Below are 112,694 nucleotides of genomic sequence, written 5' to 3'. Positions count from 1 at the left end.
CGCGTCGAGCACGCACGCCGGCAGCGGGGCGAGGGCATCGAGGATCACCTGGACGGCCGGCCCGATCCGGTCGGCGCCGGGCGGCGGCGCCCCGGGCAGGCCCGCGAGGCGGTGCAGGTACGCCTGCTCGATGGCGTCGAGCCGGAGGCTGCGGGCCACGGCGGTGACGACCTCGGCGCTGGCGTTGATCGGCCTGCCCTGCTCCAGCCAGGTGTACCAGGTGGTGCCGACGCCGGACAGGACGGCGACCTCCTCGCGGCGCAGGCCCGGGGTGCGGCGGCTCGGCCCCGGCAGGAGGCCGACGTCCGCCGGGCTGATCCGCGCCCGCCTGCTGCGCAGGAACGCGGCCAGGTCGGGACGGCGACGAGTCGGGTCCGGCACGCCGTCCAGTGTGCGATGCCCGGTGGTGGGGATGGTGGTGCTGGTGGCACCACCACGGCGGGCGCTACGAGCGATCCGGGCGCGGGCCGCAGCATGGCCGCAGGACCACCGAAACGGAGCAACGAGGCGGATCGACGGGGCGATCGCCCTCGTGACCGGGGCCAGCGCAGCGATCAAGGGCAGATGGCTGCTCGGCAGCGGTGACCAAGGCCGGATGGTCGCTCCCGGAGATCATTCGGCCACCATTTCCCCTTGATCGGCGATCCGGTGCGCGTGCGGCACCTCGGACGACACCACGTGCACGGCGGGCCCGGGTATCACATTCGTGCGCCCCGACCGCCGCGCCGACGCCCCCGTCGGGCGCTCCCCGATCGCCCGCGACCACCGAGAACCCAGGAATCAACCATCTGGTGGGCGCCGCCGGACGTATCGGTGGCGTCGAGATGCGTGCCGTACGTCCGGCGGGGGCCACTAGGCTCGGGGTATGAGTGCGCACGTCGGGGCCGTCTCGTGACCGCCCGCCGGATCATGGGCACGGAGGTCGAGTACGGGATCTCGGTCCCGGGCGACCCCACCGCGAACCCCGTGATCACCTCCACCCAGGTGGTGCTGGCCTACGCCGCCGCCGCCGACATCCCGCGGTCCCGGCGCGCCCGCTGGGACTACGAGGTGGAGTCACCCCTGCGCGACGCGCGCGGCTTCGACCTGTCGGCGCCCACGATGCACAACCCCGCCGAGTCCGAGCTGGACGACCTGGGCGCCGCCAACGTCATCCTCACCAACGGTGCGCGGCTCTACGTCGACCACGCCCACCCGGAGTTCTCCACGCCGGAGGTCACCACCCCGCGCGACGCCGTGGTCTGGGACAAGGCGGGGGAGCGGGTGATGGAGGAGGCCGCCGAGCGCGCCGCCACCGTGCCCGGGGCACCCCGGATCCAGCTGTACAAGAACAACGTCGACGGCAAGGGCGCGAGCTACGGCTCGCACGAGAACTACCTCATGTCGCGGCAGACCACGTTCCCGTCCATCGTCGCCGGGCTCATGCCGTTCTTCGTCACACGGCAGGTGGTCTGCGGGGCCGGGCGCGTCGGGCTGGGCGCCACCGGCGACGAGGCCGGCTACCAGATCGCCCAGCGCAGCGACTACATCGAGGTCGAGGTCGGGCTGGAGACCACGCTCAAGCGCGGCATCATCAACACGCGCGACGAGCCGCACGCCGACGCCGACAAGTACCGCCGCCTGCACGTCATCATCGGCGACGCCAACATGAGCGAGTACTCCACCCTGCTCAAGGTGGGCACCACGGCGCTGGTGCTGGACATGATCGAGGCCGGGGTCCGGTTCGACGAGCTGCGCCTGGCCGAGCCCGTCCGCTCGGTGCACCGGATCAGCCACGACCCGAGCCTCAAGATGCTGGTCGAGCTCACCGACGGCCGCAAGATGACCGCGCTCGACGTGCAGCGCGCATACTTCGAGAAGGCCCGCAAGCACGTCGAGAACACCCTCGGCGCCGACGTCGACGACGCCACGGCCGAGGTGCTCACGCTGTGGGGCGAGGTGCTCGACGACCTTGCCCGCGACCCGATGAGCACCGCCGACCGCCTGGACTGGACCGCGAAGCTGCGCCTGCTCGAGGGCTACCGCGAGCGCGACGGACTGAACTGGAGCTCAGGGCGCCTCGCGCTGGTGGACCTGCAGTACACCGACGTGCGCATGGCCAAGGGCCTGTACAACCGCCTCGTCACGCGCGGGTCGATGAAGCGCCTCGTGTCCGAGGACGACGTCGTCGCGGCGATGCACCGCCCACCCGAGGACACCCGCGCGTACTTCCGCGGCCGCTGCCTGGAGCGCTACCCGGCGGAGGTGGCCGCAGCCTCGTGGGATTCGGTGATCTTCGACCTCGGCCGGGAGTCGCTGGTGCGGATCCCCACGCTCGAGCCCCTGCGCGGCACCCGCCGGCACGTCGGGGAGCTGCTGGATCGATCCCGCACGGCCGAGGAGCTGGTCGAGGCGCTCACGCGCGGCTGAGGCGGCCGAACGCGCCGACGCGCCCATCGGCCCGCCCGCAATCCCGGGCGTGTCGCGGTTCCGCTAGGTAGTGTTCATCTACACCGATCCGGCACACCGCATGCAGTACGGCAGCGGTGGCCGGGCAGGCGCGAGGAGGATTCACGATGTCGCAGGAGCAGACCAAGCGCCAGGGCGGTGGCGGCGGCGACGACGACGAGGGTGCCGACGCCGCTGCTGCGGGTCAGGAGCGGCGTGAGAAGCTCGGCGAGGACGTCGACACCATCCTCGACGAGATCGACGACGTGCTCGAGGAGAACGCCGAGGACTTCGTCCGGGCCTACGTGCAGAAGGGCGGCGAGTAACCGCCCCCGCACCCCGGCACCGCACCACCCCGCACCGTCAGCGCACCCGCACGGAGAGAGGCTCTCACCTGACCATGACGTTCCCCGAGCGTCCTCCCCTCGGCGTGCCTACCGGCCTGGGCGCGTACCTCGCCCCCGGCGTCACGTCGTTCACCGACTTCGTCGCCGCCACCGCGCCGCACCTGCTGCCCGGCCGGGTGCCGCCGGGCACCTCGCCGACCGCGGGCGCGGGCGCGGTGGGAGGGCTCGAGGTCCCGCACGGCACCACGATCGTCGCGCTCACCTTCGCCGAGGGCGTGGTGATCGCCGGTGACCGGCGAGCCACGCAGGGCAACGTGATCGCCCAGCGCGACATCGAGAAGGTCTTCGTCACCGACACCTACTCCGCGGTCGGCTTCGCCGGCACGGCGGGCAACGGCCTGCAGATGGTCCGCCTCTACAGCGTCGACCTGGAGCACTACGAGAAGACCGAGGGCGTGCCCCTCTCGCTGGACGGCAAGGCCAACAAGCTCGCGGGCATGGTCCAGGCCAACCTGGCCGCGGCGATGCAGGGCTTCGTCGTGGTCCCCATCCTCGTCGGCTACGACGTCGACGCCGAGCCGGCGAAGGCGGGCCGCATCGTCACCTACGACGCCGCGGGCGGCCGCTACGACGAGCTGCTGGGCTACCACGCCATCGGCTCGGGCTCGGTGTTCGCGAAGTCGGCTCTGAAGAAGCGGCACGACCCGGGCGCCGATCTGGCCGGCGCCGTGCGCGCCGCCGTCGAGGCGCTCTACGACGCCGCCGACGACGACACCGCCACCGGCGGCCCCGACCTCACCCGCCGGATCTTCCCCGTGGTCGTGAGCATCACCGGCCCGGACGGTGCCGTGCGCAGGCCCGAGGAGGAGATCGAGGCGGTCGTGCGCGACGTCGTCGCAGGCCGCACCGAGAACCCCGGGGGATGACCTCCCCGTGACCCGCTCCCCCTCGACGCACCAGGAGTTCCTCCCGTGACGATGCCGTTCTACTCGTCGGTCGACCAGCTCCTGCGCGACCGCTCCGAGCTGGCGCGCAAGGGCATCGCCCGCGGCCGCAGCGTCGTCGTGCTCACCTACACCGGCGGCGTGCTGTTCGTCGCCGAGAACCGCTCCACCGCCCTGCACAAGGTCTCCGAGATCTACGACCGCATCGGGTTCGCCGCGGTGGGCCGCTACAACGAGTTCGACAACCTGCGCACCGCCGGCATCCGCCACGCCGACCTGCGCGGCTACACCTACGACCGGCGCGACGTCACCGGGCGCGGGCTCGCCAACGGCTACGCCCAGCTGCTGGGCACCTCCTTCGTCGAGCAGCAGAAGCCCTACGAGGTGGAGCTGTGCCTCGCCGAGGTCGGCGCTGACCCGGGCTCCGACCAGCTCTACCGGATCACCTACGACGGCTCCATCACCGACGAGCCGCAGTTCGTCGTGATGGGCGGCACCACCGAGCCGATCAGCGCGAAGCTCAAGGAGACCTACCGGAGCGGCCTGGAGCTGGGCGAGGCCATCGCGATCGCCGTGGAGGCGCTGCAGTCGGGGACCGCCGCCAACGGCGGCAGCCACGAGGTGCTCGCGGTCGGCGCGCTGGAGGTCGCCGTGCTCGACCGCACCCGCCCGCGCCGCACCTTCCGCCGGATCACCGGCAACGTGCTGCGTGACCTGCTCCCCGAGGCCAACCGGGCCGCGAGCGGCGGGCAGCGGTCCGAGGCGGGCGGCGACGACGCCCCGGCGGGCAGCGCAGCGGTGAACGACGACGCCGGCTCTTGACCTGAACCGGGCTTCACGTCCCATCCTGGGCGGCATGGCCGTCGAGCTGAACCACACCATCGTCTCCACCCATGACAAGCAGGCCGAGGCCCGGTTCGTCGCCGACGTGCTCGGCCTGCCCGAGCCGGGGTCGTTCGGCCCCTTCGCCGTGGTCGAGCTGGCCAACGGCGTCAGCCTCGACTTCATGGACGTCGGCGGCGACGTCGCCGCGCAGCACTACGCGTTCCTGATCAGCGAGGACGAGTTCGACGCCGTCGCGCAGCGGCTGCGCGAGCGCGGGCTGCAGACCTGGGCCGACCCCGGTCGGCGAACGCCCGGCTTCAACACGAACGACGGCGGGCGCGGGCTCTACTTCGAGTCGCCCGGGGGGCACTTCCTCGAGGTGCTCACGGTTCCGTACGGGGGCTGACGCCGCGGCGGGCGCCACGGCGGAGCCGCGCCAGTGCGAGCAGCCTCGTGGCCACCACCACGGCCCCGGCGGCCGCGACCACCTCCGCCGCGACGAGGGCCGTGGGCCACACCTCGGCGAGGTCGCGGAAGGTGGCGCCACCCACCACCGGCGCCGCGGCGCGCGGCAGCACCGCGAGCAGCAGGAGCGGCAGCAGGTACGGGACGAGGCGCATGACCGCGGCCCCGGTCCGGCCCGCCCGGCGGCGCGCCCACCGCGGGGACCGCAGCACCGCCCGGCCCGCACCGAGCATCGTCGCCACCGCGGCGACCACGAGGAGCAGCTCCGCGAGGAACGCGAACGGCAGGCCGGGAGCGCGGGGCGGGGCGCCGCGGGTGAGGGCGACCAACCCGTCGGCGAGGTCGTCCACTCGCTGGGACCCGCGCCGGTGCCGCCGTCCAGTGGCTCGCGGCTGTTCGCGAGTACCGCGACGCCGTAGCGGGTGTCGGGCAGCAGCACGAGCGTGGCCGACGCGGTGGCGGTGCGCCCGCGCAGCACCAGCTCGCCGGAGCGGTCCTCCCAGCCGAGCCGCTGCACCTCGCGCAGCCCGTCACCCGCCATCACCGTGCGCAGGCCGTAGCCGGCGTTGAACGCGAGCCATGTGGCGACGTCCTCCGCCGGGCCGACGACGCCTCCGGACCCGTCGACGAACCGGTCGGGCTCCGCCTGCGGGCGGCTGACCCCGAGGAACCGGTCGTGCCCGTCCACGAGGCCGGGCACCAGGTCGCGCGTACCGGCGACCGCCGTGGTGGCGAGCATCCCGGTCTGGAACAGCACGCGGTCCCACAGGACCGTGTCGAACGGGCGCCGGGTCGCGACCTCCACGAGCCGGGCGGCCACCCAGTACCCGGGCTCGCTGCGCACGCGCCGCTCCCCGGGCGCGGCGACGAGCGTGACGTCGCGCAGCCCGGCGACGGCCTCCTCCAGCGACCGCGGGCGACCCGACGCCGTGTCGTGGGTGGCGGGCAGGCCGGAGGTGTGGTCCAGCAGCTGGCGCACGGTGATCTGCGCGGACCGCGGGTCGGCCGTGCTGAACTCGGGCAGGTGCGCGACGACCGGATCGTCCAGCGGCACGAACCCGGGCCCGGCCAGCTGCGCCAGGACCATCGCGGTGAACGACTCGGACACCCCGCCGAGCCACATCGGCGTCTTCCCGGTGACCGGCTCGCCGCGGGAGTCGTGGCCGTACCCGCCGACGTGCAGGACCCTGCCGTCGTGGACCACGGCGACCGCGACGCCCGGGAGCCGGGTGGGGCCGATGTGGCCCTGCACGAGCGCGGCGACCGCCGCCGCGTCCGGCTCCCCGGGCTCGGCGGCCGCCGCCGGGGCGGTGAGCTCGGCGAGGACGCACGCGGCCGCGGCCGCGGCCGCCGGTGTGCGCGCCCTCATCCGAGGAAGGGCCGGTCCCGGCCGCTCCAGTTGTCCTCCTGGCGGCGGTAGACCGGCACCCGCCGCTCGGCCACCCGGAAGGTGAAGCGGCCGGCCTCCTCGACCACCTCGCCGTCGGTGGCGAGCATCCCGGGCACGGCCAGCTCGACGTCGAGCACGCCGACCTCGCGCTGGTGGTAGACGCGGCTGTGCCCGAGCGCACCCAGGAGCAGCGCGGCCACCGCGCGGAGCCGGGAGAACCGGACGTCGGCCCGCAGCCACCGCACGTCGAGGAGCCCGGAGTCGAGCGACGGGCGCCAGGCCGGCACCATGCCCCGCGGGTGGTAGGGCCCGTTGCCGACGAACAGCAGCCAGACCTCGAGCCACCGGCCGTCCACCTTGATCCGCACCGGCTCGGCCCGGTGGAGCACCACCACGAGCGCGGCGGCGAACGCGGGCCACTTGCCCCAGCGGCCCTGCCACTTCTCCCGCAGCCGCACCAGGTCCGGGTAGGAGCCGAGGCTCGCGGTGTTGAGGAAGTAGCGCCGCCGCACGACGTCGCCGCTCAGGGGGTCGGTGCCGTGGCCCGGGTGGACGTCGACCAGCCCGAGGTCGACGGCGACGGCCTCGCCCGCACCGGTGGCGTCCACCGCCTCCTGCATGTCGTACACGCCGACGTCACGCGCGAAGTGGTTGAGGGTGCCCGTGGGGACCACCACCAGCGGGAGGTCCCGGCGTCCCGCGACCGTCGCGGCCGCGGCCACCGACCCGTCGCCGCCCGCCACGCCGATCGCGCGCACCCACGCGCCCCGTGCCTCGACGGCGGTATCGAGCTGCTCGTCGATGTCCCGGCCCGGGGTGGCCCGCAGCACCTCGGCGGCCGGCAGCGCCTTCTCCAGCTCGGCGGCCGGGTCGTAGTCGGGATCGCCGGAGCGCTGGTTCGAGACGAGCACCAGCCCGTCGCCGTCGGGCAGCCGGGGCACGGCCCCGAGCGGCCTGGCCCTCGCCTCGTCGCTGCGCCGGACGGGCCACCAGCGGTGCGTGGCCAGGGCGATCCCGCTGCCCACGGCGGCGCCCGCCAGCACGTCGGTGGCCCAGTGCACGCCGACGTGCACCCGCGAGTACGCCACGGACGCGGCGAGCGGGGCGACGGCGAGCCCCAGCTTCGGGCTCTCCATCGCCACGGCGGTGGCGAACGCGGCCGCGGAGGCGGCGTGCCCGGACGGGAACGACGACGACGTCGGGGGGTTGCGCAGCGTCTGGTAGGCGGGCAGTTCGGCCGCTGCCGGGCGGCGACGCGGCAGCAGCGGCTTCAGCAGCCCGTTCGCCGTGGCGCTCGCGGCGGCGATGGCCAGCACGCCGCGGGCCGCCCCCTTCCGGCTCGCGCCACGCCGGGCCGCGAGGACAGCGGCGACGAAGAACCACAACACGCTGTGGTTGGCGGCGGTCGAGACCGACTTCATGGCGGCGTCCAACGGGCTCGGCGGCAGCGCCGCGACCGTGCGCGACACCGCCCGATCGGCGTCGACCACGTCGTCCGTGACGCGCCGGATCCAGGGCAGCACGGGAGTGACCCTACGCAGGGCGCTGCGTCGGAGGCCGTCCCCGTCAACGGGCGCGTCGTTCCGCACCCAGCGTGTCGGCTCGGATGCGGATACCGACGATAGTCGCTCACGACCGGCCGGGGACCGGCGAAACCACACCCGGGGGAGAGGGTGGGCATGCGGCGCCAGGGCGTTGTCCGGCTGGTCAGGATCGCAACGTCCTCGTGGATGCGTCTTCCTCGCCCGGGAGCTTCTCGCCCAGGTCGAGGAGGCTCGGGTGCGGCCCGGCATGGCGGGGGACAAGGAGCCTGTTCTCCTGGTGATCGGTGTACCGGCTCCGGTACTCGACCGGGTCGAGCTGTTCGCGCGGTGAGGTGCACGGTGTGCGGCGATGGCGCGAAGTCAAGCGGCCGTTCGCGCCGGCCGTGGGGCGCCATCGCTAGAACGTCCGGGCGACGCGCCGCAATCGGACGGTGACAGCCGTGACGCTATGGGCCCCTCTCCGCTTACGCTTGCCGGATGCAGCGGCGGATCTACGGCGTCGAGACCGAGTTCGGGGTCACGTGCACCTTCCACGGGCAGCGGCGCCTGTCGCCCGACGAGGTGGCACGCTACTTGTTCCGCAGGGTGGTGTCGTGGGGGCGCTCGTCGAACGTGTTCCTCCGCAACGGTGCCCGCCTCTACCTGGACGTCGGCAGCCATCCCGAGTACGCGACGGCCGAGTGCGACTCGCTGGCCCAGCTCGTCTCCCACGACAAGGCGGGGGAGCGGATCCTCGAGGACCTGCTCGTCGACGCCGAGCGCAGGCTGGTCGACGAGGGCATCGGCGGCGACATCTACCTGTTCAAGAACAACACCGACTCCGCGGGCAACTCCTACGGCTGTCACGAGAACTACCTGGTCGCCAGGGCAGGTGAGTTCTCGCGGATCGCCGACGTGCTGCTGCCGTTCCTCGTCACCCGGCAGTTGATCTGCGGGGCGGGGAAGGTCCTGCAGACCCCGCGCGGCGCCGTGTACTGCCTGTCGCAGCGGGCCGAGCACATCTGGGAGGGCGTCTCCAGCGCCACCACCCGGTCGCGGCCGATCATCAACACCCGCGACGAGCCGCACGCCGACGCCGAGCGCTACCGCCGTCTCCACGTCATCGTCGGCGACTCCAACATGTCCGAGGTCACCACCCTGCTCAAGGTCGGGTCGGCCACGCTCGTGCTGGAGATGATCGAGGCGGGCGTCCAGTTCCGCGACTTCACCCTCGACAACCCGATCCGCGCCATCCGCGAGATCAGCCACGACCTCACCGGAAGGCGCACCGTCCGGCTCGCAGGCGGACGGGAGGCGAGCGCGCTGGACATCCAGCGCGAGTACCACGCCAAGGCGGTCGAGCACGTCCGCACCCGGGGCAGCGCCGACCCCACCATCCCGCGGGTCGTCGAACTGTGGGGCCGCGTCCTCGACGCCGTCGAGAGCGGGGACCTGTCGCTGATCGACCGCGAGATCGACTGGGCCATCAAGCACCGGCTCGTGGAGCGGTACCGCGAGCGCAACGGCCTCGACCTCGCGAGCCCCCGGATCGCGCAGCTCGACCTCGCCTACCACGACATCCGCCGGGGCCGCGGCCTCTTCGACCTCCTGCAGCGCAAGGGCATGGTCGACCGCGTCACCGACGACGGCGAGATCGAGGCGGCCAAGGACACCCCGCCCCAGACGACGCGGGCGAAGCTGCGCGGCGACTTCATCGCCGCCGCCCAGGCCGCGGGGCGCGACTTCACCGTCGACTGGGTGCACCTCAAGCTCAACGACCAGGCCCAGCGCACCGTCCTGTGCAAGGACCCGTTCCGGGCCGTCGACGAGCGGGTGGAGCGCCTGATCGCGTCGTTGTAGGGCTGCTCGCGGAGAGGCGAGGATCCGCTGCGGTGGGCGCGCCGTGCCCGGCCGGTCGCGGCCTGCCACCCATCTCCTCCTGACCGTGCGCGTGTACACCGCGGTCGATCCCGACCCTGCCGCCTGGGGTGGGTGGCTGGGTTGCGTTCCGCGCAACGCCGAAGCTGTCCACGGCCTCGAGATCGACGTGACGGGTCCCAGTTCAAGATCGAACACCCATGAGGTCCACGCCGTCCCGGTGGACAACTTTCCGGCCGGTTTCCCCGAAGGCCTGCGGTTCCGAGTGGGCCGCTGGAAGGCGGTGCCGGGGACGGCACGCATCTCCGCCGACACCGGCGGCGCACGCTCGATTCGGCAACACCGTCCATGCGCCCATCCGCCGGAATCGGCGGCAGGCCACGGACCGGGCCGGCCCACCGCGAGCAGCACACCGCTGCCGACACCACCGTGACGTGCTGATCGGTCGGTCGCCGACGCCCTGGTCGCGACGTGCAGCACCTCGCCGCGGCCAGCACCACGGTGGAGTTGCTGATCACCGCCCGACCGCCAACGCCATCCGGTCGCGCCCGGCGCGGCACGCCACCCATCGCCGACGGGGGGTCGCGTGCGCGCGTTCCCGCCGGTCGGCCACGCGACGCCCGTGCCCGGTCGTACGATGCCGGGGTGTCCTCTGCCCGGGCCGAGCGGCTGGTGAACCTGGTCCTCTGCCTGCTGTCCACCCGGCAGTTCCTCACCGCGGAGCGGATCCGCCAGATCGTGCCCGGGTACGCCGACGCGCGGGGCGACGAAGCGTTCTTCCGGATGTTCGAGCGCGACAAGGCCGAGCTGCGCGAGCTCGGCGTACCGCTGGAGACCGGGCGGCTGTCGAGCTTCGACCCGGTCGACGGCTACCGGATCGCCCGCCAGGACTACGAGCTCGGCGAGATCCACCTCGAACCGGACGAGGCCGCGGCCGTCGCGCTGGCGGCGCGGCTGTGGGATTCGCCCGAGCTCGCGATGCCGGCCCACAGCGCGCTGGTGAAGCTGCGTGCCGCAGGTGTGGAGGTCGACGAGGAGCAGGGGCGCGTGCAGCCGCGGGTGCGCGGCGCCGACCCGGCGTTCGCCCCGCTGCTCGCCGCGGTGCGGGCCGGGCGGGCCGTCACGTTCGACCACCAGCGCGGGGGCGTGGGCGGGCCCGTCCAGCGGCGCACGGTGGAACCGTGGGGCGTGGTGTCGTGGCGCGGGCGCTGGTACCTGTGCTGCTACGACCGCGACCGCGCCGCGCCTCGCTGCTTCCGCGTCTCCCGGATCATGGAGCCGGTCAGCGCGATCGGGCCGGCGGGCGCGGTGCAGGTGCCCGAGGGGGTCGACCTGATGGGGATGGTCCGAGAGGGCGTCGACCCACCGCCCGCCACCGACACCGCCCGCGTCTGGATCGCCGACGGGCGCGCGCACGGCCTGCGCCGACTCGGCCGGGTCGTGGGCCGGCACACCCGCGCCGGGCGGGTGGGCGACGAGGTGGAGCTCGACCTGCGCAACGTGGAGACCCTCGCCCGCTGGGTCGCGGGCCACGGCCCCGACGTCGCCGTGCTCGGCCCGCAACGCCTCGCCGACGCGGTGCGCGCCAACTGGGCGGCCTCGGTCGCGGCGCACACCGAGCCGCTGGCCAGGACATGAGCACGGGTGGTGTCACGGAGCGGCTGCCGCGGTTGCTCTCGCTCGTGCCCTACCTGCTCGCCCGCCCCGGAATCCCCGTCGCGGAGGCGGCGGCCGACTTCGGGATCTCCGAGAAGCAGCTGCGGCGCGACCTCGAGCTGCTCTGGATGTGCGGGCTGCCCGGCTACGGCCCCGGCGACCTGGTCGACCTGTCCTTCTCCGGCGACACCGTCACCGTCACCCACGACGCCGGCATGCGGCGCCCGTTGCGGCTCACCACCGCCGAGGCGACGGCGCTGCTGATGGCGTTGCGCACGCTCGCGGACGTCCCCGGCGTGGCCGACACCGAGGCGGTGCGGCGGGCGGCCGCGAAGGTGGAGCGCGCCGTGGGCGATGCCGGGCTCGCCGGGGTGGCGATGGACGCGCCCACGCGGGAGGAGGCCGCCACCACGGCCGCGGTGCGCGACGCGCTCGCGGCCGGGAAGGCCCTGCGGATCGTCTACTACACGGCGGGACGCGACGCGGTCTCGCAGCGCACGATCGACCCGATGCGGCTGCTCATCGTCGACGGCCGCGGCTACCTGGAGGCCTGGTGCCGGCGGGCCGAGGCCGTGCGGTTGTTCCGGCTCGACCGGGTCGAGGACGTCGCCGTGCTCGACGAGCCCGCAGCGCCGCCGCCGGACGCGGAACCGACGGACGTCTCGGAGGGCCTGTTCCGGCCCAGCGCGGAGCACCGGTCGGCGGTGCTGCTGCTGGAGCGCGAGGCGCGCTGGGTGGCCGAGTACTACCCGGTGGACGACGTCGTCGAGCTGGGCGACGAGCGGGTGCGGGTGCAGCTGCGCTACGCCGACCCGGCGTGGCTGGTGCGGATGGTGCTGGGCCTCGGGGGCGGCGCACGGCTGCTCGAGCCACCGGAGCTGGTGGAGGCCGTGGCGGCACGGGCGCGCGAGGCGCTCGACGCGGTGGACCGGGAATGGGGGGACGGGTGACGTGACGGCGGTTATGCTCACGGCCGGCGTGGGGATCGTGCTGCTGGCGGTGTTGCTGGTCCTCGCGCTGCCACCGGTCCGGCGGTTCGCCCGGGCGAAGGCGGCGTTGCGCGCGCGCGTGACGGAACGCGTCGCCGTGCTGCGCGCCCTGGCCGGCGAGCGACGACGCGGATCGACCTGAGCCGCGACCCGCGTAGACTTCGCAACGACTCTTCACGGCGGAAGGACGATAACCATGCCGAACCTCGGTGGCTGGGAGCTGGTGATCCTCATCGGGGTCCTGGTGCTCCTGTTCGGTGCCAAGCGCCTGCCGGACATGGCCCGGTCGATCGGCCAGTCCGCGCGCGTGTTCAAGGGCGAGATGAAGGGCATGAAGGACGACGGGACGAAGGGCGAGGCGCCGGCCGAGCAGCCCGCCGCGGCGGACCCCAAGGCGCTCCCCGAGGGCCAGGCCAAGCCGGCCGACAAGGCTCCCGAGACGTCGCGTGCCGCGCAGCCGGGCTCGGGCAGCACCTCGGCCCAGTAGTACCGGCGCGGTGGCAGGATTCCCGCTCCGTCGGGGCGACAAGAGGCCCAAGAGCCCCGACGGCACGATGTCGCTCGTCGAGCACCTGTACGAGCTGCGCAACCGGATCACGATCGCGCTCGTCGCCATCGTGATCACCACGATCTTCGGATACATCTGGTTCGCGGTCCCGATCTACACGCTGCCCAGCCTCGGCGACGTGCTGAAGGCGCCCTACTGCGCACTGCCCGCGTCCTCGCGCGCGGTGTTCACCGCGGACGGGTCCTGCACGCTGCTCGGCACCGGGCCGTTCGACCAGTTCACGCTGCGCCTCAAGGTCGGCGCCACCGCGGGTGTCGTGCTGGCCTGCCCGGTCTGGCTCTACCAGATCTGGGCGTTCATCGTCCCGGGGCTGCACGCCAACGAGCGGCGCTACGCGCTCTCGTTCGTGTCGGTGGCGTCGGTGCTGTTCGTGTCCGGTGCCGTGCTGGCGTACGCGGTCATCACCCAGGGCCTGGCCTTCCTGCTCACCATCGGCTCGGAGATCCAGACCACCGCGTTGTCGGGCGACCTGTACTTCTCGTTCGTCATCGCCCTGCTGCTGATCTTCGGCGTGAGCTTCGAGCTGCCCCTGCTCGTGGTGATGCTGAACGTCGCTGGGGTGCTCAGCTACGCCAAGCTCAAGGCATGGCGCCGCGGGCTGACGTTCGGTCTCTTCGTGTTCGCCGCGATCGCCACCCCTGGCCAGGACCCGATCTCGATGATCGCCCTCGCCCTCGCACTGGTGCTGCTGTTCGAGGTGGCCATCCAGATCAGCCGCCTGAACGACCGGCGCCGCTCCCGGCAGCGGGCCGCCGAGGGCTGGGACGACTGGGACCCCGACGCCCCGAGCCCGATCGACACCGCCCCCAGTGCGATCGACACCGCACCCAGTGCCGTCGACACGAGCCCGAGCGCGCTCGACGCCAAGCGGCTCGACGACGTCACCTGACCCGACCTCAGGCCGGCCGCCCCGCCGGACGGACTTCATGTGGGCGACCCCGTATGTGGTCAGGTGCCCACGCTCGCCCGCGGAGGCGGGCCGGTCGATGACCTCGCAGGTCGCCGGGCGGACTATCCGTGCCCACCCAGCACCGTGACCCCGCGCTGCTCCCGCCAGTCGTCACGGGCGTCGTCGTGGTCGGTGGACCGGCTGAGCTCCTCCCACCGCGCGTCCGTCTCGACGCGGCGGAGCCACGCCTCCCGGCCGAACTCGTAGGCGTCGCCGCCGGCGAGGATCCGCAGTGGCGGGTCGTCGAGACCGGCGACGGTGAGCACGAGCTGGGCGACCTTGCGCGGGTCGCCGTTGGCGACGTCCTCGAAGTTCGCCATCGCGCGTGCGGACGCCCCGACCGTCGCCTCGTACGGCTCGCTGATCGGTGGGGTGGCCATCGAGGAGCCCGCCCAGTCGGTCCGCATCCCGCCGGGCTCGACGACGGTGATCTTGATGCCGAGCGGTGCGACCTCGGCCGCGAGGGCTTCGCTGAACCCGCCGACGGCCCACTTCGCCGACTGGTAGGCGGTCATGCCGGGGCTGCCGATCCGGCCGCCGACCGACGAGATCTGGATGACGCGACCGCCGCCCTGCTCGCGCAGGAGCGGGAGGACGGCCTTGGTGACGTGGACGGTTCCCAGGAAGTTCGTCTCGACCTGCCGGCGGAATGCGTCGAGGGTGGTGTCTTCCAGCGCCGCCCGGTCGCCCTGGCCGGCGTTGTTGACCACGACGTCCAGCCGGCCGAACTCCGCGACACCGTTCGCGACCGCGCGCTCCGCCGCGGCCGGGTCGGTGACGTCGAGCTGCTCGATGTGGATCCGGTCGCCGTACCGGGCGGCGAGGTCGTCGAGGGTGCGCACGTTCCGGGCCGTCGCGACCACGCGATGCCCGGCTTCCAGTGCCTCCTCGACGATCCGGCGGCCGAGCCCGCGGGACGAACCGGTCACGAAGAACACTGCACTCATGGTCCAACTCCCGATCTGTAACGCAATGCCTGTGCGTTATCGACGCTAGGCCGGTCCCCGCCGTAAGTCAATGTGATTGCGTTATCGTGCCGGGGTGAGCCAGGCGAGGCAGCGGGCCCGGTCCCCGCAGGACAAGGAGCTGCGCAAGACGGCACTGCTCGCCGCCGCCCGCGAGCTCGCAGCGGAGCGGGGCGTGCGCGAGGTCACGCTCACCGCGGTCACGGCCCGGGTCGGCTTGCACCCCTCGGCCCTGCGCCGCTACTTCGAATCACGCGAGGAGCTGCTCCTCGAGCTCGCCGAGCAGGGGTGGGCCGACTGGCGCGACCGGCTGCTGAGCGACCTGGACGACGCCACGGAGCTCACTCCGGAGGCACTGGCATCCGTGGTGAGCGGCTCGCTCGAACAGCTGCCGCTGTTCTGCGATCTGCTGACGCACGTCGTCCTCAGCCTGGAGGGCGCCGTGCGGCTGGAGCGCGCCCGCCGCTACAAGCTCGCGGCCACCGAGGCGTACGACGCCATGGTGGAGGCGCTGGCCGGTGCGGACACCGGGCTCGACCGCGACGGCGCCCGCACCTTCCTGGCCGGCGCGATGAGCTGCGCGGCGTACCAGTTCCAGCTCTCCCGGCCGTCGGACACCTTGCGCGAGCTCTACGCGCAGGAGCCCCGGTGGGCCCACGACGCCCTGCGCTTCCGCGAGCAGCTGACGACCCTGCTGACGGCGGTCGCCCGCGGAGCACGGCGGACCGCCTGACCGGGCGTCCCGGAGCCGGTCAGGCGCGGGCGAGGAGCTGCCAGGTGGCCCTCGCGGTGTCGGCGGCCGGCCGTGGCTCGCCCGCGGCGCAGTGTGCGATCACCCCGGCCAAGGCGCCTGCGAGGTAGGCGGCGTGCACCCCGATCGGCACCCCCTCCGCCGGCACCGGCCGCGCGCCGGCCCGGAACCGTTCCACCAGCGCCACGCCCAGCGCCTCGCGCAACCGCGAGGCGAAGCGGGCGCTGCCCTGCGGGCCGAGCATGCGGGCGTAGAGCGTGGCATGGGCCCGCACGTGCTCGAACAGCTCCACGAGCGGCGGGGGAGCGCTGCCGGCGGGCGCGTCGAGCGGGCACAGCTGCGCGGCCCGCGCGACGGTGGTGACAGCTTCCTCCATCGCGTCGGCGAAGAGAGCGTCGAGATCGGGGTAGTGCAGGTAGACGGTGGCCCGGTTGATGCCGGCCCGGTTCGCGACGGCCGAGAGCGTGACGCCGGCCGGGTCGCGCTCGCCCGCCAGTTCGAGCGCGGCGGATCGCAGGCTCGCGCGGGTGCGGCGGGCGCGGGGATCGTCGGGGGGCACGTCGCCACTCTACAACACCTGTCGTTTAAACAACACATGTCGTGTAACCTGGTGTCATGCGCATCGAGATCTGGATGGACGTCGTCTGCCCGTGGGCCTACATCGGCAAGCGCCGGGTGGAGCGGGCGCTCGCCACCCTCGGCGAGCCGGCCGAGGTGGTGTGGCGGCCGTACCGGATCGACCCGACGGCGCCGGTGCCCGCCGAGCCGCTCGCCGACGCGCTGTGCGACCCGGCGGCCGACGAGGCGCTGCGGGTCTGCGCGCCCGACCTCTCGCCCGCGGAGAACCGCCTCCCCGTCGACCGGATCGCCGCGAAGGAGGGCCTCGGCCCGCCATGGGGTGCCGCCTGGCGGGCGAGCAGCCACGACGCCCACCGGCTGATCGCGCTGGCCGAGCAGGCGGGCGTGCAGGACGCGGTGGTCGAGGCGTTGCTGCGAGCCCACTTCATCGACGCCGTCGACATCGGCGACCGGGAGGTGCTCGCCCGGGTCGTCGGGGACGTGTTCCCGGAGGCCTCGGAGCTCCTCACCGCGGACGCAGGCGAGGAACGGGTGCGTGAGCTGCTCCTGGAGGGCAAGGCCCGCGGCATCCGGACCTCGCCGACGATCGTCGCCGGCGACCGGGCGCTCGCCGGGGCCCAGCCGCCCGAGGTGATCGCGGAGTTCCTCACCGGGTCCTTCGCGCACGTCGCCGAGCGCCGGCCGCTGCCCGCCGAGGTGGAGCGCTACCGGTGGGCGGAGTCGCTGCTGGAGCAGCGCGACCCGCTCGGCGCGCTCGCCCTGCTCCGGCCCCTGCTCGCCGGGCACGGGGACGACCGCTCGGTGCGGATGCTCGCCGCCCGCGCCTGGTACGCCTCGGCGCAGCTGGGTCGGGCCCTCGCGGCGCTCGAGGAGCTGGTGGCGCAGCACCCCGACGACGCCTACGCCCGCGTCCTGCTCGGCCGCACCCTGCAACGCCTCGGCCGCCACGAGGAGGCGGAGCCGCACATGCGCGTGGGAGGCGCACTGGTGCCCGCGTACGCGAGCTGATCCACTGAGAGCCTCCTGTCTGGGCTGCGCAGTGTGCGGGCGGCCGACCGTCAGGAGCGCCACTCCCGTACCAGGTCGACCTTGCTCTCCAGCAGCACCGCCGCCGGCTGGACCCGTACCCGCCACGGGTCCAGCCGCAGCGCGGCGAACTCCGGGGTGAGCGGGCCGCCCTTCCAGGCCTGGATGATCGTCGGGTCGTAGCCGACGGGCTCGGGGCCCGCGGCGAAGCGCTCCCACACCGCGGTGCGGGTGGCGTCGTCGGTGTGGAGTGCCGCGTGGCAGTGGGCCGACGCGGTGTCGTGGGACGGGTCCCAGTAGGTCACCGACACGTAGGGGTGCGCCGCGAGGTGCGCCCGCTTCGTCGGGGTCGGGCCGGTGGCGACCCACCCGGTGAGCCGCTCGCCGTCCCACTCCCAGATCGGGTGCAGGACCCGGGTCCAGGGCCTGCCCTGCGGGTCGACGGTGGCGGCGGTGGCCCAGACGATGCGGTGGGCGATCTCGACGAACCCGGGCGCGACATCGGGCAGGGAGGCACTCATGGGGCGATCGTGCCAGCGGCTGTGAGCAGGCACTCCGGTCGGCTCGCCAGGTATGTGGAAACCTGGAGATCGTGGCCAGCAGCCAGTCTGCTCCGGCGGAGGCGTACGCCGCCGCCCGGAGCCGCGCCGCACGTCCCCGGCTCACCGAGTTCGTGCAGACGCTCGCGTTCGAGCTCGACGGGTTCCAGCACACCGCCTGTGCCGCCCTGGAGGAGGGCCACGGCGTGCTCGTGTGCGCCCCGACCGGTGCCGGGAAGACGGTGGTGGGCGAGTTCGCCGTACACCTCGCGCTCGCGCAGGGGCAGAAGTGCTTCTACACCACGCCGATCAAGGCGCTGTCCAACCAGAAGTACGCCGACCTCGTCGAGCGGCACGGGGCGTCCGCGGTCGGGCTGCTGACCGGCGACCAGGCGATCAACGGCGACGCCCAGGTGGTCGTGATGACCACCGAGGTACTGCGCAACATGATCTACGCCGGGTCCCGCCAGCTGGAGCACCTCGGGTACGTGGTGATGGACGAGGTCCACTACCTCGCCGACCGCTTCCGCGGTGCGGTCTGGGAGGAGGTCATCCTCCAGCTGCCCGAGCACGTCTCGCTCGTGAGCCTGTCGGCCACCGTGAGCAACGCCGAGGAGTTCGGCGACTGGCTGGTCACCGTGCGCGGCGACACCACCGTCGTCGTCGACGAGCACCGCCCGGTGCCGCTGTGGCAGCACATGATGGTGGGCAACCGGCTGCTCGACCTGTTCGCCGGGGAGACCTCGGCGGGCGAGCTGAAGGTCGATCCGGACCTCGTCCGCCACACCAAGGAGCTGGACCGGCAGAGCTCGATGGCCCAGTGGGACCGCGGGGGCCGCGGCCGCGGCCGCACCGGTCCTCCCCGGCGCACCGGTTTCCGCCCGCCGTCGCGCACCACGGTGATCGACCGGCTGGACCGGGAGGGCCTGCTCCCGGCGATCACCTTCGTGTTCAGCCGGGCCGGGTGCGACGCCGCGGTGGGCCAGTGCGTGCGGTCGGGGCTACGGCTCACCACAGAGGAGGAGGCCGAGGAGATCCGCCGCACGGTCGAGCGGCGCACCGCCGAGCTCCCACAGGCCGACCTCGCCGTGCTCGGCTACTGGGAGTGGCGCGACGCCCTCGAGCGTGGCATCGCCGCGCACCACGCCGGGATGCTGCCGGCGTTCAAGGAGACGGTGGAGGAACTGTTCGTCCGCGGGTTGGTGCGCGCGGTGTTCGCCACCGAGACCCTCGCCCTGGGCATCAACATGCCGGCCCGCACCGTCGTGCTGGAGCGGCTGGTCAAGTACAACGGCGAGTCCCACGCCGAGCTCACGCCCGGCGAGTACACCCAGCTGACGGGCCGGGCGGGCCGCCGCGGCATCGACGTGGAGGGCCACGCCGTCGTCGTCTGGCAGCCGGGGGTGGACCCCGAGCAGGTCGCGGGGCTCGCCTCCACCCGCACCTACCCGCTGCGCAGCTCGTTCCGGCCCGGCTACAACATGGCCGTCAACCTGGTGGGCCGGCTGGGCACCGAGGACGCGCGGGAGCTCCTGGAGCTGTCGTTCGGGCAGTTCCAGGCCGACCGGTCCGTGGTGGGCCTGGCCCGCCGGATCGAGCGCAACGTGGAGGCGCTCGCGGGCTACGCGAAGTCCCTCGAATGCCACCTGGGCGACTTCCGCGAGTACGCCGCGCTGCGCCGCCGCGTGGCCGAGCGGGAGAAGGCGCTGTCGCGCCAGGGGGTGGCGCAGCGGCGGGAGGCCGCCGCCGACTCGCTGCGCGCGCTGCGCCCGGGCGACGTGATCGCGGTGCCCGCCGGGCGCCGCGCCGGCCTCGCCGTCGTGCTCGACCCCGGGATCGGCGCCGGCGGCGACCCGCGCCCGCTCGTGCTCAACGAGGACCGCTGGGCGGGCCGGCTCTCGGCCGCCGACTTCCCCGCGCCGGTCGAACCGCTGGGCCGTATGCGGCTGCCGAAACGCGTGGACCACCGGGCCCCGCGGGTGCGGCGCGACCTCGCCTCGTCGCTGCGCAACACCGGCATCGTCGCGCCCCCGACCGAGCGGCGACGGGCGCGCGGCGCGGTCGACGACCCGGAGCTGGCCACGCTGCGGCGCGCGCTGCGCGCTCACCCGTGCCACGGGTGCGCCGACCGCGAGGCCCACGCCCGGTGGGCCGAGCGGTACGCGCGGCTGGAGCGCGACACCGAGCAGCTGCGGCAGAAGGTGCGCGCCACCACCCACTCCCTCGCCCGCTCCTTCGACCGGATCCGAGCGCTGCTGGCCGAGCGCGGTTACCTCGACGGTGAGCAGGTCACCGAGCACGGCGAGCGCCTGGCGCGGCTCTGGGGCGAGTCCGACCTGCTGACGGCCGAGTGCCTCCGGCACGGCGCGTGGGACGGCCTGGAACCCGCCGAGCTGGCGTCGGTCGTGTCGGCGCTGGTGTACGAGTCCCGGCGCGACCACGGCCCGATGCCACGGGTGCCCTCGGGTGCGGTGTCGGACGCACTGGCGGCCACCGTGCGGCTGTGGGCCGAGCTGGAGGGCGACGAGCGCCGGCACAAGGTCGAGCGCACGCGTGAGCCGGACCTCGGCTTCGCATGGCCCATGCACCGGTGGGCACGCGGGGAGTCACTGGCCGCTGTGCTCACCGCCGCCGAGCAGAACGGCGTGGAACTCTCGGCGGGGGACTTCGTGCGTTGGTGCCGGCAGGTGCTCGACCTGCTCGACCAGGTCGCCGCCGTCGCGGGCCGCGGCAGCGGGGTCGGCCGCGCCGCGGCCACGGCGATCTCGGCGATCCGCCGCGGCGTGGTCGCGGTCGGCACGGGGTGATTCGGCCGAAGGGCCGACCGGCTCTGTGCCCGTCGGACGCCCTGTGCTTTGATCGCCCGACCGCACGTCTCCAGGGGGAAGGCCCGCGATGAGTACGCCACAGGGACCGCAGCCGCCACAGGGCGCGCCGCAGCAGCCTGCCGAGCAGCCCGCGTGGGGCCAGCAGCAGCCGCAAGGCGGGTGGGGTGCCTCGCCGGAGGGCCAGCAGCGGCCCGGCGAGGAGACCCGCGCCGTCCCGCAGCACGACTGGAACGCGCCCGAAACGAGCGAGGTGCCCCAGCAGGACGCGGCCGAGCCGCAGGAGCAGGCGCAGACGCAGACTCCCGAGCCCGTCGAGGGCGAGGGCGGCGAGGTCGACCTGTTCACGCCGGAGGAACCCGCGCCGGAGCCGAAGCCGCAGGCGCCTGCGGGCGACACCGCCGATGCCACCACGTTCGTCCCGGCGCAGGGGGCGCCGCACGGCGACGAGGTGCAGCCGCAAGAACAACAGCAGGGGCCGCAACAGCAGCCGTCGCAGCAGGCGTGGGGGCCCGCCGACCAGACGCAGATCTCCGCGGCCTACGTGTCGCCCGAGCAGCACTACGGCGCCCAGCAGGCCCAGCCGGGTCAGCAGTACCCGAGCCAGCAGCCGGGCGGGGTCCAGCACACGCAGCCGCAGCAGGCGCACCCGGGCCAGCAGCCCTCGCCGTTCGCGCCGCCCGGCCAGCAGCAGGCACCGTACGCGAGCCAGCAGCCGGGCCCGTACGGGGCGGCACAGCCCGGCTACGGCCAGCAGGCCTTCGGGCAGCCGTACGGTGCCCAGCAGGCCGGAGCGCAGCAGAGCGGTGCCCAGCAGGCCGGTGCCCAGCAGGCCGGAGCGCAGCAGGCCGGAGCGCAGCAGAGCGGTGCCCAGCCGAGCCAGGCGTACGGCCAGCAGCCCACCCAGCAGTTCGGGCAGCCGCAGTGGGGCCAGCCGGGCCAACAGGGACAACAGGCCCAGTACGGCCAGCCGGGTCAGCAGCAGCCCTACGGGCAGGCCCCGTACGGACAGCAGCAGGCCGCGCAGCCGTCCCCGTGGGCGGGGCAGCAGGCGGCCTGGGGTCAGCCCGGCGCCGGCCAGCAGCCCACCCAGCAGTGGGGTGGCCGCCCGGACGGCCAGCAGCAGCCGTGGGGCCCGGGCTACCCGACGCCGCCGGAGGCGCAGGCCGCGGGCGGCGGGAAGGGCCGGATGCCGCTGATCATCGGTGCGGTCGCCGTGGTGGTCGTGCTCGCGGTGGTCGGGGTGCTCGGCTTCGTGAGCCCCGGCTTCTTCAACACCCGCGTGCTGGACGCTTCGGCCGTGCAGAGCGGGGTGCAGCAGGTCCTCTCGCAGGACTACGACCTCGAGGTCCAGTCGGTCACCTGCCCGGACGGGCAGCAGGTCGTGCCCGACGCCACGTTCGAGTGCACCGCCGTGGTCGACGGTGACCAGGTCAGCGTGCCGATCAGGATCACGAGCGCCGACGGCAACTACGAGGTCGGGCGGCCTGCTTGACGGTGGCGCACGCCGTCGAGCAGCTCGAGGTCGGTGAGCTGCGCGCCGCACACACGCTGTTCGCGACCGCGATCGGCCGGCCACCGGCCGACGACGCCGCCTGGGCCGCGTCGTCCCGCCTCGGCAGCCCGGATCGCGTGCTCGGGGTGCACGCGGGTGGCGCGCTCGTCGCCACCGCCACCTCGTTCGCGAGCGAGCTGGCGGTGCCGGGCGGGTCGGTGCTGCCGATGGCTGCGGTGACGCGCGTGGCCGTGCGCGCTGACCACACCCGCCGTGGGCTGTTGACGGCACTGATGCGGGCCCAGCTGGACGACGTAGCGGCCCGCGGCGAGGCGGTCGCGTCGTTGCGGGCCAGCGAGGCCCGGATCTACGGCCGTTTCGGCTACGGCGTCGCGACCCGCGGCCGGTCCGTGCGGGTGCGCGCCGACCCGACCCTGTTCCGGCCCGGCGCCCCGCTGGTCGGGACCGTCCGGCTGCTGCAGCGCGACGAGATCGTTCCCGTGCTACGGGACGTGCACGCGGGGATCGCGCTGCGGCGCCCGGGCGGGATCAGCCGCACCGACGGCTGGTGGGCCGCGACCACGACCCGCCGCGTCGAGGTGGATCGCGAGTACGTCCTCGCCGCCGTGCACACCGGCCCGGACGGCGACGACGGGTTCGCCGTCGCTCGCCCCGGCGATGCCTCCGGGCCCGAGCACTCCCTCGACGTGACCGACCTGCACGCGGCCGACGTCGGCGCCACCGCGGCGCTGTGGCGCTTCCTGCTCGGCGTCGACCTGGTCGAGAGCGTGCAGGCCCGGCTGCGCCCGCTGGACGAGCCGCTCGAGCTGCTGCTGGCCGACCCGCGCGCCTGCGCCGTCACCGGCAACGAGGACGAGACCTGGCTGCGGCTCGTGGACGTCCCCGAGGCGCTGGCGGCCCGCGACTACGGCGCCGCGGACCCGGTGCTGATCGCTGTGCACGACGGCTTCCTGGAGGAGAACTCGGGCGTGTACCGGATCGCGGGCGGCGCCGCGGAACGCGTCGGCCCGCTCGGTGGTCCGGTGCGGCCCGAGCTGGAGTGCACGGTGGACGCGCTCGCGATGGCCTACCTCGGCGACCGCCGCCCGTCCGAGCTCGTGGCGAGCGGCTGGTGGACGGCGCCGGAGCCGGCCGCGGTGCCCCGCGCCGACGCGGCGTTCGCGACGGCCGGCACGCCGTGGTGCGGCACGTACTTCTGACGCGTCTGGCCGGCGCCGCGAAGAGCTGCGCGCCGCGCTGTCGGAGCAGGGTGCCCGCTGTGCCCGCGCCGCCGCCCCTCCCGAACGTCAGCATGGTGGCCATACCGGCGCAATACGCCAGTAAAGCCACCATGCTGACGTTTCCCGGGCCTCAGCGAGCGTTCTTCAGCAACGCCGTGCAGAGGCGTTCTACGGAGCTCCCGACGCCCCAGCGGTCACCCAGCGCGGCGAGGCGCTCCAGGTCGGCGGGCTCCCCGGGCAGGGTGTCGGGGCGGTCCAGCTGCACGGGCGCGTCCACGGCCACCCGCACCACCGGCTCGACGACGGCGAGGTAGGGCGCGGCCGCGGCCAGCTTGGTGCGGACCGGGGGGCTCAGCCGGGCGTCGGTCTTGTCGATCACGGCGGCCCGCAGCTCGTCCCACGTGTCGAAGCGCCCGACGAGGGTGGCGGCGGTCTTGGCTCCGATTCCGGGGACGCCGGGCAGGCCGTCGGACGGGTCGCCGCGCAGCATCGCCATCTCGGCGTAGGCGTCCCCGGCGCGCCCCACCGGCACCCCGTACTTCGCGGCCACCTCGATCGGCCCGAGGTGTTCGGCCTTGGCCAGCCCCCGCCCGACGTAGAGCAGCCGCACCGGCACGGGCTCGTCGCGCACGATCTGCATGAGGTCCCGGTCGCCGCTCACGGCGATCACGGGGTCGGTGCGCTCGGCGGCGGCGAGGGTGCCGATCACGTCGTCGGCCTCGTAGCCCTCCGCGCCGGCCGTGGCGATCCCTGCGGCGGCGAGCACCTCGAGCAGCACCGGGATCTGCGGTTCCAGGGTGTCGGGCACGATCTCCGGCAGTCCGGCGGGCGCGACCTCCGGCTCGCCGGGCACCCGGTGCGCCTTGTACGAGGGCAGCGCCTGCACGCGGAACGCCGGGCGCCAGTCGAGGTCGAGGCACGCCACCAGCCGCGTGGGCCGACGGTCGGTGATGAGCCGCGCGACCATGTCGGTGAACCCGCGGATGGCGTTGACCGGCGTGCCGTCGGGCCCGGTGATCGACTCCGGCACGCCGTAGAACGCGCGGAAGTACAGGCTGGCGGCATCCAGCAGCATCAGCGACTGGGCGGGCGGCGCAGGCGGGGTCACGCGGCACAGCTTGCCGGAATACGCTCCCTCCCATGACACCGGCCGTTCCGATCGCGCTGCTCGCCGACCGCATCCGCCGTGCCGGCGAGGTGGCCGCCGCGCAGGACATCGACCTGCTGCTCGTCACCCCGGGCCCGGATCTGCGGTACCTGTTGGGCACATCCGGCGAGTCCCACGAGCGGCTCACCTGCCTCGTGCTGCCCGCCGCGGGCCATCGTGCCCCGCCCGCGCTGGTGGTGCCGCGGCTGGAGGCCCCCGGGTTCGCGGGCGTCCCGCTCGACGAGCTGGGGATCGAGGTCGTCACGTGGCGCGACGGGGAGGACGCCCACGTGCTCGTCAGCGACCTGGGCGGGGGCCCGAGCCGCGTGGGGCTCGCCGACGCCATGCCGGCCGCGCACGTCCTGCCGCTGCGCACCGCGTTCCCCGACGTCGAGCAGGTGCTCGCCGGGCCGGTGATGCGCGAGCTGCGGATGCGCAAGGACGCCGCCGAGGTCGCCGAGCTGCGCGCGGCGGGGGCCGCGATCGACCGCGTCCACGCCCGCATGGGCGAGTTCCTCAAGCCGGGGCGCACGGAGGCGCAGGTCGGCGCCGACATCGCGGCCGCGATCGTCGAGGAGGGCCACACGGAGGCCGCGTTCGTGATCGTCGGGTCCGGCCCGAACGGCGCCAGCCCGCACCACGACCTGTCCGGCCGCGTGATCGAGAGCGGTGAGGTCGTGGTGATCGACATCGGCGGCCCCGTGCCGAGCGGCTACAACTCCGACTCCACCCGCACCTACGCCGTCGGCGGCGAGCCGCCCGCCGCGATCCGGCAGGCGTACGCGGTGCTGCAGGACGCCCAGGACCGCGCCGTGCGCGCCGTGCGGCCGGGCGTCACCGCGGAGCAGGTCGACGCCGCCGCACGCGAGCCGATCGGCGCCGCCGGGCTGGGCGAGCGGTTCGTGCACCGCACCGGCCACGGCATCGGACTCGAGGTGCACGAGGAGCCCTACATCGTGGGCGGCAACGCGCTCCCGCTCGAGCCGGGCATGGCCTTCAGCGTGGAGCCGGGCGTGTACTTCGACGGCGAGTGGGGGGCGCGCATCGAGGACATCGTCGTCGTCACCGACGACGGCTACGAGCGGCTCAACGAGCGCCCCCGCGACCTCGTCGTTCTCTAAGAGGGTCCCGAACAACTCCGGCCGTAGCGAGCGCTGGGCCCGGGTTGTTCAGGGCGCTCCCCAGCTACGCGACGGCTCCCTCGAGGAGCGCGCGCACCGGCGTGGCCGGCCGCCCGAGGAGCCTCTCCAGCGCCGGTCCCGCGGCGGCGAACTCCCCGCGGCGGGCCGCCCGGAACATGCCGAGGAGCATGCTCGCCCGGTCCTCGGGGACACCGTGCCCGACCAGCGTGGCCCGCCACTCGTCGTCGTCGGCGACTACGCGGCGGACCGTGCGCCCGGTGAGCTCGGTGAGGATGCCGGCGACGTCGCGGAGGTCGAGCGCGTCCGGTGCCGTCAGCGGCGGGGTCGGTCCGTCGAAGCGGCCCTCGTCGGCGAGGACGATCGCCGCCGCTTCGGCGAGGTCGGCGTGCGCGGTCCAGGAGACGGGCCCGTCGGCGGGCGCGACGAGCTCCCCCGTCTCCAGCGCCCGGCCGAGCAGGAGCCGGACGGTGCTGGCGTAGAACCCGTTGCGGAGCGCCGTGTACGGAACGCCCGCCGCCGCCAGGTGGCGCTCGGTGGCGGCGTGGTCGGGCATCGGCGCGAAGAGCGAGTCCTCGGCCGCGCCCTGGTGGCTGGTATAGAGGATGCGCTTCGCACCGGCCTCGCGCGCGGCGTCGACGGCCGTGACGTGCTGGGCGAGCGCCGCCTCCCCGCTCTGGTTCGTCGAGATGACGAGCACCTGCGTCGCGCCTTCGAACGCCTCGGTGAGGGACTCCGGGTCGGTGAAGTCGCCGCGGCGCACGCGCACGCCCCGTGCGGCCAGGTCGCCGGCCCTCCCGGGGTCGCGGACGCTGACGCCGACCCGGTCCGCGGGGACCCGTTCCAGCAGGCGCGCGACGATCCGCGAGCCGAGCTCCCCGGTGCCGCCCGTGATGACGATCATGTGCTACCTCCGTGAACGTTGTTAGTGCCAATGGTAGCAACACTGGTAGCAACAGTGCGATATGGTCGGGAGCATGGTGGCGACGAGGCCGGTGAGCGCCGGCAGGCAGCAGACACGCGAGCGCATCGTGGAGGTCGCGGCGCGGCTGCTGGGGGAGCACGGCGCGGCCGCGGTCACCACGCGCGCGGTCGCGCAGGCGGCCGGCATGCAGGCGCCCACCATCTACCGGTTCTTCGAGGACAAGGACGCGTTGCTCGATGCCGTCGCCGAGCACGTCCTCGCCACCTACGTCGCTGAGAAGGCGCTCGTCGAGGACGGTGCCGACCCCGTGGCGGCCCTGCGGGCCGGCTGGGACGCGCACGTCGGCTTCGGCCTCGCCAACCCCGCCGTGTTCGGTCTGCTCACCGATCCCGGCCGGGGGGCGCGCTCAGCGGCGGCGGTCGCCGGCCTGGACGTCCTGCGCACCCGGGTGCACCGGGTCGCCGCGGCCGGCCTGCTGCGCGTCACCGAACGGCGGGCCGTCGAGCTCATCCACGCCGCAGGCACCGGCGCCGTGCTCACCCTGCTGGCCACGCCCCCGCACGAGCGGGATCCGGAGCTGGCCGACGCGATGTACGACGCGGTGACCCGGTCGATCCTCACCGACGCGCCGCCACCTCCCCCGGACGGCCCGACCGCGGCCGCCGTCGCGATCCGGGCCGTCGCGCCGACGCTGCCGGGGCTCAGCGGTGCCGAACGCGCCTTGTTGGCGGAGTGGCTGGACCGAGCGGGCGACGACCCGAAGACCGGCGGATGATCAGCCGTCGCCGCGCCGGCCGATGCGGTCAGCGCACCAGCCAGATCGCGGCCGCGGTCAGCAGCGCCTCGACGGCCCGGTGCAGGGTGCGTGCGACGCCGGTGGGCACGAACTCGGGGGAGTGGCCGCCCGGGGCGTGGCCTGCGGCGACATCGGCGTCCGGGTGGTCGGGGCCGGTCGGGTAGAGCGCCGGGTCGAAGCCGCCGAAGTTCCAGAACACCGACGGCACCCCGGCGGCCTCGGCGAAGAGCCCGAAGTCCTCGCTGCCGGTCTTGGGCGCGGCGTCGTGGACGTGCCCGTCGCCGAACGCCGCGGTGAACGCCGCCCGCACGGCGTCGGTGGTCGCGACGTCGTTGCGCAGCAGCGGGAAGCCGTTGATCGGGGCGATCTCGGGCGGGCGCGGGGCGCCGGCCGCCGCCGCCTCGGCGTGGACGATGCGGGTGATCGCGGCGAGCACCCGCTCGCGGACGTCCGGGTCGAAGGTGCGCACGTTGAGCTTGAGCTCGGCCTCGGCCGGGATGACGTTCTCCTTGCGGCCCGCGTGGATGGCCGCCACGGTGACCACGGCGACGTCGGTCGGCGCGACCTCCCGGGCCACCACCGTCTGCAGGCGCATCACGATCGACGCGGCGAGCACGACCGGGTCGACGGTGGTGTGCGGGGCCGAGCCGTGCCCGCCGCGGCCGTACACGGTGACGCGCAGGCTGTCGGCCGCGGCCATGAACACGCCGGGGCACAGGTAGAGGTGGGTGCTGGGCGCCGAGACGATGTGCTGCCCCAGCGCCACGTCGAACGGGCCGAAGCGGTCGAGGAACCCGTCGTCGAGCATGGCCTGCGCGCCGCTGCCGACCTCCTCGGCCGGCTGCAGGACGGCGAGCACGGTGCCCGACCACGCGTCGCGGTTCGCCACCAGCTGCTCCACCGCGCCGATGAGCGCCGTCATGTGGGTGTCGTGGCCGCAGGCGTGCATCACCCACGTCGCGATGCCGTCCGGGTCGACGGCCGTGGCCTGGCTGCGGTAAGGGACCTTCGGGATCTCCTGCACGGGCAGCGCGTCCATGTCGGCGCGCAGCAGCACCGTGGGTCCGTCGCCGTTGCGCAGCACGCCGACGACGCCCGTCTTGCCCACGCCGGTGGTCACCTCGAGACCGGCCGCGGCGAGGCGGGCGGCCAGTACGGACGCGGTGCGCTCCTCCTGGAAGGACAGCTCGGGGTTCTGGTGGAGGTCGCGGTAGAGCAGTTCCAGGTCCGGAATGCGGTCGTCCAACCCGCTGGTCAGCACGGTGTCCCCTTCCTCGGTCAGTCCACGGTCACGAACGCGGGCCGCGGTGTCGGGTCGATCTCGGGTGCACGCCCGGCGCCGGCGAACGACTCGAACTGGCGCGCCACGGCGAGCAGCCGGTCCTCCCGCAGGTGGGGCCCGACGAGCTGGATGCCGACGGGCAGCCCGTCCGGGGTGAACGCCGCCGGGAGCGAGATCGCCGGGCACCCGGTCATCGTGATCGCGGACGGGAGGCCCATCCACTCCAGGTAGTCGTGCATCGGGCTGCCGTCGATGGCCCGCGGGTAGCGGGTGGTGATCTCGAACGGGGCGACCTGGCAGGTCGGGGTGGCCAGGACGTCGAAGGAGTCGAAGAACTCCCGCATCACGTGGAAGATCCGGGCGGCGTTCCGCTCGGCCAGCGCGATCGTCGGCCCGTCGAGCTTCGCCCCCTCCTCGATGTTCCACACCGCATCGCTCTTCAGCCGGCCCGGGTGCTCGGCGAGCAGGGGGGCGAGCGAGATCTGCATCTTGAGGGCCCGCAGCACCCGGAACGACTCGATGGCGCCGGAGAGGTCGGGGGTGGCGAGCTCGACCTCCCAGCCGTGAGCCGCCATCGTGGCGACCACCGGTTCGAGCGCGTCCCGCACCTCGCGGGCCACCACGACCCGCCCGTCGAGATCGGGCGACCACGCCACCCGCACCGGACGCCCGCGCGGGTCGGGCACGGGGAAGTACGCCGCCGGGTCGGCGGGCACCGACCACCCGGCGCGCGGGTCAGCACCCGCGAGGACGCTCAAGAGGAGCGCGAGGTCGTCCACGGTGCGTGCCATCGGCCCCACCACGGACAGCCGGCTGAACGGGTCGCCGTCCGGCCAGGACGGCACCCGGCCCGGGGAGGGCCGGAACCCGACGACGTTGCAGAACGACGCCGGGTTGCGCAGCGAGCCGCCGGTGTCGCTCCCGTCCGCGAGCGGGAGCATGCGCGCGGCGAGGGCCGCGGCCGCCCCACCGCTGCTGCCGCCCGCGGTCCGCTCGAGCGCGTACGGGTTGCGGGTGACGCCGTAGACGTCGTTGAACGTGTGCGACCCCAGGCCGAACTCGGGCACGTTGGTCTTGCCGACCGTGATCGCCCCAGCCGCCGTCATGCGCCCGACCACGGTGTGGTCCTGTGCCGGCACCCGGTCGGCGAAGATCGGGCTGCCCTGGGTGAACCGGAACCCGGCCGCCGGCACCAGGTCCTTGTGCGCCACCGGCAGCCCGTGGAGCGCTCCCCGCGGCTCGTCCTCGCGGAAGGCGCGGTCCAGCTCGCGCGCCGCGGCAAGCGCCCGCTCGGGCCGGAAGTCGACGATCGCGTTGACGGCGGGGTTCAGCCGCTCGATCTCCGCGATGTGCGCCTCCACCACCTCGGCGGCGGTGAGCTCACCGGACCGGGTCAGCCTGGCGAGCTCTACTGCGGAGGAGTTCTCACCGATCTTCACGCCCGAGACCGTAGTGCGCGCGGTCAGGCTGCGGGGGCCTCCGCCGGCGCCGGTTCGAGGTGGGCCTTGCCGTCGGGGCCCGCCACGCACGCCGCGGCGCTCGCCCCGGAGCGCACGAGATCCCCGACACAGCGGCCCATCTGCGCGTGCGCGGCCGCCGTGGGGTGGAACGACTCCTGGGCGAGGTGGAACCCGATCGCGTCCAGCCCGCCGTACACCAGTGCCTGCGGGTCGACGGTGATGCGCCGCTGCCACTCCTGCGCCTGCAGGGGCTTGGTGCACGCCTCGTAGCCCTCGGTGGCCCGGGCCAGGTCGAGGAACAACGCGCCGGTGCGCTCGGCGACGCCGTGGAGCGCGGCCGAGAGCGCGGGGAAGAGCGTGGTGCGGCCCCACCCGGCGTCGGGCTTGCTGTACGGGCACCCGGCGAGAGCCTGCAGGGGGAGCATCTGCTCGGTGACCGGGGACGCGTAGGAGGCGAGGACGAGCGCGTAGTCACCCAGGCCGTAGCCCGCTCGGCGCATGGCCGTCCGCACGTCCCGCACCGCGGCCTCCACCTTGGGTGCGGTGGCGGCCATGCGCTCGGCCACCAACGAGCCGATCGTCTCCCGGCACGGTGGCTCGCGCGGGTCGACGAACGCGCGGATGCAGGCGACGCCGGTGCCGAACAACGCGGCGTCGTCGTTGGCGCCCGCCTGCACGATCACCGTGGTGACGCGGTAGCGGCCGGCCACCTCGACGAGCCGCTGGGCCTGGGATCCCTCCGTGTAGTGGGTGCCGCTGCCGAACGCGACATCGCCCGCCTTGGCGCCCGAGCACGCCAGGTTCACCGACTCGGGGGCGAGGCCCGTGCGGTGGACGTAGGCGTGCACGGAGCGGTGGCACCAGTTGTCGTTCTCCCCGCGGGTGCCGGGCTCGTAGTCGTCGGCTCCGTCGCCCGCAGCGGCGCTGTCGCCGAGCACGACCACGGCCTCGGGCGCCTGAGCCATCGCCGTGGCCGGGACACCGAACAGGGCGAGTGCCAGGGCACCGGCCGCACCGAAGATCAGGGCCAGGGAGCGTGATCGCGTCACGACGGGGACGCTATGTCCACCGCAGCGCCCTGACCAGGACATTCATCGAGATTCACCGGGACCAGCGATCTCCGCCCGTGGGGTGCAGCGCGCGCTCACGGAACGCGAGTCCGTTCGCCCGCACGGGGGTATCCCAGGGGAACCTCAGGGACGCCTCCGGGCGTTTCCGGAGTTCCGGGGCGGCCACAGCGCCGACACTGGAGTCCAGCGGCGAGATGCGCCGCGATGTGGAAGGAGCCCGAAGGTGGCAACCACCCTGACCCGCCCGCAGCACGGCAAGGTGATCGCCGGCGTGTGCGCGGGCCTGGCGGACCGGTTCGGAATGAGCCCGTTCGTGGTTCGGCTGCTGTTCCTGCTGTCGTGCCTGCTGCCCGGCCCGCAGTTCGTGATCTACATCGTGCTGTGGATCCTCATGCCGAAGCGGGCGTACTGATCCGGTAGACATCGCGGGGTGCCCCGCACCCTGCTCCTCGGCGTCCGGATCTTCGATGCCGGGTCGTTCGCCGCGGGACCGGGAGCCCTCGAGATCGAGGGCTCCCGGATCAGCTGGGTGGGCGGCGCCGACGCCGCGCGGGAACGCCGGCCGGGGGCCACCGTGCTGGAGCTCGCCGGCGGCGTCGTCACTCCCGCCTTCGTCGACGCGCACGTGCACGCCACCGCCGCCGGCCTGCTCGCCGACGGCCTCGACCTCACCCGCTGCGGCTCGGCGCGGGAGCTGCTCGACGCGGTGGCCGCCCGTGCCGCCGCCCGACCCGGCGCGCTCGTGTGGGGCCACGGCTGGCAGGACCAGGACTGGCCCGAGGGGCTCCCGCCCCGTGCGGCCCTCGACCGGGCCGCGGCGGGTGCACCGGTCTACCTGAGCCGGATCGACGTCCACTCGGCCCTCGTCTCGTCGGCCCTGCTCGACCGGGCCCCCGGCGTGACGGGCGCCGCCGGGTGGTCGCTCAGGGCGCTGTCGGGCGACGCCCACCACCGGGCCCGCCGGGCCGCACTCGCCGCCGTCGACGCCACCACCCGCGATGCCGCACAGGCCGCGTTCCTCGCCGACGTCGCCGCGCGCGGGGTCGCGGTCGTGCACGAGTGCGCAGGCCCGGACATCTCCTCGGCCGCCGACCTCGCCGCGCTGCGGCTCCGTGCCGGACCCGAGGTCGTCGGCTACTGGGGCGAGACGGTGCGCACTCCGGGGGAGGCCGCGGAGCTGCTCGCGGCCACCGGGGCCCGCGGTCTCGCGGGCGACCTCTTCGTCGACGGCTCGCTGGGCTCGCGCACCGCGGCGCTGCGCGCGCCCTACGCCGACGCTCCCGGCTGCACCGGCAACCGCTACCTCGACGCCGCGGCGATCGGCGCGCACGTCACGGCCTGCACCGCGGCCGGGACGCAGGCCGGGTTCCACGTGATCGGCGACGCGGCCGCGGACGCGCTGCTCGCCGGGCTCGAGGAGGCCGCGGCCGCGACGTCACCCTCGGCGGTGCGGGCCGCGAGCCACCGGGTGGAGCACCTGGAGATGGTCGACCCGGCCCAGGTTCGCCGGCTGGCCGAGCTCGGTGTCGTCGCGAGCGTGCAGCCGCTGTTCGACGCGTACTGGGGCGGCCCGCACGGCATGTACGCCACGCGTCTCGGCCCGGCGCGGGCCCGCGGGATGAACCCCTTCGCCGGGCTGCACGGGGCGGGCGTCGTCCTCGCGCTCGGCTCCGACGCCCCCGTCACCCCGGTCGACCCGTGGGCCGCGGTGCGCGCCGCGGTCGAGCACCGCACGCCCGGCTCCGCGCTCACTGCGGCCGGCGCACTCGCGGCGCACACGGTGGGCGGCCATCGCGCGGCCGGGGACCGGTCCCCGCTGGCCGGTCGCCTGCTCCCCGGCGCCGTCGCGAGCTACGCGATCTGGGACGGCGCGGGCCCCGTCGACGGCAGCGCGGGAGACCCGCGCTGCCTGCGCCTCGTCCACCGTGGCGAGGTGCTGCACGACGTCCTGCGAGCGACCGGCTCGTTCGCTCGCTCCTAGACGGTTGCGTCCTGGGTTCTCGGTGGTCGAGGGCGATCGGGGAGCGCTCGCCGGGGGCGTCGTCGCGGCGGTCGGGTCGCACGAAACGCGCAGCGGATGGCCGATCAAGGGGAAATGGTGGCCGAATGATCTCCGGGAGCGACCATCCGGCCTTGGTCACCGCTGCCGAGCAGCCATCTGCCCTTGATCGCTGCGCTGGCCGGCAGCGCTTGAACAGCGTCGGCGAGCGCCTCCATCTGGGGTTGACCCGATGGTGGACCCGGGGCGGGGTCTGGCACACTCTCGGCCGTGACGGACCGGACGTACCGCCTGGGCGTGGCCCTGTGCTGTCCGGGGTGCTGTCGCTGCTGTTGCAGCTGACCTCCGGCCCCCTCCGTCCCGGCCGCTCCGCGCGGCCCCGCACGTCTGCGAACCCACGATGATCTCCACCCCCGACCTGCGCGGGCACACCGTCCTGGTCCTGCACGCCCACCCCGACGACGAGTCGATCTTCACCGGGATCACCCTGCGCCGCCTCGCCGACGCGGGCGCGCGCACCGTCCTGGTCGTCGCGACGGCGGGCGAGCTGGGTGGCTCCCGGGTGCCGCTGCGGCCCGGCGAGACGATCCCCGAACGCAGGCTCGCCGAGCTGGAGAAGGCGGCGGAGCTGCTCGGGGTGTCGCGACTGGCGCTGCTGGGCAGGCGCGACTCGGGCCTGCCCGGGTGGGCCGACGCGCGGCACGAGCGGGCCCTGGCCATGGCCGACCAGCTACAACTCGCCCGCGACGTCGCCGAGATCGCCGACGACGAGGGCGCGAGCGCGATCGTCCACGACGACGAGCACGGGATCTACGGCCACCCCGACCACCGCGCGGTCTTCCGGATCGGGGCGACCGCCGCGGAGATGCTGGGGCTCACCGGGTACCGGGCCACGGTGGACCGCGAGCACCTGCACGTCTCGGCCAGGGACCGCCATCTGATCCACGGCGCCGCGCGCGCCGCCGCCGTGTCGTTCGGGCGGGTCACCGCCGAGATCGGGCTCGCCGTCACCGGCACCGACGCCCACCTGCGGAACAAGCGCGCCGCGATGGTGGCGCACGCGAGCCAGATCGCCGACGAGGACGTGCCCGCCGACGTGCCCATCGACGGCTTCGCGGGCGCCTACGGGTACGAGTGGTTCACCCGCAGCGGTGCCCCGGGCCCGGTCGACGCGCTGGGCAACGCGCACCTGCTGGCCCCGGTGCCGGCCTGACCGGCGGCCCTCCCGGTGCTCCCAGGTCACCGGCGCCACACGGGGGGCACGTAGTCTCACCTCGTGGCCGCTCCCACCACCGATCCCGTCGCGCCCGAACCGCCCGCGCCTGCCGCGGTGCGCAGGCGCTGGCGTCCCGCGGTGGCGGCCCGGATGGTCGGGGCGGCGGGCGGCGGCGCGCTGCTGTACCTCAGCTTCCCGCCGCGCACGCTGTGGTGGCTGGTGCTCCCGGCGTTCGCGCTGCTGGGCATCGTCCTGTACGGGCGGCGCGCCCGCGCCGGGTTCGGCTACGGCTTCCTGTTCGGCCTCGGGTTCCTGCTGCCCCTGCTCGCCTGGACCGGCTCGTTCGTCGGCTCCCTGCCCTGGGTCGCGCTGAGCGCGTTCGAGTCGCTGTTCATCGGCGCCGCCGGCGCGGGGATCGCCGTGGTCTCCCGGCTCCCCGCCGCGCCGCTGTGGGCCGCCGCCGTGTGGATCGCGGGTGAGGCGGTCCGGGGACGGATCCCGTTCGGCGGGCTCCCGTGGGGCCGGGTCGGCTTCGGCCAGCCGGACGGGCCGCTGCTGCCGATCGCCGCGATCGGCGGCGAGCCGCTCCTGTCCTTCGCTGCGGTGCTCGCGGGGCTCGCGCTCGGCGAGCTGGTGCGACGGCTGGTCCGCCGCCGGCCCCCGCACCGGATGATCGCGCCGGCGCTCATCGCCGTCCTCACGATGGCCGCGGGGCCGCTCGCCGCGCTGGTGCCCGCCACCCCGAACGGCGACGACCGCACGGTCACGATCGCCGCGGTGCAGGGCAACGTGCCCAGGCTGGGGCTCGACTTCAACGCCCAGCGCCGCGCCGTGCTCGACAACCACGTGAAGGCCACCGAACAGCTCGCCGCCGACGTCGCGGCGGGCCGGGCGCCCCGCCCCGACCTCGTGATCTGGCCGGAGAACTCCAGCGACATCGACCCGCTGCGCAACCCCGACGCCGCCGCCCAGATCGACAGGGCGGCCGCGGCGGTCGGCGTGCCGGTGCTGGTCGGGTCGGTGCTGCGCAACCCCGACGGGCTCACCACCTCGAACTCCGCCCTGGTCTGGGAGGCGGGCAAGGGGGTCGTGGAGCGCAACGACAAGCGCCGCGTCCAGCCGTTCGGCGAGTACATGCCGTGGCGGTCGTTCTTCCGCCTGCTCTCCCCGTACGTCGACCGGGCGGGGTACTTCGTGCCGGGCGACGGGCCGGGTGCGGTGGACATGGCGGGCGTGCGCGTGGGCGTCACGATCTGCTGGGAGGTCGCGTTCGACGACCTGGTGGCCGACAGCGTCGACGCCGGCGCCGAGGTGCTCGCCGTGCCCAGCAACAACGCCACGTTCGGCCTGTCCGAGATGACCTACCAGCAGCTGGCGATGTCGCGGCTGCGGGCCGTCGAGCACGACCGGCCGGTGATCGTCGCCACCACGAGCGGGGTGAGCGCGACGATCACCCGCGACGGCACCGTCACCGCGAGCACGCGGCAGTTCACGCCGGATGTCCTGGTCGATCGGACCCAGCTGAGGGACACCACTACTCTGGCCACCCGATGGCGGTCCGCGCCCGAATGGGCGCTGGTCGCTCTCGGGGTGCTCGCGATCGGCGCGGGGATCGCGACCAGGCGTCGCGCGGTGATGCGTGCGGGAAGGGACGAGGATGGCTGAGCCGAGGGGCCGGGTTCTGGTGGTGATCCCCACCTACCAGGAGCGGGACAACCTGGGTCCGGTCGTGGCGAGGCTGCACGCCGCCGTGCCCGAGGCGGATGTCCTCGTGGTCGACGACGCGAGCCCCGACGGCACCGGTGAGCTCGCCGACGAGATGGCGGCGGCCGACCCACGGGTCAAGGTGCTCCACCGCACGGGCAAGCAGGGCCTTGGCGCGGCCTACCTGGCCGGGTTCGCCACGGCGTTGAGCGGCGACTACCAGGTCGTCGTCGAGATGGATGCCGACGGCTCGCACCCCCCGGAGGACCTGCCTGCGTTGATCGCGGCCCTGGACGACGCCGACGTCGTGCTCGGGTCCCGGTACGTGCCGGGCGGCATCGTGCGCAACTGGCCCGCGCGCCGGCAGCTGATCTCCCGCGCCGGCAACCTGTACTCCCGGCTGGCGCTCGGCGTGCAGATCAAGGACATCACCGCCGGGTTCCGGGTGTTCCGCCGGCAGGTGCTCGAGGAGCTCGACCTGGACCAGATCGCGTCGCAGGGCTACTGCTTCCAGATCGACATGGCCTGGCGGGCCGTGCTCGGCGGGTTCCGCGTGGTGGAGGTGCCGATCACCTTCACCGAGCGCGAGCGCGGGGCGTCGAAGATGGACACCGCCATCGTCGTCGAGGCGTTCTGGCGGGTGGCCTGCTGGGGTGCCGGGCGGCTGGTGCGCCGCACACCCACCGTGGTGCGCGCCGACCGTCCCCCCGCCGACCCGCCGCCGGCCGTCCCGGAGCGCCCGAGCCGGCCTGCCGGCGACGAGGCCGTGAGCGACGGGTCGGTCCGCACGTGAGCGAGCTTGCGCGCTCACCATTCACCCCAGCAGCGCCGCGAGCGCTGCCGACGAGCGTCAGCGAGGAGGAGGCGTGAGCGACGCTCCACGCGAGGAGCTCACCTGGGAGCTCTTCGGCAACGCCTCCCGGGAGCTCGCCGAGCAGATCGCCGCCGACGGCTACGAGGCCGACATCATCCTGTCGATCGCGCGGGGTGGCCTGTTCGTCGCCGGCGCGCTCGGCTACGCCCTCGACGTCAAGAACCTGCACGTGGCGAACGTGGAGTTCTACACGGGTGTGGACGAGCGGCTACCGGTTCCGATCATGCTGCCGCCCGTGCCGAACGTGGTGGACCTGTCGGGCGCGCGCGTGCTCGTGGCCGACGACGTCGCCGACACCGGCGCCACGCTCAAGCTCGTGCGGGACTTCTGCGGCGAGCACGTCGCCGACGTGCGCTGCGCCGTGGTGTACGAGAAGCCGCACAGCAGCGTGCGGTGCGAGTACGTGTGGCGGCGCACCGACCGGTGGATCAACTTCCCGTGGTCGACGCTGCCGCCGGTGGTCTCGCGCGCCGAGCAGGTGCTCGACGCCTGAACAGACGAGAACCGGGCCACCCGACGGGTGGCCCGGTTCTTCGACTGCGACTCAGGCGATCTCGCGCCGGCGCTCGGCCAGCAGCTCGAGGCGCTCGTTGAGCAGCACCTCCAGCTCGGCCACGGAACGCCGCTCCAGCAGCATGTCCCAGTGGGTGCGCGGGGGCTTGGCCTTCTTCTGCTCGGGCTCGGCGCCGTCCACGAGACGGGAGATGCTGCCGTGCAGACGGCACTCCCAGGTTGCCGGGGCCTCGGCGTCGCCCGCGAAGGGCACCTCGAAGTCGTGTCCGCGCGGGCACGCGTAGCGCATCGACTGCCGCGGCGCAAGGTCGTGGTTGCGGTCCGTCTCGTAGCTGACAGCCCCGAGCCGGCTGCCACGGAGCACGCGGTCGGCCATGCGTCATCCTCCCTACCGGGGCCGAGGGAGCCTCCCTCGGCCATCACCACCGGGTGTAACGTCTGCAGAGCAGCCGTCCATTCCCGCCATAGGGGCGGAATCCGACCGGGTGTGGTCAGTTCATGCGACCACCCCGGACGTCTGCCGCCCCGGTACACGAGTGTCCCCGATCGGCGGCCGCTACACACGCGGTTGTGACCTGTCAGCCAACTGTGACTTATGTCACGCCGTACTGACGTGCTGTTCACAGGCTCGCAGCCGGCCCGTTACCGGGTCGCGGCGCCCTCCCCGATCGGGGAGGGAGGACGCACCGGCCAGAGCGCCAGCAGCCCCGCCACCAGAACCAGCACGACCCCCACGATCCCGGCCCGCTGGGCACCGAACAGCGACACGAAGAGGCCGAACAGGCTCGGCGCCAGGAACGACACCGCCCGACCCGTGGTCGCGTAGAGGCCGAAGAGCTGGCCCTCGCGACCCGGCGGGGCCAGCCGCGCGAGGAACGTGCGCGACGAGGACTGCGCAGGCCCCACGAAGAGCACCAGCGCCAGGCCGAACACCCAGAACATCAGCGGCCCGGACACGACGAGCAGCACCGCGGCGGCCGCGATCATCCCGAGCAGCGACCCCACGATCACCCGCTTCGGCCCCACCCGGTCCTCCAGCCGCCCACCGGCGACGGCGCCGGCCGCCGCGACGACGTTCGCGGCCACGCCGAACAGCAGCACGTCGCCCGCCCCGATGCCGTACACCCCGACCGCCAGTACCGAGCCCACGGTGAAGATCGCAGCGAGCCCGTCCCGGAACAGGGCGCTGGCGCCGAGGAAGTAGACGGTGTGCCGGTCCGCGCGGTACAGCGCGGCGAGGTCGGCGGCGAGGGCCCGGTACGCGCCCACGACGCCGAGCCGGGCCGGCCGGTCCGCGGCCGGCGCCTCCGGCACGCGCAGCAGGAGCGGCAGCGCGAACACCAGGAACCACCCCGCAGCGACCAGCGCGACCACGCGCACGTTGAGCCCGTCCTCCCGGGGGACGCCGGCGAGCCCACCGGTCGGGCCGCCGCCGGCCACGAACCCGTAGTAGACGACGAGCAGCAGCACGATGCCCCCGACGTAGCCCATGGCCCACCCGAACCCGGACACCCGCCCGATCGTCGCGCGCGTCGAGACCTGGGCGAGCATGGCGTTGTACGACACCTGGGCGAGCTCCGCGACGACCGAGCCGAGCGCCAGCAACACCAGGCCTGGCCACAGGTAGCCGGGATCGTCGCGGACGGCGAACAGCCCGGCCATCGTCGCGATTGTGCAGGCGGTCCACACCGCCGTCGAGAGCTTCCGCCGGCCCGACGCATCGGCCCGCTGACCGATCACCGGGGCCAGCAGTGCGATCACGAGCCCCGCGGCGCCCATCGCGTAGCCGAGTGCGGCGCCCGCCGCCGGGCTGCCGTCACCGACGGTGTCGGTGAGGTAGACCGAGAAGACGAACGTGAGGATCACCGCGTGGTAGGCCGCGGAACCCCAGTCCCACAGCGCCCACGCCAGCACCCGGCCGCGATCGACGGAAGCGGTCGGCGCGTTCACCCGCGGAGACTAGCGCCCGGGCACCCCTCAGGTGCCCTGCCACACACCGCGGGCGTGCAGCACGTCGCGCAGCACGTCGGGCCGGTCCGACAGCAGGCCGTCGGCGCCGAGGTCGAGCAGCGCGCTCATCTCGGTAGCCCGGTCGACGGTCCACACGTGCACCTCGCGGCCGCTCAGGTGCGCGGCCCGCAGCAGCGCGGCGTCCACCACCGTGAGCGGGCCGAGGCGGCGGGGGAGCTGCGCGAGATCGCCGGGTGAGTGCGGCGCGGGGAGGCGGCGCGCCGGCGCGGGCAAGCGGTCCAGCCACGCCCTGGCCCGCAGCCCGAACGCGGCACCCTGGGCCATCGAGGTGCACAACCGGGGCCCGGCCGCCTCGCGCGCCCGCCGCAGCCACCCGTCGTGGTAACTGCCCAGGCAGACCCGGTGCCAGCTGCCGGTGCGCTCCAGCACCTCGAGCACCGGCTCCACCACCCCGCCGGACTTCAGCTCCACCGTGATCCGCGTGTCGGGCAGCTCCACCAGCACCTGTTCGAGCAACGGCAGCGGCTCCCGGCCACGCACCCGCACCCGGGCCAGCGCGGCCGCGGAGAGGGCGCTGATCGGCCCGCTGCCGTCGGTGGTGCGCTCGAGCGTCGGGTCGTGGTGCACCACCACGACGCCGTCGGCGCTCGCGTGGACGTCCATCTCGAGGTAGCCGAACCCCTCGGCGACCGCCCGGCGGAACGCGGGCAGGGTGTTCTCGCAGCCGTCGAGGTCGTCGATGTGCCAGCCGCGGTGGGCGTAGGCGCGCGGGTAGGGGCCGTCGAAGTAGGGGTGCCGGGGCACGGCTGAAGCCTTTCAGCCCGTCTCGATCAGCCGCGACGGGGGAGGCGTTGCGGTTCGGTGAACAGCGGGGCGAGCAGGTCGCCGTGCTCGGCGATGCGTGCGGGCAGGTCCGCTGCGGTGAACACGAGGTCGTCCGGGCGGCGGCAGGCCCGTACCTCGTCCCACGTCACCGGCGTGGCGACCGTGGGCCGCGCCCGCCCGCGCAGCGAGTAGCTCGCGATCGTGGTCTTGTACGGGTTGTTCTGGCTCCAGTCGACGAACACCTTCCCGCGCCGCCGCGCCTTCGCCATCACCGCCGTCACCCGCCCCGGCGACTCCCGGGCCAGCTCCTCGGCGAGGGCCTTGGCGAACTCCGACGTCCGCTCCGCCCGCGAGACCGTGACCGGCAGGTACAGCTGCATGCCCTTCCCGCCGCTCGTGCGCGGGTACGCGACGAGCCCGTCGTCGGCGAGCCGCTCCGCGATGCGTTCCGCCACCCGCGCGCAGTCCACCACCGTGGTGCCCTCACCCGGGTCGAGGTCGAACACCACCAGGTCCGGCAGCCGCTGGGCCCCCCGCGCCCCCACCCGCCACTGCGGCACGTGCAGCTCGAGCGCCGCGAGGTTCGCGGCCCACGCGAGGCCCTCGGCGTCGTCGATCAACGGGAAGTCGGCGTTCTCCGACCGGCCGCCCGGCGTGCCCACCCGGGCCGTGCGCAGCCAGCTCGGGGCGTGCCGGGACACGTCCTTCTCGAAGAACGAACCCCGATCCACCCCGTCCGGCCAGCGCACGAGCGTGACGGGCCGCTCGCGCAGGTGCGGCAGCATCACATCCGCGACCGCGAGGTAGTACGCGAGCACGTCGGCCTTGGTCGTGCCGGTGAGCGGGTAGAGCACCTTGTCCGGGTTGCTGAGCGTGGCCCGGCCGAAGCCCTTCCTCGCGGCGCGCCGGGGCGCGGCCGCCGGCGTGGCCACCCCCGTGTCGACCTGCACCCACCGCGTGCTGGTGCGGCCCGGCTCGTACGGCGAGTCGGGATCCTTCGCCAGTACGTACGGGAGGCGCTGCTGCGCCGCGGCGGCCAGCACCTCCCGCCCCGCTGCCGGGAACACCGGCGCAGGGCGCCAGCGCGGCCCGTCGAGCGGGAGACCCTCCAACAGCGCCCGCCGCTCCCGGAACGGCAGGGCGCACGCGTCGCGCCCATCGACGTGCAGCAGGTCGCCGATCCACAGGTACACCCCCTCCGCGCCACCGACCAGCTCCGCGTCGAGCAGCGCCTGCGTGGCACCGAGCGACGGCCCCAGCTCCCGCAGGCCGGGCGCGGCGACCTCGTCGCCCTCCGCGTCGGTGAACCGCACGCGCCCGCCGTCGGCCCGCACGATCACGCGCCGCCCCCCGAACCCGACCTGCAGCCACCACTCGCCGTCGGTCGGGAGCTCCCCGGGCGTCGCGAACATCGGGCGCGCGTCGTGGGGGAGAGGTGCCCGGCCGCCGTCGCGGTCGGAGCGGCGCAGCAGCCAGTTGTCCTTCCCGCCCTCGCGGTCCGTGCGGATGAACACGAAGCGCCCCGACGCCCGCTCCCCGCTGAGCCGGACGATGACCTCGCGCGGGTTCCACTTCTCGGCCTCGAAGGTGCCGGAGTCCCAGATGGTCATCTGCCCGCCGCCGTACTCGCCCGCCGGGATCTCCCCCGAGAACTCCAGGTACTCGATCGGATGGTCCTCGGTGCGCACGGCCAGCCGGACGGTGTCCGGATCGGTGGGCAACCCCTTCGGCACCGCCCACGAGGCCAGCACGCCGTCCCGCTCCAGCCGGACGTCCCAGTGCAGCCTGCGGGCGTGGTGCTCCTGGATCACGAAGCGGTGGCCGGGGCCTTCCGGGGCGACCGGGTCGTCGGCGGGGACCGGTTCCGGCGTGCGCCGCGCATCGCGCTTGCGGCGGTACTCGTCGAGCGGCACGTGGAGAGGCTAGTTCTTGCGTCCAGCCCCGGCGGATGTGACCATAGGCAAGCCTTGCTTGTCCGAAGGAGTGCCTGTGTACGTGTGCATCTGCTACGCGGTGCCGGACGCCGTGATCCGGTCGTGCGTCGCCCGCGGAGCGCGCACCGTCGAGGAGGTCGGCGACGCCTGCGAGGCGGGCACGGGCTGCGGCTCGTGCCACGACCACATCGACGTCTTCCTCGCCGCCGCCCACGCCCCGTCGGAAATCGCGGGGCTGCCGAGATCGGCATAAAGCCAGGACCGCCTGTTCGAAGGTTCGCCTGACCTGCCGACAGGCGATCCTGAATCGTTTGTCGCCCATTCGTGGGGTTAACGTCGGCGGTACATTCCCCTGCCGTTTCACCGCCGACGAAGCGAGGACCCCGATGCGTGGCGACGACGAGATCATCGCGCTGCTCAACGAGCAGCTCACCAGCGAACTCACCGCGATCAACCAGTACTTCCTGCACGCCAAGATGCAGCAGAACTGGGGCCTGACGAAGCTCGCTGCCTACACGCGCAACGAGTCCGTCGACGAGATGCGGCACGCGGAGATCCTGACCGACCGCATCCTGTTCCTCGAGGGCCTCCCCAACTACCAGCGGCTGTTCCCGCTGCGGATCGGGCAGACGGTCCGCGAGCAACTGCAGTCCGATCTCGCCATCGAGGTCGAGGTGGTGGAGCGGCTCCGGCCCGGCATCGCGCTGTGCCGGGAGAAGGGCGACATCACGACGGCGAAGCTGTTCGAGGAGATCCTCGCCGACGAGGAGCACCACATCGACTACATCGAGACCAACCTCGAGCTCATGGACCGGCTCGGCGAGCAGCTCTACCTCGCCCAACTGGTCGACCAGCCGCCCACCGCGGGCTGAGGTCGCGGACCGGAATCTCGATCACAACCGCGCTTCCGGCACCTCCCGATCGGCTACCAGCCTGAGAGGTTAGGTGTTCGGACGTACGGGGCACGGGCGTGAACTGGAAGCAGGACTCCCTGCTGCTCGCCGACGGACTCGGCAGGGAGGGCGCCGCCCGGGCGTTCCTCGACGACTTCGCAGCGGACGCCGCGCAGGTGGGGGAGCGCGTGGGGGAGGACACGGTCTCGTTCGTCCGGGTCACCGCCGACCGCACGCCGATCTTCGGCGTCGCGTCGTTCACCGGGTTCATCGTCCGTGGGACGCCGGTGCTGAGCGGCCTCGGGTCCGCGCTCCTGTCATAACGTGAGCCGGGAATGATGGACGCGTGATCCTGCCGAAGGACCGAGACCCCCGCCTCATCACGATCCGCCGCGGCGGCACGCTCACGGACTCCGACCATCGGCTGCTGGCCCTGTGGGCCGCCGCGTGCGCGGAGCACGTTCTGCACCTGTTCGAGGCGGTGCAGCCCGCGGACCCGCGGCCCCGTCAGGCGATCGAGGCGATTCGGGCGTGGACGCGGGGCGAGATCAGGATGTCCGAGTCCCGGGCGGCGGGTGGGCACGCCATGGCAGCGGCGAGGGTGTCGAGCGGGGCCGCCCGGCACGCCGCGTTCGCTGCCGGGCAGGCGGCGGTGGTGGCCCACGTGGCCGCACACGACCTCGGTGCTGCCGCCTATGCGATCAAGGCGGCGCGCGCGGCGACCTCCGGGCGCGCCAGCGAGAACGCCGGCCGCCTCGAGTGCCACTGGCAGCGCGACCAGCTCCCGGACGAGATTCGCGAGCTGGTCCTCGACGACCAGCGGCTGCGGAACGAGATCTGCTGGTCGGTGTTCGACTGCTGCCCCGCCTGCACGGCTCGTTCGTGAGCCGATAATCGACGTTATGACAGAACAGTCGCGGGTTCCGGCGTGGAGAGGGCACCTCCGTCAGAACGCTCCGCCGCCCACCGGCATGTCTGCCCCGTGACGCAGCGGCCCGCCTCGGACGCCGGAACGCCACGACGTGCGCGATGTCGGCGGGTTCGCCGAGGCGCCCGAGCGGGGTGCCGTTCACCGTGATCCGCCGGTGTCCGATCTCCCGGGCGAGGACGCGTGCTCGCCGGCCTGGCGCAGGCATAGCGGACGCCCGGTCGCTCGTGCCGCTAGCGGACGCTCTCCCCCGTCTCCTCGTCGATCGCCCCGCGCCGGGCGTGCGGGTCCGGCGGCGGCTGCAGCGGAGCGTGGACGCCGGCCGAACCCGGCCCGCGGTGGAGCCAGACGGTGACCGGCGAGTGCGAGGCGACGCGTTCGCCCGCGGTGGGCTTCTGGTCGACCACCTCGAAGTCAGCGGCCTCGGGCCCGAGGAACGGCGTCGGCGCGGGATCCGCGATGACCGGGTGCAGGCGCTCCTCGAGGAGCCGGTGCTGGGCGGTGGGCCAGGACATGCCGACCACGTTCGGAACCGTCACCCGCGGGCGCGGTGCAGGCGCGCTCGGCTCCTCGTCGAGGTCCTTCCAGCGTTCCCACGCCGACTGCCGGGAGACGCCGAGGCGGGTGGCGATCTCCGCCCAGGAGCGCCGGTCCCGGCGGGCGGCCCGCACGGCCTCCAGCTCCGCCTGGTCCAGCAGCCTCCGGACGTGGCCGATGTCGGAGAGCGCACCCAGCGCCTCCTCCCCCGACCGCGGCCGGCGCGCGAGGCGCTCCCATGCCTCACGGCCGTCGTGCCAGGGGTCCCGGGACATGGCGTCAGGCTAGCCTGACAGCATCGCCGACGCCAGGATCAGTCGGGCGGATGCCAGATCCGCGGGTCGTGGAAGACGTACCGGTCCCAGAGGTGCAGTTGCCGGGCGATGCGGGTGCGCAGCCCCGTGCGCGGCAGGTTCGAGGGTGCGACGGGCGCGAGGCCCATCAGGACGAGCACCAGGGCGGCGACCCACAGCGCGGCTTCCATCCACATGGGCGGCCCCTCTCGCTATTGTTTGACAGAGTCAACGGGCTCGTGGGCGCTGTCAAGCTTTCATGGAGGCGAGGATGGCCGACGCGGCCGCGAACACCGTGGCCCGGGTTCGGGAGTTCAACCGCTTCTACACGCGGGTGATCGGCGTGCTCGAGGCAGGCCTCCTGGGCACGCCGTACTCGCTCACCGAGGCGCGCGTGCTGTTCGAGCTGGCACACCGGGACGAGATGGGCGTCTCCGAGCTGCGCGGGCTGCTGGGGATCGATGCCGGTTACCTCAGCCGGATCCTCGGCCGGTTCGCCGCCGACGGGCTCGTCGTGCGCGAGGCGGCGCGGGACGACGGCCGACGCCAGCTCGTGCGGTTGACCGCGCAGGGCCGCATCGCGTACGGGCGCATCGACGACGGGCAGGTCCGCGCCACGGAACAGCTCCTCGATCCGCTCGACGAGGACGGACGCCGGCGGCTCGTCGCCGCGATGGACTGGATCCGCCGGGCGTTCGGTGATGCGCCGCTCCCCCGCACCCTCGTGCTGCGCGGCCCGCGAGCAGGCGAGCTGGGGTGGATCATCTCCCGGCACGGTGCCCGGGAAGCGGAGGCGGCGCGCCTCGTGGCCGACTTCGCCTGCCGCGCCGACCCGCGCGAGGCGGCGTGGATCGCGGAGGCCGACGGCGAGCCGGTGGGGTGCGCCCTGTGCCTCGCCGACGAGACCGACCCGCGGGCCGCCCGGCTGAGCCTCCTGCTCGTGGAGCCCGTGGCGCGGTGCGCTGGGATCGGCTCGCGGCTCGTGGCGGAGTGCGTGCGGTCGGCGCGCGCGGCGGGGTTCGATCGCGTCCGCACGCACGCGCCGGTCGACTCGGCGGGAGCACGCGTACTCGGGCGTGCGGGGTTCGAGCCGGACGGCAACGAGTGGACCTGCACCTGCTGAGCGGTCTTACGGGATCGGGCCGAGCAGCGCGATGCCGTTCCGCTGCGCCGCGGCGAGCGCCTCCTCCATGCCCGGCTCGGGGCCGAGCGCGGCCACCGCGCGCAGGAACTGCTCCATCGGCGCCCCGGGTGCGTGCACGACGAACGCGATGGCGTCCTCCGTGGACTCGTTGCGGATCGTGTGCGGGGTGCGACCGGCCAGCGGCACGACGTCGCCGGCGCCAGCCGTGAAGCGCCGACGGTCGGGGTCGTCGGCTCCCCCGATGTAGACCTCGCCGGGGTCGTGGCGGTGCATCACCGGCGGGCCACCCCCGGGCGCCATCCGGATCCGGATGGCGAACAGGGCGCCGCCGGTTTCGGCAGTCCCGGCCAGGACGGTGATCTCGTCCAGGCCGGTCCGGATCGTGTCCGCGCCGGCGGAATCGCCGAGCACGGGCACGCCGTGGTGCGACCGGCGCACGGCGCGGTCTTCCAGTACCTCGACGACACGGGCACGACGGTGAGCGTGCTCGCCGAGCGGGCGCAGATGACCAAGCAGGCGATGGCGGAGCTGGTGCGCCACCTCGAGATGCACGGGTACGTGCGGCGCGTGCCCGACCCGACCGATCGGCGCGCGAAGCTCGTCGTCCCGACCGAGCGCGGCCACGACGTGATCGCCATCGCCCAGGGCCTCGTGCCCGAGCTCGAGCACGAGGTCGGGGAGATCCTCGGTGCGGAGCGGGTGCGCGACCTGCGCGCCGCCCTGGAGGCGATCCGCAGGGTGATCCCGGCCGGCCGATCAGCGGGGCAGGTACGCCAGTAGCGCGGGCTCGGCGCTCCCGCGCCAGGTCCCGGTGAGGAAGTCGGCGTCGTCGGGCCGCTCCGTCCGCCCGACGACCCGCAGCACGACGAGCCCGCCGATGGTCGTGGCCGCCGCGCCGTCGACCGGGTCGACGGGCTCGGCGGCGGGTACGGGCGCGGCCGTGCTGCCGGAGCCGGACACGCGGGCGGTCGGTTCGCGGCGGACGGGTGCGCCGTCGGACTCCACCCATTCCGCGGCCTCGCGGCCGCCGGTGCGGATCGTGGCCACGACCGCCGCGACGTAGACCGGGTCACCGCAGCCGTCGTAGACCCAGCGGCGCCCGAGGTGGGTGTGCTCCATCGTGCCGACGAGGTGACGCTCGGCGCCCTCGAGCGGCGTGGCGCGGTAGGTCAGCGGGACCTGGAGGACGTCGCCGTTCCCGGCCCGGACCAGGTGGGTCTCGATGCCCACCTCCCCCGACGGGTCGTCGAACCGGTACGCGCCCAGGAACTCGAACGGGGCCACGGCGCCGGCCGCCCACGTGCGCGACGGGAGCCAGTCGGCGATCAGCTCGGCCTTGGTGGGGGTGATCCGCGCACGGTGGATGAGGGCCACCACGGAGACGCTACGCGGCGCCCAAACATGGGATGTTAGGTTGTTTGAGTGGGACTGACGGCGGTTCGGCCAGGCCGGTTGTGCGACGAGGTCGTGGCCCAGTTCGAGGCGCTGATCGCCTCCGGCGAGTGGCCGGTGGGGGCGAAGATCCCGCCGGAGCCGGAGCTCGTGGCCGCGCTCGGCGTGGGGCGCAACACGGTGCGCGAGGCCGTGCGGGCGCTGGAGCACGCGGGAGTGCTCGAACCGCGCCGGGGCGACGGCACGTACGTGCGCGCCAGCAGCGATCTCGGGGCGGCGTTGCTGCGCCGGGCCCGGCGCACCACGGCGGAGCACGTCCTCGACGTGCGCGCCGGCCTGGAGCGCGACGCGGCGGCGGCCGCGGCGCTCCACCGGACCGACGCCGACGTCGCGGCGATCACGGCAGCGCTCGAGGCCCGCCGCGCCGCGTGCGACCAGCCGGACCGCGCGACGTTCGCCGCCGCCGACGTCGCGTTCCACCGCGCCGTGGTCGCGGCCACCGGAAACCCCGTGCTCATCGACCTGTACGCCGGGCTCACCGAGGCGTTGCAGCACACCGTCACCGAGATCGACGAGCACGACGACGACCCCGCGGCCTTCCCCGGCCACGAGGAGCTCGCCGCCGCCATCGCCGCGGGCGATCCGGATGCCGCCCGGGCCGCGGCGTCCCGCTACCTCGACGCGGCGCGGGCGATCATGGCCCGGGGGAAGGCCCGGCGGTGAGCATCGACGCGGTCACCGACCGGCGCGCGCCCGCGTCGGCGTGGTGGGTCGGCGCGGCGATCGTGCTGGTCGCGGCGAACCTGCGACCCGCCGTCGTCGGGGTGGCCCCGGTGCTCTCGCAGATCCAGGCCGCGGAGCAGCTCTCCGCCACCGCGGCCGGCGTCCTCACCGCACTGCCCGTGCTGTGCTTCGGCCTGCTGGCGCCGCTCGCCCCACCGCTGGCGCGGCGCGTCGGGATCGAGCGCGCGCTGCTGACGGCGCTGGTGCTGCTGATCGTCGGTTTCCTGGTGCGCTCCAGCGGCTCGCTCGCGGCGCTCTTCGTCGGCACGGCCCTGCTCGGCACGGCGATCGCCATCGGCAACGTGCTGCTCCCCAGCCTGATCAAGCGCGACTTCGCGCACCGCACCGGGATGATGACCGGCCTCTACACGATGGCCATCGCGACCGGCGGCGCACTCGCGGCGGGCGTCACGATGCCGATCGCCCATGCCACCGGGCTCGGCTGGCGGGGTGCGCTGGCCCTGTGGGCGGCGTTCGCGCTGGTCGCGCTGATCGGCTGGCTGCCGCACGTGCGCCGGGCCGGACGCCCCGCCCGCGTGGGCAACGTGCGGGTCGGCGGGCTCTGGGGCGACGCGGTGGCGTGGCAGGTCACGATCTACATGGGCCTGCAGTCGCTCGGCTACTTCGCGATCACGGCCTGGCTGCCCGCGTTGCTCGTCGAGCGGGGCTACGACCCGGTGGTGGCCGGCTGGCTGCTCTCGCTCTCCACGGTGTCCGGCATCGCGGGCGCCACGATCGCGCCGGTGATCGCCACCCGCGGGCCGCGGCAGCGCGCCGTCGCCGTCGGCATCACGGCCATCGCCGCGGTCGGGCTGTTGGGCGTGCTCGCCCCGGTCGGGGTCGAGCTGGTGGCCGTGATCCTGCTGGGCTTCGCGCAGAGCGCCGCACTGGGCCTCGCGCTCACGCTCGTCGCGCTGCGGGCACCGGACGCGGCGCACGCCGCGCAGCTGTCCGGCATGGCCCAGAGCGCGGGGTACGTCCTCGCGGCTGCGGGCCCGTTCGTGATGGGCGCGCTGCGCGACCTGACCGGCGGGTGGACCGTGCCGCTGGTGCTGCTGATCGCGTTGCTCGCCGTGCAGGGCACGGCCGGGGTGCTCGCGGGCCGGGACCGCCACGTGCGGCGGAGCTGACGACGGTCCGACCGCAGTTTTCTCGCCACCCGTCGAGTTCGCGCTCGGTATTGTCGGCGACCCGTTCTAGGCTTCCTCGCGCACGAGAGAGGGGAACCCATGACCGTCACCGCTGATGCCCCGCCCGGCACCTGGGAGCAGCACCGGGTTGAGCTCACCGCCTACTGCTACCGCATGCTCGGCTCGTCCGCCGACGCCGAGGACGCCGTGCAGGACACGATGGTGCGGGCGTGGCGCTCGTACGACAAGTTCGAGGGCCGCTCCTCGGTGCGCTCGTGGCTGTACAAGATCGCCACGAACGTCTGCCTGACGATGCTCGACAGTCGCCAGCGCCGCGCCACACCGATGGACTTCGGCACCGCCTGGACGGCCGACAGCGGCCCGGTTCCCACCCCCAAGCCGGAGATCTCCTGGCTCGAGCCGATCCCCGACGCGCGGGTGCTGCCCACCGCGTCCGACCCCGCGGAGCTCGCCGTGGCGAAGGAGTCGGTGCGCCTCGCGTTCGTCGCCGCGCTGCAGCACCTGCCGGCCCGTCAGCGGGCCGTGCTCATCCTGCGCGAGGTGCTGCAGTGGAAGGCGTCCGAGGTGGCCGAGCTGCTCGGCACCACGGTCGCGTCGGTCAACAGCGCGCTGCAGCGGGCCCGCGCCACCCTGTCCGAGCAGGAGCTCGCGCAGCCCGGGCCGGGCGGCGACACCTCCAGCGAGCTCGATCCCGACCACCAGGATCTCCTCACCCGCTACGCCGAGGCGTTCGAGCGCTACGACGTCGGGGCGCTGGTGCACCTCCTGCACGAGGACGCCATCCTCAACATGCCGCCCTTCGACCTCTGGCTGCAGGGCGTCGAGGAGATCCAGAAGTGGTGGATCGGCCCGGGCGCGCCGTGCCGGGGTTCGAAGCTGCAGCCCCTCTCGGCCAACGGGATGCCCGCTTTCGCGCAGTGGCGGCCCAACCCCGAGGGCGACGGGTATCACGCCTGGGCGCTGCAGGTCCTCGACATCAAGGACGGCCGGATCGCAGGCCAGACCGCGTTCCTCGACGTCGACGTCCTGTTCCCGATGTGGGACATGCCGCTGCGGCTCGACAGGGAGGGACAGCCGATCCCGGCCTGAGGCTCAGCGGGCCACCTGCAGGATCCAGTCCATGGCCTGCGGGCACGCGTCGAGCACGGAGATGTGCCCGTCGTCCGGCCGGAACCAGATCTCTGCCTGGCCGAGCAGGTGGGCGATCCGCTCGGCGTGCGACCGGGGGGCCACCAGGTCCTGCTCGCCCTGCACCAGGAGCACCGGCGCCTCCACCATGGCCAGGTCCGCGGCCCACGGGGTGACGAGCGCGACGTCGTCGTCCACCTGGCCGTCCGGGCCGGCGCGGTCGGCGGTGCCGGCATCCACGCCCATCAGCTCCCAGGCACCGGCCAGGGCCGCGAAGTCGGCGGCGGTGAAGGTCGCGGGGTCGAACTCGCTCTGCTCGCCGTGGCGCTTGCGCGCTGCGCGCCCGGCGACGGCGGCGCGCAGCGCGCTGTCGTTCGCCATGCCGGCGAACCATCGGTCGTCGCCGGTGAACGGGGCGATCGCGGCGAAGCAGGCCACCGCGGTCACCCGCCCGGGTAGCAGGGCGGCGCAGGCGAGCGCGTGCGAGCCGCCGCTGGAGGAGCCCATCACGGCGAACCGGTCGAGGCAGAGGGCGTCGGCCACCTGCGCCAGGTCCGCGCCTGCGGATCCGACGGCCCGGCCCGGTCGAGCCGTGGAGCCGCCGTAGCCGGGCCGTGCGTAGGACACGAGCCGGATCCCGCGTTCCCCGGCCAGCCCGAGCAGCGGCTCGTACAACGCGCCGGTCTGCGGGGTGCCGTGGTGCCAGACCAGCGCGGCGTCACCCTCGCCGGTGTCGTGGACCCGCAGATCGCGGCCGTCGGCCAGGCGCAGGTCCCGGATGATCACCATCCGGTCACCGTAGCGCGGTCACGACAGGGCGCCCACGAGCGCTTCCAGGCAGGCGGTGTGGGTGCTCGCCGGCGTGAGCAGCAGGACGGGCACCTCCACCAGAGGGGCCAGCGGCCGGACGGCGGCCCCGGGGATCGGCCCGCCCCCGCAGCCGCAGACCACCGTGGCGTCGTGGCTGCTCATCCCGATCTCGACCGCGGCGTCCTCGAGGGAACGCACCGGCCGGCCGGTGCGCGCGACGACGCCTGCGGCGTCGCAGGCCGCCTGGATGGCGTCGCGCAGGGCGGGATCGGCGGCCCGGTCGGGCAGGCGGAGCGTCAGGTCGGCGAGCGCGCCGATCGGCACGGTGGGGGCGGCGGCGGCCGGGTGGTCCGCCGGGAGCAGCACCTGCAGCGGCTCGCACCACACCTGCCGCGCCTGCAGGTCCCGTGCCTCCACGCGACCGCGGACGAGCGCGATGTCCAGGTCGCCTGCGCGCAATGCCGCGAGGTGCGCGGCCACCGTGCCGTCCACGAGGGTGAGCGAGAGGTCCGGAACGTCCGCCCGCAGCGCGGCGGCCGCCCGGGACAGCCGTTGCCCCACGCCCGGGGTGGTGCCGACCCGCAGCTGCGCCGCGCGGCTGGCGGTGAGATCGGCGGCGACCGCGCGCACCCGGTCCACTGCCGACAGGGCGGCGCGGGCCTCGTCGAGCAGCCGGCGTCCGTCGCCGGTGAGCGTGACGCGCCGCGAGGTCCGCTCCAACAGCCGCACGCCCAGCTCGCGCTCGAGGCGGCCGACCTGCTGGCTCACCGCGGGTTGGGCCACGTGCAGGCGCTCGGCGGCCCGCCCGAAGTGCAGCTCCTCGGCGACGGCGACGAAGTAGCGCAGCTGGCGAACTTCCACGTCCCTTCTCTACCACCGGATCCATCACGTGTCCTTATCGCTGCGGAGGGCGGTTGCCCGTTGATCGGCCGGCGCGCCACGGCTGGACTGGCGGCATGCAGATCGGGATGTGGATCGACGACGAGAAGCCGCTGCCGGCCGTGGTCGACGCCGTCGTGGACGCGGAACGCCGGGGCTTCGCCCGCGCGTGGTTGGGACAGCGGCTCGGCTGGGACCCGCTGACGGCGATCGCCGCCGTCGGCGACCGCGCCCCGCGGATCGGGCTGGGGACGGCGGTCGTCGTGACCTGGTCGCGGCACCCGCTCACGCTCGCCGCCGAGGCCCTCACGGCGCAGGCCGCCGTGCAGGGCCGGCTCACGCTCGGGATCGGACCGAGTCACGAGCCGATCGTGGAGGGCCGGTACGGCCTGCGCTGGCACCGCCCCGGGCGCCACGTCGAGGAGCACGTGGACGTGCTCCGGCCCGCCCTGCGCGGGGAGGCCGTCGAGGTGCGCGGCGAGACCGTCACCGCGGTCGGCGGTCTGACCGCACCCGGCGCGCCCGCACCGCCGCTGCTGCTGGCCGCGCACGGGCCGCGCCTGCTGCGGCTCGCCGGTGAGAAGGCAGACGGCGTGATCACGACGTGGACCGACGTCCGGGGCGTGGCCGAGCACGTGGTGCCCGCGGTGCGGGCGGCCGCGGCGGGCCGCAGCAGCCACGAGCCGCAGGTCGTCGTCGGCGTGATCGCGACGCTCACCGGCGATCCCGACGCCGCGCGGGCCCACGTCGCCGGGGCGTTCGGCATGGCGGGCGATCTGCCGAGCTACCGCCGCTCGCTCGACCAGGCGGGCCTCGCCGGCCCGGAGGACACGATCCTCGCCGGGAACGAGGCGCAGCTGGAGAAGGCCGTGCGGCGCTTCGCCGACGCGGGTGCGACGGAGCTGCAGCTCTGCCCGGTGGGCCCGCCTGCGGAGCGGGCCCGCACGGTCGAGTTCTTCGGCGAGCTGGCCTCCGCTACGGCGTGATCGTCCGGATCGCCAGCTGGTTGCCCGGGGGTGTGGTGCTGCAGCCCGTGCCGTCCATCTGCACGAACAGGGACGCCGTGTCTCCGGGCGGGTAGACGCGCAGGCCGCGCACCGGCACGGGGTGGCAGTCGGCGGGGTCGAAGTTCTGCACGTTGGGGAGCTGGAGCTGCGCCTGCGCCGTGCCGCCCGGCGGGATGGGCACCTGCCCGCCGCGTTCCCCCGACATGGCCGCCGCCGGCCCGACCTGGTGTCCGTCGTCGCCCGCGACGTACGAGACGCCGGGGAAGCCGCGCAGCTCGCAGGTGCGGGACCCGGAGTTGGTGAAGACCAGCGCGCGGTACACCGAGCCGGCCGCCGCGTCACCGTCGCCGAGCGAGACCGAGAGCTCCCCGGTGGTGCAGCGCGGCAGGTCCGCGCCGTCCGCCTGCTCGGCCGGCTCGATCGCGCGCGTCGCGGCTGCGGCCGGGGCCCCTGCACTCGACACGCCCGCGGTGGTCGGCGGGCTGGCGGGCGTCTGCGGCGTGGTCGGCGGGGATCCCGCGCACGCCGTCGCACCGGTCACCACACCCGCGACGATCACCGCCGCCCCGATCCCGGTCCGGATCATGTGGACTCCCCCGATCCTCGCGGCGCACCCCGCGCCGCTCCACCTGGTCAGACGCGCAATCGGACGACGCGTTGCGCGATACAACCGATCGGGTGGCGGGGGTTACGCTCTGCCTCGATGTCGGCGACGCGCTTGCTGGTGCTGGGGATCGTCCGCGGGTACGGGCGTGCCCACGGCTACCGGATCGGCAACGACCTGCTGTCGTGGGGCGCCGACGAATGGGCGAACGTGAAGTGGGGCTCGATCTACCACGCGCTGCGGGCCCTCACCGATGGCGGCTTCCTCGTCGACCACAACGACGTGCCCGGGCGCACCGAGTACGAGCTCACCGAGCGCGGCGAGGCCGAGTACCTGAAGCTGCTGCGGGACGCGCTGCGCCGCCCGCAACCCCGCCCCGACTTCCTCGGCGCGGCGCTGGCCATGCTGCCCTCGCTCCCCCGCGACGAGGCGATCACCCTGCTGAGGCAGCGGCTCGAGGCGCTCGAGACGCAGCGCGACAAGGCGCGGGCTCAGATCGACGCGCTCGTGGAGCCGCCGCACGTGGGTGAGCTGTTCGGCCTCTGGGAGAGCCAGGCGGCGGGCGGCGCCGAGTGGACGCGTGGCCTGATCGAGCGGCTCGAGGCGGGCGCGTACCCGATGGCCGGCGAGCCGCGGTCGCCGGGCACGCCGGGCAGCTGGGAGTCGCTGAGGTTCCCGCCGTATCCGCCACGCGACGAGTAACGCCCGCCCGGTTCCTGTCGATTCAAGTTTGCATCCCCCTTCCCCGTCGGGCATCCTCGGCGGCCCAGAGTTCAAACTTGAGTATCGGGAGGAACATGGTCGCCGCCGTGAGCGCCGAGGCGCTCCGCAAGCGCTACCCGGGATCCGACGAGCCCGCGCTCGACGGGTTCGACCTGTCCGTGCCGCCCGGCACGGTGCACGGGCTGCTCGGCCCCAACGGGGCGGGCAAGACCACCGCCGTCCGCATCCTCACCACCCTGCTGCGCGCCGACGGCGGGCGCGCCACCATCGACGGCGTCGACGTGGCCACCCGGCCCGCGGACGTGCGCCGCCGGATCGGTCTCGTCGGCCAGTTCGCCGCGGTCGACGAGATCCTCGACGGCCGCTGCAACCTCGTGATGTTCGGCCGGCCCTTCCACCTCACCCGTTCGGACGCGCACCGGCGGGCCGACGAGCTGCTCGCTGGGGTGACGGGTCGTGGGTGGCCCAGCACCCCGTCCCCATCGCCGTCGCCTGGCCGCTCGTCATCATCGCGGTCTTCGGGCCGCTCTCCGTCCACGGCTACCGGGAGATGAGCAGTTGACCATCCGGAACCCCACCCCGCCCCGCTGGCTGAAGCCGATGAACAAGCTCTTCCTCGCGCTGCGCCGCACCGGGCTCGGCATGAAGGAGCTGCCCGTGCTCACGGTGCCCGGCCGCACGAGCGGCAAGCCGCGCAGCACCCCGCTCTCGGTGCTCGATCTCGACGGGCAGCGCTACCTGCTGGAGGGCTTCCCCGGCGCCGACTGGGCCCGCAACGTCCGGGCCGCGGGCGGTCGCGCCACGCTGAGCGTCGGCAAGCGGCGCGAGGACGTGCGGCTGGTCGAGCTGGGCCCGCAGGAGGCCCTCCCCGTGCTGCGGGCGTGGCCGGTCCGCATCGCGGACGGCGCGAAGATCATGGCCGACGCCGGCGTCGTCGAGGCGGTCACGCCCGAGGCGTTCGAGGCGGTGGCGGGTCGCTGCGGGGTGTTCCGCGTCGAGCCGGCGTGAATCCGGCCGGGAACCGGCCGCTGCCCCTCGTTGGAAGGACGGCATGACCGAGTACATCTCCGTCGTCGGCGCCCGGGAGAACAACCTGCGCGACATCTCCGTCCGGGTCCCGAAGCGCCGGATCACCGCGTTCGTCGGGGTCTCCGGGGGCAAGTCGTCACTGGTGTTCGACACGATCGCGGCGGAGGCGCAGCGGCAGCTGAACGAGACGTTCTCGGCGTTCGTCACGGCGAGCAACCTTCGCGAGGTGCAGGTGGCCCGTGGGCGTGTGTCCCGCAGCCGGTCCACGCCCGCCTGCACATGTCCGACTGCGGACACCTGCTCGCCCTGCTCGACCGGCTCGTCGACGGCGGCAGCTCGGTGATCGTCGTCGAGCACGACCTCGGCGTGATCGCGCACGCCGACTGGGTGATCGACCTCGGCGGCGACGCGGGCGGTGCCGTGGTGCTCGAGGGGCCGCCGCGCGAGCTCGTCCGGGCGCCGGGCTCGTTCACCGGGGAGCACCTCGCCCGCCACCTCGCCACTGCGCCGGCGGGCTGAGCCGCGTCCAGCGCCGGCCGAGATGGCAGTGAGCGCTGATCGTGGAAGATCGAACAGCGCTGCCTGCCATCTGGGCAGAACCCACCCTCCACTTCTCGGGAGTTCGATGACCGCGACCCGACCCGCCGAGGCGGCTGCCGGGGTTCCGGCGCCATGCAGCGCCGAGATCAGCAGCTGGGGCGGCGAGCTGGCCGTCTTCACGCCCGCCGATCCGCCACGGTTCGGCCGGCTGCTGCTGACCGGCGACCTGCTGCCCGGCATCGGCACGCCCGGCACCGCTGACCTCGTGCCCCCGCCCGGCGATGCGGTGATGATGGTGCCGGTACGCCGGGTACCGGTGGCCGAGGTGGTGCCGGCGCTGCTCGGGTCGCACGCCGAGCCGTCGGGCGAGGTGGCGCTGGCGTTCTGGGCCGCCGCGGCCCGGTTCGCGGTGCACCTCGTCGCCCGCGGCCGGCTGCTCCCGGGCGTGTCGCCTGCCGGGTTCGATGCGTGGCGGGTCGGCCCGCTCGACGCCGAGGACGCCGACCGGTTGCACGTCCTCGCCGCGGCGATGCCACCCACCGCGCGGTCGCTCCCCGTGCCCGGCGTGGAGCCACCGACGTTGCCGGCGGCCGCGCCGCTCGTGCGCGCGTTCCTCGACGCGGTGGCCGACGTGCTGCCCCGCGCCGACGAGGCCCCCGACGCAGCCGGCACGGCGCTGTTCGCCGCGACCGAGCCGCAGTCCGCGGGGCACCTGCGGGACTGGGCCGACGAGGTCGCCGCCGGGGTGGACGCCGGCGTGCGGGTCTCGCTGCGGATCGAGGCGGAGCCGGACGCCACCCGGTTCCGCTCCGTCGTGCAGCTGCACGCGCTCGACGACCCCACGCGGGTCGCCGACCTCGCCGCGGTGTGGAGCGGGGCGTCGGTCGGGTTCGGGCCCCGCGCCCGGCTCGACGCCCTGCTCGCCGTGCGGCGCGCGGCACGGTTCTGGGACCCGCTGCAGCAGTTGCTCGGGCAGGCCGTGCCGGACGTTCTCGACCTGGACGACGGCGACATCACCGACCTGCTCGGCGACGGCGCCGCCCGGCTCACCGCCGCGGGGATCGCCGTCCACTGGCCGCGGGAACTGCGGCCCGAGCTCTCCGCGCGGGTCGTCGCCGGGCGCGGGCGCGGCCCCACTCCCTTCACGGCGGGCGGCGATCCGCTGCACCTCGACTGGGAGCTCGCCCTGCGCGGCGACCCGCTCACCGGCGAGGAGATGGCCGAGCTGGCGGCGAGCCACCGGCCGGTGGTGCGGCTGCGCGACGAGTGGGTGCTCGTCGACCCGGGCACCCGGGCCCGCGCGAGCGATCGCACGCTCGGGCCGGTCAGCCCCGTCACGGCGTTGGGGGCGGCGCTCACCGGCCAGGTGGACGACCGCGGGACGCCGGTCCCGGTCGTCACGACCGGATGGCTGGAGACGCTGCGGGAGCGCATCGCGCAGCCGCCCGCACCGCTCGCCCCACCGGACGGGCTCGCCGCCACGCTGCGCGACTACCAGCTGCGCGGCCTGGGCTGGCTGGACCGGATGACCTCGCTCGGACTCGGCGCCTGCCTCGCCGACGACATGGGCCTCGGCAAGACGATCACGCTCATCGCGCTGCACCTGCACCGCCGCGTCCTCGCCGCGGGGCCCACTCTCGTGGTCTGCCCGGCGTCGCTGCTCGGCAACTGGGAGCGGGAGATCACGCGGTTCGCGCCGGGCGTGCCCGTGGACCGCTACCACGGCAGCGGCCGGGCGCTGCCCGCGCACGACGGGTTCGTCCTCACCACCTACGCCACGATGCGGCGCGACGTCGACGCGCTGGCCGACCACCGCTGGGGTGTGGTGGTCGCGGACGAGGCGCAGCACGTGAAGAACCCCGCGTCGAGCACCGCGATCGCGCTGCGTCGCATCCCGTCGGCGGCGCGGGTCGCGCTGACCGGCACGCCGGTGGAGAACGACCTCGCGGAGCTGTGGTCCATCCTCGACTGGACCACCCCCGGCCTGCTCGGCACGCTCCCCGAGTTCCGGGCCCGGTGGGCGGACCCCATCGCCGAGGACCGGGCCGTCGCCGAACGGTTCGGCCGGCTGATCGCCCCGTTCCTGCTGCGCAGGCGCAAGTCGGATCCCGGGATCGCACCGGAGCTGCCCCGCAAGACCGAGACCGACCGGCCCGTCGGCCTCACCCGCGAGCAGGCCGGGCTCTACGAGGCGGTCGTGGCCGAGACGATGGCCCGCATCGCCCGCTCCGACGGGATGGCGCGGCGCGGGCTCGTGCTCGCGCTCCTCACCGCGCTCAAGCAGATCTGCGACCACCCCGCCCTCTACGCGAAGGAGCCCGACCCGGTGCTCACGGGCCGCTCCGGGAAGCTGGAGCTGCTCGACGAGCTGCTCGACACGATCCTCGCCGAGGACGGAGCGGCGCTCGTGTTCACGCAGTACGTGGCGATGGGGCGGCTGCTGGAGCGGCACCTGCGGGCGCGCGGCACGCCCGTCCAGTTCCTGCACGGCGGCACCCCGGTGCCGGAGCGCGACGCCATGGTCGAACGCTTCCAGCGCGGCGAGGCGGCGGTGTTCCTGCTCTCGCTGCGCGCGGCCGGCACCGGGCTCAACCTCACCCGCGCCGACCACGTCGTGCACTTCGACCGCTGGTGGAACCCCGCCGTCGAGGAGCAAGCCACCGACCGGGCGTACCGGATCGGGCAGACCCGCCCGGTGCAGGTGCACCGGCTGATCAGCGAAGGCACCGTGGAGGACCGCATCGCCGCACTACTGGCATCGAAGCGCGCGCTGGCCGACGCCGTGCTCGCGGGCGGCGAGTCCGCGCTCACCGAGCTCACCGACGCCGAGCTGGCCGACCTCGTCGCGCTGCGAGGTGGGGCATGACGCCGGCACGGGGGTTCCGCGCGTTCCCGCCGCGCCCCGGCCGGCGTGGCCGGTCCTGGTGGGCACGCGCGTTCGTCGCGGCGATGGAGGACACCGCCCTCGACGCCACCCTCCTGCGGGCCGGGCGGCGGTTCGCCGGCAGCGGGCGGATCGGGCCGATCACCGTGGCGCCCGGGCGCATCGCCGCCACCGTCGAGGACCCGGACGGGATCTACGACGTCGTCGTCCACCTCGCCGAGCTCACCGACGCGGAGTGGGCCCGGTTCCTCGAGCAGGTGCGGGCGGAGGCCGGGCACCTCGCGGCGCTGCTGGACCGGGAGGTGCCACGGTCGCTCGTGCGCTCGGCCGACGCGGCCGACGTCGCCCTCCTGCCGACGATCGGCGACCTCGAGTCCGAGTGCGACTGTCCCGACATCGGCGACCCCTGCCCGCACGCGGCCGGGCTCTGCTACCAGGTGGCGTGGCTGCTCGACGAGGACCCGTTCGTGCTGCTCCTGCTGCGCGGCCGCGGCGCCGACGAGCTGCTCGACGTGCTGGGCCGGGAGCCGGTCGCGGAGCCGGCCGTGTCCGGTCGGGACGTGGACCATCCGGTTGTTGCCGCCGCGGCGTACGCGGTCGATCCGGCCGGCCTGCCCGCTCCGCTCCCGCCACCGCCACGCGCCGCGGACCCGGTGTTCCCGGCGGCGCCCGGCCTCCCGCCGGACGCCCTGGTCCGCCTGGTGGCCGGTGCCCTCGCGCGCGCCCGGGCACACCTCGCCGACTCCTGATTCGACGCCTGATTCGACGAGCGGCGCGTTCGTCAGAACCGGACGGTCCACGGGAACGGGGCGAGGTCGGGCTCGACCCAGCCGGTGCGGGCCGCTGCGCCGGCCAGGGTCGTCGAGCGGTAGAAGCGGCTGAGCAGGCGCTTGTCGAGGAGCTCGGGGTTGCGATCGGCGAACGTGGTGAAATCCGGCGTCGGGTGCTCGGCGGTGTGGTGGGCCACCAGCTCGACCCAGGCCCGGCTCATCGTGACGTGGTACTTCTGCGGCGCTCCGGCGTAGCGGGCGGTGCGCCGGATCCCCTCGGCGACGAGGGCGACGGCCGCCGGCATTCCGGTGCGGCGCACCGCGAGCCAGGTCAGGTGCACGTGCTGGCGGTGCCCGAAGGTGTCCGCCGATGCCATGACCTCGGTCATGAGCTCGTCGAAGGTTCGAGACGTCATGGCGAGACCTCGGCGAGGGCGCGCAGGACCGTGTGGAAGCCGGCGACTGCCTCACCGGGCAGGCCGTCGAGCGCACGGGCCTCCACCGAGGTCAGCGTGCGGGTGATCGTGCCGGCGGCCCGTCGGCCCGAGGGGGTCAGCTCGACGACGACGACCCGCCGGTCGGCCGGGCGGGTGCCACGGGTGATGTGGCCCCGGCGTTCGAGCCGGTCCAGCACGCTGGTGATCGTGCTCGGCCGGGAGCCGCTCTCGGCGCAGATCTCGGAGACGGTGCGGCCCGGGCCGTCCGCCAGGATCGCCAGCACGTTGATCTCGGCGGCCGTGAGCCCGAGATCGGCCAGCTCGGAGGCGAGGACCAGCAACGTGGCGTGCGTGGCGCGCTGCAGTGCCAATAGCGCCGAACCAGAAGTCACGATATCGAAATATACGAAGCCGTACTACTTTCGGCAAGTCGTCGGGAGAGGAAGTCGCGCTCCGTCTCGTTGGCGGTCAGCGCGATCGCCCGCTCGTACGCCGCGGCCGCCTCGGCGGCGCGACCGAGGCGGCGCAGCAGATCGGCCTTGGCCGCGGGCAGGTAGCGGTACCCGGTGAGCCGCGGGTCCCGTTCGAGGGCGGCGATCTCGGCGAGGCCGGCTGCGGGCCCGTGGACCATGGCGACCGCCACCGCGCGGTTCAGGGCCACCACCGGTGACGGCCAACGGCGCAGCAGCTCGTCGTAGAGCACGAGGATCTGCGCCCAGTCCGTGTCCTCGTAGGTCGGGGCAACGGCGTGGAGGGTCGCGATCGCGGCCTGCAGGGCGAACCGGCCCGGGTTGCCGCCCCGCAGCGCCCGCACGACCAGCGCGTCCGCCTCGGTGATGGCGTCGGTGTCCCACGCCGCACGGTCCTGCTCCTCCAGGCGCAGCAGCCGTCCGTCCTCGGTGGTCCTGGTCGTCCGGCGGGCGTGGTTGGCCAGGAGCAGCGCGAGGAGCCCGCCCACCTCCCGTTGCCGCGGCATGAGGGACCGGAGCATGCGGGCGAGGTCCAGTGCGCGCTCGGCGAGGTCGTCGCGGGTGAGTGCGGGACCGGTCGGGGCCGTGTGCCCGGTGGTGAAGAGCAGGTGGATCACGGTCAGGACCGCGTCGACCCGGGCCGGCAGCTGGTCGGGCGCGGGCATGCGGAACGGGATCCGGCTCGCCGCGATCTTCTTCTTCGCCCGGGTGATCCGGGCCGCCATCGTCGGCTCCGCCACCAGGAAGGCCTGCGCGACGTCCGGGGTGGTCACGCCACAGACCAGCCGGAGCGTGAGCGCGACCTGGGCCTCGAGCGCCAACGCCGGGTGGCAGCACAGGAACACCAGCCGCAGCCGGTCGTCGGCCACCGCCGGGAGGGCCGGCGGCTCCACCAGCAGGTGCAGCTTCGACCGCTGCGTCCGGGCCCGCCTCAGGGCGTCCAGGGCGTTGTGCCGGGCCGCCGTCGTGAGCCAGGCACCCGGGCGGTCCGGAACGCCGCAGGCCGTCCAGGACTCGAGCGCGGCGGCGTACGCGTCCTGGACGCACTCCTCGGCCAGGTCCAGGTCGCGGGTGACGCGCACCGTCGCGGCGAGCACGGCGGCCCACTCGCGGCGGTGCGCGTCCGTGACGGCGCGCCGGACGGCGTCCGGGCTCACAGGAGCGGCCGCACCTCGACCGCCCCGTCCATGATCGGGAGGAGCTTGCCCACCGCGACCGCGGTGTCGAGGTCGGGGGCCTCCACCACGAAGAACCCGGCGAGCACCTCCTTGGTCTCCAGGAACGGGCCGTCGGTGACGAGGCCGTCCTTGTGGATCGTCCGCGCGGCCGCGACCGGTTGCAGACCCTGCTCGTGGACGACCCGCACGCCCATCGCGGCGATCTTCTCCCCCGCGCTGACGTTCGCCTCCATGACCTCCGGCGGGATGTCGGCCACCCCGCCGGGCAGCTCCTTCTCGTAAATGAGGACCGCGTACTGAGGCATCGTTCGTCACCAGTTCCCTGTCTCGGGCCCGACCGCACCGTAGGTGATGGCGCCCGCCCGCGCGTACCGGCCGATGACGACCCCCGACCGGGTGGTCGCGGACGCCGCGAGGTCGAACCGCGCCGGCACCGTCCCGCTCCCGAACAGCCGCTTGCCGGACCCGATGAGCACCGGCATCACGAGGAGCTGGAGCTCGTCGACCAGGTCGTGCGCGAGCAGCGTCTGCACGAGCCGAATGCTGCCGTGGACCTGGATCTCGCCGCCGTCCAACTTCTTGAGGCCGGCGACGGCGTCCAGCACGTCGCCCTCGAGGAGGGCGGAGTTCTGCCAGGTCACCGATGTGAGGGTCCGGGACGCGACATGCTTGCGCACGGCGGCCCACTTCGAGCCGATCGGGTCGTCGGCCGCGGCCAGCGGCCAGGTGGCGGCGAACTCCTCGTACGTCCGGCGGCCGAGCAGGAGCGCGTCCGCCCGGGCGGCGCCGCCGATCGCCCGCGCGAGGACCTCGTCGTCGATGTACGGCGCCGCCCAGCCGCCGTGGTCAAACCCGCCGTCGCGGTCCTCGTCGGGCCCGCCGGGGCCCTGTACGACGCCGTCCAGCGACACGAACTCCGTCACCATCAGGGTGCGCATGCCGTCTCCTCACACGAGCGCGGGCGCCGCCTTCCGGCGCCCGTCACGTGCTCGGCGGGCCAGGAGACGTCGAATCGACAGCCTTCGATGTGACCCCGGACACACCTCGGCGGACCGCGCGGCCGGCCGCCGCGACGACCGCCTCCAGCGGGCCCCGGAGGCCCGCGAGCCGCAGGCCGATCCCGATCAGCGTGGCGACCAGCACGTGCCCCACCCAGAGCACCAGGTCGTCGGAACCGCTCCCGGCGTACACCGCGAGTGCCACCACGTGCAGCGTGTAGAGGGTGAGCGGGGCCGATCCGAGCGCGGCCGGCACCCCCATCGGCCGGGGAGCCCAGCGCGACAGGAGCAGCATCGCGCCCAGCACCGCGAGCGCGGACCCGGTGGTGGCGGCCAGGTCGAGCGTGCTGCCGGAGTGCGGGCTGTCCACCGCGAGCCACCACCAGTTCCCGGTCGGGGTGGTGCCGTACCGGCGTGCCGACGCCTCGGCGCCGAGCACCCACACCCCGTCGCCCGGTCCGAGCAGCCACGACGACACCGTGTGCGCGGCCACCGCGAGCGCCACACCCCCGGTGAGGAGGCCCGTCGCCACCTGCGGGCGGCGCAGGTCGAGCCGGCCGACCGCCAGGCCGGCGAGCAGGTACGTCGTCCAGGTCAGCACCGGGTAGTAGCCGGTGAGCACCAGCGTGACGACGGCGGCGCCGGGCTCGGCGAGCGCGGGCCACCCGACCTGATCGCCGGGGCCGTCCGGGAGCCCCGCCCGCAACAGCTGGCTGGCCACCGGCGTGAGGACGCACGCGAGCACCGCACCCGCCGCGAGCACCCCGCGCGGGGCCCGCAGCAGGACGGCGGCCACCACGAACAGCACGCCGTAGTAGGCGAGGATGATCGCCACCGGGGCGTCGAGCGCCACCAGCGTGAGGCCGAGCGCGCCGACCAGGATACCGCGCACGACGAGTGCGGCCCCCGCGGCGAGGTGGGCGCGGTTCCCCTCCGGCCGCTGCGTGCCTCCGGTCGCGAGGGCCACCCCGACCCCGGCCAGCACCGCGAACAGCGCCGACGCCCGCCCGGACGCGACCAGGCCCGTGAGCGTCGGCTCGCGGCCGACGCGGAGCGGGAAGATGTGCGTGGCGAACATCCCGGCGAGCGCCACGGCGCGGGCCGCGTCGACCCCGACGATCCGGGACCGGCGCGAGGTCGGCACCTCCCGCCCGACCGCTGCGGGACGCGCCCCCGTCACCGGGCCGGAGCGCCCGCGCCGACGGGGCCGTCCGGCCGCTGGCCGGCCCGGCGCAGCCACTCGTCCAGCGTGCTCTGCACCGCGCGCAGCGGAGGCCGCCGGCGCGGGTCGTTGTCCATCGCCGCGCGCAGCAGCGCGAGGTGCGCCGAGCGGGACGGCAGGTGGGTCAGCCGGGCGCCGGACGCCGCGGCGCGCAGCCCCGACACCGCGTCGGCGTGGCCACCCCGCGGCGGGTGCCCGGTGAGGGCGTAGGAGATCGTGGCGGCGAGCTGCCAGGAATCCGACGCCGGGGTCGCGCGTTCGCCGCACGCCACCTCGGGGGCGAGGAAGTCCGGAGTGCCGAGCACGAAACCCGCCATCGTCATCGTCGAGTCGCCGGTCTTGCGGGCGATCCCGAAGTCGATGAGGTGCGCCAGCCCGGCCTGGTCGACGACGACGTTGCCCGGCTTCACGTCGCGGTGCATCACGCCCCGCGTGTGCGCTGCGTCGAGCGCGCCGGCGAGGCCGATCCACACCCGGGCGGCGGTGACGTCGTCGAGCGGGCCGCGGGTGCGCACCAGGTCGCCGAGCGAGGCGCCCTCCACGTACTCCATCACGATGACGAGGCCGTCGAGCTCGCGCAGGCCCGGATCGCTCGCGGCCGGGAGCAGGTCGTGGATGCGCACGCAGTTCGGGTGGCGGACGGCCACGAGCGCCCGCGCCTCGCGCCGGATCCGCTCCTCGGTCTCCGGGTCGGGCGCGTGCGCCGCCTTGAGCGCCACCTGCTGCCCGAGGCGGGCGTCGTGGGCGAGCCACACCCTGCCGAACCCGCCTGCGCCCAGCCTGCGCACGAGCCGGAACCGGGGTGTGCCGCCCCCGAACGGCGGCGAGGGTGCGACGAGCGTGGGTCGCGGGCCGAGGGGCCGCGGCGGCGGCTGCGGCGCCTGCCGCGGCGGCGGCGTGCGGGGTGCCGGCACCACGGGCGGTTCGGGCTGCCGCGCCGCGAACCGCCGCGCCAACCGGTCGGCGAGCGACGGCTGCGGCGACCCGGCCGGGACCGGGGGACGGCGCGCGGCGACCGGAGGACGCAGCGACTCCATGCGAGGCGGCCTGCGCTGCGCCGGGGCCGGCACGGCCAGGGAACGACGCACCACCTCCCGCGGCGGGGCCCCGACCGCCAGCACGACCGCGATGCCCAGGAACGCCCCGACGCTGACCCCGATCCAGAGGTGGCCCGTGGACCCGGCCGGCGTGCGCGCCGTGAGCAGCGTGAGCGCCACCAGCGGCACCCAGAAGAACTTGGCGGGCCACCGCGGGCCGCGCCGCAGCGCCAGCCGCGCCTGCGCCGCCACGCACAGCGCCGCCACCAGCGGGAACCCGACGAGCAGGACGACCGCGAGGCCGAACCGCACGGGGTCGGCCGGGTCGAACGCGGCGGCCACGGTGTAGCCGCCGAGGTAGGTGGCCTGCGGGGTGAAGCACAGGGTGGTGCCGAGGTCGGCGAGCTGGGCGGAGGTGAGCCCGTCGACCTTGCGGCCCAGGGCCGCGGCGTGGAACACGCGGCCGGTGGCCGTGAACACCGCGAGCGGCAGCAGCCCGGCGCCGACCACGCCGGCGAGGGTCATCAGCACGGACTCCCCCGCCCCGTAGCGGGACCCGATCCGCCTGCGCAGCACGGCCACCAGCACGGCGCCCGCCGTGGGCAGCAGCCCGACCCCGATGCCCAGCACCGTGACGGCCCACGCCCATCCCCCCGGGCAGGTGTCGGCAGCCAGCGCCGTGCGCAGGCTCGCCACCAGGCCGGCGACGAGCGCGGTGAGCGCGTCCACGCCGTGCTCCCCTTCCCTCCGCCCCGGCGGTGGGCGCCGGGGGAATCCCGGCCTCCACTATGGCACCAGCGGGTCACGCGGCGGTGTCGGAGACGGTGGGGTGTCGGCCGAGCGCGCCGGCCGCGCGCCTCGTCGATCTCCGGCTGTCGTGCAACCGATCCGGCGGTCGTTCCGTCCTGGGAGCATGCACCGCGCCACGTTCCCGCTGCTCGCCCTCGCCACGCTCGCGCCGGCTGCTCGTCGGCGGCGGCCGCCCCGGCGGGCACCGCCTCGCCGCCCGCCATCACCGCCCGCGCCACCGGCACCGTGGTCGCGGCACCGGACACCGCCACCGTCGTGCTCGGGGTGGAGACCCGTGACCGCAGCGCCACGGCGGCCCTCACCGCCAACTCCGACCGCGCCAATGCGGTGATCGGTGTGCTGCAGGCCGCCGGGGTGGCGTCGGCGGACATCCGGACCAGCCAGCTCAACGTGTTCCCGACATCCGCCCCGGAGACGGGCCGGATCACCGGGTACGAGGTGAGCAACCAGGTCACGGCCACGCTCCATGACATTGCCGCGGCCGGCACGCTGATCGACCAGGCGGCCGCGGCAGCGGGTGACGCGATCCGCGTCCAGTCGATCCAGTTCTCCATCGCCGACGAGAGCGCCGCGCGTGCCGAGGCACGGGCCGACGCGGTGCGGCGCGCGCTCACCCAGGCGCAACAGCTCGCCGACGCGGCGGGCGTCGGCCTCGGCCCGGTGCGATCGATCGTCGAGGTGGCCGGCCAGCCGCCGGTGCCCTACCGCGCCGAGGCCGACCTCGCCCAGAAGGCCGTACCGGTGCAACCCGGCTCGCAGGAGCTCTCGGTCACCGTGGAGGTCGTGCACGACATCGCCTGAGCGCGCGCGGAACGCGAGCATGGTGGCTTTACTGGCCAATCACGGCAGCAAAGCCACCATGCTGGCACCGGGTACCTGGAATGTCCGCCTGCGCGGCGCGTTGGGAGTGGCATGGCTCTCACCCGTGCCGACGGCCCCCTGTCCGCGGCCGCGCCCGCCACCGTCAACTACCGGATCGACGGACCCGCCCACAAGCTGCTCATGCACCCGTTCCCGCGCCGCGTCCGCGCCGAGGTCGCCGGCCGCACGGTGCTCGACACCCGCCATGGCGTGCTGCTGCACGAGACGGCCCTCCTGCCCCGGCTGTACGTGCCCGAGGAGGAAATCGACCAGTCGCTGTTCGTGCCGAGCGACCACACCACGCACTGCCCGTTCAAGGGCGACGCGACCTACCGGACGCTGCGCGTGGGCGACCGCGTGGTCGAGAACGCGCTGTGGGCGTACCCGGACCCGCTTCCCGACGCGAAGTGGCTCGCCGGGTACGCGTCGCTGTACTGGGAGGCCGCCGACGCGTGGTTCGACGAGGACGAGCAGGTGTACGCGCACCTCACCGACCCGTACACGCGTGTGGATGTGCGCCCCACCAGCCGCCACGTCCAGGTGCTCGCCGGCGACGCGCTGGTCGCCGAGTCGCACCACCCGCTCGTGCTGGACGAGACCGGCCTCCCGCCGCGGTGGTACCTCTCGCCGGAGGACGTGCGGGTGCCGCTGGAGCCGACGGCCACGCACACGCGATGCCCCTACAAGGGCGAGGCGAGCTACTGGTCGGTGCGGCTCCCGGACGGCCGCGAGCTCACCGACGCCGCCTGGGCCTACCCGGACCCGCTGCCCGAGTCCGCCCGGATCGCCGGGCGGCTCAGCTTCCTGCACGACGACCTGACCGTCCTCGTGGACGGCGAGCCGGTATAGGGGTCTAGTCGTCCTCGACCAGCAACGCCTCGAGGGCCGGGAGCGCGGCGACGATGCGCTGCCGGTCCTCCTCGGCGAGGCGGACGAGGCGGCGCGCCACCAGTGCGGTGCGATGGCTGCGCACTTCAGCGAGGCGGGCGGCGCCGTCCTCGGAGAGGACGATGCGCACGCCCCGGGCGTCGTTCGGGTCCGGGGTGCGGATCACCAGCCCCTGCTCGTCGAGCGAGGCGAGCACCCTGCTCATCGTCGGCGCCGTCACCGCCTCGCGGCGGGCCAGCTCCGACAGCCGTAACGGGCCGTGCTGCTCCACCGTGACCAGCGCGGACAGCTGCAGGGGCGGGATCGACTCCCGCCCGTCGATGCGGATGCGGCGGTGCAGGCGGCCGACGACGAGCCGCAGCCGGGCGGCGAGCTCGGTCTGCACCTCGGTGGCCGCGTCCTCGGTCTCCACGGACCCGGTGGTCATCGACACATGGTGCCAGGTGCCGTCGGGCCGCGTGCTCATACCTTGCGCAGTCGGATGCCGGTGACGTTGTGCTTCGGGCCCTTGCGCAGCACCAGGGTGGCGCGGCCGCGGGTGGGCAGGATGTTGCGCTCCAGGTTGGGCCCGTTGATCTCCGCCCAGATGCTCTCGGCACGTGCGACCGCGCCGGCCTCGTCGAGCGCCGCGTAGCGGCGGAAGTACGAGTCGGGATCGCGGAACGCGGTCTCGCGCAGCCGCAGGAATCGCTCGACGTACCAGCGGCGGATGTCCTCCGTGTCGGCGTCGACGTACACCGAGAAGTCGATGAAGTCGCTCACCGCGAGCGCGGGCCCGCCCTCCCGGGACGCCTGCGCGGGCTGCAGGACGTTGAGGCCCTCCAGCAGCAGGATGTCCGGCCGGTGCACGGTGGAACGCGCGCCGGGCACGATGTCGTAGGTCAGGTGCGAGTACACCGGGGCCGACACCTCCGCCCGCCCCGCCTTGACCTCGGTGACGAACTGCAGGAGCGCCCGCCGGTCGTAGGACTCCGGGAAGCCCTTGCGTGCCATCAAGCCGCGCCGTTCCAGCTCCGCGTTCGGGTGCAGGAAGCCGTCGGTGGTCACGAGCGCGACGCGCGGGTGCTGCGGCCAGCGCGCGAGCAGCAGCCGCATGAGCCGCGCGGTGGTCGACTTCCCCACCGACACCGACCCACCGATCCCGATCACGAACGGGGTGCGTGCGGTGGTGGCGCCGAGGAACGTCCGGTACGCGCGGTAGAGCCGCCCGCCCTCCTGCACGTGCAGCGTCAGCAGCCGCGACAGCGGGAGGTACACCTCCCGCACCTCGTCGAGGTCGACCTCGTCGCCGAGGCTGCGGACCTGGTCGAGCTCCTCCGCGGTGAGCGGGAGCGGGGTGTTGGCCCCGAGGCGGGCCCACGACTCCCGGTCGAAGTCGACGAACGGCGAGGAATCCTGCGCGGACGAGACCTGGGCCTCCCCCCGCAGTTCCGGAGGGACCCAGGTCTCAGGCAACGCGCCGGTGCGAACGCCGCTCATCCGGTCAACGTAGATCCCGCGCGGCCGGATCGCCCCTGTTCGTGACCGGAGTGACTCCCGCGGGACCCCGCACCGGCGCGGTCATACACTGGGGCCTCCGCTCCAGGAGGAAGACGCCGTGCCCACCGCACGCCCCACCGAACCGGGCTGCAGTAGCAGGCCGGGTCCGACCCGGCGCCCCCTCACCTGCCCTGCTCCCTCCCCGGCCATCCCCCGCCGAGGCCGCGGATGACCGTCCTCCTGTCCGTACTCGGACTGGTCGCCGTCGCCGCACTCACGCTGGGCACCGCGATCTCGGTGGCATCGGAGTTCGCGCTCACCGCCCTGGAACGCAGCCAGGTCGACGCCCACGTCGCCGAGGTCGGCGACCGGCGCGCCCGGGCCGTGCAGCGGGCCCACCGCGCCCTGTCGTTCCAGCTGTCCGGCAGCCAGCTCGGCATCACGGTCACCACGCTGGTCACCGGCTACGTCGCCGAGCCGGCCATCGCGTCGCTGTTCCGACCGGGGCTGGCCACGATCGGGTTCTCCCCCGGCATCGCCGCCGGCACCGCCACCGTGCTCGCGCTGCTGCTCGCCACGGGCCTGTCGATGGTGTTCGGGGAGCTCGTGCCGAAAAACCTCGCCATCGCGGGCCCGCTGCGCGTCGCCCGCGCGGTGGTCTGGCTGCAGAGCGGCTTCGCGCACGCGTTCCGGTGGCTCATCAACGGGCTCAACACCGCCGCCAACGCGGTGGTGCGCAGGCTCGGCGTGGAACCCGCCGAGGAACTGCGCTCGGCCCGCTCGGCCCGCGAGCTCAGCTCGCTGGTCCGCAGCAGCGCCCAGCACGGCACCCTCGACGCCGGCACCGCCACGCTGATGGACCGCTCGCTGCGGTTCACCGACCGGGTGGCGGAGGACCTCATGACCCCCCGGGTCCGCGTCGAGTCGCTCGACGCCGACGCCACCGTCGCCGACATGGTGGCGCTCGCCCGGCGCAGCGGCTTCTCCCGCTTCCCCGTGCACAACAGCGACCCCGACGCCGTGCTCGGCGTGGTGCACGTCAAGCAGGCGTTCGGGATCGAACCCGATCAGCGGGGGCGCGTGCCGGTGGGTGATCTGGTGCAGGACGTGCCCACCGTGCCCGGATCGCTCGATGGCGACGAGCTGCTCACGCGGCTGCGCAGCTCCGGTCTCCAGCTCGCCGTGGTCGTCGACGAGTACGGCGGCACTGCAGGCATCGTCACCCTCGAGGACCTCGTCGAGGAGATCGTCGGCGACGTGCGCGACGAGCACGACCGCGCCGAGCAGGCGACGGTGCGCCCCCTCGGCCGCGGTAGCTGGCTGGTGTCCGGGCTGCTCCGGGACGACGAGGTGGCCGACGCCACCGGCTTCCCGATGCCCCCCGGCGCGTACGAGACGCTCGCCGGCCTCGTGCTCACCCGGCTCGGCCGCATCCCCGACGTCGGCGAGGAGGTCACCGTCGACGGGTGGCGGCTCACCGTCGTGCGCCGCGACCGCAACCGGGTCGCCGAGCTGCGGCTCGCCCGGCCGGGGGCCGAGGAGGAGACGTGACCGAGCTTGCGAGGTCACCGTTCGGCGCAGCACCGCGCCTGACCCGCCTCCCGCTCCCACCGGGCACGGCGCCGCGGAGCGTCAGCGAGGTGGTGTCGTGACCTCGGACCTGCTCGCGCTGCTCGCCGCCATCGCGCTGCTGGGTGCCAACGCGTTCTTCGTCGGTGCCGAGTTCTCGCTGATCTCCGCGCGGCGCGACCGGCTGGAGGCGATGGCCGGTGCGGGCACGGTGGGCGCGCGCACCGTGCTGCGCGCCCACGCCGACCTGTCCCGGATGCTCGCGGCGTCGCAGCTCGGCATCACGATCAGCTCGCTGCTGCTCGGCCGCCTCGGCGAACCCGCCGTCGCCCACCTCATCGAACGCCCCATGGGGTGGTTCGGGCTCCCCGCGGCGCTGGTGGACCCGATCGCGTTCACGATCTCCCTCGCGATCGTCGTGGTCGCGCACATCCTGCTCGGCGAGATGGTGCCGAAGAACATCGCGATCGCGGGGCCGGAGCGCACCGCGATCCTGCTGGTCCCGCCGTTCCTGGTGTTCACCACGGTGATGCGGCCGCTGATCGAGCTGTTCAACGTCATCGCCAACGGGGTGCTCCGCCTGCTGCGGGTGGAGCCGCGCGACGAGCTGGAGGCGTCGTTCACCTCCGGCGAGCTCGCCGACCTCATCGCCGAGTCCGGCCGCGAGGGCCTGCTCGACGACGACGAGTCCCGCCGGCTCACCCGCACCCTCAGCTCCGCTGAGGCCACCGTGGCCGACGTACTCGTGCCCGTCTCGGAGGCCGTGATGCTCCCGGCCGACCCCACCGTCGGTGACGTCGCCCATGCCGTCGCCGAGACCGGGTTCTCCCGGTTCCCGGTACGGGCCGCGAGCGGCGGCCTCGCGGGATACCTGCACGTCAAGGACGTCCTGGACCTCGTCGACGATCCGGAGGCCGCGGTCCCGGCCCCGCGGGTGCGCACGCTGCCCGAAGTGCCGGCGTCCGCGCGGCTCGACGAGGCGCTCGCCGTGTTGCGCCGCGCGCGGGCCCACCTCGGCCGCGCCGTCGGCGCGCGCGGCGAGACCGCCGGTCTCGTGGCGATGGAGGACCTCGTCGAGCACTACGTGGGTGAGGTCAGCGACGCCACCCACGCCCGGGAGCACCAGGCCTGACGGCGCGGCCCGCTCCCCCGCGACCGGCGGCGGGGTCGTTGCGGTCGGTGATCGTCAATCTGTGATTGACGATCAGTATGCGTCAATGAATCATTGACGGCGTAATGGGGGTGCCGTGATCATCCGGACTCGCCACGATGACGGCGTGTTCGTCCCCGGTCTCCAGCTCTCCCGCACCTTCTACGCCGAGGCCGTGCGCCCGCTACTGGCCGATGTCCGGCACTCCGCGGCACGCATCGGATCCGGCTCCGAGGTCCTCGGCTTCGACACCCCCCGCTCGGCCGATCACGAGTGGGGGCCGCGCCTGCAGGTCTTCCTCTCCCCCGCCGACGCCTGGCGCATCCCCGGCCTCGACCGCCGCCTCGCCGACCGCCTCCCCCGCGCCTTCCATGGGTGGCCCACCCACTTCGAGGCCGTCGAGGGCGATCGCGTCGGCCACATGGCCCACACCGACGGCCCCGTCCGGCACCGCGTCGAGATCACCACCGTCGGCGCCTGGTGCCGCGACCACCTCGGCATCGAACCCGGCGCCGAACTGCCCACCGCCGACTGGCTCGCCCTGCCCACCCAGGCGCTCGCCGAGGTGACCGCCGGCGCCGTCTTCCACGACTGGCTCGGCGAGCTCGAGCCGCTCCGGGCGGCCCTGACCTGGTACCCGCCCGACGTCTGGCGCTACGTCCTGGCCTGCCAGTGGCAACGCATCGCGCAGGAGGAGGCGTTCGTGGGCCGGGCCGGCGAGGTCCGCGACGAGCTCGGCTCCGCCCTCGTGGCCGCCCGCCTCGTCCGCGACCTCGTGCGGCTGGCCCTGCTGCTGCACCGGCGCTACCCGCCGTACAGCAAGTGGCTCGGCAGCGCCTTCGCGACACTCCCGGTGGCCGCCACCCTCGGCCCGGTCCTGCGGGGCACCCTCGCCGCCGCCGCGTGGCGGGAACGCGAACACCACCTCGGCACCGCGTACGAGGCCCTCACGGCCGTGCAGAACGACACCGGCCTCGCCGCGTCCGTCGACCCCACGACCCGGCTCTACTTCGACCGCCCGTTCCGGGTGCTCAAGGCCGACCGCATCGCCGACGCCCTCCTCGCCGCCGTCGGCGATCCGGCGATCGCTGCACTCCCCCGCATCGGCGCCATCGACCAGTACGCCGACAACACCGACCTCCTCACCGACACCGCGCGGCGCCAGGCCATCGCCCGCGCTGCCCTCGCGTAGCGGGCCCTTGCCGGCGGGGACGGCGCGGTCGGCCGGCGCGGTCATCGAATGGTTGGCGAAACGGAGGCGTCAATGTTTCGTTGACATCGAGAGTGGTTGCCGTCACACGTATCAGATCCGGACCCCCGCCCCTCCTGGGGGTGGACGGGTGGGACTGGAGGGGGCCCGCCCGTCCACTCCTGCCTCCGCCCGCCGGGCGGATCAGCCGCACCGGTGAGAGGGTGGCCGGGTCAGCGCCCGCCACCCGGACAGGACCGATGCCGAGCACCGCCACCGTCCCTCAGACCGGCTTCTTCGGACACCCGCGGGGTCTCGCCACCCTCTTCGGCACCGAGATGTGGGAGCGCTTCTCCTACTACGGGATGCGCGCGATCCTGCTGTTCTACATGTACGACCAGGTCAGCGAGGGCGGCCTGGGGATGCCACAGCCGCTCGCGGCCGCGCTCGTGTCGGTGTACGGCGCGTCGATCTACCTGTCCGCGATCGCGGGCGGCTGGGTGGCCGACCGCCTGATCGGGCCCCGCCACACCGTGCTGTACGGCGGCGCCCTGATCATGTGCGGGCACGTCAGCCTCGCCCTGCCGCTGGGCCGGCCCGCCCTCTACGCGTCGATGGCGTTCCTCGTGGTCGGCACCGGCCTGCTCAAGCCGAACATCTCGCAGTCGGTGGGCGCCCTCTACCCGGCCGACGACCGGCGGCGCGACGCCGGTTACAGCATCTTCTACATGGGCATCAGCGTCGGCGCGGTGCTCTCCCCGTTCGTCGTCGGGACGCTGGGCCAGCGGATCGGCTACCACGTCGGGTTCGGCGTCGCCGCCGTCGGCATGCTCATCGGGCTCCTGCAGTACGTGCGGGGCTGGAAGTACCTGGGCGACGTCGGCCTCCGCCCGGCCAACCCGATCCGCGAGGAGCCCGCCGGCCGGCGCCGGCTCGGGCTGATCGGGACCGCGCTGGCCGTCATGGTGCTGGTCGTGGCCGTGCTCGCGCTGAGCGGCTGGCTCTCGATCGAGGGGGTCGTCGACGCGCTGAGCGTGCTCGCCGTCGTCGTGCCACTGGCCTACTTCGTGGCGATGCTCCGCAGCCCGAAGGTCTCCCCTCCGGAGCGGGCCCGGGTGTGGGCGTTCGTCCCGCTGTTCGTGGCGTCGGCCTGCTTCTGGCTCGTCCAGGAGCAGGGCTACAGCGTGCTCGCCACGTACGCCGACACCCGCGTGGCGCTGGACGCGTTCGGCGTCCCGCTCGCGTCCTCCTGGTTCCAGTCCGTGGGCTCGTTCGTGCTCATCGTGCTCACCCCGGCCTTCGCGGTGCTGTGGACCCGCCTCGGCGACCGCGTGTCCACGCCGCAGAAGTTCGCCGCGGGCCTCACCCTCGCCGGCATGTCCTACCTGCTGCTCGTGGTCCCGGCCACCGCATGGGGCACCTCCGTGCCGGTCGGCCCCCTGTGGCTGGTCGCGAGCCTCGCCGTCGTGACGGTCGGCGAGATGTGCCTGTCCCCCATCGGGATGTCCGCCACCACCCGGCACGCGCCGGCCGCGTTCCGGAGCCAGACCATGGGGCTCTGGCTCGCGTCGAACGCCGCAGGGCAGGGCATCAGCGCGCAGATCGTGCAGCTCTACCGGCCGGACACCGAGGCCACGTACTTCAGCCTCATCGGCCTCGCGGCCATCGTGCTCGCCGCCGTGCTGCTCGCGCTCGCGCCGCTGCTCACCCGTACGCTGCGCCGGGCCGACGCGGGCCCGGCGCAGGACGAGGATCAGGACGAGAACGCCGACACCGGCGGGCAGCTGCAGACGAGGTTCCGGTCGCCGTAGGCGCCCTCGATCCGCCGCACGGGCGGCCACACCTTCCGGTCGTGCACGCCCGGCGTGCCGCCCATCGGGTAGGCCGCGATCTCACGCGTGTACGGGTGGTCCCACTTGTCGGCGAGGCACGCGGCGGTGTGCGGGGCGCCGCGCAGCGGGTTGTCGGTGACGGGCCACTCCCCCGTCGCCACGCGCTCGATCTCCTGCCGGATACCGATCATGGCGTCGACGAACCGGTCGATCTCGGCGAGGTCCTCGCTCTCCGTGGGCTCCACCATGAGCGTGCCCGCCACCGGGAACGACATGGTCGGGGCGTGGATGCCGTAGTCGGCCAGCCGCTTGGCCACGTCGTCGATGGTCACGCCGGTCTCCTTGGAGATGGCGCGCAGGTCGAGGATGCACTCGTGGGCCACGTGGCCGTCCGCGCCCGCGTACAGCACCGGGTAGTGCTCGCGCAGCCGCGCGGCCACGTAGTTCGCCGCCGCCACCGCCGTGAGCGTCGCCCGGCGCAGGCCGCCCGCGCCCATCAGCCGCAGGTACGCCCACGAGATCGGCAGCACGCCCGGGCTGCCGTGCGGCGCGGCCGACACGGGTCCCACCTCCCCGCGCCCGGGCAGGAACGGCACCAGGTGCTCCGCCACGGCCACCGGGCCGACGCCCGGCCCTCCCCCGCCGTGCGGGATGCAGAACGTCTTGTGCAGGTTCAGGTGGCTGACGTCGCCGCCGAAGGCACCCGGCCGGGCCAGCCCCACCAGGGCGTTGAGGTTCGCGCCGTCCAGGTAGACCTGGCCGCCCGTCGCGTGCACCGCGTCGCAGACCTCCCGCACCTGCGCCTCGTACACCCCGTGCGTGGACGGGTACGTGATCATCAGCGCGGCCAGCGACGACCCGTGCTCGGCGATCTTGGCGTGCAGGTCGTCGAGGTCGACGTCCCCGGTGGGCGCGGTGGCCACCACGACCACGCGCAGGCCCGCCATCACCGCCGACGCCGCGTTCGTGCCGTGCGCGCTGGCCGGGATCAGGCACACGTCCCGGTGCCCCTCCCCCCGGCTGCGGTGGTAGGCCGCGATCGCGAGCAGGCCCGCGAACTCGCCCTGGCTGCCCGCGTTGGGCTGCAGCGACACGGCCGCGTAGCCGGTGAGCTCCGCGAGCCAGCGCTCGAGGTCGGCGATCAGCTCGAGCGTGCCTGCGGCGTCGGCCGCGGGGGCGAACGGGTGCAGGTTCGCGAACTCCGGCCAGGTGATCGGCTCCATCTCGACGGCCGCGTTGAGCTTCATCGTGCACGAACCCAGCGGGATCATCGTGCGGTCCAGCGCGAGGTCGGCGTCGGCGAGGCGGCGCAGCCAGCGCATCAGCGAGGTCTCGCTGCGGTGCTCGTGGAACACGGGGTGCGTCAGGAACTCCGACGTGCGCCGCAGGCCGGCGGGCAGGGCGTCGTCGGTGGCAGCGTCGAGGTGCGCCACGTCGAGGTGCGCCACGTCGAGCCGGCCCGCGTCGTCGTCGACCCCGAACACCGCCCACAGCGTCTCCAGGTGGGCCACCGTGGTGAGCTCCGAGCACGCGATGCCGAGCGTGTCGGCGTCGACCCGGCGCAGCGCGATCCCGGCGGCGTGCGCGGCGTCGGCCACCTCATCGGCACGGCCGGGCACGCGCACCCGCACGGTGTCGAAGAACTCCCCGTGCACCACCTCCACGCCGCGTGCCCGCAGGCCCGCGGCGAGCACCGCAGCCATCCGGTGGGTGCGCAGCGCGATCCGGCGCAGCCCGTCCGGGCCGTGGTACACGGCATAGCAGGCCGCGACGACGGCGAGCAGCACCTGCGCGGTGCAGATGTTCGACGTCGCCTTCTCGCGGCGGATGTGCTGCTCGCGGGTCTGCAGCGCCAGCCGCAGCGCCGGGTGCCCGTCGACGTCGCGGGACATGCCGACCAGCCGCCCCGGCAACTGCCGGGCGTGCTTCTCGCGCACCGACAGGTAGCCCGCGTGCGGGCCGCCGAACCCGAGCGGCACCCCGAACCGCTGGGTGGTGCCGACGACGGCGTCCGCGCCCAGCTCGCCGGGCGGGGTGAGCAGGGTGAGCGCCAGCAGGTCGGCGGCCACGGCCACCAGCGCACCGCGCTCGTGGGCGGCCGCGATCAGCGGCTCCGGGTCGCGGACGGCCCCGGAGGCGCCCGGGTAGCTCAGCAGCAGCCCGAACAGCTCCCCCTCCGGGAGCCCGTCCTCCACGTCGGCGACGACGAGGTCGATGCCCAGCGGCTCGGCCCTGGTCCGCAGCACGTCGAGGGTCTGCGGGAGCGTGTCGGCGTCCACCACGAACCGCGGCGAACTCGCCTTCCCCGCCCGCCGCAGGAGCGTCATCGCCTCGGCCGCCGCGGTGGCCTCGTCCAGCAGCGACGCCCCGGCCACCGGGAGGCCGGTGAGGTCGGCCACGACCGTCTGGAACGTCAGCAGCGCCTCGAGGCGGCCCTGGCTGATCTCCGGCTGGTACGGGGTGTAGGCGGTGTACCAGGCCGGGTTCTCCAGCACGTTGCGGCGGATCACGGGCGGCGTGACGGTGCCGGCGTAGCCCAGCCCGATCATCGGCACGGTCACGGTGTTGCGCGCGGCGAGGGCTCGCAGCTCGGCGAGCACCTCGGCCTCCGTGGCCGCGGGCGGAAGCGTCGACGCGCCCGGCTCCCGGTCGCGGATGCTGCCGGGGACGGCCGCTGCGGCGAGCTCGTCGAGCGAGGAGGCGCCGATGGCCGCCAGCATCGTCTCCATCTCGTGCGGGCGGGGCCCGATGTGGCGGTCGGCGAAGGGCGTGCCCCGCTCCAGGTCGGCGAGTGCGGGTCGGTCGGACACGAGATCCTCCAGGCGGAGCGGGCTGCGGGCCAGGGTGGAACCACCCTCCCCCTCTGTCCCCGCCCGGTGACCGGGCGCCTGAGAGATTCGCCCCGTGACCGGAGCTTTCCCCGTCGGCGGACGGGCATGCCCGTCGCTTTCCAGAGGCGTCTCGCCCATGCGGTCCTGCTGCCTGAGAGGTTCCGGGGAGGAGTTGCTCCTTCGGCGCCCGGTCAGGGACCGGGACTCTCCCGCATGGGTTCGGCGACTACCGGAGGAATGCTACCGGTGCGGCCCGCCGGTGGACCCGCGACTCGCGCGTGGGTGCGAGCGGCGCTGGTGCCGATTCAGCTGATGGCGCGCCGCGCCCGGCGGCGGGACAGCTCGTCCTCGGGGGCGTCGTCGACGCTGCCACCGTCGGCCCGCTCCACCGGGAAGTCCTTGATGGAGCCGCTGATCTCCTTCATCGCCCCGCCGACCGCGATGCCGAACACGCCCTGGCCGCCGCGCAGCAGGTCGACGACCTCCTCCGGCGAGGCGCACTCGTAGACCGTGGTGCCGTCGCTGAACAGCGTGATGCCGGCCAGGTCGCGGATTCCGCGGCGGCGCAGGTGCTCGACGGCCACGCGGATGTTCTGCAGCGACACCCCGGCGTCCAGGAGCCGCTTGACGACCTTGAGGACGAGCACGTCCTTGAACGAGTACAGCCGCTGCGAGCCGGAGCCCGCCGCGCCGCGGATGGACGGGACGACGAGCCCGGTGCGCGCCCAGTAGTCCAGCTGGCGGTACGTGATGCCGACGACCTGGCACGCGGTCGGCCCGCGGAAGCCGACGAGCTGGTCGGGCAGGCCGTCGAACCCTTCTCCGAGCAGCGGGTCAGGGAAGAGCTCGCCCTGCTCGGGCGCGCCGGACGGCGGCTGCTCCACCGAACTCCTTCCGCCGGGGCCCGGCTCCGACCACCGGGGGGTCTGCCGGAGCCGACGGGCTGAGAGGAACCGACGATATGAGCAGGCGAGCGCCCGGTCAACGCGGCGCGCCGCCCGGGTGAACCCGGGGGGCGGGGCCGCTCTAGGGCTGGGCGCCGCGGAAGTCCTCGGGGGAGATCGAGTCGAGGAACTCGCGGAACTTCTCGACCTCGTCCTCCTGCTCGTCCGGGATGATCAGCCCGGCCTCGGCGAGCACGCTCTCCTCGGCGTGGATCGGCACCCCGATCCGCAGCGCCAGCGCCACCGAGTCGCTCGGGCGCGCCGACACCGTGATGCCGCCGTCGAACACGAGCTCCGCGTAGAAGGTGCCCTCCTGCAGATCCGTGATCCGCACCTGCTCGAGGCGCCGCCCCAGGGCGTTGATCACGTCCTTCAGCAGGTCGTGGGTGAGCGGCCGGGCGGGCTTGACGCCCTGCTGCTCCAGCGCGATGGCGGTGGCCTCCACCGATCCGATCCAGATCGGCAGGTAACGATCGCCCGTGGTCTCCCGCAACAGGAGGATCGGCTGGTTGGCCGGCAGTTCGACCCGTACCCCCACGACGCGCATCTCGCTCATCGCACTGCTCCTCCTCGCGATCCTGCGCTTCCCGACGCTACACGGCGCACCCTGCCTGCGCCCGACTCCGGACGGGTCGCGGCGGTGGCCGGGAGGTCAGCTCCGCCCACCGGGCTCGCGCGGCCCGGTGAGGAAGACGAGACGGAACTTCCCGATCTGCACCTCGTCGCCGTTCGCGAGCACGGCGGTGTCGACCGGCTCCCGGTTGACGTAGGTGCCGTTCAGGCTGCCGACGTCCACGACGACGAACTCGCCCGCGTCGCTGCGGAACTCCGCGTGGCGGCGCGACACGGTGACGTCGTCGAGGAAGATGTCGCTGTCCGGGTGGCGTCCGGCGCTCGTGGACGGCCGGTCGAGCAGGAAGCGCGAGCCGGCGTTGGGGCCGCGCTTGACCACCAGCAGGGCAGAGCCGGCGGGCAGCGACTCGACACCGGAGACCGGCTGGTCCTGGGCCGGGGACTCGGCCTCGGAAAGGAAGTCCGCGCGGAAGACCGACGTGGTCTCCGGGGAACGCTCCGGTGGCACGCCGGGCCCGTCGTTCGTGGTCACCTCGGGGTCTCCTCCTGGTGGTGGGCGGGTGTGGTGCCCTGGTCTCGGGTGCGGTCAGTGTGACGCCGTGCGGGCGAACGCGCGCGGGCGGCGTCGGATCAGGCAAACCTACCGTGCGACGGTGGGGCCGGAAGGCCCGGTCAGCTCCCCGTGAGCTCCCGGTACGCCGCCGCGTCGAGCAGGTCGTCCGGGAGCCCCTGCGCGTCGCCGGCGAGCCGGACCTCGAACATCCAGCCCTCCTCGTACGGGCCGGAGTTGACCAGCTCGGGGTTGGCGTCCAGCGCGTCGTTGACCGCCGCGACGGTGCCGGCGACGGGCGAGTAGATGTCCGACACCGACTTCGTGGACTCGACCTCGCCCACGGCCGCTCCGGCCGTGACCTCCTCGCCTGCGGAGGGCAGCTGCACGAAGACGACGTCGCCGAGCTGGGACTGGGCGTGGTCGGTGATACCGATCCGAACCACCCCGTCCCCCAGGTCGCGCACCCACTCGTGGGCGTCGGTGTAGCGGAGGTCCTCGGGGATCACGCGGAAAGCCTAGTCCTCGGGTGGGGGGCCTCCCGCGACCCCCGCCCGATCAACCGGCGTGCGCAGCGCCCGGACGAACTGCGCCAGGTAGAGCGCCCCCGTGTACAGGTAGAGCGCGGTGCCCCACACCGAGAACGCGTAGGCGAACGGGCGGGCGAGGTCGGCGAACCACCCCTGCGCCTGCGCGGCGAGCAGCAGCGGGAACGCGTACAGGAGCAGGAAGGTGGCGCCCTTGCCGAGGTAGGTCACCTGGTAGGGCCCGTACCCGCGGGAGCGCAGCACCGGGAGCGTCGCGGCGAGCACGAGGTCGCGGGCCACGAGCGCGATCACCGCCCACCAGGGCACGACGTCGCGCACGCCCAGCGCCAGCAGCGCGGCGAGGATGTAGAGCCGGTCCACGGCCGGGTCCAGGAGCGCGCCGAGCGCGCTGTACTGCCCGAGCAGGCGCGCGAGCTTGCCGTCGAGCCAGTCGGTGATCCCGCCCAGTGCCAGCACGACGATCGCCCAGACGTCGGCACCCCACGCGGCGCCGCCGGGCACCAGCAGCAGGTACAGGAACACCGGCACCCCGGCCAGCCGCAGCAGGCTGAGCAGGTTGGGCACCGTGAGCACCCGGTCGCGACCCAGCTGCGCCAGCAGGCTGGTCAACGACGGTTCGGCCACCCGCAGAGCCTACTGACCTCCCCCGCGGCGTCGCGCAGCGCGACGGCGCGAGGCACGATGCGGTGATGGACGCATCGACCCTCCGAGAGCTGCAGACCCCGCTGAAGGCTCGCTACCGCGAGGACCCGGCCGCCGCGGTCGTCACCCTCACCGCGGACGGCGAGCTGGACGGCACCGGCGTGGCCTGCCGCGTGCGCACGGCCACCGCGCTCGCCGAGGCGGGCCTGCACCCGGCCACCGGCGGCGACGGCACGCAGCTGTGCTCCGGCGACATGCTGCTCGAGGCGCTCGTCGCGTGCGCGGGCGTCACGCTGCGTGCCGTGGCCACGTCGCTCGGGCTGGAGGCGAGCGGCACCGTCCACGCCGAGGGCGACCTCGACTTCCGCGGCACGCTCGGCGTGGACAAGGAGGCCCCGGTCGGGTTCCGCGAGATCCGCCTCCGGTTCGACCTCGACACGGCCGCGAGCGAGGACGAGGTCGCCACGCTCGTCCGGCTCACCGAGCGCTACTGCGTGGTGCTGCAGACGCTGAAGTCCTCCCCCGCCACCTCGGTGAGCGTGCGGGCGTGATCGGGGCGCACGCACTCCTGCGGTCGCTCGTGGCCGGCGGGGTCGACACCTGCTTCGCCAACCCCGGCACCTCCGAGATGCACTTCGTCGCCGCGCTCGACGGGGTGCCGGAGATGCGCGCGGTGCTCACCCTGTTCGAGGGCATCGCCACCGGCGCGGCCGACGGTTACGCCCGGATGGCGGAGCGGCCCGCCGCCACGCTGCTGCACCTCGGACCCGGCCTGGGCAACGGCCTGGCCAACCTGCACAACGCCCGCCGGGCCGGCACGCCCGTCGTCGCCGTGGTCGGTGACCACGCCACCACCCACGCGAAGTACGACGCGCCGCTGCAGTCCGACATCGCCGCGATCGCGGGTGCGGTGTCCGGCTGGGTGCGCGAGAGCACCCTCACGGCCGAGATCGGCGCGGACGCGGCCGCCGCGGTGGCCGCGGCCCGCGCCGGGCAGGTGGCGACGCTCGTGCTGCCTGCGGACGTCAGCTGGGACGAGGGTGGGGAACCCGTTCGGGGGCCGGACCCGGTCGCACCGCCGGCCGGCGCGGAGCCGGACGCGATCCGCGCGGCCGCCCAGGCGCTCGCGTCCGGGGAGCCGTGCGTCCTGCTCGTCGGCGGCGATGCCACCCGGGCCGCCGGGCTCGCAGCGGCCGACCGGATCGCCGCCGCCACCGGGGCGCGGGTGCTCGCCGAGACGTTCCCCACCCGCCTCGAGCGCGGGGCCGGGATCGCGCCCGTCGACCGGCTGGGCTACGTCGTCGACGTGGCGGTGCGGCAGCTCGCGGGAGCACGCCACCTCGTGCTCGTCGGCGCGCGTTCGCCGGTGTCGTTCTTCGCCTACCCCGGCAAGGAGTCCGACCTCGTGCCCGCCGGCTGCCGCGTCCACGCCGTCGTGCCCCGGGAGGGCGCCGTCACCGGCGGCACCGCCACCGCCGCCCTGGAGGAGCTCGCCGACCTGCTGGCCCCGGGCACGGCCCCGCGGCCGGCTCGGGCCGCGCGGCCCGAGCTGCCCACCGGGCCGCTCACGGTCGAGAGCGCCGCCGCCGTGGTCGGCGCGCTGCTCCCCGAGGGCGCGATCGTCGTGGACGAGTCGGTGACCTCCGGCCTCGGCCTCCCGGCCGTCACCGCGGGCGCCCCGCCCCACGACTGGCTCACGCTCACCGGTGGCTCGATCGGCTACGGCCTGCCGGCCGCCACCGGCGCCGCGGTGGCCTGCCCGGACCGGCCGGTCTGGTGCCTGGAGGCCGACGGCAGCGCCATGTACACGATCTCGGCGCTCTGGACCCAGGCGCGGGAGGGACTGGACGTCACGACGCTCGTGTACCACAACAGCGCCTACGCCATCCTCCGCATGGAGCTCATGCAGACGGGCGCCGCCGGGCACCTCACCGGCGACGGGGCACGCGCCAGGGCGCTGCTCGACCTCGACCGGCCCGACCTCGACTTCGTGGCGCTCGCCGCCGGGATGGGCGTGCCCGGCGAGCGCGTCACCACGGCCGACGAGCTGGCGGCCGCGCTGCGCCGCGCCGCCGCGGAGCCGGGGCCGCGCCTCATCGAGGCGATGGTGCCGCCACTGGTGCCCTGATCTGGCCTTTCCCGGCCCGGGCCGGGTCCGTTCACCGCGGCGATCATGCGCTTCGTCGTTCCCGCCCGACCGGCCGGCCCGCCTACCGGCCCGGGGACGTACAGTGTGTCCCGCGTAACGCTGCGTCCGCATCGGTAGCCGGGGCGGACGGGCGTTCGTCGTGTGCTGTGCTGACCTGACGCTTGTGTTCGCTCGTCCCGGGATGCGTGATGACGACAACGGTCGAGGACTGCGGGTCCGTCGACCATGCCGTCGCGGTGCCCGTGAGCGACGAACAGCTGTGGCAGATCTCCGCCGAGTTCCTCGCGCACGGGCTCGTCCGCGGCGAGCACGTCATCTACTTCGACGACGGCACCTCCGACCGCGTGCTCGAACGGATGACCGACGACGGCGTGGCGGTGGCCGGGCCGCTGCGCGAGGGCCGCTTCACCATCGTCCCGAGCGACCGGCACCGCTCGCCCCGCGAGGTCGCCGAGGCGGTGCGCGCCACGGTCGACGCCGCACTCGCCGCCGGCTACCCGGCCGTGCGCATCACCGGCAGGCTCACGTTCGCCGTGAAGCACGCCGCCGGAGACACGCGCGCGTCCGGCATGGCCGACTACGACCGGGTCATCGAGGAGGTCGTCCGCGACCGGCCGGCGCACGTCCTGTGCATCTACGACCGGGCCCGCTACCCGGAGGAGGTCGTGGAGGCGATGCGGGCCGCGCACCGCACCGAGGTCGTCGCGCCCGCGATCTACGACGACGGCCTCCTGCGGATCACCGCGCTCGGCCCCGGCTCCGCCCGGGTCGCCGGCGAGGTGGACCACAGCAACCGGCCGCGCATCCGCAGCTTCCTGGAGGCCGCGCTCGACAAGGCGCTGCGCCTCCCGGACGCCCCCACCGACATCTGCCTCGACCTGTCGTCGCTGCGTTTCCTCGACGTCGCGGGTGCCGTCGGGCTCGTCCACGCCGCCGAGGAGTTCCCCAACGCCCACCGGCTGGTGCTCACCGGCGTTCGGCCCCGGGTGCAGCGGGTACTGGACCGGTGCGGGGCGCCGTTCGCCACCCAGCTCGTCGTGCGTACCCGCAGCGACCAGCCACCGGCCGCACATCCCCACGCCGACGACCTCGAGAACGAGCGCACCGTGATCGAACAGGCCCCGATCGAACAGGCCCCGCACGAGCAGGACCGGCACCCGCGCCACTCCGACGACGCCCCATCGGACGGGGAGCCCCCGAACGACGGGGCGCGGAACGCGCAGGCCCCCGCATGAGGATCGAGACCACCCGCTCGGCCAACGCCGTCCGCCTCGAACACGCCGCCGGGTTCCACGCCTCCACCACCCACCTGATCGACCAGCTCGTCCCGCTCGTGGAGCAGGCCCTCGACCGCGACGAGCCGCTGGCCACGGCGCTGGAGCCGGGCACGGAGCGGGCACTCGCCGACCGGCTGCACGGCGGCCTCCCCTCCGAGGACCGGGTGGTCCGCCTGCACCGGCCGGACGGTGGCCCCGCCGGCGCGTCCGCACAGACGCTCGCCGCCCGGTGGGCCCTCGAGCTGCGCGCGATGAGCGTCGCGAACGGCCGCCCGGTCACCGTGGTCAACGAGCACGCGGCCGCCTTCGACGGCGCCGACGGCCGCTTCTGGACCGAGCTCGACGCTGCGCTGAACGTCGCGCTCGCCGACCTGCCGGTGCGCGTCACCTGCTTCTACCCCGAGCTCCCCCTGCACCTGGAGATCCTCGACGGGGCGCGGCGCAACCACCCGCTCCTGCTCAGCGACGGCGAGCTGCGGCACAACCCCGGTCACCACGACCCACGCGCCGTCCTCACCGCGCGGCCGGCCGCCCAGCCGCCGCTGCTCGGCCCGCCGGACCTGCGGATGACGTTCAGCGCGTGGCAGCTGCACGAGGTGCGCAGCACCGTCGAGCAGGCGCTGTCCGGCCGCGGCTACGAGCGCGAGCGGGTCGAGGACGTCGTGCTCGCCGTCAACGAGCTGGCCACCAACGCCGTCGAGCACGGCAGCCCGGAGGCGCAGCTGTCGCTGTGGACGGGACGGGACGGGCTGCTGTGCGAGATCGACGACGGCGGCACCCTCCGCGACCCGTTGCCCGGGCTGCAGGCCCCCCACCCGGCCGAGCCCCGCGGGCGCGGCGTCTGGATCGCCCGCCAGCTCTGCGACTCGCTCCACGTGTGGGCCGACGGCCGGGGCACCCACGTTCGGGTGCACGCCACCCCATGAGTAAGATGGCGGTGACTCGCACGTCACCCGGACGGCCGCAGAGCAGCCGGAAGTGTGACGAACATGCCCCTTGGCAACGCGGTCGCTCGGGAGAACACTCTTTCGCGGACTCGGGCGCTGTCACGCCGCCGACGGGTCCCTGCGAGCTTCCAGCCGGGCACTTCCACACATGGGACGATCATGTCTGACGATCAGCGACGATCTCGCACGACTCAGGCGCATCCAGGCGCCCGGCACGCGGTGCGTGTGCTGGGGTCCTTCACCCTCGTCTCGGACGGGGCCGCCGTCCCGCTCGGGGTCGACTCGCGCAGGCTCGTCGCCTACCTCGCCGTGCACCCCCGCCCGCAGGAGCACGCCGCGCTCGCTGCCGACCTCTGGCCCGGCGTCCCCGCCGCGGCCGCCCAGCGCCTCCTGAACGAGGCGGCCACCGCCGTCGGCATCCCCACGCTCTTCAGCGACGGCGACCTCGAGGCACCGCTCGCCCTCGCCGCGGACGTCCAGGTCGACCTCGCCGACGCGCTGGGCCTCGTACGGGCCCTCCCCGAGATCCCGGCCACCGACAGCCCCGACATCGCGCTGCTGTCGGCCGACATCCTGCCCGGCTGGACCGCCGCCTGGATCGCCGTGGAGCGCGAGCGGTTCCGCCAGCTGCGGCTGCACGCGCTCGAGGAGCGCAGCCTGCGCCTGTCGGCCGCGGGCCGGCACGCCGAGGCCGTCGCGCTCGCCGAGATGGCGGTGCGCACCGCACCGAGCCGGGAGAGCGCGCGCCGGGCCCTGATCGAGGCCCACCTCGCCCAGGGCAACATCGCCGCCGCCGTCGCCGAGTACGACGCCTACGAGGAGCTGCTGCGCTCCAGCGTCGGCGGGCCCGCCTCCAGCAGCCTCGACGCGCTCTTCCCGCCGTCGCCGGTGTGGCCCGTGCTGCGGGCCCGCCGCCCGATGCCGCGCTCGGCAGTGCAGCTGCCTGCGCTGCGCGCGGTCCGGGGCGCCGTGGGCGGCAGCCGCCGGCTCGTCTCGGGTGGCGGGGCCTCGCGCCCGTACTGATCTGCACTGATCCGCTCGGAACGGCGCCCGCGCCACCGGTTTTCCGTGTTCGGGACCCGCAAGATCGGGTACCCGGACGTCATGCACAGGACCTCCGAACCGGACGTCGAGGCCGACCCGAAGGTCGCGCGGAGCCGCGACGCGGGCGGCGTCGAGCCCGATCGCAAGGATCGCCCTGATCCGCGCCACGGCGACCCGGACGGGCCGAGCACCACGGGCACCGACGAGAACGAGGAGTTCGTCGGGCGCGTCGCCGGGGAGGACGCCGGCGCCGAGGGCGAGACCGGCGCCGAGGCGCGCGCGGAGAGTGAGCGATGAAGCGCGGGGACGGCAACGAGCTGACCGGCCTCGAGAAGCTCGCCTACAAGCCGATCGGGCTGCTCTTCGGGCTGATCGGCGGCCTGCTCGCCGGCAAGGTCTTCGGGATCGTGTGGAAGCGGATCTCGAACGAGGACGAGACGCCGCAGCCGCTGTCGGACGACTACACCACCCGCGAGGTGCTGCTGGCCGCCACGCTGCAGGGCGCGATCTTCGGATTGATCAAGACCGCGGTGGACCGGTACGGGTTGAAGGGCGTCCGGCGCTTCCTGGACACCCCGCGCCCACCGGCGCGCCGCCGAGTGGAGGTGTGAACGGATGCCGGGCAAGGACGCGATGCCGAGCACGGTGGAGCGCTCGGACGACAAGGCCAAGCGCACGTGGGTGGAGACCTACGACTCGGCGATGGAGACCTACGGCGACCAGGGCGGCCGCGCCCGCCGCGTCGCGTTCGCCGCGCTCAAGCACACCCACGAGAAGGTCGGCGACCACTGGGAGCCCAAGGGCCGCAAGGGTGCGTCGGACGAGCAGGCCGCCGGCCCCGGCCGCAAGCAGAGCAAGCCGACCGCGGGCGGCGTCGACGCCAACGCCCCGAAGTCGCACCTGATGGACGTCGCGAAGAAGCTCGACATCCGCGGCCGCTCGTCGATGAAGAAGGACGAGCTGGTCGACGCCATCAAGAAGGCGAACGACCGCAAGACCGAGAAGTCGCGCGGCAAGAAGTGACCCACCCGTGAGCGGATACGGGTGCCCGAGCACCCGTATCCGCTCACGAGGCCGTCAGGCGGCCAGTGCACGCAGGCGCGGCAGGACGTCCTCGGCGAACTGGGACAGGAAGCGCTCCTGGTCGTGCCCGGGGCCGTGGAACACGAGGTGGTTCAGCCCGGCGTCGACGTAGGGCTTGATCTGCGCCACGGCCTCGTCCGGGTCGGAGGCCACGATCCAGCGCTTCGCCACCTGCTCGATGGGCAGCTCGTCGGCGAGGCGTTCCATCTCCACGGCCGAGTGGACGCTGTGCTTCTGCTCGGCCGTGAGCGAGAGCGGCGCCCAGAACCGGGTGTTCTCCAGCGCCTGCTGCGGGTCGCGGTCGTAGGACAGCTTGATCTCGATCATCCGGTCGACCTCCGCGGCGTCGCGCCCCGCGGCCGCCGCGCCCTCCTCGACGGCGGGGATGAGCTTGTCGGTGTACAGGTCCATGCCCTTGCCGGAGGTGCAGATGAAGCCGTCGCCCGAGCGGCCCGCGTACTTGGCCACCACCGGGCCGCCCGCGGCCACGTAGACCGGTACCGGCTGCTCGGGCCGGTCGTAGATCGTGGCCCCGACGGTGCGGTAGTACTCGCCCTCGAACGACACCTCCCCCTCGGTCCAGAGCTCGCGCATCAGCCGGATCGACTCGCGCAGCCGGGCGAACCGCTCCTTGAACTCCGGCCACTCCCGGCCGGACACCGCGATCTCGTTGAGCGCCTCGCCGGTGCCGACGCCGAGCATCACGCGGCCCGGGTACAGCAGGCCCAGGGTGGCGAACGTCTGGGCGAGCACCGCCGGGTTGTAGCGGAACGTCGGGGTGAGCACGGAGGTGCCGACCAGCACGCGCGACGTGCGCTCCCCCACCGCCGCGAACCACGCGAGCGACGCGGGCGCGTGCCCGCCCTCGTGGCGCCACGGCAGGAAGTGGTCCGACGTCACGACGCTGTCGAGCCCCACCTCCTCCGCGCGCACGGCGTACTCCACCAGGTCCCGGGGCGCGAACTGCTCCGCGGACGCCTTGTAGCCGATCCTCAGTTGTCCTGCCGCCACGACGGTTCCTTCCCCTACGATCTTCTGCTGTTCCCAGCCTGCCACTTCCACCGGACTGGACTTCAACCCGTGTGGAGGTGGTTGCGTCTCTCCCGTGGGACAACTCGGGTGCGCGGGCCGCCATGCCGTTCTAGCGTCGATCGAGCCATGACGGAGCCGCCGCCCGCACGGGCCTCCCTTTCCACCCTCCGCCGCCTCGCCCCCTACGTCCGCCCGCATCGCCGGGCGCTGCTCGGGGGCGGTGCGGCGGCGCTCGCCGGCACCCTGTCGGGCCTGACGATCCCGCTGGTCACACGCGCGATCGTCGACGGTCCCATCGCGCGGGGCGACGCGGGCTCCCTGCCGTGGCTGGTGCTGGGTGTGCTCGGGCTCGGTGTACTGGAAGCCGCGCTGATGTTCCTGCGCAGGCGCCTGGTGGCCCGGCCCAGCACCGGCATCGAGGCCGCGCTGCGCACCGACCTGTTCGCGCACCTGCAGCGGTTGCCGGTGGCCTTCCACGACGGGTGGCCGTCCGGGCAGCTGCTCTCGCGCGCCACGGCCGACCTCACCACGATCCGCTGGTTCGTCGCGTTCTCCGGCATCTTCCTCGTGGTCAACGTGCTCACGGTGCTGGTGGGCATCGGCGTGCTGCTGTGGCTGTCGGTGTGGCTCGGGGCCGTCATCGCGGTCACCGCCGTGCCGCTGCTCGTCCTCACGGTGCTGCTGGAGCGCCGGTTCTCCGTCGCCGCCCGCCGCGCCCAGGACCAGGCGGGCGACCTCACCACCGCCATCGAGGAGTCGGCGCTCGGGATCCGGGTGCTCAAGTCCCTCGGCCGGGGGCGGCGCTTCACCGAGCGCTTCGTGGCCGAGGCACGCGGCCTGCGGGGCACCGAGCTGCTCAAGATCCGGCTCATCGCCGCGCTGTGGGCGGTGCTCGTGCTGCTGCCCGAGTCGGCGATCGCCGTGGTGCTCGGGCTGGGCGCGTGGGGCGTGGCGGGCGGTTCCCTCACGATCGGCACGCTCGTCGCGGCCGTCACGGTGATGACCTACCTGTACTGGCCGATCGCGTCGCTGGGCTGGCTGCTGGCCGAGGCGAGCAACGCCGCGGCCGCGACCAGGCGCTACTGGGAGGTCCGCGACGTCGCACCGGACATCGTCGACCCCGCCGACCCGCAGCCGCTGCCGCACCCGGTGCGCGGCGCCCTCGAGCTGCGCGGGGTGCGGTTCCGCCACCCCGGCGGCGACCGGGAGATCCTGTCCGGCGTCGACCTCGCCGTGCGGCCCGGCGAGACCATGGCACTGGTCGGGGCCACGGGGTCCGGCAAGACCACCCTCACCGCGCTCGTCACCCGTCTGCACGACGTCACCGGCGGCGCGGTCCTGCTCGACGGCGTGGACGTGCGCCGGCTCCGGCTGGCCGACCTGCGCACCGCTGTCGCCACGGCGTTCGAGGACCCGGTGCTGATCTCGGCGAGCGTGCGGGAGAACGTGCTGCTCGGATCCCCCGGCTCCTCCGACGAGCAGGTGTGGGACGCACTGCGCGTAGCCAGCGCCGACGGGTTCGTCGCCGCGCTGCCGTGGGGCCTCGACACCCGCATCGGCGAGCAGGGCATGTCCCTCTCGGGTGGACAGCGCCAGCGGCTCGCCCTGGCCAGGGCCGTGGCCGGGCACCCGCCGGTGCTCGTGCTCGACGACCCGCTCTCCGCGCTCGACGTGCACACCGAGGCCGAGGTGGAGGCCGCGTTGCGCCGGGTGCTGGGCGGGGTCACGGCGCTGGTCGTGGCGCACCGGCCGTCCACCGTGCAGCTGGCCGACCGGGTGGCCCTGCTCGACGACGGCCGGATCGCCGCGGTGGGCACGCACAGCCAGCTGCTCGCCACCGTCCCGGAGTACCGCAGGTTGCTGGCCAGCAGCGACGAGGACCGCGAGGAGGTGGGGGCGTGACACCGACGGACACCGGGGCCGGCACGGAGGACGAGGCCTGGCGCGGGATCGCCGAGGAGGACGACGAGGCCGACGCCGTCGACGACCGCACGGGGCTGCGGTTGCAGGCGCGGGCCCGCCGGCTCGTCGCGGAGCTGCTGCGGCCGCACCGGCGCGCGGTGGTGCTGGCCGCGGTGCTCCTCGTCGCCGAGAACGCGGTCGTGCTCGCCGGCCCGCTGATGGTGGCGTACGCCATCGACACCGGCGTGCCGGCCGCGCTCGGCGGGCGGCCGGGCCCCCTCGCGGCGGCCATCGGCGGGTACGCCGCCACCGGGATCGCCGGCGCCGGGCTGCGCTCGGCGTTCCTCCTGCTGTCCGGGCGCATCGGCCAGGACCTGCTGCTGGACGTCCGCGAGCGGCTCTTCGCCCACGGGCAACGGCTGTCGCTGGACTTCCACGAGTCGTTCACGTCGGGCCGGTTGATCTCGCGGCTCACCAGCGACGTCGATGCCCTCTCCGACCTGCTCGAGAAGGGCCTCGACGGGCTGTTCGGCGCGCTGCTGTCGCTGGTCGGGATCACGGTGCTGCTGGTGTGGATCGACCCGCTGCTCGCGGCCGTGGTGCTGGGAGGGTTCGTCCCGCTGCTGCTGGTCACGCGCTGGTTCCAGCGCCGGTCCCGGGCCAGCTACCGGCGCACCCGCAGCACCGTGGCCCGGGTGATCGTGCACTTCGTCGAGTCGGTCAACGGGGTCCGGGCCGTGCAGGCGTTCCGCAGGGAACCCCGCAACGACGAGATCATGCACGGCCTCGCGTCCGCCCACCGCGACGCCACCGCCACCGCGTTCCTCACGGTCGCCTGGTACGTGGCCGCGGTCCGGCTCGTCGGCAACGCCACGCTGGCCATCGTGCTGCTGCTCGGCGGGCTCCGCGTCGTCGACGGCACGCTCGCGCTCGGGGCGCTCACCGCGTTCGTGCTGTACCTGCGCCGCTTCTACGACCCGCTCGACGACCTCGCCCAGTTCTTCAACGCCTACCAGTCGGCCGCCGCGGCGCTGGAGAAGATCGCGTCGGTGCTGGACACGCCGGTCGGGGTGCCCGATCCGGAGCGCCCGGTGCCGCTGCCCCGCCCGGTGCGCGGTGAGCTGGAGTTCGACCGGGTGCGGTTCGCCTACCAGCGGGCACCCCAGCGCACCGTGCTGCCGGAGTTCTCACTGCGGGTGCCGGCCGGGCAGACCGTCGCGCTCGTGGGCGCCACCGGTGCCGGCAAGTCGACCCTCGCCAAGCTCGCGGCGCGCTTCTACGACCCCACCGGGGGCACGGTGCGGCTCGACGGCGTCGACCTGCGCGACATCACCGACGCCGACCTGCGCTCCGCACTGGTGATGATCACCCAGGAGGCCTTCCTGTTCTCCGGCTCGGTCGCCGAGAACATCGCGATGGGCCGGCGGGCGGGCGGGGTGCCGTCCCGCGCCGAGATCGTCGCCGCCGCAGCAGCCGTGGGGGCGCGGGAGTTCATCGAGGCGCTGCCGGACGGCTTCGACACCGACGTCCGCAAGCGCGGCGGGCGGCTGTCGGCGGGCCAGCGCCAGCTCGTGGCGCTGGCGAGGGTGGTGCTCGCCGACCCCGCCGTCGTGCTGCTCGACGAGGCCACCTCCTCGCTGGACATCCCGTCGGAGCGGGCGGTGCAGGCGGCGCTCGAGACGGTGCTCGCCGGGCGCACGGCGCTGATCATCGCCCACCGCCTCTCGACCGTCCTCGTCGCCGACCGGGTGCTGGTGGTGTCCGACGGCCGGATCGTGCAGGACGGCCCGCCGGAGGTGCTCCTGGCCGAGGACGGCGAGTTCGGCAAGCTCCACGAGGCGTGGCGGGCGAGCCTGGCCTGATGTCAGCAAAGCCACTTCCACGACCTCTGGCGTCATGCAGGTGGCTCTGCTGACACGCCGGTGGGGCTACTCGGCGACCACCCTGTTCGTCAGGGCGCCCAGGCCCTCCACCTCGACCGTGATCGTGTTGCCCGGCTCCACCGACCGGACGCCCTCCGGCGTGCCGGTGAGGATCACGTCGCCGGGCTCGAGGGTGGTGAACCGGGTGATGTACTCGATGAGGAATGGGATCGGGAAGATCAGGTCCTTGGTGCGGCCGTCCTGGCGGCGCTCGCCGTCCACCGTGCAGGAGACGCCGACGTCGGCCGGGTCGAAATCGGTGTCGACCCACGGCCCGATCGGGCAGAAGGTGTCGAACCCCTTGCCGCGGGTCCACTGGCCGTCCGAGCGCTGGATGTCGCGGGCGGTGACGTCGTTGCCGCAGGTGTAGCCGCCGATCACGGCCCAGGCGTCGGCGGCCGCGACGTTCCGCGCGGTGCGCCCGATCACGAGCACGAGCTCGGCCTCCGGGTCGACGCGCTGCGACAGCTGCGGGTACACCACGTCGGCGCCCGGCCCGACCACCGCGGCGGGCGGCTTCAGGAACAGCAGCGGCTCCGCCGGCACGGCGTTGCCGAACTCCTCGGCGTGGGAGCGGTAGTTGCGCCCGACGCACAGCACGGTGCGCGGGGTCACCGGGGCGAGCAGCGACACGTCGGCCAGGGAGCCGACCTCCTGCGCGGTGGGCCGCAGACCGGCGAAGGGCGTGCCCTCGGCGGCCAGCACGACCCCGTCGTCGAGGACGCCCCACGCGGCGCCGCCGGTCGTCCCGTAGCGAACGATCTTCACCGGATGTCCTTCCTGGTCATGCTGGTCAGCACTGGTTGTACGCGTTGGTCCACAGCGCGCCCTCGGCGGGGTCGCCCGCCGAGTCCGTGATCTGCACGTCGTGCATCACGGTGAGCGTGGTCTGCACGGCCGCGGCGTCGAAGCAGCCGTCCGCGGAGAGGGCGGGCGCGAGCGCCTCGAGCGTCTGCTGCAGCACCGGGAGATCGCCCGCCGACATCCGGTCGACGATCTTCTCGGCCGCGGCCCGCGGGTCGGCCAGCACCTGCCCCATGGCCGAGTTCAGCGCACGGCTGAACGCGCGGGCGGCCTCCGGGTTCGCGTCCGCCCACTCCCGGTTGGCGGCGAACCCCGTGTAGGCGAAGTCGGCGAACGTCGGCACGTCACCCGAGGGACCGTCGATGAGCACGGTGCCGAACCCCTCGGCCTGCGCGACGTACGGCGTCGGCGGGGAGAGCTGGTAGGCGTCGATCTGGCCGGTCTCCAGCGCCGCCAGCAGCGACGCGCCGTCACCGATCGCGATGATCTCGGCGTCGCGCTCCGGGTCGAGACCGGCCTCGCGCAGGTAGTAACGCATGTACTTGTCGCTCGCGGCCCCCGGGGACGTCACGCCGAGCCGCAGTCCCTTCAGCGCCGCGAAGCGCGCCTCGATCGGCGACTCGCGGCTCACCCCCCGTTCGCGCGCGACGTCCGGGTTCATCACCAGCGTGAACGTCACCCGCCGCACGAGGTTGTGCACCATCACCAGGCTGTCCTCTCCTTCGGCGGACAGGGTGGCCAGGTCGTCGAAGCCCAGGTCGGCGTACTGCGAGCTGCCGGAGATCGCGGCCGGCACCCCGTCGGCACCGCTCTGCAGCTCGACGATCGTGACGTCGAGGCCCTCGCGCTCGAAGAGCCCGTCCTTCTCGGCGATGTAGAGCGGGGCGAGGAAGGCGCTCGGCAACGACGACACGGTGATCGCGGTGCGGCCTCCCTCCCCCGGCGCTGCGCCGCCCCCGTCCCCGCCGCACGCGCCGAGCGTCAGCGCCATCGCCAATGCGCCACCCAGAACTGCGGAACGCCGTTGTCCTCGCATGATCACTCCTGTCGATGGGGTTGGTCCGCAGCGTTGATCTTCACCGGCCGTCGGCCGCCTGCGGCACGTCGACGTCCGGCTGCCAGCGCAGCGCGTTCCGCAACGGGCGCAGCAGCAGGTTCATCAGCAGCACGATCACGCTGAGCGAGAGCACGCCGGCGAGCACGCCCGCCGTGGAGTAGCTCGACGCGGCGGCGCGCGTGAGGTAGCCGAGCCCGCGGTTGGACGAGATGAACTCGCCGGTGACCGCGCCGATCATCGCCGCGGGCAGGGTGATCCGCAGTGCGGCCAGCACGAACGGGAGGGCACTGGGCAGCAGGACCGTGCGCAGCTGGTCCCGCCGCGACGCGCCCATGACCCGGGTGACGTCGAGCAGGCCGGTGGGCACCTGCTGGAAGCCCGCCACCGTGTTGATGAAGACGATGAAGAACACGAAGTAGGCGGCGATGAGGACCTTCGGCGTCATCCCGATCCCGAACCAGAGTATGAACACCGGGCCCATCGCGACCGCCGGGATCGAGTACGCCACCAGGAAGTACGGCTCGGTGATCCGGTGGACGGTGCGCAGGACGGCGAGCGGCCACGCCACCAGCACGGCCGCGACCGCGCCGAGCACGTAGCCGAGTACGGCGGCCGTCACCGTGAAGGCGCCGTGGTAGCCGAGCTCCCCGGAGACGGCCCAGTCCACGAGCGTCGCGGCCACGTCACCGGGCGAGCTCACGTAGAACGAGCGGATCAGGGTGCCGGAGGCGAGCTCCCATCCGGCGAGCGCGACGACGACGATGCCGAGCCGCGCAGCCACGAGGAACCGGCGCTCGGCGGCGCGGTCGGCGTGGTGGGCGCGGCGGGTGGCGTCGAGGACGGCCGTGCCCGCCGGGGTCGGTTCGTGGGCCCTCATCCGTGGACCCGTCCGCCGTGCCAGGGCGAGAGCCGGCCCTCCACGAACCTGAGCAGCCCGTTGGCCGCCATCACCACGGCCGCGATGATCACGATCCCGGCGAACACGGTGGCGATGTCGAACTCGCGCGACGCCCGGGCCACCAGGTATCCCAGGCCCTGCGTGGAGGCCACGAACTCCGACAGCAGCGCGCCCTCGATCGCGCGGGTGACGGTGATCCGGATGCTCGCGACGATCGCGGGTGCCGCCGAGGGCAGGGTGACCTTCACCAGCAGGTCGCGCCGGCTCGCGCCGAACACCCGGCACACCTGCAGCAGCCCGGGCCGCACCTCGCGGATGCCGGTGGCCGTGTTCACGAACACCACGAAGTAGACGAGCAGCGCCGCCATGACGATCTTCGGCGTCGTGCCGAGGCCGAACCACAGGATGAACAGGGGGGCGAGGGCGATCTTCGGGATCGAGTAGAACCCGACCAGGAACGGCTCGAAGACCGCGTACCCGCGCCGGGTCTGCGCCAGCGCGAACGCGCTCGCCAGGCCCAGCACCGAGCCGATCGCGAACCCGACGGCCGCCTCGCCGAGCGTGACCCCGACGTGCCGGACGATCTCGCCCTCCGCCGCGAGCTCGCCGACCCGGCCGGCGATCGTGGCCGGGTCGCTCACGTACCGCGGGTTCACCAGGTGACCGAGGCCGAACTGCCAGAACAGCAGGATGGCCGTGCCGAACGCCGCGGTGCCCGCCCACAGCACCGCCCGCTCCGACCGCACGCGCCTGCGGTCCGCCGCGGCGGTGCGGGCCAGCACCGCTTCACCCCGCCCGACGTCGGGGGCGACGGTGGCGGTCATGGTGCGCCGCCGCCTATCTCCGCACGGATGTCCGCCCACAGCGCCTCGTGCAGCTCGCCGAACCCGGGCGTCTCGTGGATGCGGAACGGATCGCGCGGGCGCGGGATCTCGACGCGGTACTCGCGCTTCACCGTGCCCGGGTTGGCCGTGAACACCAGGATCCGGTCCGACAGCGCGATCGCCTCGACCAGGTCGTGGGTCACGAACAGCACGGTCGGGCGAGAACGCTGCCAGAGCTTGAGCAGCTCGGCCTGCAGGATCACCCTGGTCTGCGCGTCGAGCGGGCCGAAGGGCTCGTCCATGAGCACGACGTCGCTGTCGTACACCAGCGTGCGGATGATCCCGGCCCGCTTGCGCATGCCCCCGGACAGCTCGTGCGGGTAGTGCTCCTCGAAGCCGGCGAGCCCGACCAGCTCGATGAACTCGCGGGCCCGCCCGCGGCGCTCGGCACGCTGCACGCCCCGCATCTCCATGCCGAGTTCGACGTTGCCGGCGAGCGTGCGCCACGGCAGCAGGTTGTCCTCCTGCGTGATGTAGCCGACCGCGGTGTTGACCCCGCGCACGGGACGCCCCTGGTGCGTGACGGTGCCCTCGGACGGGGTGGCCAGCCCGGCCACCATGTTCAGGCAGGTCGACTTCCCGCAGCCGGACGGACCGACGAGGCTCACGAACTCGCCCGGCCGCACGTCGAACGCGACGTCCTGCAGGGCCAGCACCGGCTCGCTGCGCCGCCCGCGTGCCACGAACGCCTTGTAGACGTGGTCGAACCCCACCGCGACGGTCTGCACGTTCTCGCCGACCTTCTCCGCCGTGCTCACGCCGTCTCCCCGCCCACCGTCGGTTGCTCCTCGGCCAGCAGGGTGCTGACGGTGTCGCCCACCGAGCGCTTGTGCCACAGCGCCAGCGCCGCGGCGCGCTTGGGATCCCGCGCCCGCAGTGCGTCCATGATCCCTTCGTGCTCGGACTGCGAGGCGGCCAGCCGCTCCGGCACCATGCGGAAGACCCGCTGGAAGCCGGAGTGGCGCTGCCAGATGTCCATGGTCAGCTCGCGGAGCATCTCGTTGCCGCAGGCTCCGACGATCGTCGCGTGGAACTCGCGGTTGAGGTCCGAGAAGCCGGGGCCGTCCTGCGCCCGCACGGCCGCGCGCATCCGCACCATGAGCTCGTCGAGGACCTGCAGCTCGGCGTCGGTGATGCGCTCGGCGGCCAGGCCCGTGGCGATGCTCTCGAGGTGGCCGCGGATGAAGTAGGTCTCCTCGATCTCCCGGGCCGTGAGGGTGGTGACCCGCGCGCCCCGGTACGGGATCATCTCGACCAGCCCGTCGCGCTCCAGCATCCGCAGCGCCTCGCGCACCGGGATGTCGCTGGTGTCGTACTCGTTCGCCAGCTGGCGCAGAACCAGGCGGGTGCCCGACAGGATCTCGTTGGACAGGATCCGCTCACGCAGCGCGCGATAGATCGTCTGCGACTTCAGGTCGGACACGAACCATCCCCTTGTGGCCTCCGTCACTCCGACCATATCAGATATTTACACCCGCGCGCGCTGCGTTCCGCCCCCGGTCCGGCCCGATAGCGCTTACCCTGGGCGGATGTCGGCAGAGCTGCTCGGGCGCGCTCCCGCGCTGGAACGCCACAACGGCGTACCGGCGCACGCCCAGATCGAGCGGTGGCTCATGGAGGAGATCACCGCGGGCTCGATCTCGGCGGGCGACCGGCTGCCCGGGGAGCGCGAGCTCGCCGCCGCGCTGCAGGTGAGCCGGATGACCCTGCGCCAGGCCCTCGACGGGCTCGCGCGCCGGGGCGTGCTCATCCGCACCCCCGGACGCTCGGGCGGCGCCTTCGTCGCGGAGCCCCGGATCGACTGCGACCTCACCGGCGTCGCGGGCTTCACCGAGCAGATGCGGCGCGCGCACCGGAGGGCCGGCGCGGAGATCATCACCGCGCGCACCATCGAGGCCGAGGGGCCCGTGGCGCAGGCGCTGCGGCTCGCGCCGGGTGCCCCGGTCTACGAGCTGGTGCGCGTCCGTTCCGCCGACGGGGCGGCGCTGGCGCTGGAGCGCTCGTGGCTGCCGGCCGACCGGCTGCCCGGCCTGCTCGGCCACCCCTTGACGGGGTCGATCTACGAGCTGCTCGCCGACGAGTACGGGCTCGCCCCGCACACCGCCGTGGAGTACCTCGAACCCGTGAGCGCCGATCCGGCCGAGGCGGCCGCGCTCGGCGTGGTCCGCGGCACGGCCCTCATGGGCGTGGAACGCACGGCGCTCTCGGTGGGCGCCCTGCCGGTCGAGTACGCCCGCGACCTGTACCGCGCCGACCGCGTGCGGCTCATGGTGCGCACCGAGGTACGGCGCTAAACCGGTTGCCGCCCCAGCGGGTGCTGGGCTGTACTCCCCCACTGATCGACGAGAGGGAGTCCCGCGATGCGAGCTGCGTTCACGTCCACCCCCGCCGCTTCCGCATCGCCGAAGGACATGACGCTTGGCTCGCACGCTCAACCTCGGAATCGTCGCCCACGTCGACGCCGGTAAGACCAGCCTCACCGAGAGGCTGCTGTACGACGCCGGGGTGGTCGACCGCATCGGCAGCGTCGACGAGGGCAGCACCCAGACCGACACGGGCGACCTCGAACGCAGGCGCGGCATCACGATCCGCTCCGCCGTCGTGTCGTTCCGCATCGGGACCGGGCCCCGCCCGGTCCCGGTCAACCTGATCGACACGCCCGGCCACCCCGACTTCATCGCCGAGGTGGAGCGGGTGCTCGGCGTGCTCGACGGCGCGGTGCTCGTGCTGTCGGCCGTCGAGGGTGTGCAGGCGCAGACCCGCGTGCTCATGCGCACGCTGCGGCGGCTGCGGATCCCGACCCTGCTGTTCGTCAACAAGATCGACCGCATGGGCGCGGACGTCGACCGCGTGCTGGCCGACGTCGACAGGCGGCTGACGCCCGCGGCCGTCGCGATGGTGGGTGTGCGGGACGGCGAGGTGCTCCCCCACGGCCCGGACGACGCCGGGTTCACCGCGCGCCTCGCCGAGGTGCTGGCCGAGAACGACGACGCGCTGCTGGCCGATTACATCGGCGCTACGTACCTCGACGACACTGCCCAGCTCGACGGCGGGCTGTCCTGCGAGCGCATGCACCGCGAGCTCGTGGCGCAGGTCGCGCGGGCGCAGGTGTACCCGGTGTTCGCCGGGTCGGCGATCACCGGCGCGGGCGTCGACGCGCTGACGGCCGGCATCGCCGGGCTGCTGCCCGCGTCCGACGGCGACCCGGACGGGCCGCTCTCCGGCACGGTTTTCAAGATCGAACGAGGTCCGGCGGGCGAGAAGGTCGCCTACGCGCGCCTGCACTCCGGCACCCTCCGCGTGCGGGACCGCCTCGACGCCGGTGGCGGCAAGGTCACGGCGCTCGCCGCCGTCGAGGGTGGCAGGCCGGTCCGGCGGCAGGCGGTCACCGCGGGCGAGATCGCCACGCTGCGGGGGCTGCCCGACATCCGGGTCGGCGATCCCATCGGCGTTCCCCGGCCCGGCGCCCCTGCCCGCCAGTTCGCCCCGCCGACCCTCGAGACGGTGGTGGTGCCGGCCACGCCGGCCGAGCGCGGAGCGCTGCACGCCGCGCTCACCCTGCTCGCCGAGCAGGACCCGCTGATCGACCTGCGCCACGACGGCCGGGAGATCGCCGTGTCGCTCTACGGCGAGGTGCAGAAGGAGGTCGTGCAGGCCACGCTCGCCGAGGAGTTCGGCATCGAGGTCGAATTCCGCGAGTCCACCACGATCTGCGTGGAGCGGCCGGCCGGGGTGGGTGCCGCCGCGGAGGTCATGAAGGTCGAGCCCAACCCGTTCCTCGCCACGGTCGGGCTGCGCGTGGAGCCGGGCCCGCTCGGATCGGGTGTGGTGTTCCGGCTGGGCGTCGAGCTCGGGTCCATGCCCTACGCGTTCTTCGTCGCGGTCGAGGAGACCGTCCGCGAGACGCTGCACCAGGGGCTGCACGGCTGGCAGGTGCTCGACTGCACGGTGACCATGACCCGCTCCGGGTACGCGCCGCGGCAGAGCCACGCCCACGCGACCTTCGACAAGAGCATGTCGAGCACCGCCCGCGACTTCCGCCACCTCACGCCGCTGGTGCTGATGAGCGCGCTGCAGCGGGCCGGCACGACGGTGCACGAGCCGGTGCACCGCTTCCACCTCGAGGTCCCCGCCGACACCTACGGCGCCGTGCTGCCGGTGCTCTCCCGGTTCCGCGCGGTTGCGCACGCGCCCGTCGTGCACGGCGCGGACCTCCGGCTGGACGGCCTCGTCCCCGCGGCCTCCGTGCACGGGCTGGAGCAGCTCCTCCCCGCCCTGACCCGCGGGGAAGGCGTGCTGGAGCACGAGTTCGACCACTACGAGCCGGTGACCGGGCCGGTGCCGCAGCGCCCCCGCACCGACGACGACCCGCTGCACCGGAAGGAGTACCTCCTCCGCGTGGAGCGCCGGGTGCGGGCCCATCGGTCGTAGCGGGGGACGTGCGACCTCGACCGGTGATCGGCCGGCGCGGCCGGGACGTGCGGAGCGCATAGGATCTCCGAGACCACTCGACGAGGAGCACCGGGACGACAGCGCGATGGACCTGGCGATCGACCGCGCCCATGGCGCCCGCATCTACGACTACATCCTCGGAGGCAAGGACAACTACGCCGTCGACCGGGCGGCCGGTGACGCGTCGCTGCGGCTCTGGCCCGCGCTGCGCGTGCACATGTCGGAGAACCGGAGCTTCATGCACCGGGTCGCCCGCCACCTCGCCGAGCGGGGCGTGCGCCAGTTCCTCGACATCGGCACCGGCATCCCCACCTCGCCCAACCTCCACGAGGTCGTGCAGGCGGTCGCGCCGGACGCCCGGATCGTCTACGTCGACAGCGACCCGACGGTGCTCGCCCACGCCAGGGCGCGCATGACCAGCACACCGGAGGGCCGCACCGCCTACGTCTGCGCCGACATGCGCGAACCGGACACCGTCCTGAACGCCCCACAGCTGCGCGCCACCCTCGACCTCGGCGAGCCCGTCGGCCTCACCCTCATCGCGGTCCTGCACTTCATCGCGGAGGACGACCTCGCGCACCAGGTCGTGCAGCGGCTGGTCGATGCGCTGGCGCCGGGCAGCTTCGTGGGCGCGTCCATCGCCACCGACGACTTCGCCCCCGTCCCCCTCGCACAGGTCCAGCACGTGTACGAGGCGTACGGCGAGACGGTCCGGTGGCGCTCGAAGGCCCAGGCCGAGAAGTTCTTCGCCGGGCTCGAGATCCTCGACCCCGGGATCGTGCAGATCCACAAGTGGCGGCCGCAGCGCGGGACCGCCCCGATCGCCGACGCGGACATCGCGATGTACGGCGCGGTGGCCCGCAAGCCCTGAACGAGCCACCCCGACGCGGACGTCACGCACCGACGCCGGCGCCCGCACCGCAACTGCAGTCGGTGTGCCGGCACCACGACCGGTGTGCGAGCGGCACCGCCCCTCGATCTCTCGCCCCGGGCCGTCCGGTTCGGGCCCGCGCCGTCGGACGGTGCCCCTACGATCGCCGGGTGCCCGATGCCCGGACCGCAGATCCCGCCCCCGAGTCCAGTGCGGCAGCTCCGCTCGACGTCCTGCGCCGGGTCTTCGGCTACGAGTCGTTCCGCGGCCAGCAGGCGGAGATCATCGAGCACGTCTGCGGCGGCGGCGACGCGCTGGTCCTGATGCCCACCGGTGGCGGGAAGTCGCTGTGCTACCAGATCCCGGCGCTGGTGCGCGCGGGCGTCGGCGTGGTGGTGTCCCCGCTCATCGCGCTGATGCAGGACCAGGTCGACGCGCTGCGGGCGTTGGGCGTGCGCGCCGGGTTCCTCAACTCCACCCAGACCCTCGAGGAGCGCCGCGACACCGAGCGGGCCTTCCTCTCCGGTGAGCTCGACCTGCTCTACCTCGCCCCCGAGCGGCTGCGCGTCCCGTCCACCATGAGCCTCCTCGACCGCGGCCGGGTCGCGCTCTTCGCGATCGACGAGGCCCACTGCGTCGCGCAGTGGGGCCACGACTTCCGGCCCGACTACCTGGCGCTTTCCGAGCTGCACGAGCGCTGGCCCGACGTGCCCCGCATCGCGCTCACGGCCACCGCCACCGAGGCCACGCACGCCGAGATCGCGCAGCGTCTCGACCTGCGCCCGGGGGAGCGGGCGCGGCACTTCGTCGCGAGCTTCGACCGACCGAACATCCAGTACCGGATCGCGCCGAAGGACGAGCCGCGCCGCCAGCTGCTCGACCTCATCCGCACCGAGCACGCGGGCGACGCCGGCATCGTCTACTGCCTGTCCCGCAACTCCGTGGAGCGCACCGCCGAGTTCCTGGCGGCCCAGGGCCTGGTCGCACTGCCGTACCACGCCGGGCTCGACGCGGGCACCCGCGCGGCCAACCAGGCGCGGTTCCTGCGCGAGGACGGCGTGATCGTCGTGGCCACGATCGCCTTCGGCATGGGCATCGACAAGCCCGACGTGCGCTTCGTGGCCCACCTCGACCTGCCCAAGTCCGTCGAGGGCTACTACCAGGAGACCGGCCGCGCGGGTCGCGACGGGCTGCCGTCCACCGCGTGGCTCGCCTACGGGCTCGCCGACGTCGTCCAGCAGCGGAAGATGATCGAGGAGTCCGACGGCGACCGCGACCACCGCCGCAAGCTGGCCCAGCACCTGGACGCGATGCTCGCGCTCTGCGAGACCGTCGAGTGCCGCCGCACGCAGCTGCTCGCCTACTTCGGTCAGCGGGGTGCACCCCCGTGCGGCAACTGCGACACCTGCCTGGTGCAGCCCGAGTCCTGGGACGGCACGGTGGCGGCCCAGAAGATCCTCTCCACGGTGTTCCGGCTCGACCGCGAGCGGCGGCAGAAGTTCGGTGCCGGGCAGATCATCGACATCCTGCTGGGGCGGCGCACGGCCAAGGTCGAGCAGTTCGACCACCACTCGCTCACCGTCTTCGGGATCGGCACGGAGCTCGGCGAGGGCGAGTGGCGCACGGTGCTGCGCCAGCTCGTGGCCCGCGGGCTGCTCGCGGTCGAACCGCGGCACCAGACGTTCGTGCTCACCGAGGAGAGCCGCCCCGTGCTGCGCGGCGAGCAGCAGGTGATGTTGCGACGCGACCCGCAGCGCCAGGCCCGCCGGGCCCGGCCGGCCGGATCTTCGGCGGCGCAGCCGGCACTCGCCCCCGAGGCGGCCCCGCTGTTCGAGCGCCTCCGGACGTGGCGCGGCGCCACCGCCAAGGAGCAGGGCGTGCCCGCCTACGTGATCTTCCACGACGCCACGCTCCGCGAGATCGCCTCCCGGCGCCCGGCCTCGCTCGCCGAGCTGGGCGCGGTCAGCGGCGTCGGGGAGACCAAGCTGGCCCGCTACGGCGAGCAGGTGCTGCAGGCCCTCACCGACTGACCGCGCTCATCGACCGGGCGGGCTCATCGACCGGCCGGGCTCACCGCGCGACCGGGGGGAACCGCACCACCACCGAGCGGTCCAGCGCGTGCTCGACGAGCCGGATCACCGTGGCGAGGCACGAGCCACGCACCCGCGCGTCCGTCGGCAGCACCGGCACGTCGCCCCGCAGCCCGAGCGCGTCGTGGACGTCCGCGGGCCGGAACCGGTCGGCGCCGGGGAACCCGTTCACGGCCACGACGAACGGGATGTCGCGGCTCTCGACGAAGTCCACGGCCGCGAAGGAGATCTCGATCCGGAGCGGGTCGACCAGCACCACTGCGCCGACGGCGCCCCGCGCGAGCTCGTCCCACATGGAGGAGCGGCCCTGCGCCGGCATGCCGAGCAGGTAGAGGACGTGCGAGTCGCCGACGCCGACCCGGGCGACCTCCAACGCCGCCGTCGTGGTGGCGGTGGCCCGGCCCGCGGGGAGGTCCCCCACGGGCGCCACCGTGACGTACCGGTCGGTGGACGGCGGCGCGAACTCCGACACGGCCCGCACGAACGTCGTCGTGCCGACACCGGCCCCGCCCACCACCACGACCTTCAGCGGGGTCGGAACCGGCTCGTGCAGCCTGTGGTCAGGGGACACGCAGGCCGTCCAGCAGCCGGGCGAGCACGGAGGCGCTCGGGCACCCGCCCGGCGGAGCGTGCACCTCGAGGAACCCGCCGTCGACGAGGTCGCCGACGATCCCGCGCACCACCGCCAGCGGCACCGCGAGCGCCGCACCGATCTCGACGAGCGACACCGGCCGCCCGGCCAGCTCGACGATCCTCCGGGGATCGGCGTCCAGGCCGTGGCCCCACCGGGCGCGGGCGGTGGTGGTGACGAGCGACTCCATCGGGAGCGCGCGCCCGCCCCGGCGCACGCGAGCCCCGGCGACGGCGGGGAGGGTGGCGACCCCGTGCCGCGGCCCCTCGTGGGCTCCGCGCCCGGGTGGCTCGACGCCCCTCACGGTTCCGGACCCGGGTGCATGATCGATGGCAGAACTCCAGACCGAGCGAAGCATCCGCATTCTCCACGGCTGAGCTGATGGGGAGCGGAGCGCGCGTGGTCGGGGTCCGGGACAGCCCGGGAACGACGTCACGGTGACACCGGTGTCACCGTGGGCGGACGATCTCGGGCAAGCGCGCTCACGGGAACAGCGCATGGTAGTCGCCACAGGGCCGCGAGTTGTTACACCGGGTGCCCGTGATCTCTACAATTAGTACACCCGGGTGAAGATCGAATCAGGCGCGGATGCGCGCGCCCGTCGGGTCGTAGAGCGGGCTCGCGGCCACCGTCGCCTGCTCCCACGTGCCGTCCACCTGCACGTCGAGCTCGGCGCCCTCGGCGGTGCCCGCCGGCAGGTAGGCGTCCGCGATCGAGCGGGCCACCGTGTAGCCGTAACCGCCGGACGTCACCTGCCCCACCACCTCGCCGGCCAGTCGCACCGGCTCCCCGCCGAGCGCCACCGCGCGCGGGTCGTCGAGCAGGAGGCAGCGCAGCGTGCGGGCGGGCCCCCGCTCGCGGGCGGCGAGCAGCGCGGCGCGCCCGACGAACTCCCCGTTCCGGCGGACGGCGAAGCCCAGCCCCGCTTCGTCGGGCGTCGTCTCGGGGGTCACGTCCGCTCCCCACACCCGGTAGCCCTTCTCCAGCCGCAGGCTCTCGATCGCCCGGTAGCCGCACGGCCGGACGCCCGTGTCGGCGAGCGTGCGCCACAGCGCGGCGCCGTACTCGGTGGGGCAGTACAGCTCCCAGCCCAGCTCGCCCACGAACGTCACCCGCGCCGCGCGCACCGGCACGTCGCCCACGGTGGTCTCGCGCATCGTGCCGAACGGGAAGTCGGCGTTCGTCAGCGACACGGGGGTGAGCGGGTCGAGCAGGTCCCGCGCCTGCGGGCCCCACAGCCCGAAGCACGCCTCGGCGCCCGTGACGTCGGCCAGCCGCACCGACGCACCCGTCAGCCGGGCCCGGCGCCGCAGCCACCCGAGGTCGTGCGTGCCGAACGCGGTGCCGGTGACCACGAGGAACTCGTCCGCGGCCAGCCGGGTGACCGTGACGTCCATCTCGATGCCGCCGCGGTCGTTCAACGCCTGGGTGTACACCACCGCGCCCGGCGCCCGGTCCACCCGCCCGGCGAAGACGTGCGCGCAGAAGGCGGCCGCGTCCGGGCCGCTGATCGAGATCTTCGCGAAGGAGCTCTCGTCGAACAGCCCCGCCGCCTCGCGCACGGCGCGGTGCTCCGGCTCGACGCACGGCGACCAGTGCCGGCCGGCCCAACCGCGTGGCCGCAGCTGCTCCGAACCGGGTTCCGAGTAGTGGTTCACCCGCTCCCACCCGGCCTTCTCGCCGAACACCGCGCCGTGTGCCGCGTGCCACGGGTAGGCGGGCGAGGTCCGCAGCGGCCGCCCAGCGGCGCGCTCGGCCGCCGGGTAGCGGATGTCGTAGTAGCTCTCGTAGTTCTCGACGGTGCGGGAGAGGGTGTAGCCGGGCGAGCGGTAGTGGCGGCCGAAGCGGCGCACGTCCATGTGCCACAGGTCCATGCCCGGATCGCCGTCGAGGATCCAGTCGGCCATCACGCGCCCGATCCCGCCTGCACCGGCGATCCCGTGCGCGCAGAACCCGGCGGCGACGAAGAACCCGGCGACCTCGGTCTCGCCGAGGCAGAACTCGTTGTCCGGGGTGAACGCCTCCGGGCCGTTGATCATCGTGACGATGCCGGTGTCCACCAGCGCCGGGACCCGGACCTGCGCGTTCTCGATGATCTCGGAGAACCGGTCCCAGTCCGGGGAGAGCAGCTTGCCGTTGAAGTCCGCGGGCACGGCGTCGTAGGAGCTCGCGGTGGCGGTCCACGGCGCCGACTGCCGCTCGTAGCCGCCCATGACGAGGCCGTCGACCTCCTGGCGGTAGTAGACGAGCAGATCGGGGTCGCGCAGCGACGGCAGCGGCCGGTCCGCCGGCATCGAGCCGGCCGGCAACGGCGCCGTGACGACGTACTGGTGCGACATCGGCACCACCGGGATCCGCACCCCCGCGAGCCGCCCGATCTCGGCCGCGAACATCCCGCCGCAGTCGACGACGACCTCGCACTCGACGTCGCCCTGGTCCGTCCGGACGCCGGTGACCTGGCCATTCGTCGTATTGATCGCGACGACACGGCTTCGTTGTGCGATCGTGACTCCGTTCGCCCTGGCGAGCGCCGCGAGGGCGTAGCACAGGCGCGAGGGGTCGACGTGCCCGTCGGTCGGCGTGTACGCCGCGCCGAGCACGCCGTCCATGCTCATCAGCGGAAACAGCTCCCGGGCCTCCCCTGCGGAGATCAACTCCAGGGGCAGTCCGGACCGGGCCGCCCACCCGGCCTGGCGGCGGATCTCCTCCAGGCGCTCGGCTGAGGACGCGAGCCGCAACGACCCCGACTCCACCCACCCGGGAGCGTGCTCCCCACCCCCGGCCTCGAGCTTGCGGTACAGCTCGGCGGAGTACACGTTCATCCTGGTCAGGGCCGGATCCGAGCGCAGCTGCCCGACGAGGCCCGCCGAGTGGAACGTCGATCCGCTGGTCAGCTCGGAGCGCTCGAGCAACAGGACATCCCGCTCGCCGCGCTCCGCGAGGTGGTAGGCCACACTGGCGCCGCCCACCCCTCCACCGATGATCACGATGCGGGCACGGCCGGGCAACACGTCTGGCATGAACCGCACCTTACGGTCTAGACCGTATTTGACGCGACTTCTACCATCCCCCAGTGGAGTTGACCACGACAGTGCTCGATCCGGACCTGGAAGCCCTGCTCGACACGATTCCGTGCACCGCGCGACACCCCCGCACCGTCGTGGATCTGCCTGGTGGTCTCACCAACCGCAACCTGAAGGTCACCAACGGCGACGGCACGTGCGTGGTGCGGATCCCGGCCGCCGGCAAGAGCCTGCTGGGCATCGATCGTGACGTCGAGCACGCCAACTCGGTGGCCGCCGCCGAGGCCGGGGTGGGCGCGCCGGTGCTGCACTACCGGCCCGGCGACGGTCTCGCCGTCGGCTTCCTGCCCGGCCGGACGCTCAGCGACGCCGACCTGCACCGGCCCGACGTCCTGCACCGCGTCGCCGCCGCCTGCCGGCAGCTGCACTCGGGGCCCCGGTTCGTCAACGACTTCGACATGTTCGAGGTGCAGGCCGGCTACCGGCGGATCGTGGCCGAGCACGGCTTCCGGCTCCCGGCGCGCTACGACGAGTTCGCGCCGATCGTCGCCCGGATCCGGGAAGCGCTCGGAGCCCGCACCGACACCGTGCCCTGCAACAACGACCTCCTCGCCGAGAACCTCCTCGACGACGGCGAGCGGGTGCGCATCATCGACTACGAGTACTCGGGCAACAACGACCCGTGTTTCGAGCTGGGCAACATCTGGAGCGAGGCGACGCTGCCACTCCCCCTGCTCGACGACCTCGTCACGGCCTACTACGGGCGACGCCGCCCGCGGCAGGTCGCGCGGGCGCGCCTGTTCGCCCTGATGTCGCAGTACGGCTGGACACTCTGGGCGTCCATACAGGACGGTTCCAGCCCCCTGGACTTCGACTTCTGGTCCTGGGGCATGGAGAAGTACGACCGCGCCGTCGCGGCCTTCGACGGACCCGACCTCGAGCACCTGCTCGTGGCGGCCTCCCGACCCGACTAGACCCACAACCTCCTGAACCACCCCCCTGAACCTCCGAGGAGCCCCCGTGGCCGCCACCGAGGGTGCCCAGCGCACCGATGACGAGGCGATCCTGCATCGCCTCGGCTACGCCCAAGTGCTGTACCGGGAGATGGGCGGGTTCTCGAACTTCGCCATCTCGTTCACGATCATCTCGATCCTCGCGGGCTGTCTGACGTCGTACTACATCGCCTTCAACAACGGTGGCCCGATCGCCATCACCTGGGGCTGGCTGATCGTCGGGGCCTTCTGCGTGCTCGTCTCCATGTCGATGGGCGAGATCGCCTCCTCGATGCCGACCGCGGGCGCGCTGTACTTCTGGGCTTCCAAGCTCGGCGGGCCCGCGTGGGGCTGGTTCACGGGCTGGTTCAACCTGGTCGGCCAGATCGCCGTCACCGCCTCCATCCAGTACGGGTCCGCACTCTTCGCAACGGCTCTGCTGAACCTGTGGTTCCCGGACGCCGTCGGCACCGACACCGGGGCCGTCTTCATCACGTTGACGGTCATCGTCGCGCTGCAGCTCGGGCTCAACCTGCTCAACGTCAACCTCCTCGCCCTGCTGAACACGGTCTCGGCGTGGTGGCACATGGTCGGCGTCGTCGTGATCGTGGGCATCCTGGCCGTGATCCCGGACAACCACCAGTCCGCCGGGTTCGTGTTCGGCGAGGTGATCAACAACTCCGGGTTCTCCGACACGGCCATCGTGTTCGTCTTCGGCCTCGGTCTGCTGATGGCGCAGTACACGATCACCGGCTACGACGCCTCCGCGCACATGAGCGAGGAGACGCGGCAGGCGTCGCGCGCCTCCGCGCTCGGCATGGTGATGTCCGTCGTCGTGTCCGTGGTGTTCGGCTTCATCCTGCTGGTCGCTGTGACGTTCGCGGTCCCCGACGTGCAGGGCACCCTCGACGCCGCCGGCAACGCGGTCGTCTACATCTGGACCGAGTCACTCGGCGAGACGTGGGCGGAGTTCCTGCTGTTCATCGCCGTGGTCGCCCAGCTCTTCTGCGGTACGGCGTCGGTGACGTCGGCCTCGCGGATGATGTTCGCCTTCTCCCGGGACCGGGCGGTGCCGTTCTCCACGCTCTGGCGCAAGGTCGCCGCCAACCGGGTGCCGGTCAACGCCGTCACCGCGATCTCGGTTCTCGCCTGGGCCCTGATGATCCCCACGCTCGCCAACGGCGTCGTCGGCTACGCGGTCGGCACCTCGATCGCCGTCATCGGCCTCTACATCGCCTTCGCCCTGCCGATCATCCTGCGCATCAAGGCGGCCGAGAGGTTCGAGAAGGGCGCCTGGAGCCTCGGGGACCACTACAAGTGGATCGCCCCCGTCTCCGTGGCGTGGATCGCGCTCGTCTGCGTGCTGTTCCTCATGCCGCTCTCGCCCAAGGGCATCCCGGGCGCGGAGGACTTCTCCTGGGAGTCGGTGAACTACGCCCCGATCACCGTGTTCGGCGCGCTCGTCCTGTTCGGCGGCTGGTACCTGCTCTCGGCCCGCAACTGGTTCACCGGGCCGGTGCGCGAGGCCGGCAGCGAGGAGGAGCTGCAGAGCATCGAGAAGCAGCTCGACGCTGAGGCGCACCGCCACACCGGCCCCGGTGCGGCGACGGCGGCCACGGCCGCGGCAGCCACCGCGACGGCGGTCGCGGTCGCGGAGAAGGACGACGAGGCCGACGAGGCCGAGCCGGCGTCGAAGACCGAGGCCGAGCCGGCGTCGAAGACCGAGGCCGAGCCGGCGTCGAAGACCGAGCCGGACGGGGATGCCGACGGCGACGAGCCGACTGCGACGAGCGGGGCCGCCGAGGCCGACCCGGGTCCGGCGGCGGAAGGTGCGACGACGGAGGAGACCCCGGCGAGCGCGGACAGCACCGGTCCGGCGGACGAGGACGCAGAGGCCACGGCCACGAGCGACACGGCCACGAGCGACACGGCCACGAGCGATACGGCAGTCGCGGCAGACACGGCCACGAGCGACACGGCCGTCGCGGCTGACGCGGCCACCGACGACGCGCCGGCCGCGGCGACGCCGTCCACCACGGAGGCCGCCCAGGAACCCGTCGCCGACGCGGGCACCGGGACGCCCGTCACGGCCGATGAGCCCGGCGACCGGCCCGACGAGGAGGGTGGGGCGTCCTCCTCGGCCGCTCCGGCCGCGGCCGGGGAGGAGGCCGACGCGGACGCGGCAGCCACCGCCGACGAGGCCGCGGGCGCACCGGTCACCACCGAGGCGGAGCCCGCCCAGGCGGACCCGGACCTGCGGGCCCAGCTGAAGGAGGAGCTCAAGGCGGAGCTGAAGGCCGAACTCCGGGCCGAGCTGCTCGAGGAGCTCCGCCGCGAGGCCACCACCAACGGCTCCGTGCCGACGAGCACCACCGGCACCGACGCCGGCGCGTCGGCGTAGAAAGGGCGCACGACCGCAAGGCGAACCGCACTCCCCACCGGTCGACCTCCGGCGGGAGTGCGGTTCGTCGTGAACCGCTCCACCCGGAAGGACTCCCATGGCCCGCCCCGGCATGCTCACCCTCGAGCAGCTGCGCACATCGGTCGAGGACGGCGCGATCGACACCGTCCTCGTCGCGTTCACCGACATGCAGGGCCGCCTGCAGGGCAAGCGGTGCGCCGCCCGGTACTTCCTCGACGAGGTCGTGCCGCACGCCGCGGAGGCGTGCAACTACCTGCTCGCGGTCGACGTCGAGATGAACACCGTCGACGGCTACGCCATGTCGAGCTGGGAACGCGGCTACGGCGACTTCGTGCTCGTCCCGGACATGACCACGCTGCGCCTGGTGCCGTGGCACGAGGCCACCGCGCTCGTCCTGTGCGACGTGCGGTGGGCCGACGGCACACCGGTCGTCGCGTCGCCGCGGCAGATCCTGCGCGCCCAGCTCGACCGGCTCGCCGCGCACGGGCTCGCCGCCGACGTGGGCACGGAGCTGGAGTTCATGCTGTTCGCCGACTCGTTCGACACGGCGTGGCGCAAGGCCTACCACGACCTCGAGCCGGCCAACCTCTACAACGTCGACTACTCGATGATCGGCACCTCCCGGGTCGAGCCGCTGCTGCGGCGCATCCGCAACGGGATGGCCGGGGCGGGGATGGTCGTCGAGTCGGCGAAGGGCGAGTGCAACCTCGGCCAGCACGAGATCGCGTTCCGCTACGCCGACGCGCTCACCACCTGCGACAACCACTCGATCTACAAGACGGGTGCCAAGGAGATCGCCGACCAGGCCGGCATGGCGCTGACCTTCATGGCCAAGTACGACCAGCGCGAGGGCAACTCCTGCCACATCCACATCTCGCTGCGCGGCGAGAACGGGCCGGTGTCGGCGGGGGAAGGCGAGCACGGCTTCTCGACGCTGTTCTCGCACTTCGTCGCCGGGCAGCAGGCCTGCCTGCGCGAGCTGACCTACCTCTTCGCCCCGAACATCAACTCCTACAAGCGCTACGCCGAGGGCAGCTTCGCGCCCACCGCCGTCGAGTGGGGCCTGGACAACCGCACGTGCGCGCTGCGGGTGGTGGGACACGGCCCGTCGCTGCGGGTGGAGAACCGGGTGCCCGGGGGCGACGTGAACCCCTACCTCGCGGTGGCGGCGCTGATCGCGGCGGGTCTGCACGGCATCGAGAACGAGCTCCCGCTCAGCCCGCCGTTCGCCGGCAACGCCTACCAGGCCGACGGGCTCCGCGTGCCGACCACGCTGCGCGAGGCGGCGCACCTGTTCGCCGGGTCCAAGGTGGCGGAGACGGCGTTCGGCACCGAGGTGGTCGAGCATTACAGCAACGCCGCGCGCGTGGAGCTCGCCGCGTACGACGCGGCGGTGACCGACTGGGAGCGCAGGCGTGGGTTCGAACGGCTCTGACCCGCCACGCCCCGTCGTCGGGATCACGGCGTACGGGGAGCACGCCCGCTACGGGGTCTGGGACAACGAGTCGGTCCTGCTCCCCCGCACCTACCCGGACGTCGTGATCGCGGCAGGCGGAGTGCCGGTGCTGCTGCCGCCGGTCCCGGAGTCCGCGGCCGCGGTGGACCGCCTCGATGCCGTCGTGCTCGCCGGCGGGCCGGACGTCGGCCCCGACCGCTACGGCGCGGCCCCGCACCCGCGCACCGGGGCGCCGCGGCCCGATCGGGACGGCGCCGAGCTCGCCGTGCTGCACCGGGCCCTCGAACGCGGGATCCCGGTCCTGGGCGTGTGCCGGGGCGCGCAGATCCTCAACGTCGCCCTCGGCGGCACGCTCGTGCAGCACGTGCCCGACGTGGTGGGCCACTCCGGGCACAACCCCTCCCCCGGTGTCTTCGGCACCGTCGAGGTGGCGCTGGAACCGGGCAGCCGCGTCGGTGCCGCCCTCGGCCCGGTGGCGACGGTGCGCTGCCACCACCACCAGGCCCTCGACCGCCTCGCGGACGGCCTCGTGGTGACCGGCCGCGCCGCCGACGGCCTGGTGGAGGCGGTGGAGCGGTCGGGCGCCCCGTGGGTGGTCGGCGTCCAGTGGCACCCGGAGGAGGTGGCGACGGACGTGCGCCTGATGACAGCACTGGTGAGGGCGGCGGCCCAGAACCGCACCACAGCTCCGTAGTGCTGTTCTCCGGCGGCTAGTGCCCCCCGCCGGAAGTCCGCCGAATAATTCGGCGGCCCAGCCCCACGCTGCGCGCACCGGCCGACGTCCCGAGTACGCCCGGTACGAGGGCCGCCGCCCGGCA

111 protein-coding genes, 3 pseudogenes and 1 riboswitch (1 of these 115 running past the window's edge) are annotated in these 112,694 nt (G+C 74.0%); of the genes and pseudogenes, 66 read left to right on the top strand and 48 right to left on the bottom strand.

Going from position 1 to position 112,694, the window contains the following annotated elements:
- A protein-coding gene (locus ABEA81_RS09635) for an MmyB family transcriptional regulator (RefSeq protein ID WP_345604548.1) crosses the window boundary here: on the bottom strand, positions 1–381 show its 5' portion. The gene continues 198 nt to the left of window position 1, outside the view; only the first 381 of its 579 coding nucleotides appear in the window; the start codon lies at positions 379–381; its stop codon lies beyond the left edge, outside the window.
- Positions 382–909: 528 nt separating this feature from the next.
- Here ABEA81_RS09635 and dop point away from each other — a divergent pair.
- The 5 genes from dop (at position 910) to ABEA81_RS09610 (ending at position 4,949) form a co-directional block, all read left to right on the top strand.
- The gene (gene dop / locus ABEA81_RS09630; protein WP_345604757.1) at positions 910–2,409 is read left to right on the top strand and encodes a depupylase/deamidase Dop; all 1,500 of its coding nucleotides are present in this window, start codon (positions 910–912) and stop codon (positions 2,407–2,409) included.
- A gap of 146 nt (positions 2,410–2,555) precedes the next feature.
- Positions 2,556–2,753: a ubiquitin-like protein Pup gene (locus ABEA81_RS09625; protein ID WP_141276402.1), complete on the top strand. Its 198-nt coding sequence runs from the start codon at positions 2,556–2,558 to the stop codon at positions 2,751–2,753.
- A gap of 74 nt (positions 2,754–2,827) precedes the next feature.
- Positions 2,828–3,700 carry a proteasome subunit beta gene (gene prcB, locus ABEA81_RS09620; RefSeq protein ID WP_345604547.1) on the top strand — a complete coding sequence of 291 codons (873 nt, stop codon included), beginning with the start codon at positions 2,828–2,830 and terminating at the stop codon, positions 3,698–3,700.
- 45 nt (positions 3,701–3,745) lie between these two features.
- Positions 3,746–4,540: a proteasome subunit alpha gene (gene prcA, locus ABEA81_RS09615; protein ID WP_345604546.1), complete on the top strand. Its 795-nt coding sequence runs from the start codon at positions 3,746–3,748 to the stop codon at positions 4,538–4,540.
- Positions 4,541–4,574: 34 nt separating this feature from the next.
- The gene (locus tag ABEA81_RS09610) at positions 4,575–4,949 is read left to right on the top strand and encodes a VOC family protein (RefSeq protein WP_345604545.1); all 375 of its coding nucleotides are present in this window, start codon (positions 4,575–4,577) and stop codon (positions 4,947–4,949) included.
- Here the strand turns inward: ABEA81_RS09610 and ABEA81_RS09605 are convergent.
- From ABEA81_RS09605 to ABEA81_RS09595, 3 genes and pseudogenes are all read right to left on the bottom strand, one after another.
- Entirely contained in the window at positions 4,927–5,358 is a 432-nt protein-coding gene (locus ABEA81_RS09605) for a hypothetical protein (RefSeq protein WP_345604544.1), read from the bottom strand. The genes ABEA81_RS09610 and ABEA81_RS09605 overlap by 23 nt on opposite strands.
- Positions 5,359–5,444: 86 nt before the next feature.
- Positions 5,445–6,377: pseudogene (locus tag ABEA81_RS42595) on the bottom strand (serine hydrolase domain-containing protein); the annotation flags it as partial.
- Positions 6,374–7,921, bottom strand: coding sequence for a bifunctional phosphatase PAP2/diacylglycerol kinase family protein (locus tag ABEA81_RS09595; protein WP_345604542.1), 1,548 nt, complete (start codon positions 7,919–7,921; stop codon positions 6,374–6,376). The pseudogene ABEA81_RS42595 and the gene ABEA81_RS09595, both read right to left, overlap by 4 nt.
- Before the next feature lie 498 nt (positions 7,922–8,419).
- Between ABEA81_RS09595 and pafA the strand changes: the two genes are divergently transcribed.
- The 7 genes from pafA to tatC all read left to right on the top strand — a co-directional run bounded on the left by pafA (position 8,420) and on the right by tatC (position 13,901).
- Positions 8,420–9,781 carry a Pup--protein ligase gene (gene pafA / locus ABEA81_RS09590; protein ID WP_345604541.1) on the top strand — a complete coding sequence of 454 codons (1,362 nt, stop codon included), beginning with the start codon at positions 8,420–8,422 and terminating at the stop codon, positions 9,779–9,781.
- A gap of 85 nt (positions 9,782–9,866) precedes the next feature.
- The gene (locus ABEA81_RS09585; protein ID WP_345604540.1) at positions 9,867–10,232 is read left to right on the top strand and encodes a hypothetical protein; all 366 of its coding nucleotides are present in this window, start codon (positions 9,867–9,869) and stop codon (positions 10,230–10,232) included.
- Positions 10,233–10,444: 212 nt separating this feature from the next.
- Positions 10,445–11,437, top strand: coding sequence for a helix-turn-helix transcriptional regulator (locus ABEA81_RS09580; RefSeq protein ID WP_345604539.1), 993 nt, complete (start codon positions 10,445–10,447; stop codon positions 11,435–11,437).
- The gene (locus ABEA81_RS09575; protein ID WP_345604538.1) at positions 11,434–12,405 is read left to right on the top strand and encodes a helix-turn-helix transcriptional regulator; all 972 of its coding nucleotides are present in this window, start codon (positions 11,434–11,436) and stop codon (positions 12,403–12,405) included. Before ABEA81_RS09580 ends, ABEA81_RS09575 begins: the two co-directional genes overlap by 4 nt.
- Before the next feature lies 1 nt (position 12,406).
- Entirely contained in the window at positions 12,407–12,586 is a 180-nt protein-coding gene (locus ABEA81_RS09570) for a hypothetical protein (protein ID WP_345604537.1), read from the top strand.
- Positions 12,587–12,640: 54 nt separating this feature from the next.
- Complete coding sequence (tatA, locus tag ABEA81_RS09565) at positions 12,641–12,931, top strand: Sec-independent protein translocase subunit TatA (protein ID WP_345604536.1); 291 nt, start codon at positions 12,641–12,643, stop codon at positions 12,929–12,931.
- 67 nt (positions 12,932–12,998) lie between these two features.
- Positions 12,999–13,901, top strand: a complete 903-nt coding sequence (gene tatC / locus ABEA81_RS09560) for a twin-arginine translocase subunit TatC (protein WP_425570499.1) — start codon at positions 12,999–13,001, stop codon at positions 13,899–13,901.
- A gap of 122 nt (positions 13,902–14,023) precedes the next feature.
- Here tatC and ABEA81_RS09555 read toward each other — a convergent pair whose 3' ends face one another.
- Positions 14,024–14,908, bottom strand: coding sequence for an SDR family NAD(P)-dependent oxidoreductase (locus ABEA81_RS09555; protein WP_345604530.1), 885 nt, complete (start codon positions 14,906–14,908; stop codon positions 14,024–14,026).
- 94 nt (positions 14,909–15,002) lie between these two features.
- Between ABEA81_RS09555 and ABEA81_RS09550 the strand changes: the two genes are divergently transcribed.
- The gene (locus ABEA81_RS09550) at positions 15,003–15,659 is read left to right on the top strand and encodes a TetR family transcriptional regulator (protein ID WP_345604529.1); all 657 of its coding nucleotides are present in this window, start codon (positions 15,003–15,005) and stop codon (positions 15,657–15,659) included.
- A 19-nt stretch (positions 15,660–15,678) separates the two neighbouring features.
- Here the strand turns inward: ABEA81_RS09550 and ABEA81_RS09545 are convergent, their stop codons facing one another.
- Complete coding sequence (locus ABEA81_RS09545) at positions 15,679–16,236, bottom strand: TetR/AcrR family transcriptional regulator (protein ID WP_345604528.1); 558 nt, start codon at positions 16,234–16,236, stop codon at positions 15,679–15,681.
- 56 nt (positions 16,237–16,292) lie between these two features.
- On the opposite strand from ABEA81_RS09545, the gene ABEA81_RS09540 reads away from it, so the two are divergent.
- A complete protein-coding gene (locus tag ABEA81_RS09540) occupies positions 16,293–17,264 on the top strand; it encodes a DsbA family protein (protein ID WP_345604527.1) in 972 nt (323 codons plus the stop codon).
- 50 nt (positions 17,265–17,314) lie between these two features.
- Here ABEA81_RS09540 and ABEA81_RS09535 read toward each other — a convergent pair whose 3' ends face one another.
- Complete coding sequence (locus tag ABEA81_RS09535; RefSeq protein ID WP_345604526.1) at positions 17,315–17,803, bottom strand: pyridoxamine 5'-phosphate oxidase family protein; 489 nt, start codon at positions 17,801–17,803, stop codon at positions 17,315–17,317.
- Positions 17,804–17,871: 68 nt separating this feature from the next.
- Between ABEA81_RS09535 and ABEA81_RS09530 the strand changes: the two genes are divergently transcribed.
- The 3 genes from ABEA81_RS09530 to ABEA81_RS09520 all read left to right on the top strand — a co-directional run bounded on the left by ABEA81_RS09530 (position 17,872) and on the right by ABEA81_RS09520 (position 23,361).
- Entirely contained in the window at positions 17,872–20,628 is a 2,757-nt protein-coding gene (locus ABEA81_RS09530; RefSeq protein ID WP_425570498.1) for a DEAD/DEAH box helicase, read from the top strand.
- Between the two features lie 88 nt (positions 20,629–20,716).
- Positions 20,717–22,141 carry a DUF4333 domain-containing protein gene (locus tag ABEA81_RS09525; protein WP_345604523.1) on the top strand — a complete coding sequence of 475 codons (1,425 nt, stop codon included), beginning with the start codon at positions 20,717–20,719 and terminating at the stop codon, positions 22,139–22,141.
- 2 nt (positions 22,142–22,143) lie between these two features.
- Complete coding sequence (locus ABEA81_RS09520) at positions 22,144–23,361, top strand: GNAT family N-acetyltransferase (RefSeq protein ID WP_345604756.1); 1,218 nt, start codon at positions 22,144–22,146, stop codon at positions 23,359–23,361.
- Between the two features lie 151 nt (positions 23,362–23,512).
- Here the strand turns inward: ABEA81_RS09520 and ABEA81_RS09515 are convergent, their stop codons facing one another.
- Positions 23,513–24,457: a 5'-3' exonuclease gene (locus ABEA81_RS09515; protein WP_345604755.1), complete on the bottom strand. Its 945-nt coding sequence runs from the start codon at positions 24,455–24,457 to the stop codon at positions 23,513–23,515.
- Positions 24,458–24,522: 65 nt separating this feature from the next.
- On the opposite strand from ABEA81_RS09515, the gene ABEA81_RS09510 reads away from it, so the two are divergent.
- Positions 24,523–25,650, top strand: a complete 1,128-nt coding sequence (locus tag ABEA81_RS09510; RefSeq protein ID WP_345604522.1) for a M24 family metallopeptidase — start codon at positions 24,523–24,525, stop codon at positions 25,648–25,650.
- A 64-nt stretch (positions 25,651–25,714) separates the two neighbouring features.
- Here the strand turns inward: ABEA81_RS09510 and ABEA81_RS09505 are convergent, their stop codons facing one another.
- Positions 25,715–26,572, bottom strand: a complete 858-nt coding sequence (locus ABEA81_RS09505) for an NmrA family NAD(P)-binding protein (RefSeq protein WP_345604521.1) — start codon at positions 26,570–26,572, stop codon at positions 25,715–25,717.
- A gap of 73 nt (positions 26,573–26,645) precedes the next feature.
- Between ABEA81_RS09505 and ABEA81_RS09500 the strand changes: the two genes are divergently transcribed.
- Positions 26,646–27,368 (top strand): TetR/AcrR family transcriptional regulator, encoded by a 723-nt coding sequence (locus ABEA81_RS09500; protein ID WP_345604519.1) that lies wholly within the window; start codon positions 26,646–26,648, stop codon positions 27,366–27,368.
- A gap of 28 nt (positions 27,369–27,396) precedes the next feature.
- Here the strand turns inward: ABEA81_RS09500 and ABEA81_RS09495 are convergent, their stop codons facing one another.
- From ABEA81_RS09495 to ABEA81_RS09485, 3 genes are read right to left on the bottom strand one after another with little or no spacing between them, the layout of a single operon-like run.
- Positions 27,397–28,650: an amidohydrolase gene (locus ABEA81_RS09495; protein ID WP_345604518.1), complete on the bottom strand. Its 1,254-nt coding sequence runs from the start codon at positions 28,648–28,650 to the stop codon at positions 27,397–27,399.
- Between the two features lie 17 nt (positions 28,651–28,667).
- Positions 28,668–30,110 (bottom strand): amidase, encoded by a 1,443-nt coding sequence (locus ABEA81_RS09490; RefSeq protein WP_345604517.1) that lies wholly within the window; start codon positions 30,108–30,110, stop codon positions 28,668–28,670.
- Between the two features lie 23 nt (positions 30,111–30,133).
- Positions 30,134–31,180, bottom strand: a complete 1,047-nt coding sequence (locus ABEA81_RS09485; protein WP_345604516.1) for a GDSL-type esterase/lipase family protein — start codon at positions 31,178–31,180, stop codon at positions 30,134–30,136.
- 244 nt (positions 31,181–31,424) lie between these two features.
- On the opposite strand from ABEA81_RS09485, the gene ABEA81_RS09480 reads away from it, so the two are divergent.
- The 6 genes from ABEA81_RS09480 (at position 31,425) to ABEA81_RS09455 (ending at position 37,487) form a co-directional block, all read left to right on the top strand.
- Positions 31,425–31,613, top strand: coding sequence for a PspC domain-containing protein (locus ABEA81_RS09480; protein WP_345604515.1), 189 nt, complete (start codon positions 31,425–31,427; stop codon positions 31,611–31,613).
- Positions 31,614–31,631: 18 nt separating this feature from the next.
- Positions 31,632–33,182: an amidohydrolase gene (locus ABEA81_RS09475; protein ID WP_345604514.1), complete on the top strand. Its 1,551-nt coding sequence runs from the start codon at positions 31,632–31,634 to the stop codon at positions 33,180–33,182.
- 418 nt (positions 33,183–33,600) lie between these two features.
- On the top strand, positions 33,601–34,413 hold the full coding sequence (locus ABEA81_RS09470) for a PIG-L deacetylase family protein (protein WP_345604513.1): 813 nt from the start codon (positions 33,601–33,603) through the stop codon (positions 34,411–34,413).
- Between the two features lie 63 nt (positions 34,414–34,476).
- The gene (gene lnt, locus ABEA81_RS09465) at positions 34,477–36,081 is read left to right on the top strand and encodes an apolipoprotein N-acyltransferase (protein WP_345604512.1); all 1,605 of its coding nucleotides are present in this window, start codon (positions 34,477–34,479) and stop codon (positions 36,079–36,081) included.
- Positions 36,074–36,913, top strand: a complete 840-nt coding sequence (locus ABEA81_RS09460) for a polyprenol monophosphomannose synthase (RefSeq protein WP_345604511.1) — start codon at positions 36,074–36,076, stop codon at positions 36,911–36,913. The genes lnt and ABEA81_RS09460 overlap by 8 nt, the downstream gene beginning before the upstream one ends.
- 73 nt (positions 36,914–36,986) lie before the next feature.
- Positions 36,987–37,487 carry a phosphoribosyltransferase gene (locus ABEA81_RS09455; RefSeq protein ID WP_345604510.1) on the top strand — a complete coding sequence of 167 codons (501 nt, stop codon included), beginning with the start codon at positions 36,987–36,989 and terminating at the stop codon, positions 37,485–37,487.
- Positions 37,488–37,538: 51 nt separating this feature from the next.
- Here ABEA81_RS09455 and ABEA81_RS09450 read toward each other — a convergent pair whose 3' ends face one another.
- The 4 genes from ABEA81_RS09450 to ligD all read right to left on the bottom strand — a co-directional run bounded on the left by ABEA81_RS09450 (position 37,539) and on the right by ligD (position 42,216).
- The gene (locus ABEA81_RS09450; protein ID WP_345604509.1) at positions 37,539–37,883 is read right to left on the bottom strand and encodes an RNA polymerase-binding protein RbpA; all 345 of its coding nucleotides are present in this window, start codon (positions 37,881–37,883) and stop codon (positions 37,539–37,541) included.
- Positions 37,884–38,149: 266 nt separating this feature from the next.
- Positions 38,150–39,457, bottom strand: coding sequence for an MFS transporter (locus ABEA81_RS09445; protein ID WP_345604508.1), 1,308 nt, complete (start codon positions 39,455–39,457; stop codon positions 38,150–38,152).
- Positions 39,458–39,484: 27 nt separating this feature from the next.
- Positions 39,485–40,282: a glycerophosphodiester phosphodiesterase family protein gene (locus ABEA81_RS09440; protein ID WP_345604507.1), complete on the bottom strand. Its 798-nt coding sequence runs from the start codon at positions 40,280–40,282 to the stop codon at positions 39,485–39,487.
- Between the two features lie 26 nt (positions 40,283–40,308).
- Positions 40,309–42,216: a non-homologous end-joining DNA ligase gene (ligD, locus tag ABEA81_RS09435; protein ID WP_345604506.1), complete on the bottom strand. Its 1,908-nt coding sequence runs from the start codon at positions 42,214–42,216 to the stop codon at positions 40,309–40,311.
- 76 nt (positions 42,217–42,292) lie between these two features.
- On the opposite strand from ligD, the gene ABEA81_RS09430 reads away from it, so the two are divergent.
- The 4 genes from ABEA81_RS09430 (at position 42,293) to ABEA81_RS09415 (ending at position 44,016) form a co-directional block, all read left to right on the top strand.
- Positions 42,293–42,490, top strand: a complete 198-nt coding sequence (locus ABEA81_RS09430) for a (2Fe-2S)-binding protein (RefSeq protein WP_345604505.1) — start codon at positions 42,293–42,295, stop codon at positions 42,488–42,490.
- 133 nt (positions 42,491–42,623) lie between these two features.
- A complete protein-coding gene (bfr, locus tag ABEA81_RS09425) occupies positions 42,624–43,109 on the top strand; it encodes a bacterioferritin (RefSeq protein WP_345604503.1) in 486 nt (161 codons plus the stop codon).
- 98 nt (positions 43,110–43,207) lie between these two features.
- Complete coding sequence (locus ABEA81_RS09420; RefSeq protein WP_345604502.1) at positions 43,208–43,453, top strand: TroA family protein; 246 nt, start codon at positions 43,208–43,210, stop codon at positions 43,451–43,453.
- 23 nt (positions 43,454–43,476) lie between these two features.
- A complete protein-coding gene (locus ABEA81_RS09415; protein ID WP_345604501.1) occupies positions 43,477–44,016 on the top strand; it encodes a putative immunity protein in 540 nt (179 codons plus the stop codon).
- A gap of 275 nt (positions 44,017–44,291) precedes the next feature.
- Here ABEA81_RS09415 and ABEA81_RS09410 read toward each other — a convergent pair whose 3' ends face one another.
- Both ABEA81_RS09410 and ABEA81_RS09405 read right to left on the bottom strand, forming a co-directional pair.
- Positions 44,292–44,870: a PASTA domain-containing protein gene (locus ABEA81_RS09410; RefSeq protein ID WP_345604500.1), complete on the bottom strand. Its 579-nt coding sequence runs from the start codon at positions 44,868–44,870 to the stop codon at positions 44,292–44,294.
- A 38-nt stretch (positions 44,871–44,908) separates the two neighbouring features.
- Positions 44,909–45,085: a hypothetical protein gene (locus tag ABEA81_RS09405; protein WP_345604499.1), complete on the bottom strand. Its 177-nt coding sequence runs from the start codon at positions 45,083–45,085 to the stop codon at positions 44,909–44,911.
- Between the two features lie 74 nt (positions 45,086–45,159).
- Between ABEA81_RS09405 and ABEA81_RS09400 the strand changes: the two genes are divergently transcribed.
- Positions 45,160–46,011, top strand: a complete 852-nt coding sequence (locus ABEA81_RS09400) for a bifunctional helix-turn-helix transcriptional regulator/GNAT family N-acetyltransferase (protein WP_345604498.1) — start codon at positions 45,160–45,162, stop codon at positions 46,009–46,011.
- A gap of 6 nt (positions 46,012–46,017) precedes the next feature.
- Here ABEA81_RS09400 and ABEA81_RS09395 read toward each other — a convergent pair whose 3' ends face one another.
- Positions 46,018–46,443 carry a hypothetical protein gene (locus ABEA81_RS09395; protein WP_345604497.1) on the bottom strand — a complete coding sequence of 142 codons (426 nt, stop codon included), beginning with the start codon at positions 46,441–46,443 and terminating at the stop codon, positions 46,018–46,020.
- 9 nt (positions 46,444–46,452) lie between these two features.
- Here ABEA81_RS09395 and ABEA81_RS09390 point away from each other — a divergent pair, with 9 nt between their 5' ends.
- The gene (locus ABEA81_RS09390) at positions 46,453–46,812 is read left to right on the top strand and encodes a MarR family winged helix-turn-helix transcriptional regulator (RefSeq protein ID WP_345604496.1); all 360 of its coding nucleotides are present in this window, start codon (positions 46,453–46,455) and stop codon (positions 46,810–46,812) included.
- Here the strand turns inward: ABEA81_RS09390 and ABEA81_RS09385 are convergent.
- Positions 46,789–47,406 carry a CG0192-related protein gene (locus tag ABEA81_RS09385; protein ID WP_345604495.1) on the bottom strand — a complete coding sequence of 206 codons (618 nt, stop codon included), beginning with the start codon at positions 47,404–47,406 and terminating at the stop codon, positions 46,789–46,791. The genes ABEA81_RS09390 and ABEA81_RS09385 overlap by 24 nt on opposite strands.
- A gap of 48 nt (positions 47,407–47,454) precedes the next feature.
- On the opposite strand from ABEA81_RS09385, the gene ABEA81_RS09380 reads away from it, so the two are divergent.
- The 3 genes from ABEA81_RS09380 to ABEA81_RS09370 all read left to right on the top strand — a co-directional run bounded on the left by ABEA81_RS09380 (position 47,455) and on the right by ABEA81_RS09370 (position 50,447).
- Positions 47,455–48,147 carry a FadR/GntR family transcriptional regulator gene (locus ABEA81_RS09380; RefSeq protein ID WP_345604494.1) on the top strand — a complete coding sequence of 231 codons (693 nt, stop codon included), beginning with the start codon at positions 47,455–47,457 and terminating at the stop codon, positions 48,145–48,147.
- On the top strand, positions 48,144–49,337 hold the full coding sequence (locus ABEA81_RS09375) for a CynX/NimT family MFS transporter (protein WP_345604492.1): 1,194 nt from the start codon (positions 48,144–48,146) through the stop codon (positions 49,335–49,337). The genes ABEA81_RS09380 and ABEA81_RS09375 overlap by 4 nt, the downstream gene beginning before the upstream one ends.
- A 99-nt stretch (positions 49,338–49,436) precedes the next feature.
- Positions 49,437–50,447, top strand: a complete 1,011-nt coding sequence (locus ABEA81_RS09370) for a sigma-70 family RNA polymerase sigma factor (RefSeq protein WP_345604491.1) — start codon at positions 49,437–49,439, stop codon at positions 50,445–50,447.
- Positions 50,448–50,450: 3 nt separating this feature from the next.
- Here the strand turns inward: ABEA81_RS09370 and ABEA81_RS09365 are convergent, their stop codons facing one another.
- Positions 50,451–51,275: an alpha/beta fold hydrolase gene (locus tag ABEA81_RS09365; RefSeq protein WP_345604490.1), complete on the bottom strand. Its 825-nt coding sequence runs from the start codon at positions 51,273–51,275 to the stop codon at positions 50,451–50,453.
- A gap of 18 nt (positions 51,276–51,293) precedes the next feature.
- Positions 51,294–52,157 carry a LysR family transcriptional regulator gene (locus tag ABEA81_RS09360; RefSeq protein WP_345604489.1) on the bottom strand — a complete coding sequence of 288 codons (864 nt, stop codon included), beginning with the start codon at positions 52,155–52,157 and terminating at the stop codon, positions 51,294–51,296.
- A 95-nt stretch (positions 52,158–52,252) separates the two neighbouring features.
- Here ABEA81_RS09360 and ABEA81_RS09355 point away from each other — a divergent pair, with 95 nt between their 5' ends.
- Positions 52,253–53,161 carry a TIGR03564 family F420-dependent LLM class oxidoreductase gene (locus ABEA81_RS09355; RefSeq protein ID WP_345604488.1) on the top strand — a complete coding sequence of 303 codons (909 nt, stop codon included), beginning with the start codon at positions 52,253–52,255 and terminating at the stop codon, positions 53,159–53,161.
- Here ABEA81_RS09355 and ABEA81_RS09350 read toward each other — a convergent pair.
- Complete coding sequence (locus tag ABEA81_RS09350) at positions 53,151–53,768, bottom strand: DUF4232 domain-containing protein (protein ID WP_345604487.1); 618 nt, start codon at positions 53,766–53,768, stop codon at positions 53,151–53,153. The two genes, ABEA81_RS09355 and ABEA81_RS09350, sit on opposite strands and share 11 nt — an antisense overlap.
- A gap of 117 nt (positions 53,769–53,885) precedes the next feature.
- Here ABEA81_RS09350 and ABEA81_RS09345 point away from each other — a divergent pair, with 117 nt between their 5' ends.
- The 7 genes and pseudogenes from ABEA81_RS09345 to ABEA81_RS09315 all read left to right on the top strand — a co-directional run bounded on the left by ABEA81_RS09345 (position 53,886) and on the right by ABEA81_RS09315 (position 59,711).
- A complete protein-coding gene (locus ABEA81_RS09345) occupies positions 53,886–54,488 on the top strand; it encodes a PadR family transcriptional regulator (RefSeq protein ID WP_345604486.1) in 603 nt (200 codons plus the stop codon).
- A gap of 95 nt (positions 54,489–54,583) precedes the next feature.
- Positions 54,584–54,952, top strand: a pseudogene (locus ABEA81_RS09340) (ATP-binding cassette domain-containing protein); the annotation flags it as partial.
- Positions 54,953–55,067: 115 nt separating this feature from the next.
- Positions 55,068–55,517, top strand: coding sequence for a nitroreductase/quinone reductase family protein (locus ABEA81_RS09335; RefSeq protein WP_345604485.1), 450 nt, complete (start codon positions 55,068–55,070; stop codon positions 55,515–55,517).
- Between the two features lie 43 nt (positions 55,518–55,560).
- Positions 55,561–55,743 (top strand): annotated as a pseudogene (locus tag ABEA81_RS42590) (hypothetical protein); the annotation flags it as partial.
- A gap of 134 nt (positions 55,744–55,877) precedes the next feature.
- Positions 55,878–56,057 (top strand): excinuclease ABC subunit A, encoded by a 180-nt coding sequence (locus ABEA81_RS09325; RefSeq protein ID WP_345604483.1) that lies wholly within the window; start codon positions 55,878–55,880, stop codon positions 56,055–56,057.
- Positions 56,058–56,370: 313 nt separating this feature from the next.
- Entirely contained in the window at positions 56,371–58,944 is a 2,574-nt protein-coding gene (locus ABEA81_RS09320) for a DEAD/DEAH box helicase (protein WP_345604754.1), read from the top strand.
- On the top strand, positions 58,941–59,711 hold the full coding sequence (locus ABEA81_RS09315; protein ID WP_345604482.1) for an SWIM zinc finger family protein: 771 nt from the start codon (positions 58,941–58,943) through the stop codon (positions 59,709–59,711). Before ABEA81_RS09320 ends, ABEA81_RS09315 begins: the two co-directional genes overlap by 4 nt.
- A 32-nt stretch (positions 59,712–59,743) precedes the next feature.
- Here ABEA81_RS09315 and ABEA81_RS09310 read toward each other — a convergent pair whose 3' ends face one another.
- The 7 genes from ABEA81_RS09310 to ABEA81_RS09280 are packed head-to-tail and all read right to left on the bottom strand — an operon-like array spanning position 59,744 to position 65,803.
- Positions 59,744–60,148 (bottom strand): hypothetical protein, encoded by a 405-nt coding sequence (locus ABEA81_RS09310; RefSeq protein ID WP_345604481.1) that lies wholly within the window; start codon positions 60,146–60,148, stop codon positions 59,744–59,746.
- Positions 60,145–60,561: a MarR family winged helix-turn-helix transcriptional regulator gene (locus ABEA81_RS09305; RefSeq protein ID WP_345604480.1), complete on the bottom strand. Its 417-nt coding sequence runs from the start codon at positions 60,559–60,561 to the stop codon at positions 60,145–60,147. The genes ABEA81_RS09310 and ABEA81_RS09305 overlap by 4 nt, the downstream gene beginning before the upstream one ends.
- Positions 60,558–61,796, bottom strand: a complete 1,239-nt coding sequence (locus ABEA81_RS09300; protein WP_345604479.1) for an RNA polymerase sigma factor — start codon at positions 61,794–61,796, stop codon at positions 60,558–60,560. The genes ABEA81_RS09305 and ABEA81_RS09300 overlap by 4 nt, the downstream gene beginning before the upstream one ends.
- On the bottom strand, positions 61,793–62,122 hold the full coding sequence (locus ABEA81_RS09295) for a YciI family protein (RefSeq protein WP_345604478.1): 330 nt from the start codon (positions 62,120–62,122) through the stop codon (positions 61,793–61,795). The genes ABEA81_RS09300 and ABEA81_RS09295 overlap by 4 nt, the downstream gene beginning before the upstream one ends.
- 6 nt (positions 62,123–62,128) lie before the next feature.
- A complete protein-coding gene (locus ABEA81_RS09290) occupies positions 62,129–62,755 on the bottom strand; it encodes a dihydrofolate reductase family protein (protein WP_345604477.1) in 627 nt (208 codons plus the stop codon).
- A gap of 43 nt (positions 62,756–62,798) precedes the next feature.
- A complete protein-coding gene (locus ABEA81_RS09285; protein WP_345604476.1) occupies positions 62,799–63,995 on the bottom strand; it encodes a heparan-alpha-glucosaminide N-acetyltransferase domain-containing protein in 1,197 nt (398 codons plus the stop codon).
- Positions 63,992–65,803 carry a serine/threonine-protein kinase gene (locus ABEA81_RS09280; RefSeq protein ID WP_345604475.1) on the bottom strand — a complete coding sequence of 604 codons (1,812 nt, stop codon included), beginning with the start codon at positions 65,801–65,803 and terminating at the stop codon, positions 63,992–63,994. Before ABEA81_RS09280 ends, ABEA81_RS09285 begins: the two co-directional genes overlap by 4 nt.
- A 3-nt stretch (positions 65,804–65,806) precedes the next feature.
- Here ABEA81_RS09280 and ABEA81_RS09275 point away from each other — a divergent pair, with 3 nt between their 5' ends.
- Together ABEA81_RS09275 and ABEA81_RS09270 are read left to right on the top strand one after the other, a co-directional pair.
- On the top strand, positions 65,807–66,685 hold the full coding sequence (locus ABEA81_RS09275; protein WP_345604474.1) for an SIMPL domain-containing protein: 879 nt from the start codon (positions 65,807–65,809) through the stop codon (positions 66,683–66,685).
- 111 nt (positions 66,686–66,796) lie between these two features.
- Positions 66,797–67,594 (top strand): DUF427 domain-containing protein, encoded by a 798-nt coding sequence (locus tag ABEA81_RS09270; protein ID WP_345604473.1) that lies wholly within the window; start codon positions 66,797–66,799, stop codon positions 67,592–67,594.
- A 4-nt stretch (positions 67,595–67,598) separates the two neighbouring features.
- Here the strand turns inward: ABEA81_RS09270 and ABEA81_RS09265 are convergent, their stop codons facing one another.
- Together ABEA81_RS09265 and coaA are read right to left on the bottom strand one after the other, a co-directional pair.
- Positions 67,599–68,060, bottom strand: coding sequence for a MarR family winged helix-turn-helix transcriptional regulator (locus tag ABEA81_RS09265; RefSeq protein WP_345604472.1), 462 nt, complete (start codon positions 68,058–68,060; stop codon positions 67,599–67,601).
- Between the two features lie 35 nt (positions 68,061–68,095).
- The gene (coaA, locus tag ABEA81_RS09260) at positions 68,096–69,112 is read right to left on the bottom strand and encodes a type I pantothenate kinase (RefSeq protein ID WP_345604471.1); all 1,017 of its coding nucleotides are present in this window, start codon (positions 69,110–69,112) and stop codon (positions 68,096–68,098) included.
- A 228-nt stretch (positions 69,113–69,340) separates the two neighbouring features.
- On the opposite strand from coaA, the gene ABEA81_RS09255 reads away from it, so the two are divergent.
- From ABEA81_RS09255 to ABEA81_RS09240, 4 genes are all read left to right on the top strand, one after another.
- Positions 69,341–70,663 carry a hemolysin family protein gene (locus tag ABEA81_RS09255; protein WP_345604470.1) on the top strand — a complete coding sequence of 441 codons (1,323 nt, stop codon included), beginning with the start codon at positions 69,341–69,343 and terminating at the stop codon, positions 70,661–70,663.
- 97 nt (positions 70,664–70,760) lie between these two features.
- Positions 70,761–71,813, top strand: coding sequence for a hemolysin family protein (locus ABEA81_RS09250; protein WP_345604469.1), 1,053 nt, complete (start codon positions 70,761–70,763; stop codon positions 71,811–71,813).
- A 145-nt stretch (positions 71,814–71,958) separates the two neighbouring features.
- Positions 71,959–73,023: a DUF4037 domain-containing protein gene (locus ABEA81_RS09245; RefSeq protein WP_345604468.1), complete on the top strand. Its 1,065-nt coding sequence runs from the start codon at positions 71,959–71,961 to the stop codon at positions 73,021–73,023.
- 257 nt (positions 73,024–73,280) lie between these two features.
- Positions 73,281–74,831, top strand: coding sequence for a peptide MFS transporter (locus ABEA81_RS09240; protein WP_345604466.1), 1,551 nt, complete (start codon positions 73,281–73,283; stop codon positions 74,829–74,831).
- Here the strand turns inward: ABEA81_RS09240 and gcvP are convergent.
- The 6 genes from gcvP to ABEA81_RS09210 all read right to left on the bottom strand — a co-directional run bounded on the left by gcvP (position 74,774) and on the right by ABEA81_RS09210 (position 80,922).
- Entirely contained in the window at positions 74,774–77,662 is a 2,889-nt protein-coding gene (gcvP, locus tag ABEA81_RS09235) for an aminomethyl-transferring glycine dehydrogenase (RefSeq protein WP_345604465.1), read from the bottom strand. The two genes, ABEA81_RS09240 and gcvP, sit on opposite strands and share 58 nt — an antisense overlap.
- A 150-nt stretch (positions 77,663–77,812) precedes the next feature.
- Positions 77,813–77,905: riboswitch (glycine riboswitch) on the bottom strand.
- Positions 77,906–77,988: 83 nt separating this feature from the next.
- The gene (locus ABEA81_RS09230) at positions 77,989–78,567 is read right to left on the bottom strand and encodes a MerR family transcriptional regulator (RefSeq protein WP_075953851.1); all 579 of its coding nucleotides are present in this window, start codon (positions 78,565–78,567) and stop codon (positions 77,989–77,991) included.
- A gap of 142 nt (positions 78,568–78,709) precedes the next feature.
- Complete coding sequence (locus ABEA81_RS09225; RefSeq protein WP_147259945.1) at positions 78,710–79,183, bottom strand: bifunctional nuclease family protein; 474 nt, start codon at positions 79,181–79,183, stop codon at positions 78,710–78,712.
- Positions 79,184–79,279: 96 nt separating this feature from the next.
- The gene (gene garA / locus ABEA81_RS09220; RefSeq protein WP_345604463.1) at positions 79,280–79,732 is read right to left on the bottom strand and encodes a glycogen accumulation regulator GarA; all 453 of its coding nucleotides are present in this window, start codon (positions 79,730–79,732) and stop codon (positions 79,280–79,282) included.
- A gap of 140 nt (positions 79,733–79,872) precedes the next feature.
- Complete coding sequence (gene gcvH, locus ABEA81_RS09215) at positions 79,873–80,259, bottom strand: glycine cleavage system protein GcvH (protein WP_345604461.1); 387 nt, start codon at positions 80,257–80,259, stop codon at positions 79,873–79,875.
- 9 nt (positions 80,260–80,268) lie between these two features.
- Positions 80,269–80,922, bottom strand: a complete 654-nt coding sequence (locus ABEA81_RS09210; protein WP_345604460.1) for a CDP-alcohol phosphatidyltransferase family protein — start codon at positions 80,920–80,922, stop codon at positions 80,269–80,271.
- A 65-nt stretch (positions 80,923–80,987) separates the two neighbouring features.
- Here ABEA81_RS09210 and ABEA81_RS09205 point away from each other — a divergent pair, with 65 nt between their 5' ends.
- The 8 genes from ABEA81_RS09205 to ABEA81_RS09170 all read left to right on the top strand — a co-directional run bounded on the left by ABEA81_RS09205 (position 80,988) and on the right by ABEA81_RS09170 (position 87,380).
- Complete coding sequence (locus ABEA81_RS09205; protein WP_345604459.1) at positions 80,988–81,491, top strand: OsmC family protein; 504 nt, start codon at positions 80,988–80,990, stop codon at positions 81,489–81,491.
- Positions 81,488–83,068, top strand: coding sequence for an acetolactate synthase large subunit (locus ABEA81_RS09200; RefSeq protein WP_345604458.1), 1,581 nt, complete (start codon positions 81,488–81,490; stop codon positions 83,066–83,068). Before ABEA81_RS09205 ends, ABEA81_RS09200 begins: the two co-directional genes overlap by 4 nt.
- 209 nt (positions 83,069–83,277) lie before the next feature.
- The gene (locus ABEA81_RS09195; protein WP_345604457.1) at positions 83,278–84,324 is read left to right on the top strand and encodes an MEDS domain-containing protein; all 1,047 of its coding nucleotides are present in this window, start codon (positions 83,278–83,280) and stop codon (positions 84,322–84,324) included.
- A complete protein-coding gene (locus ABEA81_RS09190; protein WP_345604456.1) occupies positions 84,321–85,292 on the top strand; it encodes an ATP-binding protein in 972 nt (323 codons plus the stop codon). The genes ABEA81_RS09195 and ABEA81_RS09190 overlap by 4 nt, the downstream gene beginning before the upstream one ends.
- A gap of 246 nt (positions 85,293–85,538) precedes the next feature.
- The gene (locus ABEA81_RS09185; protein WP_345604455.1) at positions 85,539–86,336 is read left to right on the top strand and encodes an AfsR/SARP family transcriptional regulator; all 798 of its coding nucleotides are present in this window, start codon (positions 85,539–85,541) and stop codon (positions 86,334–86,336) included.
- An 81-nt stretch (positions 86,337–86,417) separates the two neighbouring features.
- Positions 86,418–86,654, top strand: a complete 237-nt coding sequence (locus ABEA81_RS09180; protein WP_345604454.1) for a hypothetical protein — start codon at positions 86,418–86,420, stop codon at positions 86,652–86,654.
- The gene (locus ABEA81_RS09175; protein WP_345604453.1) at positions 86,651–86,968 is read left to right on the top strand and encodes a DUF4235 domain-containing protein; all 318 of its coding nucleotides are present in this window, start codon (positions 86,651–86,653) and stop codon (positions 86,966–86,968) included. Before ABEA81_RS09180 ends, ABEA81_RS09175 begins: the two co-directional genes overlap by 4 nt.
- A gap of 4 nt (positions 86,969–86,972) precedes the next feature.
- A complete protein-coding gene (locus ABEA81_RS09170) occupies positions 86,973–87,380 on the top strand; it encodes a ChaB family protein (protein WP_345604452.1) in 408 nt (135 codons plus the stop codon).
- Between the two features lie 54 nt (positions 87,381–87,434).
- Here the strand turns inward: ABEA81_RS09170 and fgd are convergent, their stop codons facing one another.
- Positions 87,435–88,451 carry a glucose-6-phosphate dehydrogenase (coenzyme-F420) gene (gene fgd / locus ABEA81_RS09165; RefSeq protein ID WP_345604451.1) on the bottom strand — a complete coding sequence of 339 codons (1,017 nt, stop codon included), beginning with the start codon at positions 88,449–88,451 and terminating at the stop codon, positions 87,435–87,437.
- Positions 88,452–88,598: 147 nt separating this feature from the next.
- Here fgd and ABEA81_RS09160 point away from each other — a divergent pair, with 147 nt between their 5' ends.
- Positions 88,599–90,374 carry an ABC transporter ATP-binding protein gene (locus tag ABEA81_RS09160; protein WP_345604450.1) on the top strand — a complete coding sequence of 592 codons (1,776 nt, stop codon included), beginning with the start codon at positions 88,599–88,601 and terminating at the stop codon, positions 90,372–90,374.
- On the top strand, positions 90,371–92,236 hold the full coding sequence (locus ABEA81_RS09155) for an ABC transporter ATP-binding protein (protein ID WP_345604449.1): 1,866 nt from the start codon (positions 90,371–90,373) through the stop codon (positions 92,234–92,236). Before ABEA81_RS09160 ends, ABEA81_RS09155 begins: the two co-directional genes overlap by 4 nt.
- A 66-nt stretch (positions 92,237–92,302) precedes the next feature.
- Here ABEA81_RS09155 and ABEA81_RS09150 read toward each other — a convergent pair whose 3' ends face one another.
- The 6 genes from ABEA81_RS09150 to ABEA81_RS09125 are packed head-to-tail and all read right to left on the bottom strand — an operon-like array spanning position 92,303 to position 97,362.
- A complete protein-coding gene (locus ABEA81_RS09150; protein ID WP_345604447.1) occupies positions 92,303–93,064 on the bottom strand; it encodes a fumarylacetoacetate hydrolase family protein in 762 nt (253 codons plus the stop codon).
- Between the two features lie 25 nt (positions 93,065–93,089).
- On the bottom strand, positions 93,090–94,136 hold the full coding sequence (locus ABEA81_RS09145; RefSeq protein WP_345604445.1) for an ABC transporter substrate-binding protein: 1,047 nt from the start codon (positions 94,134–94,136) through the stop codon (positions 93,090–93,092).
- Between the two features lie 40 nt (positions 94,137–94,176).
- Positions 94,177–95,034, bottom strand: coding sequence for an ABC transporter permease (locus ABEA81_RS09140; protein WP_345604444.1), 858 nt, complete (start codon positions 95,032–95,034; stop codon positions 94,177–94,179).
- On the bottom strand, positions 95,031–95,879 hold the full coding sequence (locus ABEA81_RS09135) for an ABC transporter permease (protein WP_345604442.1): 849 nt from the start codon (positions 95,877–95,879) through the stop codon (positions 95,031–95,033). Before ABEA81_RS09135 ends, ABEA81_RS09140 begins: the two co-directional genes overlap by 4 nt.
- Entirely contained in the window at positions 95,876–96,697 is an 822-nt protein-coding gene (locus tag ABEA81_RS09130; RefSeq protein ID WP_345604441.1) for an ABC transporter ATP-binding protein, read from the bottom strand. The genes ABEA81_RS09135 and ABEA81_RS09130 overlap by 4 nt, the downstream gene beginning before the upstream one ends.
- A complete protein-coding gene (locus tag ABEA81_RS09125) occupies positions 96,694–97,362 on the bottom strand; it encodes a GntR family transcriptional regulator (RefSeq protein ID WP_345604440.1) in 669 nt (222 codons plus the stop codon). The genes ABEA81_RS09130 and ABEA81_RS09125 overlap by 4 nt, the downstream gene beginning before the upstream one ends.
- A 106-nt stretch (positions 97,363–97,468) precedes the next feature.
- Here ABEA81_RS09125 and ABEA81_RS09120 point away from each other — a divergent pair, with 106 nt between their 5' ends.
- The 4 genes from ABEA81_RS09120 to recQ all read left to right on the top strand — a co-directional run bounded on the left by ABEA81_RS09120 (position 97,469) and on the right by recQ (position 103,292).
- On the top strand, positions 97,469–98,233 hold the full coding sequence (locus ABEA81_RS09120) for a GntR family transcriptional regulator (protein ID WP_345604439.1): 765 nt from the start codon (positions 97,469–97,471) through the stop codon (positions 98,231–98,233).
- Between the two features lie 124 nt (positions 98,234–98,357).
- On the top strand, positions 98,358–100,370 hold the full coding sequence (locus ABEA81_RS09115) for a translation factor GTPase family protein (RefSeq protein ID WP_345604438.1): 2,013 nt from the start codon (positions 98,358–98,360) through the stop codon (positions 100,368–100,370).
- 106 nt (positions 100,371–100,476) lie between these two features.
- Positions 100,477–101,262: an SAM-dependent methyltransferase gene (locus ABEA81_RS09110; protein WP_345604437.1), complete on the top strand. Its 786-nt coding sequence runs from the start codon at positions 100,477–100,479 to the stop codon at positions 101,260–101,262.
- A gap of 170 nt (positions 101,263–101,432) precedes the next feature.
- Complete coding sequence (gene recQ, locus ABEA81_RS09105) at positions 101,433–103,292, top strand: DNA helicase RecQ (protein WP_345604436.1); 1,860 nt, start codon at positions 101,433–101,435, stop codon at positions 103,290–103,292.
- A gap of 40 nt (positions 103,293–103,332) precedes the next feature.
- Here the strand turns inward: recQ and ABEA81_RS09100 are convergent, their stop codons facing one another.
- The 3 genes from ABEA81_RS09100 to ABEA81_RS09090 all read right to left on the bottom strand — a co-directional run bounded on the left by ABEA81_RS09100 (position 103,333) and on the right by ABEA81_RS09090 (position 107,003).
- On the bottom strand, positions 103,333–103,923 hold the full coding sequence (locus ABEA81_RS09100; RefSeq protein ID WP_345604434.1) for a GTP-binding protein: 591 nt from the start codon (positions 103,921–103,923) through the stop codon (positions 103,333–103,335).
- The gene (locus ABEA81_RS09095) at positions 103,913–104,287 is read right to left on the bottom strand and encodes a DUF742 domain-containing protein (protein ID WP_345604433.1); all 375 of its coding nucleotides are present in this window, start codon (positions 104,285–104,287) and stop codon (positions 103,913–103,915) included. The genes ABEA81_RS09100 and ABEA81_RS09095 overlap by 11 nt, the downstream gene beginning before the upstream one ends.
- Positions 104,288–104,561: 274 nt before the next feature.
- Positions 104,562–107,003 (bottom strand): GcvT family protein, encoded by a 2,442-nt coding sequence (locus ABEA81_RS09090; RefSeq protein WP_345604432.1) that lies wholly within the window; start codon positions 107,001–107,003, stop codon positions 104,562–104,564.
- A gap of 53 nt (positions 107,004–107,056) precedes the next feature.
- Between ABEA81_RS09090 and ABEA81_RS09085 the strand changes: the two genes are divergently transcribed.
- The 4 genes from ABEA81_RS09085 to ABEA81_RS09070 all read left to right on the top strand — a co-directional run bounded on the left by ABEA81_RS09085 (position 107,057) and on the right by ABEA81_RS09070 (position 112,570).
- Entirely contained in the window at positions 107,057–107,980 is a 924-nt protein-coding gene (locus ABEA81_RS09085; RefSeq protein ID WP_345604431.1) for a phosphotransferase, read from the top strand.
- A gap of 46 nt (positions 107,981–108,026) precedes the next feature.
- On the top strand, positions 108,027–110,399 hold the full coding sequence (locus tag ABEA81_RS09080) for an amino acid permease (RefSeq protein ID WP_345604430.1): 2,373 nt from the start codon (positions 108,027–108,029) through the stop codon (positions 110,397–110,399).
- Positions 110,400–110,511: 112 nt separating this feature from the next.
- Positions 110,512–111,855 (top strand): glutamine synthetase family protein, encoded by a 1,344-nt coding sequence (locus ABEA81_RS09075; protein WP_425570497.1) that lies wholly within the window; start codon positions 110,512–110,514, stop codon positions 111,853–111,855.
- Positions 111,836–112,570 carry a gamma-glutamyl-gamma-aminobutyrate hydrolase family protein gene (locus ABEA81_RS09070; protein WP_345604428.1) on the top strand — a complete coding sequence of 245 codons (735 nt, stop codon included), beginning with the start codon at positions 111,836–111,838 and terminating at the stop codon, positions 112,568–112,570. The genes ABEA81_RS09075 and ABEA81_RS09070 overlap by 20 nt, the downstream gene beginning before the upstream one ends.
- Positions 112,571–112,694 lie beyond the last annotated feature (124 nt).

Origin of the sequence: Pseudonocardia adelaidensis, assembly GCF_039543345.1 — a bacterium.
Lineage (GTDB): Bacteria > Actinomycetota > Actinomycetes > Mycobacteriales > Pseudonocardiaceae > Pseudonocardia > Pseudonocardia adelaidensis.
The sequence above is the reverse complement of the archived record's forward strand: the minus strand, read 5'-3'. Positions and strand labels throughout refer to the sequence as shown.

Excerpts from the sequence above, each read along its gene's own strand:
- ABEA81_RS09625 (WP_141276402.1), top strand. The coding sequence starts at position 2,556 with ATGTCGCAGGAGCAGACCAAGCGCCAGGGCGGTGGCGGCGGCGACGAC.
- ABEA81_RS09175 (WP_345604453.1), top strand. The coding sequence starts at position 86,651 with ATGAAGCGCGGGGACGGCAACGAGCTGACCGGCCTCGAGAAGCTCGCC.
- bfr (WP_345604503.1), top strand. The coding sequence starts at position 42,624 with ATGCGTGGCGACGACGAGATCATCGCGCTGCTCAACGAGCAGCTCACC.
- ABEA81_RS09370 (WP_345604491.1), top strand. The coding sequence starts at position 49,437 with ATGACCGTCACCGCTGATGCCCCGCCCGGCACCTGGGAGCAGCACCGG.
- tatC (WP_425570499.1), top strand. The coding sequence starts at position 12,999 with ATGTCGCTCGTCGAGCACCTGTACGAGCTGCGCAACCGGATCACGATC.
- ABEA81_RS09315 (WP_345604482.1), top strand. The coding sequence starts at position 58,941 with ATGACGCCGGCACGGGGGTTCCGCGCGTTCCCGCCGCGCCCCGGCCGG.
- ABEA81_RS09075 (WP_425570497.1), top strand. The coding sequence starts at position 110,512 with ATGCTCACCCTCGAGCAGCTGCGCACATCGGTCGAGGACGGCGCGATC.
- ABEA81_RS09135 (WP_345604442.1), bottom strand. The coding sequence starts at position 95,879 with ATGACCGCCACCGTCGCCCCCGACGTCGGGCGGGGTGAAGCGGTGCTG.
- ABEA81_RS09450 (WP_345604509.1), bottom strand. The coding sequence starts at position 37,883 with ATGGCCGACCGCGTGCTCCGTGGCAGCCGGCTCGGGGCTGTCAGCTAC.
- ABEA81_RS09525 (WP_345604523.1), top strand. The coding sequence starts at position 20,717 with ATGAGTACGCCACAGGGACCGCAGCCGCCACAGGGCGCGCCGCAGCAG.
- ABEA81_RS09240 (WP_345604466.1), top strand. The coding sequence starts at position 73,281 with ATGCCGAGCACCGCCACCGTCCCTCAGACCGGCTTCTTCGGACACCCG.
- ABEA81_RS09405 (WP_345604499.1), bottom strand. The coding sequence starts at position 45,085 with ATGTGGATGGAAGCCGCGCTGTGGGTCGCCGCCCTGGTGCTCGTCCTG.
- ABEA81_RS09470 (WP_345604513.1), top strand. The coding sequence starts at position 33,601 with ATGATCTCCACCCCCGACCTGCGCGGGCACACCGTCCTGGTCCTGCAC.
- ABEA81_RS09460 (WP_345604511.1), top strand. The coding sequence starts at position 36,074 with ATGGCTGAGCCGAGGGGCCGGGTTCTGGTGGTGATCCCCACCTACCAG.
- ABEA81_RS09170 (WP_345604452.1), top strand. The coding sequence starts at position 86,973 with ATGCCGGGCAAGGACGCGATGCCGAGCACGGTGGAGCGCTCGGACGAC.
- ABEA81_RS09090 (WP_345604432.1), bottom strand. The coding sequence starts at position 107,003 with ATGCCAGACGTGTTGCCCGGCCGTGCCCGCATCGTGATCATCGGTGGA.
- ABEA81_RS09410 (WP_345604500.1), bottom strand. The coding sequence starts at position 44,870 with ATGTCCCGGGACCCCTGGCACGACGGCCGTGAGGCATGGGAGCGCCTC.
- ABEA81_RS09500 (WP_345604519.1), top strand. The coding sequence starts at position 26,646 with ATGGTGGCGACGAGGCCGGTGAGCGCCGGCAGGCAGCAGACACGCGAG.
- ABEA81_RS09310 (WP_345604481.1), bottom strand. The coding sequence starts at position 60,148 with ATGACGTCTCGAACCTTCGACGAGCTCATGACCGAGGTCATGGCATCG.
- ABEA81_RS09345 (WP_345604486.1), top strand. The coding sequence starts at position 53,886 with ATGTCGGCGACGCGCTTGCTGGTGCTGGGGATCGTCCGCGGGTACGGG.
- ABEA81_RS09355 (WP_345604488.1), top strand. The coding sequence starts at position 52,253 with ATGCAGATCGGGATGTGGATCGACGACGAGAAGCCGCTGCCGGCCGTG.
- ABEA81_RS09400 (WP_345604498.1), top strand. The coding sequence starts at position 45,160 with ATGGCCGACGCGGCCGCGAACACCGTGGCCCGGGTTCGGGAGTTCAAC.
- ABEA81_RS09320 (WP_345604754.1), top strand. The coding sequence starts at position 56,371 with ATGGTGCCGGTACGCCGGGTACCGGTGGCCGAGGTGGTGCCGGCGCTG.
- ABEA81_RS09295 (WP_345604478.1), bottom strand. The coding sequence starts at position 62,122 with ATGCCTCAGTACGCGGTCCTCATTTACGAGAAGGAGCTGCCCGGCGGG.
- ABEA81_RS09265 (WP_345604472.1), bottom strand. The coding sequence starts at position 68,060 with ATGACCACCGGGTCCGTGGAGACCGAGGACGCGGCCACCGAGGTGCAG.
- dop (WP_345604757.1), top strand. The coding sequence starts at position 910 with ATGGGCACGGAGGTCGAGTACGGGATCTCGGTCCCGGGCGACCCCACC.
- ABEA81_RS09205 (WP_345604459.1), top strand. The coding sequence starts at position 80,988 with ATGGACGCATCGACCCTCCGAGAGCTGCAGACCCCGCTGAAGGCTCGC.
- ABEA81_RS09160 (WP_345604450.1), top strand. The coding sequence starts at position 88,599 with ATGACGGAGCCGCCGCCCGCACGGGCCTCCCTTTCCACCCTCCGCCGC.
- ABEA81_RS09140 (WP_345604444.1), bottom strand. The coding sequence starts at position 95,034 with ATGAGGGCCCACGAACCGACCCCGGCGGGCACGGCCGTCCTCGACGCC.
- ABEA81_RS09145 (WP_345604445.1), bottom strand. The coding sequence starts at position 94,136 with ATGCGAGGACAACGGCGTTCCGCAGTTCTGGGTGGCGCATTGGCGATG.
- ABEA81_RS09365 (WP_345604490.1), bottom strand. The coding sequence starts at position 51,275 with ATGGTGATCATCCGGGACCTGCGCCTGGCCGACGGCCGCGATCTGCGG.
- ABEA81_RS09575 (WP_345604538.1), top strand. The coding sequence starts at position 11,434 with ATGAGCACGGGTGGTGTCACGGAGCGGCTGCCGCGGTTGCTCTCGCTC.
- ABEA81_RS09610 (WP_345604545.1), top strand. The coding sequence starts at position 4,575 with ATGGCCGTCGAGCTGAACCACACCATCGTCTCCACCCATGACAAGCAG.
- ABEA81_RS09290 (WP_345604477.1), bottom strand. The coding sequence starts at position 62,755 with ATGCGCACCCTGATGGTGACGGAGTTCGTGTCGCTGGACGGCGTCGTA.
- ABEA81_RS09195 (WP_345604457.1), top strand. The coding sequence starts at position 83,278 with ATGACGACAACGGTCGAGGACTGCGGGTCCGTCGACCATGCCGTCGCG.
- ABEA81_RS09535 (WP_345604526.1), bottom strand. The coding sequence starts at position 17,803 with ATGAGTGCCTCCCTGCCCGATGTCGCGCCCGGGTTCGTCGAGATCGCC.
- tatA (WP_345604536.1), top strand. The coding sequence starts at position 12,641 with ATGCCGAACCTCGGTGGCTGGGAGCTGGTGATCCTCATCGGGGTCCTG.
- ABEA81_RS09505 (WP_345604521.1), bottom strand. The coding sequence starts at position 26,572 with ATGATCGTCATCACGGGCGGCACCGGGGAGCTCGGCTCGCGGATCGTC.
- ABEA81_RS09510 (WP_345604522.1), top strand. The coding sequence starts at position 24,523 with ATGACACCGGCCGTTCCGATCGCGCTGCTCGCCGACCGCATCCGCCGT.
- ABEA81_RS09540 (WP_345604527.1), top strand. The coding sequence starts at position 16,293 with ATGCGCATCGAGATCTGGATGGACGTCGTCTGCCCGTGGGCCTACATC.
- ABEA81_RS09270 (WP_345604473.1), top strand. The coding sequence starts at position 66,797 with ATGGCTCTCACCCGTGCCGACGGCCCCCTGTCCGCGGCCGCGCCCGCC.
- ABEA81_RS09555 (WP_345604530.1), bottom strand. The coding sequence starts at position 14,908 with ATGAGTGCAGTGTTCTTCGTGACCGGTTCGTCCCGCGGGCTCGGCCGC.
- ABEA81_RS09120 (WP_345604439.1), top strand. The coding sequence starts at position 97,469 with ATGTCGGCAGAGCTGCTCGGGCGCGCTCCCGCGCTGGAACGCCACAAC.
- prcB (WP_345604547.1), top strand. The coding sequence starts at position 2,828 with ATGACGTTCCCCGAGCGTCCTCCCCTCGGCGTGCCTACCGGCCTGGGC.
- pafA (WP_345604541.1), top strand. The coding sequence starts at position 8,420 with ATGCAGCGGCGGATCTACGGCGTCGAGACCGAGTTCGGGGTCACGTGC.
- ABEA81_RS09350 (WP_345604487.1), bottom strand. The coding sequence starts at position 53,768 with ATGATCCGGACCGGGATCGGGGCGGCGGTGATCGTCGCGGGTGTGGTG.
- ABEA81_RS09180 (WP_345604454.1), top strand. The coding sequence starts at position 86,418 with ATGCACAGGACCTCCGAACCGGACGTCGAGGCCGACCCGAAGGTCGCG.
- ABEA81_RS09515 (WP_345604755.1), bottom strand. The coding sequence starts at position 24,457 with ATGCTGCTGGATGCCGCCAGCCTGTACTTCCGCGCGTTCTACGGCGTG.
- coaA (WP_345604471.1), bottom strand. The coding sequence starts at position 69,112 with ATGAGCGGCGTTCGCACCGGCGCGTTGCCTGAGACCTGGGTCCCTCCG.
- ABEA81_RS09110 (WP_345604437.1), top strand. The coding sequence starts at position 100,477 with ATGGACCTGGCGATCGACCGCGCCCATGGCGCCCGCATCTACGACTAC.
- ABEA81_RS09190 (WP_345604456.1), top strand. The coding sequence starts at position 84,321 with ATGAGGATCGAGACCACCCGCTCGGCCAACGCCGTCCGCCTCGAACAC.
- ABEA81_RS09225 (WP_147259945.1), bottom strand. The coding sequence starts at position 79,183 with ATGAGCGAGATGCGCGTCGTGGGGGTACGGGTCGAACTGCCGGCCAAC.
- ABEA81_RS09255 (WP_345604470.1), top strand. The coding sequence starts at position 69,341 with ATGACCGTCCTCCTGTCCGTACTCGGACTGGTCGCCGTCGCCGCACTC.